The sequence below is a fragment of the Dyella sp. S184 genome, from assembly GCF_009766065.1.
Lineage (GTDB): Bacteria > Pseudomonadota > Gammaproteobacteria > Xanthomonadales > Rhodanobacteraceae > Rhodanobacter.
This window is the reverse complement of record NZ_LMUE01000005.1, coordinates 346,029-461,371: the sequence shown is the minus strand read 5'-3', so window position 1 is coordinate 461,371 and position 115,343 is coordinate 346,029. Positions and strand designations below refer to the sequence as shown.

Here is a 115,343-nt window from a genome sequence, read left to right as displayed (position 1 = left end):
TTGCCAGAAGTTCTGGTTGGACAGGCCGTACTGGTGTTCGCGCACGAAGTCCTCGTAAATCGTCCACGGCAGCGTCAGCAGCGTCGTCAGCAGGATGTATTGCACCGCGTAGATCGCGGTCTGCAGCCAGCGAAAGCGCGTGACGCGTTCGGCAAAGTCGCGCATGCGCGCCGACAACCGCGTGCCGAGCAGCAGCCACGCCACACCCAGCGCCACCAGCAGATCCCACAGGATCAGCCAGTAGCCGCCCTCGAAGTACGCATCGGACTTCGCCCGCGCCTGCGGCGACAGTTCCGCCATATAGGCGTTGGTGGCGGCATCCACATTGAAGGACGCCGCACTGGCCGCCGTGGCTGTTGCGCTGACACTCGGCGTTGCATCAGCCGCCGGCGCCGCCCACACCCGCGTCGCAGCCAGCGTCATGACCGCCATCAGCAGGATGGCAAGAACGTATTTCATGGACGACTCCCCTCGTCTGAAGAGCGTCCAACGTAGCCGAACCCCTGCGTGTCCACCACCTGACTACTGGCACCCCTGCTGTCCCATGGCAGCCGGGAATCGGTCGGATACCCGGAACCAGCTTGTGAGGAGCCGGCGTGATTCGCCCAGGCCTGATTCAGCTGATTCCTAGGTCATCGCCGGCGCAGCCGTCATAATGTCGGGTTGCCATACAGCGACAGCGTGACCCATGCACATCGGTATCGACTTTGGCACCAGCTATTCGGCCGCCGCCGCCATCATCGGCGGCGAGCTGAGCCTCGTGCGCTTCGGCGAAGCCGAACAGTTCCGCACGGCGGTGTTTTTCCCCGAACGGGTGCCGGATCCCAACGACTTCGCACTGACTCCCGCACTGGAAGCGCAACTGGAAGCACACCTTCGCCTCGCGCGGACCCAGCAGCGCCAGCTCGCGACGGCCGCCACGGCACGCGGACAGGCGCCGGTGTCACGCAGCGAAGACGAACTGCGCCGCGAAGCCCTGCGCGTAGTGCGCCGGCAGTGGATGGAGGAACAGACCCGCGCCGCCACCGCCTCGGTGGCCAGCTTCCAGCATGCCCTGTTCGGCGAGGAAGCGGTGGAAGGCTATCTGGAAAGCGGTGGCGGCAATCTGATCGAATCGCCCAAGTCGATGTTCGGCTATCGACTCGACCCGCAGGTGCGCAAGGTGATCGTGCATATCGCGACGCATATCCTCGAGCACATCCGCCTCATCGCCAGCCGCCAGTTCGGCGCACCGGTGCGCGGTGCGGTGATTGGGCGACCCGTTGAATTCCGCAGCTCGATGGGTGCGCAAGGATCGTTGCAGGCAATCGAGATCCTGCGCGAAGCCGCGGCGGCGGCCGGCTTCGACCACGTGACATTTCTGGAAGAACCGGCCGCCGCCGCGATGCACTATCACCAGAGTCTGCAGCAACGGCAGCACGCACTGATCGTCGACATCGGTGGCGGCACCACCGACGTGGCACATGCCCAGCTCGGCGGCGGCGAAGCACCGCATATCGCGCGTAGCTGGGGTCTGCCCAAGGGCGGCACCGACCTCGACGTGAGCGTCAGTCTGCACAGCTTCATGCCCCAGCTCGGCAAGGATCAGATCAGCATGCCCGCGCACCGCTACGTGGATGCGGCCAGTGTGCACAACCTGCCGAAGCAGCGCGAGTTCAGTCAACAGAACTACCGCCTCATTGACGAACCCTACGGCTCGCGCTTGCGCTCGCTGCAGGCACCGGGCGCCACCACCCGCCTGAACCAGGCGGCCGAACGCAGCAAGATTACCCTGAGCACGTCGCCACGCCATCGCGCCGAGCTGGACTTCATCGAGCATGGGCTCGCGGTTGAACTCGACAGCGTGGATTTCCACGCCGCCATTGCATCGTTCCTCGGCCAGATGGAACGCACCCTGGCGACCGTGCGCAATGACCTCGACCAACTCCCCGCCAGCGTCTTCCTCACCGGCGGCACCTCGCGCTCACCGCAGGTCAAGGCGCGCGTGCAGGCCTGCTTCCCGGAAATCCCGCTGGTGCAGGGCGATCCTTCGCTGGGCGTAGTCTCGGGGCTGGCCGTGGCGGCGAGCGAGGCCGATCGCTGAGGTAACTTTCTCCACGCCATGGCGAAGAACAAGCATATCGACACGCAGCTTTGACTCGCGCTGCCTGATGTATCGACTGGAGAACTGCCGCCATGACGAACCGTCCACTCTTGAAACTGCTGCTCGGCGCAGTGTCGCTGCTTGCCTGCTGCGAGATCGGCTACGCGCAGGACCTGCCCGCGCCGACGCACCTCGTGGTGGTCGAGCTTTTCCAGAGCCAGGGCTGCTCTTCGTGCCCGCCGGCCGAGGCCAACCTCAATGCGATCGCGGGACAGCCCGGCATCCTCGCCTTGTCCTATGGCGTCACCTACTGGGATAGCCTTGGATGGAAGGATACGTTCGCCACTGAGGCATACACGGACAGGCAATGGGCGTATGCGAAATATCACAAGCGCAACAACGTATGGACGCCACAGGTCTATGTGAATGGTCACGCGGATCTGGTCGGCTCCGACCGTGTGCAGCTCGACCAGACCATCGAGCATGCGACCTCGCAGGGGCCGCAACTGTCGTGGCAGAAGGGCCAGCTGGTGGTCGGTGCAGGCAAGCCTGCCGCCACCTGTGACGTATGGCTGGTGCGTTACGACCCACGCACCCTCAACGTGGCCATTAGTGGCGGCGAGAACGGCGGCCGCACCTTGCCGCATCGCAATGTGGTGCGTGAACTGGTGCATCTGGGCATGTGGGATGGAAGACCGCGTACGTTCGCCGTGCCGCCGACATCGCTGGCTGGCCTCTCGACCGCGGCGCTGGTTCAGATCGAAGCCGGCGGCGATATTCTCAGCGCGTCCAAGGATGCCGCTTTGCGCTGACGAACGACGAGCCGCGGAATGATCGCCGCTACTATCGCGGAGATCCGCCTATTTTGCCCCGTACGCAACGCCAGCCGGCATCCAGTTACTCTGGACCGTGCTGAGTCAGATCATCATGAAATCAAGGGGCCAACTTTTAAGAAACCTTGAGAAAAGGGCGGCATTGCTGCCGCCCTTGATCTACACGTCAGTAGCCAGCAAGCGCGATGTTCCCGCTCACGGCTGTATCGTTGTGCTTATTCGATCAACGTCGATTCCTGCACGCCAGCCTGTCCCTTTTTCTCATCGACCACATGCAACGCCGAACCGGCGGCGAACATACCCATCTTTACTTCCTGCCACACGTAGTACATCTGCCCAGCCATCATATCGATGGTCACCGACGAGTCTTTTTCGGTCTTCGACGTGATGGTGTGGGACCCTGGCGGAAGCTGTTTCACGACATACGTCTTGGATGCGGTATCGCCCACCGACATATTGTCGATCAGCAACGGCATCTTGATCGCCGAGCCGAAGACTTCATTGCGGTAGATGTAGACCGTTGCCTTGTCCGTAGCTGGAGTGAACTGCTTGGCCTGTGCATCAGCACTCTTGCTGGCCATGGGAACGCTTGCGCAGCCCGACATGGCCAGGACGCCCGCCAGCAACGTTGCTGCCAATAGTTTTCTAAACATGTTTCCCCCTGTTGAGTATCGATTCCCTTACCCCGCACCCTTTCACTCACAGTCGTGCGGAAGGCATGCGGCGTACGCATAGCGTCCATGCGATGGAGATCCCAGCGGGGTGTGACTGCCGTCCCCAGCCCCGGGCGGCGTTGCGATATTTGCATGACTCATCGCAAAAAAGCGACGCTTCGCGAAGCGAAATTTCTTGCGAAGTCAGAGCGACTCAGATGGCCTCCGGCAACGGATCTGACCCGCTTATCCGAACCGGCTATCTTTGCCGTTGCGGAACTCCTGTCAGGACAGTCGCTCGATGAACATCGATTTTCACTACGGCGTGATCTACCTGCTAGGCCGGCTCGCCGGGCTCGAAAAGCCGGACGCAGAGACAGTGGCGCATGCCGGCCAGTATGTGGATGACTCGACAGTCTCCGGCATGCTCGAGTTCGAAGGTGGTGAAAGCTACGAGCGCTTTGCCAGCGCGCACAAGATGTTCGATTACATGAACATCAACAACACCAGTGACAAGCGCATCTGGGCGCCGTTCCACTTCCTGCCCGCCGGCGAAGGCAGCACGCTGGAGGACAAATCCATCTGCAAACCCGACAGCACGATCGCGCGGGAAATGGTAGCCCACGCCATCGACAACCGTGGCGCGGAGAACGCGCTGCATCGGCTGGGCATCACCCTGCATGTCTACATCGACACCTGGGCGCATCAGAACTTCTCCGGCACGATCAGCGATCACAATGTGGTCAAGTCACTGACCAGCGATGACTACACACCGGAAACATGGGCAGGCAAACTGAAGCAGTTCCTGGACGGCGTGGTGCATACGGCCCAAACGGGCTTCCTCGACCATGTGGTGAAGCTCGGTCACGGCGCCGCGTTGCACTTCCCTGACCAGCCCTGGGCGAAGTGGGAATACGAAAACGGGCACGGTCTCAAGTTCAAGCGCGACAACCTGCTTATCTTCATGGACGCGGCCGACATGGCTTACCGCGCCATCAAGGGCTTCCGCAGCGGCAACAACGCATACACCACGGAAGCTGGATTGCCAGCGGGTGCCAAGGCCGCACTGGCGGCGCTGCTCGAATCCAACCGCAGCGACGACCCCATCGAGCGATTGCATGTGCTGACGACGGCCTTTGCCAACGGCAGCGTCCCCGGCTTCTCGGAAGACATTCCTGCCTACGTCGCCAAGGGTACAGGCTCATGGAAGGACGCCGCTACTGGCATCATCGATGCAGACGCCGACGGCGAAAAAAAGCCTCTATGGTCCGAGCGCTTCGAGCAGTCCGACTACCGGAAATTCCACGACGCCATCAAGGAGCATCGGTTCGTGGTGACCCAGCTCATCCTGCCGAAGCACGGGGTCAGACTGGCCTGACGAAGTGCAAGCTTGCCCCTGCTTTGAAATACCAGAAAGCAAAAGGGCCAGCCCCTGACAGGTGGCTGGCCCGGATGGATCGATCAGAGAGTCAGGCTTGCGGAGCAGCGTCGGCGTCCGGGGCGGCCTCGTTCGAATCACCCTCGTCTTCCTTCTTTCCGACCAGCGACTCGAGCGCACCCGCTCCCTTGAAACCAGCAAAGGCGGCCACGCCTTTCGTCAGCAGACCTGCATTCGGATCGAGCTTTTCTGCGCCTTCGACAGCGACCACAGCACCTGCAATTTCACCTGCGACATCCAGAATTCCCATGACGTTCTCCGTGCGGGTTGTGAGGGAATGAGCATCGTATCGCTACCGATAATGCCAGATGAATATTGCAGCAAACACCTACGCCAAATATCCAAAGCGAGTCGCCTGAAGTTGCTTGTCCAAGGTAGCCTCTCCATCGGCCCTCGCCCGCCACTTTCGCTGCTACGCAGCGCTACCGGGATACCGCGTAACCGCAAGAAAGTGCGGAGCCAGCCTGTTTGGCCGCAGCCCTGAATCCGACGTCACGTAGCCTGCGTCCAGGTCGCCTCGATGTCGAGCTTGATCGCATCATCGACGCTGGCAGTGTCCACACCGAGCATGTCATGCACGCAACCATGCCGCATGCCTGCGTAATCACCGTTATGGCGGAAGGTCGCTGACCATTGCACGCGACCGGCACTCGCCGGGTGGTAATCCGCTTCGTAAGTGCATCCATTGCTGGTCTTGCCGGAGACAGTGGCCATGACTGAAACCTCTTGGCGTGATCGCCCAGGCAGCATAGGCCTTTGCTGAGGCAATAGCGCCTGCCTGCAAAGCTGCACTCCAAGTCATGGTTTCCAGCGGCCGAGCCCGTCGTCCTCGAGCAACATCAATCGTTGCCGCGTGCGCAGCTCGCGCCATCGGTGGGCAGCGTGCAGCTTGCCGGCGCGACCAGAACAATGGCAGCCACCTTGCTCGTGCTGGCCAGCTGCACCGGGGTCGGCGTGGTTTTCAGCATGGCGCCCATGACCAGTGCGCAAACGCCGAAGCAGGCAACGAACAGTGCGGCCAGGATCTGTGATTCGAATTTCATGACGTGTCTCCGTGATTGGCAAGGTGCCCTGTGCTGTAACTAGAGCAATCGCCGTGCCAATCCATTTGTACGTCATAAGTCATTGATGTTTCGAAGAAGATTGAAGTGCCAACCTTCTCGCTGGATTGTCCGCGGACAGCCGGCAACGCAGGGTCGGACAACCGGACAGCAGATGCAGCGCGTGCCGCGAAGATACCGTCAGCCGAAGTCGAGCTTTCCCAGCGGCGTGTTGCCTGCAGCGACATCGAGCGCCTGCAGCGAGACCGTCTTTCTGCCGCCGTCGAGCTGCTGGCGGCCGACCTCACGAAACCCCAACCTTGCGTGGAATCTTTCGGACGCCGGGTTGGGCGGCTCGATATCGAACTCGCAGGTGATCAACGGCACACCATCCCGCAACGCCAGCGCATATACCTCGCGATAGAGCCGCGTCCCGGCGCCTCGCGCCTGCGTGCCGCCGGCAACCACGATGCGATCCACATACAGGAAGCGCGCATGGTGCTGCATAAACCATCGATAGTTCGGGCTGTCGTAGTCCGCCCCTTCGCGGAACACAAGCAGGAACGCCTCGATCCGGCCGGCCCGCTCGATCACGCGGTGCAGCGCTGCCTGCGCATGCAGGTGCGCCAGACGTGCGTCGTCGAGCGGACTGAGCACGCTCACGAAGGCCTCGTTGAGAGCGAGGATCGCGGGAAAATCAGCGGATGTAACATCTCGAAGCATCAGGCGAGTTTTCTGGAATCAAGGGAGAAAACAGTGTGGAGAAAGTTCGGAGAACGTGCACCCAGACACCTGATTTCCCGAACGCCTGCATCTACATACTTTTGCATCTAGCGACGGCGAAGCCGAATGGCAATGTCATACGCAGCATTGATCTGCTTCGATCGTGTCTCGGCAAGCTGGCGGATCTCTTCGCCGAGATTGGCCACTTTATCGGGATGGTATTGGCTGATCTGTACCCGATAGGCGTGATCGATTTCCTCCAGGCTTGCGGACTCACTGACACCCAGCGTCTGATACCAGGCGATTGGTGCCACAGGTGCAGGTGGCGCGCTACTCCATGCCGACTCGTACGAACGTCCATGCGGATCGTTCGCAGCGGCGCCATTGTTGGGCGAGCCTGGCGGCTGCCTGCTCTTGTCGCCGTCACCCGGCGAGAGCATATGGCTGACGAGGCGGTAGCCGAATAGCAAACCCGCCACGATGACAACGATCTGTGTAAGGGTCACGGGATGCCATCCTCGAAATTTTTAAGGTAGGCGCGCAGCGCATGGCTGGCGCCGCTGTTCGGCTCCTGAAAATCCAGACTGGCCTGAATTCTTCCACGCAGTATTTCGCACAGCACGGCTTTTTCCGCAGCGGATAGCGTTGACGACGCGAACGCATACAGACCGGAGGAATGGACCTGCCGCAAACTGATCTTCCTGACCATATTGATCGCGAAGGGTGCGCAAAGCAGCACGTCGAGGCTCAACGCAGCGATCGCTCTACCCGACAGGTTCAATGCCTTTCGCCGCACCCAGACCTGTCCAAGCATCGCAATAATGGTCAGATAGGTGAGCACCAGCCAGCCCAGCAGCAACGCGTCCGTGCCGAAGCACAGTACGCCGGGAAGGCCGACAAAAAAAAGGCCGAACAGCATCCATGCCCATGGTGCAATCGATGACAGCGCCAGCTTGATGCGCCGCCAGCGTATGCGGTGTGCACTCCCGTCAAGCGGCTCGTCCACCGACCAGCTCAAGCGAACCAGTGGGCGGTGCGGGCACAGCGGATTCGGCAGATACGGGTGCCTGCCGCGAAACTCCATCGCCGCGCCGCCAGAGACGAGGCAACCGCTGCGCCTCGTCTCCAGCACGATCTCGTTGTGGAACAGCAGCAAGGCGGAGTCGTACAGATACAGCGCCACGATGCCCGCCATCAGCCACCAGTGATCGTGAAGCGTCATCAGCCCGTTTTTTTCTTGAATAACGACTTGAACCGGGTGCTCAACGCGACGAAGCCTGCCAGCAGGAATTTCCAGGCCGCCACCAGAAAGCCTCCGATCACGGTGAACAGACCTTTTTTCGCAGCCACCGCGACGGCGCCACCAGTGATCAAGGCCGCCAAGCCGTAAGCTGCCACGTGATCACCCGGCTGATACTCGGCATAGGTTTCACCCGGTGCAAACTGGAAGCCGGTTACCCGACTCTTGAAATCGTCGATGGCTGCGGCGATCTTGTCGGGCGCAGTCACCACCACCGCATCCATCACACCGCGGCGACCCAGCAGCCGGGCGTTGTAATTCACCACCTTCCGATGCGTGCCTTCGTCCTGACCAAGGATTGACCAGGTCAGCGACTTGAGCTGGGTGTCGTATTCGGGCTTGGCACTCCAGCCAAGAATGCTCATCTCATCCCAGCCACGCGCGCGCCGCTCCTTGTTGGCCTCGGCGGTGCCATTGCGGATGTTCTCGAGAATGGCATCGGCGTCGATCTTTTCATCATCCTTGACGTAGCCAACATCCTCGTACGAGAAATAGGCCACCCATTCTTGACACGCCAGCGTGTACTGATCCTTGTCGCTGGGCGGATTGTGCGCGAGCTCATTGAATGCCTTGGTACCGCTGGCATCCAGAAATGCATAACCCTCGGGTACTTTCAACGATGCATGGCTGCCCAACTGCACCGTGACCGGACCCTTCTGCCAAGGTAGTTGCGCATACGCACCGCTTTGCGCCACTGCTGTCATTGCCGTGCACGCCAAGGCCAGCGCCATAAGCACTGAAAACAATCGCTTCATCCCTTTTCCCCTGTTCCTTAGTTTATGTCTCAACGTGCTCGGCACGTCGCGTTTGTCCATAAGCTACATATCAAGCCAAACCACACAACTCAACAAACTTTCAAAAACTATAGCTGGTATCTGCGGCAACGCGATAATGTGCCCTTACCCGATTATCTGACGCTGATGCGTGACTCAAGCTGCCAATTGCCACGAACCTTGCGATATCGGATTTCGACCTACCTCTTGCCTCGACCCAGGAAAGGGTTGTGTCGTGCGCAGCTTGTCAGGCTAGATGATCCAGCCGAAGCACATAGCGTTCTTCGCCGTAAAACGTACCGTCGACTTGCAGCGCATCCGGCTCCACGCCATAGCTTGCGAAGCCGATCGACTGGTACAGCGCCCTGGCCTCGGCGTTGGTGGCGTTGACGCCAAGCTTGATCTGGCGAACACCAGCGATGGATCGGGCGTGGGCTACGGCACCCTCCAGCAATGCGCTTCCGAATCCACGACGACGGAATGTTGGGGCAACATACATGCCGGCCAGCTCAGCGCCATGACGCACCTTCTCTCGCTGCGGGTGGATAACGGCTACGAACACGACCAACTCATCCCCCTCGAAGATGCCCAAGGTACAGATGGATCCATCGGCAGCCGGTGTGATTCGTGTAGCCACTTCATCGATGGTTCGGCCAGCCTCGTCAGCATGGCTTGCACTGAAAGCCGTCGGACTTTCCTGCAGCGCCAGGAGCCGGAGCCTTTGGTAGGCCCGCGCATCGGTGGGGTCGAGTGGCCTGACTTTCATGGGATCGACATCCGGTTGGCTTATTGTTCCAAGGTGATAACGGGTATTGATCCAGCTATCTTCCATCATCGCCATCACGCATGCTTCAGCCGGATACTCCAGCAATACCACGCGGATCCCACGGCCCTCAACTTCCCGGCGGCTTTTCGATAACGAGTTCTGCCCCGGTTATCGTCCCACCACCTGCATCCTCCGTCATCCCATCGAACGTATCTCCTGCATGAGCATCGACACGACAGACCACTCCCCCGGCGCCGCCCTCGCCTCGCTGCGCGCCGGGATCAAGCTCGCGGCGATGCTGCTGGCGAGCGTGGTGCTCATGCCGTTGCAGTGGGTGCTGATGCGCTTCACCCGCGGGCGGACGGCTTTCGTGCTGCCGCGTTGGTGGTTCGGCTGCCTGCGCCGGGCACTCGGGATTCGCGCCGAGGTCGTCGGCACACCACGCGATGGCGGCGGCACGGTCTTCGTCGGCAACCATATCTCACACTACGACATCGTGCTGCTGGGCAGCCTGCTGCGCGCACGCTTCATCGCCAAGGACGACATGGAGCGCTGGCCCGGCATGCGCTTCGTCGGTGAGCTTGGGCAGACGCTGTTCATCAGTCGCCGCCGGCGCGACGCGGCCAATGTAGCGGCGAACCTCGCCGCGCAAATGCGCCCAGACCATGACCTGGTGTTGTTCGCGGAAGGCACCACATCCTCCGGTGAGCGGGTGGCACCGTTCAAGTCGAGCCTGTTCTCGCTGTTCCTGGGTCCGCAGGCAGCGGGACAGACGTGGACGCTGCAGCCGTTTACCCTGGACATCCGCTCCGTCGATGGACGCGCGCTGTCGATGGGCGGCGACCGCGACGGCTACGCGTTCCACAGCGACATGGAAGCCGGTGCACACGTCAGACAATTCCTGCGTCGGTCCGGCGCGGTGGTGCGGGTGGTGTTCCATCCACCGATCGCGATCCCGCCCGACGTCGATCGCAAGGTGCTGGCGGCGCAGGTGCATGACATCGTGGCGTCGGGGCTGGGTTCCCGCCATGCAACGCGAATCGCTCCCGAGGGCGCGCACGCGTAAACCGAAGGCCACGGCCATCCCCGCATCAAGAGCACCTAAGCACAATCAACTTTGCAGAAAAGTGCACACCGCCTTCTGCTCCCCTTTTTCGGTCAGCAAAAATGACAATGGCGCCGCATGATAGCGGCGCCATTGCTTTTCAGAACTAAAGATGTGGCTTGATTGGAACCGCTCAGTTCCCAGTCGTGCCCTGTGCTGCTTTCTTGAATCGAATCTGCATTCTTGATGCGGAAATCTCGCTGCTGCCATTGGCCCCAAGGTTTGCAGTGGAAATCGCGTTCATCGTATCGACCACATTTTCGTTTCCGCCACCATCTTCGACAGAGCCACCATTGGGGCCAAAAGCGTAGAAACCGCTGGCACCGCCAGCACCCCCGAAGTTCACCGTCACGTAACCATATTTGTTGGCCGTAATGGCCGACACATTCATCGGTGGCGAGAACCCGCCAATTGTTCCGATGGACAAACCGGCTTTTTGAACCTCGACAGCGCCTTGGCTGAGGTTGGTTCCGATGAAGAGGTAGCCGGCATTGGCGGCCATGTAGGTCGTTACATTGGCTCCACCAGTAAGTGGAAGGGCGACCGTATTGGTCAGAGTTATGGTCGTTGTGTCAAACGAAGATGTCACGGCATCAGTCTTCTGGTAGACATACAACGTCACACCTGCCCCGCTACCCGCCGCGTCATCCACCACATAGACGTTGCGTGTGACCGTATTGTTGTTAACTACCTCGTTGCCTTCGATGATGGCACCGGCGTGACCGAAGGGTCCCATGCTTCCAGAGTCATAGCAGCCTTCGCTTTCAGTCGTTCTACCGCAGACCACCCAGGTTATGGATGCTGGATTGCCAAAGGAGTACGTGGTGTACAGGTTTATGTCGGGCGGCGGCCGAGGTAACAGCGGAAGAGGAAGGATTCCAATGCCATTGGGGCGGACCGCCTGGGTAGCCGCAATAGTAGAGGTCTGTGCACTTGCGGGAAGTGCCATGATGAGCACCAGCAGAAGGCCGGTAATTGCTGATGTGCACTGCATGCGGATCTTGGACATGTGGTTCCTTTCCCTGGTCGGTTGACTTGCGAGTTGACGTTGTCGACGTGCAAGGTCGCTTTATAGCAGACGAAAGTGCAGTCTGATGCTGCGGTTGCCTGCTTCAAGACCGCTCGACTTAAGCCCTTGCAGGCTGCGCCAACGCGAAATCGATCGCCGCACACACCGCTGCCGCCTGCGCGGCGTTGCATTGCTCGGCACTTGCCCGCGGGCTGTCGGGATAGACCTCGGTGGTGGTCTTATAGGTTGCGCCGGTGATGCTTGCGCAAAGGCCGAGCTTTGCAAGCGGATACTCGATGACCCCTGGCGCGACTACGGGCGAGCCGATGATCTCGCCACTGGCATCGGCCGGCGCAATGTGGGTGACCTTCGCCACCGCCGCGATCACCGCCTGCTGGAACGCCGGTTGCGGATGTTCACTGTCGTCGACCAGATAGAAGCCGTCGGGGATTTCACCCGCCTCGTAATCAACGCCATCACGGGCAGCTAGCGCCGGGCGAAACTCGGACTCGTCGCTGTCGGTGGTTTCATGCAAGTCGATATGCACCAGCACGCGATCGCGGAACGGCGCGACCAGGCGCATCAGCGCCGCCGACTCCTGCGCCGGGCTGTTCTCGCGGAACGAGCGGTTCGGGTCGAGCGCATCCGCGTTCCAGCGATGAATCCGCTCGTAGGCCCAGGGACTGACGCAAGGTGCAATGATGAGGTTGGCCCGACCTGCATAGTTCTCCGCATGCTGGTCGACGAATTGCAGCGCCCCGTGTACGCCACTGGTTTCATAGCCATGCACGCCGCCGGTCACCAGCACGATGGGCAGCTCGTCGCGCCAGTCACGGCTCTTGATCGCGAACAGCGGGTAGCTGTCAGGCGCGTAATCCAGCCGGCCGTACTCCGACACATCGAAGCGCGAGCGCAGCTTCTCGATCATGCTCAGTACATCCGCTGCGTAGCTGCGCTGGGGAGTCTGGCGTGACAGCCACGCCGATACTTCTGCCGCGCCCCAGGGAAGTCCGGGCTTACCGATCGGATAGGGTGCGTTGGTCGTCATCAGGTTGCTCGCTCTGCCGTGGCGTCAAGGGAAGGCGAAGCACTTTAGCACTGGTCTGAAACGGCGCCGATACTACTGACGTTGACCCTGATCAAAGCGCGCCCCTTGTAGCGCCGCCCTTAATTACCCCGACCCGCTTTGACTGCTGGCGGATGCCGTTATCAGGCTCATCACGTCGAGACAGTTAGGGTCAGTGAGCTGGCGCAACACTTTGCTGCGTCACGATGGATTGAAGGAGAGACCGATGCACAAGATTCCTACCGGTACCTGGGTCGTCGTTGCCGATGGTACCCAGGCACGTTTGTTCCATAACCTCGGCAAGCAGGACGCACTGCAGTTGAAGCAGGACGATCTCATCAAGCCGGATGTGGTTGACGAACAAGGCCAGGGACCATCAGGTCACCGGCCGCCTGAAGCAAGCCCCGAACAGACCGATGAAGCCACCTTCGCCAAGCAACTGGTCCATCGACTGAATGCTGCCGCGTTGAAGCAGGAGTTCGAGCATCTGTTTCTTATCGCCGATCCGAAGACGATGGGCGAGATCCGCCCCCAATTGCACGCGGAGACGAGCAAACGCCTCACCGGCGAGTTGACCAAGACGCTGACCAACTCGACCCTGGAAGACATCGAGAAGATTCTCAAAGCGAACGAATAGCACCACCGAGGCCACTCCATCACCGGCCGGGCGTTTATCTGCCTCGGTTCGGTGGTGATTTCGAAACCAGGGCCAACTCACTCTGGCCCCCGATTTTGCTAAGGGCGCCGGCTTCATTGACGTCGGACCTACCTACTTGCCCACGCGGTCAGGTGATTCCAAAATTCCCGTCAGCGGCTTGCCTTGGACCGTACCGAGGGAAACGTGCAGGAGCTGCGCGATCGTCGGTGCGATGTCGACATTGAGGAAGGCCGGGATTTCACCCTTGGGCCGAATGCCGAAACCCGCCGCAATGAAAATGCCCTGCATGAGGGGGTCCGAGTTGGGGTAGCCGTGGTCGCCGACTTCCTTGGTCGGTGTCAGATAATCGCCCGTGCTGCCATCACGGAAGGCGTAGCCGTCTGCGGTGTAGAGCAGAAGGTCAGGCGCTTGATCGCTCTGTGCCGGCGTCGGCCATCCTACCTTCGCCGCCTCGGCGGGAGTCAGTACCGAGCGGATGCCGGGCCTGCCCGCGAAGAGCGATTTCAACTCCTTGGTCGAAGCCTCCGTGGCATGCTGCTGGAAGACCAGGGCGTAACCCCCGTCAACGATGCTATAGCTGGGCTGGGTCGCCGAAGCGGCCTGCAGGCCGGCTTGCTTGAGCAGGACATTGGGGTGCAAGAGCTGGTGAACGCTCTGCTGACCGTGGTCGGAGACGATGATGAAGGTCGTGCGGTCGAGCTCTCCGGCGGCGCGCACCGCGTCGATGGCATCCTTTACGCGGTCATCGAGAAAGGCAATCGTATTGCGCCCCGAGTCGTTACCGAAACCTGTCTCATGCTCGATGCTGTCGAGCGACAGCAGATGCAGCAACAGCAGGTCGGGGTGATGCTTCTGGATGATGTCGATCGCCGCGCGGGTATACATGCGATCCCGCCAGGCCTGGGATGGTTCGCCGAAATGCACGAGCTGGTCATGGGTGATCACGCCCTGCTGCACGAGATCCTGCTCGATGGCACCGGCGGGATCGGGGCGCTCGGCGAATTGCCAGTCGATGCCCGGTGCGTCTTCGATGGCGACCCAGTCCACCTGTGCCGTGGTGAGACCCGCCTTGTGCGCGGCATCGTAGACGGTGGGGACCGCGACCAGCCGCGATTTCGGTACCCACATCTCGATCCTCGGTGGCGTGGCGGTGCGCTGGTTGACGATGAGCCCGTTGACCAGCACGTGATGCAGGCTCGCGTCGTCACCGGTGACCATGGCGGTGTGGTTGGGCCAGGTAATGGTGGGATTGATCGACTGCATGGCAACCGCATAAGCGCCGCGCTGCATCAACGCTTGCAGCGTCGGTGCGGGTAGCTCCGGCTCATGCAGGCTGGCCGCACCGAAGGCGTCCAGACTGATCACCACGACCTTCGGACTCTGCGTGGCAGGTACTGTCTGTGCGCAAAGCGGAAGCGCGACGCTGCCCGCAAGGAGCATCGCCGTGGCGACGACGTTTCGAAGCAGACTGGAGTTTGAGCACATCATGCGATCCTCTCGCTGGAGAAAAGGCGCCTGTCAGAACACTGGCATCATTCAATCAGCTTGCACCCGCAGTTTGCACCCGCCGATCGCCCCGCTCGTTAGCGGACGCTTTTCAACCAGCCAAGAACCCGTCGCACCCATACATGCGTCTGATCCGGGTTCCATACGAAAGTCGCCACGCTCTCCGGTGGCAACGTATATTCGAAACCGGTTTGGCCCTGCGTCACGGAGACACGACGCTCGCTCGTATTGCTGTTTACCATCACCAGCACGATCGATCCGTCAGCGACATTCTGGAATGCCACATTGTCGAGGCCCTTGTCGGTCTCGGTCGATCCCACCCGGAAGGCACCAGGCAAGACGAATCGACTGAAGTGGGCGAACGCGTAGTACTCATCGTTGCGACTCACTTCGCCGGTGTGCGAGTCAATGGTAACTACGCCCTTGCAGGCGTCACACCCACCGAAGTGCGGGCCATGCTGCTCGTCGAGTGCCAGGTTCCAGTACACCACACCACGCGCCCACTGCCTGATCCCGGCGAGCAGCAGGTCGCGCGTAAACCAAAGCAGCTCGCCGTTTGCGCTTGACGCCCAGTCGCCGCCCGAACACTCGGTGATGTAGGTGTCCTTTTTGGGGTACGCATGATGCACCTTGCTCTGAGCATACGGGCTGCCGTTGTAGCAGTGCCAGGCCACGCCATCGATATACCGCGCCGCATCGGGGTCGGCCAGCACGCTCAAGGGTTGCTCCGGCTGGTCCCAGTTGTGGTCCCACTCGAGAATGCGTGTTTTTGCGTTGCGGCTTGCCAACGCCGGGCCGAGATACTGCTTGATGATGCGCGCCCGCGTGGCCGCAGGTAAATCCATGCCCGGGTAAGTCACCGGTATGAAGCCCGGCTCATTCTGCAGGCTCAAGGCGAAGATGGGGATGCCGTAACCACGGTAGGTGTCGAGGTACTTGACGAGATAGTCCGCGTACGTGCTTTCGTACTGCGGCAGCAAGGCACCGCCAATCAGGTTTTCGCTGTCCTTCATCCACGCCGGCGCGCTCCATGACGAGGCGATGATGCGCAACTGCGGATTGACGGACAGGACCTCGCGTACGGTCGGTATCACCTCAAGCGAATTGGCGACGACATTGAAGTGCTGCAAGGTTGGATCGACCTGGCCAAAGGGAAGATCATCCAGGGTGTATTGCTGCAGCGAGAAATCCGAGGCGCCGATGGTCAGGCGCATCATGTTCAAATTGAGGTTGGGCGGCGGCCCGAACATTTCGAGCAAGAGCGCACTGCGCTGGGCCCCATTCAGCTTGTCCTGAAGCAACCACGCCGACGAATCCGTCATCGCCGCCCCGAAGCCGACCATGGATTGATATTTCGTGTTGATGTCGATGACCACATCGGCGGGTGCCGACTGGCGGGCGCTCATCACAAGACCGGGCTGCTGGGCCAGACGCAGCCGGCGATCCTCTGTGCTGAGCCACACATCGACCGTGGGCATGATCGGATGCGCCGTCGGGATCACTTTGGGCACCACTCTGGGATGCCTGAAGCGCGGCGCATAAAGCGCCGCCAGCGCGAGCAAGCTAATCAAGGCAATGGATGCAATGACCACCCAGCCGGGAACACCTTTGCGCTCATCCATGGTGCATACCAAGCCCATCGCTCACACTGCAGTTCACTCGGATGCGCATCAGAACCAATAGTCAGCGACACACCGGCCGTCGCGCGGCAGGTCATCGAATGTGTCGAGCCCATCGAAATGGTCGATGGGAATCTGCGCCACGGCTTCGGGCTCAGCCAAACGGAGGTTGACGGCGGTGCGGCGGCGCCCCGCTGCATCCGTCTCACGGCCGCGCCAGCACACCACGCAGCCGCAAACCGGACAGAAATGGAATTCGATCGCATTGCCGCGGACGTAGGCCTGTGTATGCCCTACGACGCGAATGCCTTCATCCACGTAGTCGTAAGCCCAGAGCACACCGTAGCGGCGGCAGACCGTGCAGTTGCAGGCCGTGGCCCCATCGGGCCGGCCGTCAAACTGCCATCGCACCGCACCGCAGTGGCATGAGCCTTCGATCATTGCTGCTTCCCGCGCCATGGATCCATGATAAGTGAATCCGAGCTGCCCCGTTTTCTTGAAACGGGACGCAGGCAACTACCACTGCCAGCCACTGACCATGCATCGCGCCGCAAAGCGCAACGATTCGGCAGTTCTCCCAAAGAAATCGATATGAACCACAACAGGAACAGGGTTCAGGAATTTTTTGGCGGGGGAAATCTACCTGGCACCCTTGTTGAAAGCATCCGCTGCAGTGTTCCGCAGCGGATGCCGGATGATCAGGGCAGCGACCTGAAGCTATTGAGTCAGCATCGTCCCGGTTGGTGCGCCGGGCGTGGTGCTGTTGAACTGGTGGTTGTTGAGTGCGGACCCCACATAGCCGCCGCCCGCACCGATACCTGCGGTGTTGTTGAACATGTCGACATTGGAGATGTTGACCTGGCCACCCGGCTGAGCCTGTATCGCGGTCCCGTTGCCGGAAAAGATGCTGTCCTCCAGACCAATGGAGCCTACGCTGGCTATGGCACCATAACCAAGGCTGTTCTGAATGGTTGAATGAGTGGCGTCGATATGGCCACGCAGTGTCTGCAGTGCGATGCGCGTCCCCTGGATAGTAACGTTTTTCACGAGCGCCGAGACCGGGCCCGGACCGGTAGTCGCGGTAATGACAATGCCTTTGTCGCCACCGGTGATCGTGGAGTCTTGCACCAGCACGTAACCGCTGTTCGCAAGGCTGACCTCGATGTTGTTGACGGTGAATCCCTGGAACGTGCAGTGATCGATGACCACATTGCCGGCACTGGTGATCTGGACACCGTCCAGACCCGATCCAATACCGCTGAATGCGAGATGGCGGAGGACGACCGTGTCAGTGGCTCCGGCACTGACGGTTATGCCGTTGGTGCCGGAGACCAGCACGCCAGCCAGTTGCCCACCACCATCGATCGTGATGGCCTTCGTAATAGTCAGCGCACCAAAGCCACCCGGATCGAGTGCGTCGATTTCACCGCTGGCCGCGGTCTTGGATATGGCCCCGGCAAATGTCTTGCATGGCGCAGTGCGGCTACATGGGTTCGCGTCATCGCCCACGCCAGATACCCAGGTTCGCGTCGCCTGTGCGTGAGCAGACGTGATGAATGCAAACGACAGAACGCAGACGGCAAGCGCCACCTTCAATAAACGTTTCATGTTCTCACCCCTTTCAGTCGAACAAATGTGGTCCTGGGCCATTCCCCACAGCCAGTGGAACACTCCAGAACATCCCCGGCACGCCCACGGTCACTTCTGGCGCGCAGCCAAGGATACGGCAACGCACATGTCAACAATGTGGAACGTTGGAGTTTAGTAATGGGCAAGACTGCACTTCTGGCTCGCAATAGCGGCATACCCAATTCCAATGGCTCGGCAGGCTCAGCACGTTGAACGGTCGGAACAGGAGTCAGAGTGAGCTGGCCCGGCTTTTTCGAAGAGAAATGTCGATCACGCCGCTGAGCGCAACTATCGAGCTGTCAACTTGTGCTGGACCGCGCCGATACTGTGGATCACTTTGCCGTCCACGCTTAAACCGAACGACTGGGTGAAGCCGTCGCTCGGCGTGTCAGGCAGCAGGCTGTACATGCTGTTGGCGGCCTCCACCGTTCTGTAGGTCCAGTCCACGCACGCCGGCTCGGTATTCAACACCGACATCAGGTTGGAAGCGGTGTAGGTCATGGTGCCCGCGCCGGAGGCGAGCGTGGTGGTGGCGCCATTGATGTCGCCCACGAAGTTGACCTGGAAGGCGACGATGGGCGCCAGGTTCTCAGCAGGCTGATCGCTCAGTGAAATGGTTTTGTTGCCGATGGTATGGCCGTGGTTGTCGATCACCACATAGGTCGCTCCGGTGATGTTGTCGGCCGCGTCGTTCAACAAGGTGATGATGATCTGGTACCCGGCGGGCAGCGTATTGGTCGGCAGGTTGGCCAGCCAGGGCTGAATATTGATCAACGGCTCCTGCTTGTCATGAAAGTTGCACACCACACACGTCAGGCTGGGCGAACTGTTGTTCGGAATGAGCAGCACCACGTACTGCTGCGCACCGACGTAGTCACCCCTGGCCGAGTACGCGTTGATCTGGAAACCGAAGCCGTTGGTGCCGGTGATGTCGGTGTCCACGATGATGTGCACCGAGAGCCCGCGCAAATGATTGCACGAGGTGAACACCGGAAGCCCGGGGCCCACGCGGATCCTCTCCTTGCTGACAGCGCCCTCCAACACGGGCTGGGCGGGGCTGTACAGGAAGTAATTCGAATTGCTGCCCAAGCCTTGTTCGGGGATAGCCGCATACGGGCCGCCACTGTTGAGCGCCGCGCCAATGCCCTTGCTGCCGAAACTTCCCCAGCCCCAGTTCGGCGAAATGGATTTGGGATAGCCGGCATCCACCGTGCCCGCACCTTCGTCGGCGCGCGTGACCCGGATGTACTGGTCGCCGGAAAAGAAATAGCAGCGCGACCCGCTATACAGCGCAGCATCAATTCCATTCGCACCGAATGAGCCCCAACCCCACACCGAGATCGGTCGCGGATAGCCCGCATCCACCGTGCCCGGGCCGGTCTCGCCGCGTGTCACACGAATGTATTCCTTGCCCGAAAAGAAATAGCACTTCGAATTGCTGTACAGCGCCGCATCGATGCCATTGGCGCCGAACGTGCCCCAGCCCCAGTTGGGTGCAATCGGCCGCGGGTAACCCGGATCGATCGTGCCTGGCCCGGTCACCCCGCGCGTCACGCGAATGTATTCCTTGCCCGAAAAGAAATAGCACTTCGAGCCGCTATACAGCGCCGCGTCAATACCGTTGGCGCCGAACGAACCCCAGCCCCAGTTGGGTGAAATGGTTCGCGGATAACCGGCATCCACGACGCCCGGCCCCGTATCGTCGCGAGTGACGCGGATGTATTGATTGCCAGCAAAGAAATAGTCGTACACGGCAGCTCTCCAAGAGGGGTGCATGACCCGTCACGAGCAGTGCTCCGTTGGCGTGGCGGATCGTATGATGTGAAGGACGAACTTCAGCAACGCGCACGCGACGTGCGACGCGTTGCGGAAGCTAGCGCCGCGCCAGCGCCGGCTCCATAACACGCAAGCACTAGCCGTCGGCCGTCAGCCACGCATGGAGGCTATTGCCTACGCGTTTGTACTTAGACCGTTTGATTGAGCAGGGATGCAGCGTACGTATGATTCGCGCCGCCGATGGCGCCCCGCCCCATCCCTCTCGCGGCCGCAGCAAGCACGCTGACCCCCGTTTTCGCTACCGGCAGCGCTGCAACTGGGCGCCGTACTCGCGCGCGAGGTTGTCGACGGCATCGGCGGTCTGCAGCAAGTGGCGATCATGCTGCCACTGGCCGCCACGGTAGCCACCGATACCTTCGTGGTAGGCCAGATACAGGTGTCTCGGGTCCCCTTTGGAGATGCCCAGCTCGCGATGGATGCGGTCGGTGTACCAGCCAAGGAAATCGAGCGAGTTGTTCATGTTCTTGCGGCTCTTGAACCAGCGGCCGTTCGCTTTCAGATACTCCTGCCACACCGGGTCCTGCGCCTGCGCGTAGCCATAGGCGCTGGACCGGCGCGGCAGCGGGATGAACAGGAAATGCGGCCGGGCCGGCTGGGCCTTCTCGCGGAAGTCGGATTCCCGCTGCACGAATGCCATCAGCACATTGACCGGGGTGCCCCAACGCTCCTGCGCCGCGCGGGCATCGCGGTACCAGCTCGGGTACTGCTCGAAGACCCGGCAGATACTCTGGCTGTTACGGGGCGGCGCAGTGGCGCACCCGCCCAGGGCCAGCAGGCCGACGGCTAAAAGAAGGGCCACGCCGAGGCGGCAAGCCGTCGTGACGTTCCATGCTCTGATCATGAGCGCAGGTTAGCAGCCGATGGCGCGCGCCGTGGCCCGGCATTGCGGAAAATGTTCGCGCCCCTTTGCCGCCGCTCCAATTCTCGGGTCCGGGTTCCAGAGCGACGCCGTTACTTGTCGGACGCCTTGTAGGACAGCTCGGCGCTGTAACTCTTGATGTAGTTGGTCTCGTAATCGAGCGCGTCATTGAGCGATTTACGCATAGCCTGCGCGGTGTCCTTGCCATAGACCGTCGCAACCATGGCCCACATCGGGGTCTCGGGCTCCGTGCCCAGTTCGGCCCAGCTCCTGGAAGAGATCGCCAGGGTGAAGTTGGGGGTATTGCTGTCGGTGTCACGCACCGCGCTGATGGCGTAGTAATAGTTCCAATGGGTTTTCTCAGCCGCCGCAGTGACCTTCTGCATCACGTCGACGAACGTTTCCTCTGGCTCGTGCCCAGGTTTCAGCTTGATGTTGTTGACCTCGAGGAGGGGCTCGTTTGCATGCTGGCCCTTCGACAGGTGACTCAATTCAGGAAGCATCTGCGTGAATCCGCCCATCTCGCTCTTGAGATGCGGGTTCACACTCGATCGAAGCACAGGGTCGCAAGCGTGTGCCGCCGCGTGCATGGCATCGAAGGCCGCCCAGGGCAGCAGGTCGGTGGTGTAGGAGTAGCTGAAAGTGTCGCCGGTCTCGTGGACCCAGGCGGTCCAACTGTATTTGAAGTCGTGTTCGCGCAGGCATTGGTTGTAGGCCTTGATGCCAGCCTCGTAGGCCACCTGCTCGGCCGGCGCCACCACGTCGGTGTACTCGCGTGAAACAAGCGTCGGGCCAGGGTCTGCTGCGTGCACGCGGACAGTACAGGTCAAGGTCAACATCAGCGCCAGCAGGGCAGCGACAGCTTTCATGGAAGGCTCCTTCGGAATGCAGCCCCTCGTCGAGGGCGGGACAGGGTCATCACCACGGCGACTAACACAGGGCAGAGTTGAAAAGTGCGCTCAGAGCTCTGCTTTCGTTTTGCAACCCTCACTCACTGAAGCATCAAAGGTGAGTTCACGTTGAAGAGCAGGAACTGCCACTGTCCGTCCACTTGAATCAGTCGGATGCTGATGTCCGCGTTGCCGTTATCAAACTTGGCGGTCTCCGTGTACGCGGCACTGACAACCTTGCCCGTGCTGTTGGTGTAAGCGACAAGCGACTGACCCTTCGGCTCCCCCAGGCTTTGCAGGGCGCCAAGCTTCGATAGCTTCTTGAACAGCTGATCAAGCTGGTCAGGGTACTTGTTGATGATCTCCAGCAGTTGCGGAGATGCGCGTTTCACCAGCTCGTCTTTCGACCATGTCGAAACAATGGGTCGAATGTTTGCCTCGACGTACGCTTTGCTGGACTTGTCGAGTTTGTTCCCCTGATAGACACCGATACCGATAAACACCACGGCGACCACAACGATCAGAAGAAAGATACCACCAAGAATCGAGAGAAACTTTTTCATAACTACCCCTGTCCGCCAAGTATCGGTTCGGCAAAATGAATTCGAGCAAGAGAGACCAGGAAAAGTTGGGAGACATCTGTTGGCTTCGAATGCCCGATCGATGTCTCTGATCCCTTTCATGGAAGAACGACCACATCATGCGTGCACTATTCCTTTAGCCTTAGCCACTTATCTCTTCGACAACCGGTAGACCACCGTCTCCAGCGCGCTCACCCCTTCGGCGACGAAGCCCGGCTGCTGCGCGAGGATATCGCAGCGTTCCAGGGTCTCCACGCGCCAGTCGCGATCATACAGATCGCGCACCTCGGTTTCCGGCACGGCGAACGGCGGCCCCTGCTTTTCGTGTTGCGGATACTCCAGCGTGATCAGCAGGCCGCGGCAGCCGGCAGGCAGTAGCGCATGCAGCTCGTGCACATAACGACGGCGCAGCGGCGGCGGCAACGCGATCAGCGCGGCGCGGTCGTAAACCGCCGCGCAATCAGCCAGGACGTCGGCGTCGAGGCCGAAGACATCGCCGCAGATCAGTTCGACATCGCCAGCCCGGTGGTGGCGGCCATAAGGCGAATCGTGCACCTGCGGCGTCAAGCCATGCTCGACGAAGAACTGCGCGATCGCCAGCGGCGACAGCTCCACCCCCAGCACGCGGTGGCCCTGCGCCGCCAGCCAGGCGAGGTCCAGCGACTTGCCGGCCAGCGGTACAAATACCTGGCTGCCGGGTGCCCGTTCAAGCGCCGGCCAGTGCTCGAGCAGCAGTGGCGTCGGTTTGTCCTGGTGGAATCCGATGCGGCCTTCGCGCCAGCGTTGATGCCAGAAGCCGGGGTCCATGGTGTGGCTCGTGTTGGAGTGAGAACGAGCAAGTCAAACATCGTCAGATCAGGAAGTGATCCTGACAACGTTTCGCCCGCCCACGTCTACGTCACGGCTTGTTGGTGGTCTTGCTTGGCAACGGCTCCAGATTGAAATTGATCGTGCCGACCTTGCGGTCCAGGCCCTGGATCACATCGCTCGTGAGGTCGTTGGTCGCGTTGCCGCCCAGCACCGCATCACGGTTCAGCAACAGCCCACAGTGATGGTTTTTGTAGGCATCCGCGGTGATCGGCTGTGCATCCTCGCCAATGGTCTGCATGACCTTGGCACGGGTCAGCTGGATACGCTTGCTGAGCTCGTCCACTTCCTCCTGGAAGGCCTGCGACCGCATCTGCAGGGCTTCACCCTGCTGACTGCGCTGCGTCTCGCTCAACGACGCAGCCTTCTGCTGGAAACTCTGCACGTCTGCCTGCAGCGGCTTGCCTTGGGCGTCCAGTTGTGACCGGGCCTGGGTCGCCAACTGGCTCAGCCGCTGGCTCGCCGCCTGCCCGACCTTGGCCTGCGCGAAAACCGCCTCGCGCGAAAGCATGCACACGCCCGGCACGGCATTGCCCTCGAGAGGATCGGCAGCCCGCGCGGGAGACATGGGAGCGATGGAAAGGCCGGCTGCGACGACCAGCGCGGCGGTGAACCATGGGCGGTGCATATTCATGTTGGGTTGTCCTGTTTGCTGAAGCCCTGAGAATAAGCGAACGCGCTGCCACATGGTGACTCCCTGTTGACATTGGCGCGCGCGAGTCAGTCGGCGTTAGGTCAGGAAGTAATCCTGACACCTTATTTTCCCAATGCTTTCGCTACTGGCAGCGAGCGCTGCAGCTGGGCACCGTACTCGCGAGCGAGGTTGTCGACGGCATCGGCGGTCTGAGCAGGTGGCTGCCGTGCTTGCACACCCCCAGAGCCAGCAGGCCGACAGCAAAAAGGGCAACGCCGAGACGGCGAGCCGTCGTGGCGTTCCATGCTCTGGTCATGGTCGCAGGGTAACAGCCGAAAACAGTTTCCGTTTGTGGTGGGGGCGCCTGAAATGGAAGTAAATCAGCACGCTGACCACGGCGGCATAGGTGCACCATACCGAGGTAAAGGCATATTGCTTGAGCCACATCACCAGTAGCACGCCGACCAGGTTCACTGCGCCGAGCGCGATGATGTAGCGGTATCCGGAAAAGAACAGCGAGCCGCAGGTGGCGATCACGTAAAGGACAGCGACCGCCATTTGGTTGGTGGCGGGATTCGAGTAGACCACGCTGTGATCATGCGCATAGATCGCGGTATCGAAATTCAGCAGCGCCCAAAGCTGGTAAACGGTGAGGGCGGCGCCCAGCACCAGAAAGGGCAGCACCATCAGACGACGATATTTTCCCGGCTCGATCAGCCAGACGCTCAGCGGGATCAGCAGTGGCAACACTCCTTGCGCATAGAGCATGTACACGAATCCCCACGGCTTGAGGCCACCGAGTACGCTGTCGCCGCTCAAGGCGAGCCATACGGCGCCTTCGGCAAACTGATGGAACGCAAACAGCAACGGGATCGAGGCAAACAGCCATTCGTTGCGATGCCCGCGTACGCACCCGAGGGTGGCGATACCAACGCCGGCGATCAGTGCGCTACTTACAAAACTGGCGGTTGCAGAGAAGCACATATATAGCCGTATCCATCATCGTAGTGCGGCGCAGTGTCGACCATTGCGTTGTCGATAGATAGCGATGGATGAGATAGTGCTTGGGCATTTTCCGCGCCCCAGGCAAACGGGCCAGAATCATTTGTCGGCTTCAAACACCTTATAAATGTCTCTGACCCGCTTCGTGTTCCGATTATTTGTTCTCCCGGCATCATGGACCGCATGTCCACCCAGCCGGCGGACAGCGCACGCGCTTCGCCGGACTGATGGAGTGCCAGGCCAAGGGGTTGTCGCACTGTGCGACTACCTTTCCGCTGGCGTTGTCGAAGTAGATGGGCGAACCGTCCGGATAGCGCGCGAGATTCGGCGGGAGGCGCACCAACGCCCCGCATTTCATCGGCGCAAGATACCCGTCGTTGTGCGCCTGGAACGCGCGGATCGCGGGATGGATACGCATGACCCATTGCTTCAGGCCAAGCGCACCCAGAAAGAGCGCCGCAAAGATGCCTGTCGTCACCATGGAAGTCCTCATCGCAACACCAGACTGATGACCAGCGCGCACGGGATCACCGCAACGGCGTACAGCACATAACTGGCGAGCACGATGAGGATCGTCGCCGACGGTGCCAGCGATGCGGCAGGCACCGCGAAGGTCGCATCGACACCGCGGCGCACGACTACGCTGGCCCCCAGATGATCGTGCAGGGCAAGACCACGACGATCGAACAGCGCCCACACATAACCCAGCCCGGCGGACAACAGGGTCAACAGCGCATAGAGGGAGCGTTTCGCGATGGCGCGAGTAGTGAGAGGTCGCGAGCCTGCTTCGCGCAGTTCGATGCCCATCAGCAGCTTGCCCGGCGTCGCATGCCAGCGGCAGGCATGGAACAGCCAGAAATAGACAAAGGCAGGAACAAGCTGTCCGCCCAGCAGCAGCGACACGAGCGCGCCATTGCGCGCGTCACCGCCCGGGTTGGGCGATGCGGCGATGAGATAACCGATCATCAGCAAGGGCTGCAGCACGCCGTTCATCGTCGTCAGCACGATGCAGTCCACGAACAGGGCCAGCAGACGTTTGCAAAACAGGGTCAAGCGCTGCATGGATATCTCGACAGAGAGGAGGTATTCCATGTAACGCAGACCGCCGCCTTTCGGGGTTGGCCGCGAGGCCGCTCCACTTTAGAGGAGACAAACAGCGTTCCGCTGCGGGCAGCGTCACGGCAGTTGCCACGCCGACTCATCGACGCGGTGATCACCCGACCCCGTTTTGGTGCTCCAACACCTTTCCCCCTTTTCCAGCGAGCTGGTCGTAAGATATTGCGAACCCCAGCACAAACCTGGATCGCAGCTGGCCTGGTCATGGGGACAGGCACGGGGGCAGCTAAAGTCCGATCCTTTGCGTGACACAAAATCCTTGTACCACCAACTCAGGAAACCATCCGCCGACATGGAGTTCAGCATATGGATGCAATCCACTCCAAGAGTGTATTCGTGTACGGACAGGTCAAACGCGCCCTGCGGTCGGGGCGCTACGCACCCGGGCAGCGGCTTGACCCGGCCACGCTCGCCGCAGAGTTCAAAACCAGTCCCACGCCGGTTCGATTCGCCCTGTACCGCCTGGTCGGCGAAGCTCTGCTCATCGATCATGCCCGCGGTGGACTGCACGTCCCGTTGCTCACCGAAGTCGCCATGCGCGACCTCTACGACTGGATGGAACGCCTGTTGCTGATGGCATGCGATATCGGCACAGCACCGGCAGCCCGGGAGACAGATCAGCTGGAGCTTGCGTCCGCTGACGACGATCCAGTCAAGCTGACGTGGCAACTGTTCGATGCGATCGCACGCGCGACAGCCCACAGGTCCCTCCACCATGCCGTGAAGCAGGCCAACGACCGGCTGGCGCCGATACGTCGGGCCGAGCAAGGCTTGCTCAAGCACAGCTTCGAAGAGCTTTCGGTACTGAAACGGCATTGGCAGACACGCGACATGCCGGCCCTGAAGTCCGCACTGCGCGACTATCACGAACGCCGCAAGCGACTCGTCCCGCGCATCGTGGCCTTGCTGAGCGATCGCAACGATTACCTCCCCTAGGCAGCCTCCGATCCAGTGCCCTCGTGGGTCATCGTGCGAAGAAGCGTCGATGCGGAGTCCGGCATTGCGGGACCACCATCACGCTCCCGGAATAATCACCAGATGACAGCGCAATAATCATTTGAAAATCAAAATTTCCGGCTCCTACGCTGCTCGCGTCATGGGACTGCCATGACGTCACCGTAGGAGATCGAGATGAACACGAACGAGAACATCCTCAACAACACCCCAGAAGACGTCGTCGAGCTCGGCGTCGCCAGTGTCGAGACCCAGGGACCCGGAGGAGTCATCGAGCCCACCGGGCTCAATGTGATGCCGGGAATCTCCGAGGAATGAGCCAACGAGGCGCACCGAAAGGTGCGCCTCACTCTTGTTGGTGAGGACACCATGACCTACACATTACGCAATGATCTGTCTTTCTGCCGGGTAGACGATCGCCTCATCTTCCTGGACATTCGGAACGACCGCTACTTTCGATTGTCGAGCAACCTGGAGCGCCCTTTCATTGCATACGCCAACGGGAATAAGGATACCGGCGTCGGTTCACTGGTAGAACGAAATATCCTGGTAGAAGCCCCAGGCTCGCAAGGCCGAGTGACGGCTGTGAACATCGAATACCCCGCCCGAAGCGCCCTTGAACAATCCTGCCAAGCCAAACTTCATCTCGGCTCACTAGTCGACGTATTCATCACCGTCTGCTCGATACGCCGGCAGCTTAGAACACGTCCGCTGAGGACCATCCTCGACTCAGTTGTGGCCTTCAGACCAAGCAAGCAACCACGTCCAGGCTCCATTTCCGACCGGGCAGTCGAGCAGCTACTGCTCGAAGCCTCCGGTGAATTCAGGCTCGCACGCGCCTACACACCTGTCGAAACCCGCTGCTTGCTCGACTCTCTCGCGATGGTCAAGTTCCTCGCCAGACGAAGACTCCACGCAAGCATCGTCTTTGGCGTCACGTCCGATCCATTCTCGGCGCATTGCTGGGTACAGGCCGGAGACTTGGTTCTGAACGACACGGTCGGGCACGCCAATGCCCATACTCCGATTAGGGTGATCTGATGAGCTACCGCTACCTTGCGCTCGTAGACATCAATCGCCGGTGGGATGTCGCGAACCTACCCGAGATCGAAGCCGCATTGCAGATCGATGGCATGCGCGAGCCCCTCACGTCGGGATCGATCAGGCTCTTTCTCTCGAAGGAAACGCCATGCCTCTCGCTGCCGGAAGGCGGACTCGCAATCGGACATCTGTTTTCGCGCAAGCCCTCACCACTTGATGCAACCGCGCAGTTCCCAGCGTTCTCAAGTCACAAGCGTCTGCGAAAACACATCATGGAGAACTTCTGGGGCGAGTACGTGCTGGTCCAGCCCTGCGACGAAGGCGACGCGGGCGCCGTCATTACCCGCGACCCGTCTGGCGGCGTTCCCTGTGTCTATTCACTCCGGAACGGCGCTGGCTTTGTTACGTCCGGCATTTCAATGGCGACACGCCTTGATCTATACCGAAAGCGAATTGACTGGGATTTCATCGCCCATTGCCTGACCTACCCCAACCTCAAGACAAGTCGCACCGGCCTTGTCGATATCCGCGAGCTGCTACCGGGATCCTCGCTGGTCGTTGGTCGAACGGAGCTCACAACGGATCTGAACTGGTCGCCGTGGAGCTTCGTCGCGCCGGGACACCGACACACCAATCTTGCTGATGCTGCTGCCGACATCCGGACAACCGTAGCGTCCGTGGTCAGGACCTGGGCTGACTTCGACGAATCCATTCTTATGGAACTGTCCGGAGGTCTCGACTCTTCCATTGTCGCGGCCTGCCTGAAGAATACGCGGCCGCGGGTAACTTGCTACAACTTGGCAACACCTGTACCTGGCGCCGACGAACGCCAGTACGCCAGGCAGATGGCAAGCTATCTCGGCGTAGAACTACAAACCGAACAACTTGATCTCGACATTGCGTGCTGCGACGTCGCGCCGTTCCCCGATGCCGTTTCGCCCAGGATGGGTATCCTGCAATATGCGGTGTCGAACGCAATGGAAACTGCAGCCCGGCGATACGGAGCTTCGAGCTCGTATATGGGTGCTGGTGGCGACACGGTGTTCGGGCTTCTGACCAATGCGGTCCCTGCTGCGGATGCGATAAGTGAGCGCGGCATGGTCACGGGTATTTCATCGATCAGGGATCTTTCCGTCCTGCATCAGTGCACGATGTGGAAGGCTGCAAAGCTGACGGCTCGGAAAATGATGCGAGCACCGAAAGCAGCCTGCGCACCAGACCGAACGTTCATGAATCCGTCCATTGCCATCGGACCGGCAGAATCTCACCCGTGGCTCGATGCTCCGACAGACGTGCTACTTGGCGACCGGGAAAGAATCTTCGATCTCGCCAGCAACCAGTTGTTCAGGGACATCGTCTATCGCGGTGAGAACTGCTGGATCCGTATGCCTCTGCTTTCTCAACCTGTCGTCGAGGCGTGCCTCAAAGTACCCTCATGGATGTCGATAACCGGTGGCCAAAACCGGGCTGTCGCCAGAGCCGCGTTCGCCGACGTACTGCCTCAAAACATTCTCAACCGCAGAAGCAAAGGTTCATTCATCAGCTATCTTGGCGCCATATTCAAGCGCAACAAGAGCCAGATTCACGAGATCCTGCTATCAGGCGCCCTGCACGATCAACACCTGCTGGATTCCGATGCGCTGACACGCTTCTTCAATGCAGAGCTTCCACCGCGGGACAAGTCCTTCACGCGGATACTTTTTCTCTTCGCGGTCGAGAATTGGTTGCGTCACCAAGCCTAGTCGCCACGCGAACCCGCGGGGTTCTCGCCTCGATTGGACGCATGTGCCTTCATCTCACGCCAGACGGCATATTGGCTCTTCTTCTCCGGATCGGGATCCTCGTAATCCTGCAGCCAGAATCTGAACCAGTCGACGTTCCTCTCGTTCGCAGCCAGCAGTTGCCTGGGTTGAAACTTGAAGTGCGGCGCTTGAGGGAACACGTAGAGATCAGCCTTGTGATCCAGCATCAACGGAACGGCGGAGTCGAGCAGCCACACGTATTCCTGCTCAGGCACCTGCATCAGAACCGGCGACCTGATCTTGTCCAAATTGAACTCCAGTCCAATTCTTTTCCATTGCTCTGGCGTCTCGTCGGGAGATCCTAGTTGCCACACCTTGTGCGCACGCGATATGAACTCCTTCCCTTTTAGGCTTCCATGCAAGTACATGCTTCGCGAGAGCAACGCGCCGGTGATCGATGTCGCAGCGAGAAGATCGGAATTGAATGCCGTCCACATCGTTATCTCCGTGCCGAAGCTCAGTTCACCCATTCCCACTCTGGTTCGATCAATTTCTCCAGACGATGCCAACAGGTCCACTGCACTCTTTACTGCCGAAAGGCCTTGGTTGTAGCGCTCAACCGCATCGAAGCTGAAAGGGCCATAGTTGATGCACAGCGCGGAAATTCCGTGCTCGGCAAATGTCGCCAGAGGCCACTCGCCTCCGTACCCACTACGCAGGAATCCCGGGCAGAGGTAGTACGCGATGAACAGAGGGGGCGGGCGATCTCCCGTTCTCCGCGCGGCAAAGAATTGCCCGGTGAACAACCTCCCCTTTGCATCCTTCCAGCGAAGCAGCTTCACCGGCATGTCAGCCGAGATGTCGGCCGCAAGCGATGCATTCGGATCGAACAAGACCTGGCGCTTGCCTGTCTCCAGGTCGATCTTCTCAACTCGCGGCGGCCGGTTGGCATCGGCTGCCACACAGACCAACGCCGTGGACGACAGGCCACAGCCTGGGTCCTCAAGGCCGTATCGCTGTCCGCCGTTGAGCAGGCCAGCGGAGCGTGCAACTAACCTCACTTCGCCGCTCTTCACATTCCATCGGAAGATGGATTGGGCCATCCCCTCCGCGGGGTCGCTCACCGTGTACACCACTTCCTCGCTACCCGGCTTCCATTGGACTCCCGATATCGCCTTGTTGACGCACGGCTCAGCCTGACACTCGATGTGCCGTGGAGAATTCTTTCCCAGCAGCACTGACAGCTCGACCCCCGGTTTTTGCACCAAGTCCCCTTGGTCACCCACTCGCGTCAGCAGGGCGACTCGGTGATTCACGGTGTCGAGTGCATACCTCCAGGGCTTCGATTCCCCCTTCGGCAGTGCCGAAGCGATGGTTTGCGGCGATGGCACCTCGGATGCCTCAAGGTCGCGTGTTTTTCCAGTCAACAGATCGATCGCCTTCCAGCGGTCCGGAACTCCGGAAAGCAGCGGAACGCGAGCGAACCCATCGCCCAGGACATCCAGACGCTGCGTCGCAAGACGGCCTTCAACATTTCCGGACCGGAACAGATCGCCCTGCCCGATGGGTACCGAACTGTCGACGTGAATGCCGCGTTCGTACTCCGACTGCTCCGCTGCGATGACCTCGTCGCGTGTAGCCCCGACGCTGTAGTTGAGCGTCTTGCCATCCGCACTCAGCAGAAAATTCCGCACATCCGCCGGGTCGTTCGTGAGCGGCTTCGCGCTAGAACCATCGGCACTGGCGCGCCAAACGCCGACTTTTCCGTCCATGAGCGCCCGGTAGTAGATCCAACGCCCGTCCGGCGACCACACCGCGAAAGCGGGCAGCGAAAGCCCCGCCGAACTGCGCAACGGGACTCCTCCCTCACCTACCCTGCGCGGTGGTGTCTTGCCGTCCGTGTTCTGGACATACCACACCGAATCGTAGGTATTTCGCGCCACCGACGCCTGCTCGGTCCGAAACGCAACCTGGCTGCTGTCCGGCGACACCACCGGACCGCTGATATCGACGACTTCGATAAGACGTCGGGGAGAAATCGCCTCCCCGGCGTGCAAGCTCACCACCACGCCTGACAACACTCCCAGCGCCAGGAGATGGATGGTTGCGAGCTTCACCCTGCGGACGACCGATCCGTTGCCCTTTTGCAAACTATTCATGACATTTGCTCCGAATTGGGGGGCGACATCACCAATGCTTGGACACACTGACGCTCAGGAATCGACCGATTGGCGAATAGTTGGTCGAGTCGTAGGGTGGGTTGTTGCTCGACGGTGCGTACAACGGGGGCGACCGGTCGAGGAGATTCGTCGCCGAGAGCACAAAGTCCATGTCGGAGAAGAAATCGTGGCGCTCACCGATGGCATAGCGCAGCGTGGCGTCGATAGTGGTGAATGAACTCGACTTGCTTCCATCCACCGTGTTGGTCACGCCACTGACGTAGTTGGCGAAGGTCGAAGCGGAGAACCCGCCCTGACTCCAGACGGCACCGATGCGGCCTTTGATCTTGGCTGGATAGAACAAGGTGCCTGACAGATCGTGGAAACTATCCGCCGCTGTGGTCTGTTGCGAGCTGTCCAGCCAACTGAGCGATCCTCGAATCGCCAACCGACCGGAGCCGAGATCGACCCCGTACGATTCTGAGAGATCGAGCCCCTTGACGTGTTGCGCGACCGTATTCATGTAGCGATTGAAGGCAATCGCGACAACTTTGCCGGGATCGTAGGGAGCGCCGGTGAAGTTGCTGAACTGCGAGTTCGCGAGAATGCTTGCCTGCTCGCTAGCCGTCGGCGAATAGTCGATGAACTGGGCGTACAGGGGGTTGCTCAACGCCTGCGCCTGGTAGACGAGCGGCTGCGCAATACGGCCAGTAAAGTCGATGTCGAACCAGCTCAGCTCCGTCTCGAGTGCCGGCAGCGCCTCGGGATGGAACGCCATCGAGGCACTCCAGGTACGCGCACGTTCGGGTTCGAGATCGGGATTCCCGCCGTAGGGAATCAGTACCGTTGCGTCGCTGGCATAACCGCTACCGCCAACCGCGGCCGCTGGATACAGGTAGGCAGACTGCGCTTGATACCGCTGCAGGAGCGTCGGTGCCTTGAAGGACTTGCCCCAGGACGCCTTCAGCGTGAAATCGGTACTGGGCCCATAGATCAAGCCGAGTTTCGGGGTGGTGACGCTACCGAAACTGGCGTAGTCCTCTCCGCGAACTGCGGCAGTCAGCTCCAGGCGCTGCACGCCGGGAATACCCTGATCCGAGCCAATCAGCGGTAGATTGATTTCAGCATAGGCAAAGTGGCTGCTGTCATCGCCGTCGGCACCGACAGTTCCACTGACCAAACTGCTTTGCAGGAAATTGTTCGTCCGGTATCCGGCGCCCACTGCCAGTCGCGCATCTCCACCGGGCAGAGCAAACAGCGGACCTTCGGCACCCAGTTCGTAGGTACGGCTCCCATTCCTATAGAGATTGCGGGCAATGGGCGTCAGCAGCCCTGTCGCGCGGGTACCTATCGACAGTCCCGAGATGACATCATCCCTACCCCAGGTTCCCCCGACGGACATCGTCCAGTCGTTCGGCAGCGATATCTCGACGCTGGGCGAAACGAAGGAAGTCGTCGTTTCCGCCGTGGCCGGGTAGAACTGGGTCGGGATCGCCGTGTAGTACGTGAGCTGCTCACGCTCAGTCCTGAAGGCATCCACTTGCAGCTCGACGAGACTGCCCAACGACTGATGGATACTGAACAACCCGCTGCGCAAGTCGCTTTGCGGATAGAGCGTGGTGGGGTTGGACAGGTAATCGGTATAGTCACGCTGGTCGGCATAGATCGGATCGCTGGATGCCTTCTCCCAAGTCGCGATCAGGCCACCGCTGGACCAACTGGTGCCAGCCGTGGCGGTGTACTCGCGAGTGGTGAGTCCACCGTCCGTCGCGCCACCATAACGCGTGCCGACCGTTACGCCGTCATAGTCGCGCCTCAGTATCACATTGCCTACGCCGCCCACGGCATCGGACCCGTAGATGGCCGACGCCCCATCCGGAATGATTTCGATGCGATCTACTGCCTCGACCGGAATGGCGCCGATGTCTACCGCCTGCACAAAGCCGCTATAGGCAAGCCGCCGCCCGTTGAGCAGCGTCAACGTGGCGTCGGGCCCCAGGCCACGCAGGTCGAGCGACGATCCGCCAGAGATATTCTGATTGGCGATACCACCGCCTTCGGCCCCGCCTACTACTCCCGGGTTCTGACCACCCGAGAAGTTCTGCGGCACGCTGCGGATCACGTCGCCGAGATCCGCGAAACCTTCCTGCTGAATCTGCTCGTTGCCGATCGTGATGACCGGTGACGGCGTGTCACCGCCACGGATGCGTGTGCCGGTGACGGTCACGGTCTGCAAGTTAGTTGCCGCTGGCGCTGCGGACTTGTCGGTCGATTTTTTCGGTTGCGTCTTGGCCGGCGCCTTGGTCACCGACGCCCTACTCTGCGACGTTGTGTCTGTCGTGACGTCTTGGGCCACGGCCCACTCACTCGCGCCGGCACTGGCGACGAGCAAGGCGATGGAAATGGCGTTGCGTAGCGTGCTTGTCTTCATGCTGCGTCCCTCCCCTTGGTTGGCCCTCCTCGCCTGCCGTTCCGGTCATCTCCTGGAGTTGGCAATGTCGTCAGGCTAGATCTGTCCCACGTATGGCTTGCGCAGGTGGCTGGTGCGGCCGATCAGTCGCACTTCCACCGCCACAGTCGATATGTAGTATATAAACAGTAGAGCTATATTCTGTAGATTGCAAGACAGTAGAGGCGGAGGCTTGGCCTTATGTCTTCCAAGTCTCTGCAATCGTTCCCCTCAAGCACCCGCTCTTACATAGCGGCGAACGTTCGTAGTCGACGCGAGGCCAAGAATCTGAGCCAGGAGAAACTCGGTGAATTGGCGGAGTTCCATCGCACATACGTGTCGCAACTCGAGCGCTGCAAGGCCAACATCTCTATCGATGGCCTTGAGCGGATCGCTCGAATTCTGGGCGTGGATACCGCTGAGCTGCTTCAACCCCCTGCGTAAAGGAATGGCGCCTTAGCGGCCCCAACGAAAATGCAGCCACTTGGAATGTACACATTCCAAAGGCTGTCTAGCCTAAGGAGGCGCCTGAGGCCGCATGCGGATTTCAGACTCAACGAGACGCACAAGGAGTCGCTTCCATTGAAGGCAACAGTCGCCCGCGTTGCACAGGCGACCGTCCAATAGCGCTCACCCTGCCCAGACGAAATGTAGAGTTAAAAGAAGTAGATTCATAATCTGTAGAACGTAAGCCGGTAGATGGTCAGGCTGGAGGCATGCCTTCAAAGTCCTCGCCACGATCCCTGCCAAAAGCACGCGCCCGTGCTGCAGTGAACATTCGCCGCCTACGCACGGCCCAAGGATTGAGCCAAGAGGAACTGGCTGAGGTGGCAGAGTTCCACCGCACATATGTCTCGCAGCTCGAACGGTGCGTTACCAACATCTCCATCGACGGCCTTGAGCGACTAGCTCTTGCTTTGGGAGTGGACATCGTCGAGCTGCTGCAGCCCCCGGCGTAACAGAGGAATGCCGCAATCGCATTAGATTGCCCCGGGACGTTAATCGCGATCGATCTTCGAAAACGTAATGCGTAGACCGGAGGTAATGGATGCCTGGGTTCTTTGCAAAGCTGTTCGGCAAAGCGAAACTCTCAAGCCCAATGCCGTCTAATGGTCTACCCCAGCTCCGCAGTGGATCGAAGCGTGGAAGCGGAAGAAGGGAACCACCGACCGAGCTCGATTGGTCTTCTGCCGAATACATACCGCTTCCTCCGTCACCGCCGACATGGGAAGTCGATGGCCGTCGAGAGTTTCACCGTGAACACAACGACCCGGTAGCCGCGCCCGTATTACAGGCAGGCTTGCGAAGCCAACACGCGAAAGTAGTGAAGCTTGCTTCGACGTTATCGCCAGAACAGCGACGAGGGCAAGCTGGCGAGGTTGTCGCAAAGGCCTACTCCAAGCTCATTATTCAGCGAATGAAAGCCGGTCAGTTGGCGGCGGCAGCCAAGCAATGTCATGAGATGTTCGAGCTCGTCCCCGAAAACGTAAAGGACGTCGACCGCCGCCGCTTTAATAAGATCGTTGCCGAATTAGACGCTTCCGGAAAGAAGCATGAGTTCGTGCGAGTTGATATCGAAGCTTCCGCCGCTCCTCCACTTTTCACCGTCTCGAACGGCGCCCCTTGGACGCTTCAGGGGGAGCAAAAGCTTCGCCGCGAAGAACGGCCCGATGTGTCATTCGATGTTATAGCTGCGGATGCACAGGGATTTTGGTTACTCGATCGAGCCGGCTCTAGCGCAGAGCAGTCTCAGGTCGCAGGCGTGCTTCGTCGCGTCGACCGCTTCGGCGCGCCTCTCGGTGAAGCGATGTTGTGGCACGATGTTTACCGCACTGGAACATCCGTTGCTGGTTCAAGCTTGGCCATCATGGACTCGAGCGGAACACTTCACGTTTACGATGCGAAGCTGAAGCATATTGTCGAGTCTGATTTGAGTAAAGATCCGCGCGTTGTCGATCACTTTCAGACTATCGAAACGAACTACTGGGGTGCGTTCAAGTCTCAAGTCCGCGCGGTGGATGTTTCCCCCTCGGGCGACCGATACCTCTTCACATTGGCTGATGAGGCGTGGTGCTGCTCAACGTCAGGCCATGCGGCGTGGGGAGTTGTTACGCCACTCCAGGATGGATGGAAACGCGTTGTAAGCCGTAGTGAACGCTTCGGCGTCCGTCAAGACGTTGAAGAGGCACTTCAACTTTTCGGTCTCACGTTGCCAGTTGAGCCCAGTGAAATAAAGCAGCGATATCGCAAATTGGCTTTGGCGCATCATCCCGATCGAAACGCCGGCAATCCTGCTGCTACGGAGAAGATGAAGGCCCTGAATCAGGCGTTTCAGGTGCTCACCGGTGTAGATCCAGCATCTCTTGTGTTTGAGGACTCGGACGTCACTTATTTTGCTCGAACAGCGCCCGATCATGTGATTGAAGTCCAAGGGTTTCGCTTGGAGATCACGGTGTCCGGTGGGACACCGCAGGACTGGGTGTACGCCGCGAGCTTTTCCGCTGACGGCGGAGCGTATTTGGCGACCTACTCCGGAAAGGTCATCCTGGTGGCAAGTGATGGGAAGCCGAAAGTGGTTTACGACATTGGCACCTGTCCGCTGGAAATCGTAAGCACCGAGCGTTACACGTACTTTCGCACTCCGACGCGCCTTTACGTCATTGAGGACTACCGAAAGCTAGCTGCATGCATAGACATTTTTAAGCAGGGTCGTCTGCTCGTTTCGCCATCGGGCTTCGGTTTACTCACTGGAAAACACCTGCAATGGTTCACACAAGCCGGAGCGAAAATTGGTGAACTTACCGCCCGCGATCCTATCCGGTCGATCCACGCATCGACGGCGGGGGCGATCATTTTGACCCGACAGCATCAGGTTGAAGTCATAGGACTTGTGATCTGATTGATTCGACAAGCCAAGCTGAGGACGCTATGCACGATTCGCTGACCCATATCCATCAGAACCGGGGCAGACTCGCTTCCTCAGCTGAATTAAGTGACCCCGTTCTTCGGCATGGCCCTTCGATCATCATACTTACCGTGACCTGGACCAAACCGACACAGTTCTCGGAGGAAATTCTGCTAAAGATCGTGTTGCCTGGCAGCTTTCCTCTTTGAGTCTAGGCACTTTAAAATAAAAACCTGAACATCAATGTGCAAAGCATCAAATACTTCGCGCTCAGAAATTGTAAGTAACACCAAGCAATCTTTGAGCACATCGCGCAGTGGAGGTCCGAGTCTTTTTGATTGTTCCAGAGATAATGAAATCTGATCCAACTGTTCGCGAAGAACTAAAGTTCTTGGTGATGTACTGTGAACATCTGTAGACAGCTGAGCGTAGAGACGATCTAAGTTTTTCAACGAGTGGTTAAGCATTCCTGAAAACACATCCAGCCATGAGCAATATTCTCTGAGGCCAGCCATCGTCATGTGATATTTAGATCGAGTTTGCAGCCACCCGAATTCAACCGAGTGCTGAGAAAAATACTGGTGCCTCCAAAAATTCTCGATAACGCTTCGTAAGTAAAAGCTCGCGCCACGAGCATCGCCCGTCATCAAAGCGTGCACAAGATGGAGCGAATCTGAGGCAAGCTCTTGGACAAATATGCGACGATGCAGCTCACGAATCTTCATCGCCTTCGCGAAAAAAGAGAAGCAAATTGCTAACTTATGAGCTGACCGTAGAAGCTCTCGTTGCTTATTGGGATCTGCGAGTCTACCAGGACCGTAATCTTTCCAGACCTCATTGAAGTCTTCTTTTACGACGCCATCAATACGCGTCGAAAAAGCAGGCATCAGAGATCCTTAATAAGATTTGACCATCGAGCAACAAATGAGCTAGTTGATGTGCGCGCCAAATTATTGTGAAGAGCCTTAAGAAACTTTCGGCGCCCGTCCTCTGACATTCGCGAGAACTGAGCGAGAATTCGTCGAACGTAACGCTCACGCGACTCTTTGTATTTTAATGGGACCGAGAGCGGAACTCTTCGTGCAATATCTGCAGTCGATTTGAACTCCTCCTTAGACATCAGAAGTTCACGGAGCGCTTCTGTCTTCGAAATGCCTCTCTTATCCTTTTCGGCGGGTTCTTGGGGTATTGAAGTAAACTCTCTATCCTGGCGTAACGACTTATTCGAGCCATTTGAATCAGCCGACTGTCCAGTGTGTAGTCCGATTAAGTAAGCCACAACTGCTCTCAGATCAGAGCCATCTTTGTTCTTCAAAAGGGAGCTCACACCTTCAAGTTCAGCAATGCTAAACGCTGAGGCGATAGTCATTAATCGCCCGACCAAACGAAGTTGCGTTTGCTTGAAAGTCGACTCTTTCATAGGTCATTCACTCGTTCAATAAATTCACTACAAATTCCGCTCAACGCTTCTCTCATTGCAGTTTTTGTCTTCGCAAAGGTTTGCAATGATTGACCGGCCTCGACCGCCTCAGCAACACCGGTTGTTTGCTTCAGCTCGTGCTCAAACACTTCCCCAGGGTAGGCCGCTCTCACTTCAACCATAGTTTTTCGCATCGCGTCAGTTTGACGAACTTGCGTGAACACTAGGCCCAGTCGCTGGAGCTCTTGCCCTGACCTATCTTCATAATCTTCCATGGCCCGCTCTAACAGAGGAAGGCCCAGCACCGACAAAGGGTCGGGCTTTATCGGCACAAGGTAGGCATCAGAGGCTAGGTAGGCGCTATAGCTGAACAAAGATGCCGTCGGGGGGCAGTCGATCAATATGTAGTCGTAGTTGTCTTTAGCTGGACCAAGAAAAACACGAAGCCTATTTTCTGTCCCACGTGGCGCAGCATCCAAGCGCATAAGATCCAGAATTGACGGCACGATGCCCATTTTGTGCCCGTCGTCGTTGACGGTGATGACCGCGTTTTTAAGTGTCGCGGTTGCGCGTTGCTTCGGGCTCCTTGAACCTCCTAACCCAACTGACTCGCCATCATCAGGTTGAAAGATGTCAAAAACTGTCTTCTTCTTATTTTGTAGCCAGCCCAAATAGTCATCGGTAGGCACAGCCCATTGAGTTGCATTGAACTGCGGGTCGATATCGACAAGAAGTACACGGTACTTTCGTGCGAGTTCCCAAGCCAAACCAATTGCGAGAGTAGTCTTTCCGACGCCCCCCTTCATATTAATCAGCGAGATGACCTTTGCTTGGGGCATCTGCCCACTCCCGAGCGCTACTGAGCGCCTATGATGCAGTAAGGTCGCTGTTTTCGATACCTCTAACGATCTACAGCCTATACTCACTTCGTTTCAGAACACCACTCATCCGCACTTCGAATACCCACAATTCAAACAGGTCTGACACCCGTCCATCAGCACCAGCGCCTGCGTATTGCACTTCACGCACAACGTCGCACCGGGCGGGAAGCCGGAGTCATTGATCTCGCCCTTGGTGCTGGCCGCCGCGCTTACCTCAGTGTTTTTTTTTGCCCCGGCCGCCTCATAGGCAGCGCGCTTGTCGGCAATCAGCTGGCGCGTGGCGGCATCCATCTCCGGATCGTGGATCATGCCGATGTTCTTCATGTGCTGCTCGATCACCGCGCCGATCTCGGCGACGATCGACGGCATGTAGACGCCGCCGGACTTGAAGTAGCCGCCGCGCGGGTCGAACACGGCTTTGAGCTCTTCCACGATGAAGGTGACGTCGCCGCCCTTGCGGAACACGGCGGAGAGAATGCGGGTGAGCGCCACGATCCACTGGAAGTGGTCCATGTTCTTCGAGTTGATGAAGATCTCGAACGGACGGCGCTGCTCGTGCGCGGTGCCGGCGTTGAGCACGATGTCGTTGATGGTGACGTACAGCGCGTGCTCGAACAGCGGAGACTTGACCTTGAAGGTGGAGCCGACCAGGGTCTCGGGGCGCTCCACGCTTTCGTGCATCTGGATCACTTCGGCCTTCGGCGGCTCTTTCGGCGCGATGGCAGTGACCGTGGGGGCGGCAACCTTGTCTTCGGGTTTGACCACGTTGTAGCCCGTGATCTTCTTTTCGATCTTGATTGCCATGGTGTTCACTTCTTTGAATGTTGGTGCCGGAGCGGACGCGGCGTGGTGCTTGGATCATCCGGCCCGGCGCAAGGCCGGGCCGGATGCAGTGGTGCTTACTTCTTTTTTGCGGCAGTCTTTTTCTTGGCGGCGCCCTTCTTTGCCGCCTTGACGACTACCTTCTTGCTGGCAGTGGACCTCTTGGCCGTCTTGGCGACGGCTTTCTTGCTAGCGGACTTCTTCGTTGCCGCCTTTTTCGGTGCGGCCTTCTTGGCCGCCTTTTTGCTGCTGACCTTCTTTGCGACCTTGGCGGCGCCCTTCTTGGCGACCTTCTTTACCGCCTTGGCGACTTTCTTGACGGCCTTCTTCACCGCTTTCTTGGCGCTGGAGGCTTTCTTGGCAACCTTCTTGGTTGCCTTCTTCACGGTTTTCTTGGCAGCAGCCTTCTTCGCCGCCGACTTCTTTACACCTTTCTTGGTGTTGGCGACTTTCTTGGCAGCTGCCTTCTTGACGGTTTTCTTCGCTGCAGCCTTCTTCTTGGGCGCAGCCTTTTTGGCGGCAGCCTTCTTCGGCGCAGCTTTCTTGGCCGCGGCTTTCTTCGGCGCAGCCTTCTTCGCTGCTGCCTTCTTTTTCGCGACCGGCTTTTTCTTGGCGACAACAGGTGCCGGGGTCGGCGTCACGGCCGGCAGCGGCGGCAGGACTGCCACTGGCGTTTCGGTGACAACCGGTGCGGTGCTGTTGCTTACTTCATATTCGTTATCGATGGACATGCTGGTGTTCCCCTCCGATGAATTTCTTGAATGCCATACACCCGAGATGGGCGACGTTTCAGAACTGGCAGTAATCCTTCTGGTACGTACATGTTCGCGGAGCTTGCAGGAAAAACTTCCGGAACAACTACGCGCCTAGAATTTACCGTAATAGCCTTCCTTCAGGGCATCGAAGAGATTGGCGGCGGAATGCATTTCGCCGTCGTACTCCACCTGCTCGTTGCCTTTCAGTTCGACAACGCTACCGTCTTCGAGCTCGAAGCGGTAGAGGGTATTTTCTAGGTCGGCTTCCTTGACCAGCACACCCTGGAACGCGGCGGGGTTGAAGCGGAACGTGGTGCATCCCTTCAGGCCCTGTTTGTAGGCGTAGAAATAGATGTCCTTGAAGTCTTCGTAGGGGTAATCGGTGGGCACGTTCGCGGTCTTGGAGATCGACGAGTCGATCCACTTCTGCGAGGCGGCCTGGATGTCGACGTGCTCTTTCGGGCTGATGTCGTCGGCGGAGACGAAGTAGTCCGGCAGCTTGTTGGCGGCCTCGTCGGTGAACACCTTGGCGTCGGCATTGATCAGGGCGCGATAGGCGAGCAGCTCGAAGCTGAGCACCTCGACCTTTTCCTTCGACTTCTTGCCTTCGCGGATCACGTTGCGCGAATAGCTGTGCGCGAAGCTCGGCTCGATGCCGTTGCTGGCATTGTTGGCCAGCGAGAGCGAGATCGTGCCGGTGGGTGCGATCGAGCTGTGGTGGGTGAAGCGCGCGCCGGTCTCGGCGAGTTGCTCGACCAGGTTCGGCGCCACGCTGGCGATGCGCTGCATGTAGCGGCTGTACTTGGCGTGCAGCACGCGGCCGGGGATCGTGTCGCCGACCTTGTAACCGTCGGTGACCATTTCCGGGCGCTTGCGCAGCATGTCGCCGGTGACGGTGAAATCGCGCAGCAGGATCGGCGCGGCGCCCTTCTCCTTGGCCAGGTCCAGCGCCATTTCCCAGCCGGCGACGGCCATCTCGCGCGAGACTTCCTCGGTGAACGCGACCGCTTCGGCGCTGCCGTAGCGGTGCTTGAGCATGGTCACGGTGGAGCCGAGGCCGAGGAAGCCCATGCCGTGGCGGCGCTTGCTCACGATCTCGTTGCGCTGCTGTTCCAGCGGCAGGCCGTTGATCTCGACCACGTTGTCGAGCATGCGGGTGAACACCTTCACCACCTCGCGGTACTCGTCCCAGTCGAAACGTGCCTTCGGACCGAACGGGTCGCGCACGAAGGTGGTCAGGTTGATCGAGCCGAGCAGGCAAGAACCATACGGCGGCAGCGGCTGCTCGCCGCAGGGATTGGTGGCGCGGATGTGCTCGCACCACCAGTTGTTGTTCATCTCGTTGACCTTGTCGATCAGGATGAAGCCGGGCTCGGCGTAGTCGTACGTCGAGACCATGATCATGTCCCACAGGTGCCGCGCACGGATCGTGCTGTAGATCTTGCAGGCGACCAGGCCGTCCTCGCGGTCGACGTAGTTCTCGTGGGTCGGCCATTCGCGCCAGACCACTTTCGTGGCGTCGTCGAGGTCGATCTCGTGTTTTTCCTTGACGTGCACCGGATACACCAGCGGCCAGTCCTGGTCGTGCTCGACCGCGTCCATGAAGCCGTCGGTGATCAGCAGCGACAAGTTGAACTGGCGCAGGCGGCCATCCTCGCGCTTGGCGCGGATGAATTCCTTGGCATCCGGGTGGCTGATGTCGAACGTGCCCATCTGCGCGCCGCGGCGACCGCCAGCGGACGACACGGTGAAACACATCTTGTCGTAGATATCCATGAACGACAGCGGGCCACTGGTGTACGCACCGGCGCCCGACACGTACGCGCCACGCGGACGCAGCGTGGAGAATTCGTAGCCGATGCCGCAGCCGGCCTTCAGGGTGAGGCCGGCCTCGTGCACCTTCTCCAGGATGTCGTCCATCGAATCGCGGATGGTGCCGGAGACGGTGCAGTTGATCGTGGAGGTGGCCGGCTTGTGCGCCAGCGCGCCAGCGTTCGAGGTGATGCGGCCGGCGGGAATCGCACCGCGGCGCAGCGCCCACAGAAAGCGCTCGTACCAGTGGCCGCGCAGCTCGTCGCTGGCTTCCACATCGGACAAGGCGCGCGCCACGCGCTGGTAGGTCTCGTCGATGCTGCCGTCAACCGGCTCGCCGGACTTCGCCTTCAGGCGGTACTTCTTGTCCCAGATGTCATATGACGCAGGTTGCAGTGGAATTTCCACGATGGCATCACGACCTGTAGCTGGATTTGTGGCTGGCGCACGCACTGTGCTCATCGGCTTCCTGACCTCCCGGTGTGGCCTCACGGCCCCCGTTGCTTTTTTTTATTTGATCCGACGGCGTGATTCACGCCGCTGTATGGCTGCCGACAAGCCATGGAAGATTGCCCTCCGGCCCGTGCGTTAGCTGCTTCCCGACGACAACGACTCCCCCTCAAGAGTGCGATGGCCAGCACCAGCACTAGTTTCAGCACCGGCAGCCGAACACAAGATGTTGTGGTTGCGATCGGATAGGCAAGTTAACCCTGACGCTGCCCGATGTAAAGTGCCCACGGCAGCAAAAGCGTCGAAATCTCGCGCTGGGGATGGAACCGCCGCGCCGGCGTCCGGTCGAAACAACGCCGCTTCCACCGCTCACTTTATGGAGGACCCCATGTCGCAGCACCACTCCCGCCTCGTGCATTGGCTGACCTGCCTGCTCGCCGTCGCCGTCATCGCTGTGGTGCCAGGCACCAGCGCCGCCGCCGCGTTGCCACCGGCGATCGATGGCCAGCCGATGCCATCGCTGGCGCCGATGCTCGAGCACGTGACACCGGCGGTGGTGAATATCTCGACCAAGACGCGGGTGGCGGTGAACAACCCCTATTTCAACGACCCGGTGTTCCGCCAGTTCTTCGGCCTGCCCGACACGCCGCAGGAACGCACCGAGCAAAGCCTGGGCTCGGGCGTGATCGTGGATGCGGCCCGGGGCTACGTGCTGACCAACAACCATGTGGTCGGCGGCGCCGACGACATCACGGTGACCTTGCAGGACGGGCGCAACTTCAAGGCCAAGTTGATCGGCACCGACCCGGACACCGACGTGGCGGTGGTGCAGATTCCCGCGCAGAACCTGCAGGCGTTGCCGCTGGCCGACTCGTCGAAACTGCGCGTGGGCGATTACGTGGTGGCGGTGGGCGATCCGTTCGGACTCGGCCAGACGGTAACCTCCGGCATCGTTTCCGCGCTCGGCCGCTCGGGACTGCGCAACTCCGGCTACCAGAATTTCATCCAGACCGATGCTTCGATCAACCCCGGCAACTCCGGCGGCGCGCTGGTGAACCTGCGCGGTGAACTGGTCGGCATCAACACGATGATCCTGTCGCCCTCGGGCGGCAATGTCGGCATCGGTTTCGCGATCCCCAGCGCGATCACCAGCGAGGTGATGGCGCAGCTGGTGGCGCATGGCAAGGTGCAGCGTGGCAGCCTCGGCGTGCAGACACAGGCGATTACGCCACGAATTGCCCAGTTGCTGAAGCTGCAGGACAGCAACGGTGTGGTGGTCACTGGCGTCGGTGCCGGCTCCGCAGCCGAACGTGCCGGATTGCAGCCGGGTGACGTGCTGACCACGCTCAACGGCAAGCCGCTGCACAGCGTGCAGGAACTGCGCAACGCCGAGGGCCTGCTGCCGCTGGGCAGCACGGTGCAGTTGGATGTCCTGCGCGACGGCCACAGCACCGAGGTCAGCGTCACCCTGAGTCCCGAGAAACTTGCCAGCGTCGACGGTGGTCAGCTCGATGCGCGCTTGAGCGGCGTGCGCTTCAGCGACCTGAGTGATGACCAGCGCGCGCAGGGCTTGTCCGGTGTGGCGATCAGCGGCGTGCAGCCGGGCAGCCGCGCCGCTGCGGCCGGCCTGGACACCGGCGTGCTGATCGGCGTGGGCAATCTGCGCATCACCAGCGTGGCCATGCTGCGCGGCCTGGCCAAGGTGCACCTGCGTCAGCTGGTGCTGGTGGTCGCCGATGATGACGGTGGCGGCCACTATGTGGTGATCAACTGAACCGGTGCCGGCAGCCACAAAACTGCGTCACGGCGCCCGCGCCAGCTGTGTTCCGGCGCACAAGCTGGCGCCATGCCAAGGTGCAAACGCATGAAAGTGCTTGATGTTTTGTATTCAGGTCGATGAAATACCCTGTCTTCTTCACCGTATGACCGCCTATCTGGCGGCATACTCATGACTTTCCTGCCACTCAAATCACGCCGGGGTTCCCCACCACCATGTCTGTTCGTCTTGCCCGCCTGCTTTCCGTCGCCGTGATCGGGGCCTGCCTCGTCGCTGCACCCGCGTTCGCCACCACGCATGCGCGCACGCATGCCAAATCCAAATCCACTACATCGAAAGGCCCCACCCTGATCTGGCGCGGCGACGTCGCCACGGCGACCGGCGTTGTCGACGAAGTGGCACTCGCATGGCAGAAGACCGGCAAAGGCAATCTCGAGCTGCAGCCGTTCAACACGGCCTCGGGCATCGACGCGGTATCCATCGGCACCGCCGATCTCGCCGGCAGCTTGCGCTCCAGCGACGGCAGCGCGGAAAACACCAACCTCGCGTTCACCCCGGTGGCCTGGGATGCGCTGGTGATCATCACGAATGCGTCCAACCCGGTCAGCAGTCTCACGCTGAAGCAGGTGCATGACATCTACCTCGGCAAGATCCACAACTGGAGCGAGGTCGGCGGCAACAACACGCCGATCGATGTCTACGCGGTCGCCAGCCCTGGCGATGGTGTGGAATACAGCCTGCGCGAGCTGCTGTTCGGTCGTGCCAATCAGCCGGTCGCCGCACCGCGCCTGTACGTCAACACACACAAGCTCGAGGAAGGCGTTGAGCTCAACCCGAACGGTCTGGGTGCCGCAACGCTGGGCGACATCAGCGGCAATCCCAAGCTCAAGGCCGTGGCGATCAACGGCGTCGCACCGAACGCCACCAGCATCGGCAATGGCAGCTATCTGCTGTATACCCCGGTCTACCTGGTGACCAACCCGCGCAGCCCGAAGGCCGTCCAGGTCCAGGCCTTCATCGACTTCCTGCAGACCGATGCAGCCAAGGCCGCGATGCGCGTGCATGCCGTGCTGCCCTACCAGGATGGCATCGCGCTGGCCTCGAAGGAGGACTCGCGCAGCGACCAGATCTTTGCCGAACTGGGCGTGCACCCCGGTCGCCTCATTCCGACGGCAACCCCGGTCGCCGCCACGGTGGCTGCCACTGAGCAGCCCGCCGCAAGCAGCCCGGCCACCAGCGAGTCGCACGTCGCCAGCAAGACCAGCGCTGACGCCACCGCCGGCACCACCTATACGGTGGTCAAGGGCGACACCTTGTCGCTGATTGCGAAGAAAAGCACCGTCACGGTGGCCCAGTTGCGCGAGTGGAACCATCTCAAGAGCGACCAGATCAAGCTCGGCCAGGTGCTGCGCGTCAGCGACCACTGAGTAAACGGTGTCGTGCAGATACTCGCGCTGACGCTGGATCTGGACGACACCTTGTGGCCGGTGCTACCGGCACTGGAACGCGCCGACCTCGCGGTCGACGCATGGCTGCAGCAGCACTACCCCGATGTTGCTCGCGCATGGCCGATCGCGGCCATGCGCGCATTGCGTGCCCAGGTCGCCGCCGAGCGGCTCGACCTGGCGCATGACTTCACTACCCAGCGCCAGCTCACCCTGCAGCATGTTTTTGCCAGCTGCGGCATCGCCGCGGCACCGGTCGATGCGCTGTGGGAAATCTACTTTGCTGCGCGCAACAGCGTGGAGCTGTATCCGGACACTCTGCCGGCACTGCAACGCATCGCGGCGCGCTGGCCACTGGCGAGCCTGACCAATGGCAACGCCGACCTAGAGCGCATCGGCATCCATACGCACTTCGCCCACCACATCTGCGCGCGCGACAGCGGCATGGCCAAGCCCGATCCGCGCATCTTCCTGGCCGCCGCCGAACGACTCGGCGTAGCACCTGCGCAGATTCTGCATGTGGGCGACGACCCGCTGATGGATGTAGCCGGTGCACGCGATGCCGGTCTGCGCACCGCCTGGATCAACCGTGCCGCTGAGCCGTGGCCGCTCGAACTGGGACCTGCGCCGGAGCTTGATCTGCGTGACATGAGCGCACTCGCCGACTGGCTCGAAGCGCAGCACTCACCGTAGGCAGCGCCCGTCAAAACGAGCATTATTGCCGATTGACTCACACGCACTCGCACGACATACGTACCACCGCAAGCCCGAAGGATTCCGCATGTCCGCCCTGATCGAACGCCAGCCCGGCAACCGCCACAGCATCGCCATCGAAACCACCGACGCGGCGCATTACGCAGCCAGCCGTCGGCGACTCACCGCAGCGCAGCGCCGCTGGCTGCGCGACAGCGGCTTCGAGGCCGCGCCGGGCACGTTTGCCTTGCTCGCCGATCCGGCCGGCAAACTGGTGCGGGTGCTGGTCGGCGTCGATGCGCATGATCCACTCGGCGCGCTGGCCGCGCTGCCAGCCAGCTTGCCCGAGGCGAACTACCATCTCGCCAGCGAAGGCGTGCCGGCCGACCCGATCCAGGCCGCACTGGGCTGGGCGCTGGGCGCTTACCAGTTCGCCCGCTATCGCCAGGCCAAACGCGCGCCGGCGCGGCTCGTCGTTTCCGCCGCCGAACTGCAGCAGCTGGCGCCGCTGGTGGAAGCGACCAACCGGGTGCGCGACCTGGTCAACACGCCGACCGAGGACATGGGACCCAAGCAGCTCGCCGATGCGGTGAAGCAGCTCGGCAAGACACACAAGGCGAAGGTGCGCGAGTGGGTTGGCGACGAACTGCTCAAGGCCAACTTCCCCACCATCCACGCCGTCGGCCGCGCCAGCCATCGCGCGCCGCGACTGATCGAATTGAACTGGGGCAAGTCCAGCCATCCGAAACTGGTGGTGGTCGGCAAGGGCGTGTGTTTCGACACCGGCGGCCTCAACCTGAAATCCAGCGATGGCATGCGCTGGATGAAGAAGGACATGGGCGGCGCCGCGCACGCGATCGCACTGGCCGGATTGATCATGCAGGCGAACCTGCCGGTCCGCCTGACCCTGCTGATTCCGGCGGTGGAGAACTCGGTGGCCGGCAACGCGATGCGTCCGGGCGAAGTGATCATCACCCGCGCCGGCCACACTGTCGAGATCGACAACACCGACGCCGAAGGCCGGCTGGTGCTGTGCGATGCGTTGGCTTACGGCGCCGAACAGAAGCCCGAACTGATCGTCGATTTCGCCACCCTCACCGGCGCTGCACGCGTGGCGCTGGGACCGGATCTGCCGGCGTTGTTCGCCAACGACCAGACCCTGGCCACTGACGTGCTCGCCGCCGGCCACGCCGTCAACGATCCGCTGTGGCAGCTGCCGTTGTGGCGACCGTACCGCCGGATGCTCGACTCGTACCTGGCTGACTTCGCCAACGCCGGCCCGTCGCGGCATGCGGGCGCGATCACCGCGGCGCTGTATCTGGAACGCTTCGTGCCGGCCGGCATGCCGTGGCTGCATCTGGATACGTATGCGTGGAACGACGGCGATCGTCCCGGACGGCCACGCGGCGGCGAAGCGATGGGCCTGCGCGCGCTGTTCGCATTCCTGCAGCAGCGCTATCGCGGCTGAGCGGATGATCCGGACAGGGTCGAACCGAGTCGCCGCAAGGCACGTAGGCCGCGCACGATCCGCGGTAGCATCCAGCACATCAGCAGCACGAACAGGCCGAGCAGGATCAGCAGCACCAGCGGGTGCTGCCACATCAGGTACATGCCGCCGAGCCAGCTGACGTCTTCGCCCACGCTGGCACCCCAGTTGCTGAAAGGCTCCGGTGAAGTATTGATCAGCGCGCGCGTGCCGGCCTTGGTGAAATGCGTGCCGGCGACCAGCGCACCACCGAGCAGGGCCGCCGCCAGCTGTGTGCCGGCACCGGAATCCTTGAACACGCCCCAGGCCAGCAAGGTGCCGATCGGGATGCGGATGAAGGTATGCACCGCATCCCAGGCGCTATCGAACGCCGGTACCTTGTCGGCGAGGAATTCGCACAGCATCAGCGCACCGGACACTGCCAGCACCCAGGTATCGGTCAGCGGCAGCAAGCCATCCGGCAGGTGCACATAGCCGAGCCGGCCCAGCATGCCGGCCACGAAGATGGTGGCGTAAAGCCGGATGCCGCTGGCCCAGGCCAGGCCACCGGCGAGCGCGACGTTCGGCAACGTGTCCATGCTGATCCTCGTGACGGGCCGAGCTGCAGACCGTGTTTACGCGTGATTCCGCCGCCTGTCCAGCCTTGCCGCAACTCCTTGCCGAGCCAATACCGGATGCCCGGCCGTGTGCAAGATCACGCTGTCTGTCCGGACGTGCAGGCCGCGCAATTCCCGTATCACCGCCACCGCCCGCCTGCTTCTGAAATGGACCAGCCGTGCACCAGGCGCATGGCTTGCGCATGCTTACTCCCTGCAGTCGGCCATCGAGCCATCGTCGAAAAATAGTGTCGTGGCGCTGTTTTTTTCTGCGGTCTCGTGTGATCCTGCAAATCGATCTGCATTTTCCTCCGACTGCGTCAACAAAACCGCAGGATCCAGCAGCTAACTTGCCCATGGGGAAGTGCAGCGTGGGGAAGTACAGGTTGATGCGTTTGCAATTGCAGTAGGTCACACGAACCGGATCATGGCGGCACGCCTGCCCTCGGGAGAGGGGCATGTTGGAGCGCTCGTTTGGATGTGTCTGCTTGAGAAGCGCCGCCGCCATGAATATCCCGCCAACATCCATCAAAGATCGGGGAGAACTTCATGCATCGTGTATTGCCTCATAACCGGCTGGCGCTGGCGCTGTCCAGCGCGCTTTTCGCCACCATGTCACTGGGCGCATCCGTAGCACAGGCGCAGGACCAGACTGCCGGCGCCACGCCGACCACGCCGACAGGGAGCAATTCCCCGGCCGCAAATCAGGCCACGCCGCCGCCGGCTACGACAAGCAAGGCAAAAAACCTGCAGGCGGTTGTCGTTACCGGCTCGCTGATCCGGCGCGTCGACGCCGAAACATCCAGCCCGGTGACGATGGTGGATCGCACCACCATTTCGAATTCCGGCAAGCCGACCCTGGGCGACGTGCTGCAGCAGCTGCCCAGCATTTCCGGCAACGCGACCAATACCCAGAACAACAGCAACGGCGGCGGCGTCGCCAGCCCCCTGCTGGAGGGTGGCGATGGCGCGGCGCGCATCTCGCTGCGCGGTCTGGGCACCGACCGTACCCTGGTGTTGATCGACGGTCAGCGCATGGCCAATACCGATGTCAACATGATTCCGCAGAACATGATCGAGCGGGTCGACGTGCTGCCTGAAGGCGCCTCGACGGTGTATGGCTCCGATGCGATCGGCGGTGTAGTCAACTTCATCCTGCGCAAGGACTACCAGGGCGCCGAAGCCAGCATCAACGATGGTATTTCCAGCCATGGCGACGGCCAGCGGCACGGCATCAGCTTGACCGCCGGCGCGACCGGCGACAACTACAGCATCGTTGGTGGCATCGATTACAACAAGTACGACGCCGTGCTGGCCACCCAGCGCAAGTTCTCCGCGCAGCAGCTTTATCTGTCGAGCGGCGTGATCACGCCATCCGGCTCCAGCAGCATCCCGACCGGCAAGATCCAGGTGCCCTCATCGATCGCCGCCAACCAGGCAGGCACCTGCCCGACCCAATACATCACGCTGGCATCAGGCAACGGGTCGAGCCAGAGCGACTACCGCTGTGACCGCGGCGCCCCGGATGCATACAACTACAACGCGTACAACTACATCCAGACCCAGCAGCAGCGCACCGATGGTTTCGTACTCGGCAGCTACAAGCTGACGGACAACCTGACCTTCTTCACGGATGCGTTCTTCAACCATACCCAGTCGAGCGGTCAGGATGCGCCTGCGCCCACCGGAGTCGGTGACGGCTGGTATGTGCTCGCCAGCAACCCGATCAATCCGTTCGGCGTCACGTTCAGCGCGAATCCCATCCCGGGCGATCCGAACAGCGGCTATCAGTTCAATACCCGGCTGACCGGACTCGGTACCCGCCTGCATACCTATGACACCAAGAACGTGCAGATCAACACCGGGCTGCGCGGTAATTTCGGCCAGAGCAGCTGGAACTGGGATGCCTCGATCGATTACGGCTATGCCAATCGCGTGCAGCGTGATTACAACGAGGTCAACATTGCCGACTTCCAGACCGCGATCAACAATGGCGTGAATATCTTCAACCAGGCCAACCCGACTGTGTCGGCCGCGTTGAGGGCTGGTGTGGATGCCCCGGTGTACGTATTCACCAATGCCACCAAGCAGGTCCAGTTCGACGCCAGCGGTGAACTATGGGACCTGCCGGCAGGTGCCATGCAACTGGCTGTCGGCGGTCTGTACCGCCAACAATCGATGAACTACACAGTCACCCCCGACGCCGTCCTCAACCTCGCCACCGGCACCTGCGAAGTGCTGCAGGAGGCCTGCGGCTCGCCCGGCCGTGGCAGCGAGAACGTCAAGGAGCTCTATGCCGAATCGCTGATCCCGCTGCTGTCGCAGCAGCCGTGGGCGTATTCGTTGAATATTGACTTGGGCATCCGCGCTTCCGACTACAGCACCTCCGGCACCACCACCAACAAGAAAATCGCGATCGAATGGCGACCGATCGCCGACCTGCTGGTGCGCGGCACGATATCCCAGGTATTCCGCGCGCCCAATCTGGATGAACTCCACGACGGCGTCACCCTGGTCCAGCCGACATTGAACGATCCCTGCGCACATCTCTCGGCGGCCGAGCTCGCGCAGCATGCCGCTGCCTGCCAGTACGTACCGGTCAACTGGGCCGGCGACAATCCCGCCCAGGTCAATACTTACTACTCTGGCGCCAATACGGTCGGTAACTCACTCAAGCCGGAACAGGGCAAATCGATCGATTTCGGCTTGGTCTACAACCCCAGCTGGGCAGATGGCGTGTCCACCAGTGTCGACTTCTGGCACGTCTACCTGAACGATCTGCTGACGCCGATCGCCGCGTCGACGGTGGTCAATGCCTGCTTCGCCAACAACAGCAGCCCGTATTGCTCGTTGATCAGTCGCTACAACGCTACTACCCAGCAACCGGGCCAGGTGCAGGTCATCGATACACCGGTAGTCAACCTGGGCAACCTCAGCACCAGCGGTGTCGACTTCACGCTGAACTACAAGATCCCGCATTTCGATCTCGGCAACTTCGACCCCGGCAATTTCAAGGCGGGTTTTGCCACCACCTATCTCGCCACCTACAAGAACGACGCCGCTCCGGGCGAACCCGGCGCGCAAACGATCAATTACGCTGGTACCTACACCCAGCAGTTCGGCAACCTCACGCGCTGGCGTGGCACGCTCACGTTCAACTGGGAGCTGGGTAACTGGAGTGCCCAGTGGCAGACACGCTACATCAACCATCTGACCAACCTGAATGCGGACGCCGATATCAGTGGCGTGAATATACCGATGGCCTCGGTGCTGTATCACTCGATCCAGCTTGGCTATGCGATCCCGGCGTGGCATACCAAGATCGACTTCGGCGTAGACAACCTCAGCAACAAGGCGCCGCCGCTGATCTATCAGAACGGCTTGAACTACAACGTCGACACCGCCACCTACGACACGATCGGACGCTATTACTGGCTGCGCGCCACGTTCAAGCTCTGACACCTGAGCACCTAGGGAGGCTCGAAAAACCCCGAAGTACCCAAGAGGGGCCGCGAACGTCTCGCGGCCCCTCTTGCATAATGGAGATCAGCAACGGTCGATCGAGAAGACATGTCCAATTCAACCAGCGGCCTCGCCATCACCATGGCTTCGGCCTATAACGCCGGCGAAATGGAGCGCGTCATTGCTCTCGCCGCGCAGGCCGGCGAAGCGGATGAAGGCGTCATGCTGTGGCTTGGCCTGGCGCAGCAGGCGACTCATCGCTACGGCCACGCAGCCGCGACGTTCGACCAGCTGTCGCAGAGGCGACCGGACGTTTCCGCCTACTGGAACAATCTGGGCGTGGCCTGTCGGCAATCAGGCGACACGGCCGGCTCCGAACACGCATTTCTTATGGCCCGATCGCTGGCGCCGTGTGACGCCGAAGTCCACTACAACCTCGGACTGCTGTATATCCAGCAACGGCAGTGGCTGTTGGCCCGGCAGAGCCTGATGGATGCGGTGCAGCTGTCCCCGCATTTCATCGAGGCCCGGCTGCAGGCCGCCCATGCCTGCTACGTCTGCGGCGACAACGGCAGCCAGGAAGCGATGCTGGCCGGGGCGATCGACTGGCCTGCACAAGCTGCCGAACAGGCCATGACCCTGTCCGCCATGCTTGCCGCCCAGGGCGATCTTGATGCCGCGCTGCGCACTTTGGCGCACGCGCAACTGCCAGCCGACACCGAAGATGCCAGAATCATGCAGCTTCGTATCAGCGCACAGAAGGCCGCGCTGTACGAGAGAAGCAACCAGGTCGAACGTGCGCAGGTCGAATTGCGGCAGTTGCCGCTGACCACGCTCGACCTGCTGCAAGCCCAGCGTGCCCGCGCCGAAGGCTGGAGTGCGCACGCTGCCCTGGCCATGCGCGAAGCTTCGTATGCCCGCGCCGCCGGCTTGTACCAGCGGGTACTCGCCTTGGCCATCGACGACGAAAGCCAGGCCAGTGCCGGCTTTGGCCTGGCCTCGGCCTGCGCCAGGCAAGGCCATCGCGATGAAGCCTGGCAGGCTCTCCGCGCCGCGCATGCGGCACAACTGAATATCGCGCGCGAGGTGGTGCCGGAACTGCTGGCGACGGATAGCCAGCCGTTGCTGATGACGGATCGCATGGTCAGCCGTCACACTTACGCTGGCTGGCGACCATTGTCCTCGCCTGACGGCAGGCACAGCCCGGTCTTCGTGGTCGGCTTTCCTCGTTCCGGCACGACCTTGCTGGAACAGATGCTCGACGCCCATCCGGATTTCCAATCGATGGACGAACGCGCTTTTATCCATGAGCTGACCGAAGGCATGGAACTCGTAGGCCAGCACTATCCCGCCGACCTGGCGAACCTGACCCAGGCGGAAGCCGAGCAATTGCGCGCCGTCTACTTCCGGCGAGTTGCCCACGTGCTGCCCAAGCTCGGGCAACGTCGGCTGGTCGACAAGAATCCGCTCAACATGCTGTGCCTGCCGATGATCATGCGACTGTTTCCGCAGGCACGCATCATCCTGTGCCTGCGCCATCCGTGCGATGTGCTGCTCAGCTGTTACATGCAGCCGTTCCGCTCACCGGCCTTCATGGTGCTGTGCTCGTCCCTGCAGCGCCTCGCACGCGGGTATGTGCAGGCCTTCGAGCACTGGTACCAGCAGGTGGAAGTGTTCGCGCCACGCGTGCTGGAGTGGCGCTACGAATCCGTCGTCAGCCAGTTCGACGATCACGTCACGTGCCTGGGACAGTTTCTCGAACTCGCCGACGCATCGCCGATGGCACGCTTTGCCGAACACGCGCAGAGCAAGCGGTTCATCAGCACACCCAGCTATGCCCAAGTCACCCAGGGCATCAACCCTAAGGCGGTCAACCGCTGGCACGCCTATCGTGAACAGTTCGAACCGATCCTGCCCATGCTGCGTCCATTGATCGAACGCCTCGGCTACACCGCATAAAAAAGGCAGCGCGAGCGCGCCGCCTTTTTTTACTTCCTATTGCCGCTACGACTCAATGGACGACTGCCGGTACCACTGGAGCCGCCGACGTTGCCGACTTAGCCACCGCGACATCGGAGGAGTCCTTGCCACCATACGGCAGGACTTCGGCCGCCAGCTTCGGATCGGCCTTGATCATGCCGAGCGCGTCGAACAGGATGTGCGCGGTCTCGGTGAGCTCCACGTCCTTCGCCTTCTTCGCATCCTTTTCCTGCTTCAGCTCGCTCTTCAGGCTGCGCTCGCTCGCGTCGAGGCCATCATCGAGCGCATTGTCATCGTCGCTCAGCGTCCCATCGGTACCGTCGATGGCCTTGTGCCGGTTGCGGAACTCGGTCTGCATCGCGTCCTGTTGCTTGCGCTCGGCCTCGCGCGTGGCAAGATTCAGCGAGATCGTGGTCTTGTCGCGCATTGTCTTGTATTGCGCCAGCTCGTCGAGCATCAGCTTCCATGCGGGCGACTGCGCCACACGCTCGTCATGCTTCTGCTGCAACTGCGGTAGATAGGCATTGAGGTTGGCCACCGGCTGGTAGTCGGCCGGTGCAATCTGCGTCCACTTCAGCGCGTTGTCGTAGGTGGATTCGCCGAAGTCCTTGTCATCGCCACTCTTCGGGTAGGCGATATCCGGCGTCACGCCCTTCAGCTGGGTGGAACCGCCATTGATGCGGAAGAATTCCTGGATGGTCATCTTCAGCTCGCCATATTGCGGCTTCTCGCTGTCGCCATTGGCGAAGCGGTCGAGGTCGACCAGGTTCTGCACCGTGCCCTTGCCGAACGTCGGTTCGCCGACGATCAGGCCACGGTGATAATCCTGGATCGCCGCGGTGAAGATTTCCGAAGCCGAGGCCGAGCCGCGATTGACCAGTACGGCGAGCGGACCGCTCCATGCCATGCCCGGATTATCGTCACCCTGCACCTCGACATGACCCTTGGAATCACGCACCTGCACCACCGGGCCGGTGTCGATGAACAACCCGGTCATCGAGTCGGCCTCGGCCAGTGAGCCGCCGCCGTTGTTGCGCAAATCCATGACCACGCCCTGCACGCCCGCAGCCTTCAGCTCGCCAAGCAGCTTGGCGACATCGCGGGTGGCGCTCTTGAAGTCCTTGTCGCCCTCGCTGCGTGCACCGAAGTCGGAATAGAACGTGGGCAGCTCGATCACGCCGATCTTGCGGGTGACGTCGCCGTCCTTGATCTCGACGATCTTCTTCTTCGCCGCCTGCTCCTCGATGCTGACCTTCTGGCGCACCAGGCTGACGACCTCGTGCTTGCCGTCCACACCGGCGTCGGAAGGAATGATTTCCAGCCGCACGGTGGTGTCTTTCTTGCCACGAATGAGGTTGACCACATCATCGAGGCGCCAGCCGATCACGTCGACGATCGGGCTGTCGCCTTGGCCCACGCCCACCACGAGATCGCCGACATGCACCTTGCCGGACTTGCCGGCCGGGCCGGCCGGCACCAGCTCGCGGATCTGGGTGTAGTCGTCGCGTGCCTGCAGTACCGCGCCGATGCCTTCCAGCGACAGCTTCATCGCGATGTCGAAGTTCTCGGCCGCGCGCGGCCCGAGGTAATCGGTGTGTGGATCGGTGGTTTCGGCGTACGCGGTCATGAAGGTCTGGAACGCATCCTCGCTGTCCAGCTGCTTCACGCGATCGATATAACCGGCGTAGCGCTTGTCCAGTGTCTTGCGGATCTCGGCATCGTCCTTGCCGGCCAGCTTCAGGCGCAGCCAGTCATTCATCGTGCGCTTACGCCACAGATCGTCCAGCGCGGCCTGATCCTTCGGCCAGTCGGCATCCTTGCGGTCGAAGGTATAGCTTTCGTTGGCGGAAAAATCGAAGCCCTGCTTGAGCAGGCCGCGCGCATAGTTCATGCGCTCGACTGCACGCTGCACGTAGGTGTTGAAGATCGAGAACGGTGCGGACAGGTCCTGGTTCCAGATCGCATCGTCGAGCTGGGTCTTCAGCGGCGCGAACTTGGCCATGTCGGCCTGGGTGAAGAACACCTTCTCGCTGTCGAGCAGCTTGAAGTAGGCCTTGTAGATCCGCACCGACATCGCATCGTCGAGCGGCTGCGCGTCATAGTGGAAGCGGGTCAGGAAACGCGCGGACAGCTGCGCAGCCTGTGCCTCGGAGGTCGTGGGCTTGAGTGGCCAACTGGCTGCCTTGCGCGCGCTGTTGCCGGCACCGAGATCGGCGGCCGACTGTGCAAGGACACAGGTCGCAGTGAAGGCAAGCAGGAACACCAGCGCGTGGCGAAATTTCATGTAGGTTCTCAGGCTGACTCGGTGACACCGGCTGCATGGGCCTGCAGGTCGGCGTGATAGGACGAACGCACCAGCGGGCCGGAGGCGACGTGATGGAAACCCATCGCCTCACCGGCTTCGCGCAATGCCTCAAATTCTTCGGGAGTCCAGTAGCGCACCACTGGATGATGGTGCGGCGTGGGCTGCAAATACTGGCCAATAGTGATCATCTCGACGTCATGGGCGCGTAAATCGCCCATCGTCTCGATGACCTGATCCCAGGTCTCACCCAGCCCCAGCATGATGCCGGACTTGGTCGGCACTTGCGGATGCTGCGCCTTGAAGCGCTTGAGCAGGTCCAGCGACCACTGGTAGTCCGCGCCCGGGCGCACTTCGCGGTACAGGTGTGGCACGGTTTCCAGGTTGTGGTTGAACACGTCCGGCGGGAAGTCCTTCAGCACTTCCAACGCGCGCTCCATGCGGCCCTTGCCGCGGAAATCCGGGGTGAGAATCTCGATCTTGATGTTCGGGCTGGCGTGGCGTGTCGCGCGGATGCAGGCGGCGAAATGCTCGGCACCGCCGTCGCGCAGGTCGTCGCGATCGACCGAGGTGATCACCACGTAGCGCAGGCGCATGTCGCGGATCGTCTCGGCCAGCCGCGCCGGCTCCAGCGGATCGGGCGCGGCTGGCCGGCCATGCGCCACATCGCAGAACGAGCAACGGCGGGTGCATACCTCGCCGAGGATCATGAACGTCGCGGTGCCCTTGCTGAAGCACTCGTGGATATTCGGACAGGAGGCTTCCTCGCACACCGTGACCAACGCGTTCTCGCGCAGGCGTGCCTTCAGCTGCTGCACGGCATTGCCCTGCGGCAGGCGCACGCGAATCCAGCTCGGCTTGCGCAGGGTCGGCACAGTCGTGTCGAAGCCGGCCCGGTTGAGCGCGATCTTGTCATTGCCGATCTGCTTTTCGACCGCCGGAGTTCCGGCGACGACGCTGATCGGTATGACCTTGGTGGAAGAAACGTTGGTATCGCTCATGTCAGCAAAACCTAGACCGCCACACGAGCGGGGAGTTCAGGAAGCACAGGGGCGGCCGGCTCGGCATCGAACCCGAACTGGCGGCAGAATTCACCGATCAGCACATCCTCGACGTCAGCCAGTCGCGACGGACCGCCCAAGTCTACCATCTGCGTGACCGCCAAACCCTTGTAACCGCAAGGGTTGATGCGGTGAAAAGGCTCCAGATCCATGTTCACGTCGAGCGCCAGGCCGTGGAAGCTGCAGCCACGGCGCACCCGCAACCCCAGCGCCGCCACCTTGGCGGCACCGACGTAGACGCCAGGAGCTCCTTCCAGCCGGGCGGCGTCGATATTCCAGTGCGCCAGCGTGTCGATGATCGACTGCTCGATCTTGTGCACCAGCTCGCGCACGCTCACCCCCGCACGGCGCAGGTCGATCAGCGGATAGCCGACGATCTGGCCCGGCCCGTGATAGGTGACCTGGCCGCCACGATCGACCGGCACCACCGGGATATCGCCCGGTACCAGCACATGCTCCATCTTGCCGGCCTGGCCGAGGGTGAACACCGGGTCATGTTCCAGCAGCCATAGCTCGTCGACGGTGTCCGCCGTGCGGTTGTCGGTGAACGCACTCATCGCCCGCCACACCGGCTCGTAGGGCTGGCGGCCAAGGCGACGGATTTTCAACGGCAGCGACATGGAGGAACCTTGGGACGGGAATGGCAGGAGCACACTTGCGCACGATCACATCGTGTAACGGATATCCGGGCTCGCACGCAGCGCGGCGTGCGCCGCCTCGTACTGCTCGCGGTTGTCGCAGTGGAAGCTCACCGTGACCGAGACGAAATTGCCGGCACCGGAGTGCCGGTGCCGCACGCTTTCATGCAGCACGCGCAGGCCGGCGCGCTCCAGCAACTGAGGCACGTGGGTTGGCAGGTTGGCGCTGGCATTGCCGACCGCGGTGATCTCGAACTCACCGGGAAACTGGAAGCCCTTGCCGTCCTGCTTCGCCTTTGTGAAGTCGATCGGTTGCATCACTTGGCACTCGTGGTACTCGGGGCACTGGGAGCACTCGGGGCGGTGGGAGCACTCGAGGCACTCGGCGCAGTCGGAGCCTGTTCGGTGTTGCCCTTGCTGCCGTGGAACCACAGCATGATGCTGTCCCACAGGCGACCGAAGAAGCCGCACTGCGGCGCATCGTTCAACGCGATCAGCGGCACGGCCTGCACCGGCTGGCCTGCCAGCGTGATGCGCAGCGTGCCGACCTGCTGGCCCTTGGTGTACGGGGCGATCAGCGTGGCCGGAATATCCATGACGGCCTTTAGCTTGTCGTAGTCACCGCGCTTGACCGTGACCAGCACGTCTGCGGCGACGCCGATCGGCAACTGGTTCGCCACACCCTTCCACAGTCTTGGCGTGGCCAGCGGCTTGCTGGAGTCATACAGCTTGTGCGTCTCGTAGAAACGGAAGCCGTAACTGAGCAGCGCCATCGCCGAATCGGCGCGCGCCTTCGCGCTGCTGGCGCCCATCACGATCGCGATCATGCGCGAGTCGCCCTGCTTGGCCGAGGCAGCCAGGCAGAAGCCGGCGGCCGCGGTGTGGCCGGTCTTGATGCCGTCAACGCTCGGGTCGCGCCACAACAGCGTGTTGCGGTTGCCCTGCTTGATGCCGTTCCATTCGAACTGCTTGATCGCGGAGATCGCATAGTCGTCGGGGAAATCATGGATCAGCGCGCGCGACATGATCGCGATGTCGTGCGCGGTGGTGTAGTGGTTGGCGATCGGGTAGCCGGAAGCGTTCTCGAAGTTCGAGTTGACCATGCCGAGCTGCTTGGCATACGCATTCATCAGGCCGGCGAAAGCCTGTTCTGAACCGGCGGTATGCTCGGCCAGCGCGATCGCGGCGTCATTGCCGGACTGGATGATCATGCCCTTCAGCAGATCCTGCAGCGGCACCTGGCTGTTGAGCTGCAGGAAGCTGGTGGAGCCGTCGGTACCACCGCCGCCCGAACGCCAGGCGTTTTCGCTGATGGTGACCGGGTCGGTCATGTGGATCTTGCCGTTGGCGACTTCGGCCGACACCACGTAGTCCGTCATGATCTTGGTAAGCGAGGCCGGCTCCACGCGCAGGTCGGGATCCTTGCTGGCCAAGATCTGGCCGGTGGCGTAATCCATCAGCACCCAGGACTTGCCGTCGACATCCGGCGGCGGCGGTACCGGTGCGTCAGGTACCACCGGGCGGGGCACCGGCGCAGGATGCGGCGGTACCGTCTGGGCGACGGCAACACCGAGCAGCAGGGCAGCAGTGGCGAACGGAATCAGGGCGCGGCGGAAAAAATTCATCGTGGTCTTCAATCCAGTCTTTGATGCTGGCGTGGCAGGGGCGCCAGCAAAGGTGTAAGTATTCGAACAAACCCGCTCAGTCTACCGCGACCTGCGGTCGAGGCAGACCCATGCCCTCGATCCGGGCACTGACCTGATCGGCGCTGTTCACATCCGCCAGCGGTCCGACCCGCACCCGGCGCACATGCTGGCCGTTGATTTCGGCGTCGGTCACCTGCACCGTGCCCAGCCCGGCCTGCCGCAGGCGCTGCGCCACCCGTTCAGCATTGTCTGCATCGGAAAACGCTCCGACCTGCAGGTAGATGCCTGGGTGTCCGCTTGTGACCACGACAGGCGGCGGCAGTTCCGACGCCGGTTCGCCCGGGTCGATCCCGCGCACCTCGACCAGCCCGGTGCCCTTGGGCCAGATGCCGATCTTCACCGCGGCCGCGTAGGACAGGTCGATCACCCGATCCTCGTGGAACGGCCCACGATCGTTCACCCGCACGATCACGCTCTTGCCGTTCTGCAGGTTGGTAACCCGCGCATAGCTGGGCAACGGTAATGTCTTGCTGGCCGCGCTGAACGCGTACATGTCGTAGGTTTCGAGGCTGGAGGTCTTGTAGCCGTGGAACTTGTTGCCATAGAACGAGGCGATGCCGCGCTCGTCGTAGTCGCGTGCACCGGGCAGCACCCGGTAAGTCTGCCCGAGCACGCTATACGGCGACTTGTTGCCGTATAGCGAGCGTGGCTCGAGCTTCGGCACCGGCTCGACCAGCTTGCTGATGTCGGGTGGCGGGCCACCCGGCACGCTGTCGCTGCTGTCGCGATAGCGGCTGTCCTGGGACCTGCTGATGTCATCGTTGAACGGGGTGCTGCCAGCATCACTCGAGCCCGTCGAGCCCGTCGGTGCATGGCCATAGCTGCGCGATACACCATTTGTTGCTGCAGGCCGCGTCTTCGTGCCACTGCAACCGGCCAGCAATAACACAGCCAGCAGCGTCGCCGCAGCACAGCCGCTTTTTTTCATCGTGCCTGATCCGCTTGGTGCACGCCCGAGATGATTTCCTGCGCCAGCTGGTTGACCGCCATCGCGTACAGCGGACTGCGGTTGTAACGGGTGATCACGTAGAAATTCTGGAAGGTGAACCAGTATTCCGGTCCGTACACACCCTCGAGCTTCTGCAGGCTGCTCGGCTTCCCCGGATTCATCGCTCGCAGCGGCGTGTAACCCCACGCCTCAAGCTGTTCCAGCGGCCATTGCGGGTTGGCATCCTTCACCGTAACCGGCTTCGCGGCCACATCCGGCTGGGCCCATGCCGCCACCGGGCCACCATTGACCCAACCGTGCTTCGCAAAGTAGTTGGCGACACTGGCCAGGATGTCCGGCAACGAATTCATCATGTCGATATGGCCATCGCCATCCGCATCCACGCCGTAATCGCGGATGCTCGACGGCATGAACTGACCCCAGCCCTGCGCGCCGGCGTAGGAGCCGGTGAGCGTATCGATCGGTCCGGCCAGGTGGTTGTCGGGCAGCTCCAGCAGGGTCTTCAGTTCATTGCGGAAGAACGCGGCACGCGGCGGGTAATACAGGCCCAGCGTGACCAGCGCATCGAGTACCTTGTACTTGCCGGTGTTCCTGCCGTAGCTGGTTTCCACGCCGACGATCGCGACGATGTATTCCGGCGCCACCTGGTACTGGCGGCCGATCCGCTCGACCAGATCGCGGTGGGCGAGATAGAACGCGATGCCATCACTGATCCGCTGATTGGTGATGAAGATCGGCCGGTAGTCCTTCCACGGTTTGCCCTCGGCCGGCCGGCTGATCGCATCGAGGATGCTCTGCTGCATCTGCGCGCCGTCGAGCAAGGCATTCAGCGCCTGTGGATCCTTGCCGGTATCGGCCGACACTTCGCGCACCAGTTCGGCCTGGCCGGGATGCGTGTCCGCCAGTGCCGGGGTCAGTGCACCCATCCAGAACAGGCTCAGGGCGGCAAGGAAACGGAGCGGGCGTAGCGCGGGAATGACGGGCATGAAGAGATTTCGCTGGCAGTAATAAGGCTTCGTCGAAAGCCTAACACGCACACTGCTGTAAGCCTGTCCTGCAGCGGGCTATCCGCGGATCAGCGAGTGGCCGCGCTCATTCGTGCATCTTGCGATTGGCGTGGATCGACATCAGCACACCGAAGCCGACCAGCAACGACACCGCCGACGTACCGCCGTAACTGATCATCGGCATCGGCACGCCGACCACCGGCAGCATGCCGGCGACCATGCCACCGTTGACGAATACGTAGACGAAGAAGCTCATGCCGATCGCACCGGCGAGCAGGCGCGAATAGGTATCGCGCGCCTCCATTGCGATCCACAAGCAGCGGCCGATGATGAAGGCGTACAACAGCATGATTCCGATCACGCCGATCAGGCCGAACTCCTCGGAGAACACCGCGAAGATGAAGTCGGTGGTGTGCTCGGGCAGGAAATCCAGCCGTGACTGCGTGCTGTGCTGCCAGCCCTTGCCGAACATGCCACCGGAGCCCACCGCGATCTGCGACTGGATGATGTGCCAGCCGTTGCCGAGCGGATCGGATTCCGGATTGAGCATGGTCAGCACGCGATCACGCTGGTACTGGTGCAGGAAGTGCCAGCCCACCGGCACCATGCCGCCGACCGCACCGAGCAGCAGGCCGATGCGCCACCATGCCATGCCGGACAGGAACAGCGCGAAGGCACCGGCTGCCGTCACCAGCAAGGCCGTGCCCAGATCCGGCTGCTTTGCAATCAGCGCGGCTGGAATCGCGATCAACAGGGCGACCACCGCGATGTCCTTCCAGCCCGGCGGCAGCTGGCGCGGATGCAGGTACCAGGCGACCATCATCGGCATCGTCAGCTTGAGCAGTTCGGACGGCTGGAAGCGCATCACGCCCAGGTTCAACCAGCGATTGGCACCGCGTCCTTCGCCGAGCACCGCCACCACCAGCAGCAACGCAGTGCTGCCGGCGTACAGCCACGGTGTCCAGCTGCGCAACGTCGATGGCGGAATGCGCGAGATCAACAGCAACAGCACACCACCCAACACGAAGCGGCCGGCTTGGCCACCGACCAGCGCCATGCTTTCATCACCGGCGCTGTAGAGCGTGATCAGGCCCACCGTGGCCAGCGCGAACAGGCCGACGGCCAGCGGCAGGTCGATCCGCGGCCGAGTGAGCGTGCGGCGCAGGAAACGACTCAGGCGGACTTGAATGGTGTCAATCATGGCGTCGCCCCGTCGCTGCTGGATGCGTCTGCCGGAACGTCTTCGGCAGGAACCGATTGAGCGGGAGCCGCTTGATCAGGAGCCGCTTCATTGCCCGATGGTGCTCCCGGCTTGGGCAAGGGCACATCCACTGGTGGCGGCCCGCCCTTGGCATACACCACCCACGCATCGAAAATCTTGCGCACGATCGGTCCGGCATCCTGCGCGCCCCATGCTCCTGATTCAAGCACGACGGCAGCGGCGATTTGCGGATCGTCCGTCGGAGTGTAGGCCTCGAACCATGCGCGATGGCGCGCCGCCAGATAAGCAGAGTTCTTGTTGGTGTTGTATGCCTCCGACGTGCGCGAGAAGCGCTCGGCGGTGCCGCTCTTGCCGGCGATCAGATACGGGAAACCCTCATTCAGGCCCTTGCCGGTGCCGCCGGTAATCACCGCCCGCATGCCTTCGTTGATCACGTCCCAGTTGGAAGCCTTGGTGATCAAGGATGGACCGGTGGGCGGGTTGGGCAGCGGCTGCGGTTGTGCCTCGGCAACGCCCTTGGTGGCCATCACCAGCCGCGGCTGGTAAGGCACGCCATGCCCGGCCAACGTGGCCACGGCATGACTGAGCTGCAGCGGCGTTACCGCCCAGAAACCTTGGCCGATGCCCGTAATGACCGTATCGCCCGGGAACCAGCCCGCCTTGTAGTGGGCGGCTTTCCATTCACGCGAGGGCAGGATGCCTTCGGATTCACCGACCAGGTCGATCCCGGTCTTGCTGCCGAAACTGAAGCGGCTCATCCAGGCACTCAGCCGGTCGATGCCCATGTCCAGCGCCAGCTTGTAGAAATAGGTATTGGTCGACAACTCGATCGCCCGCACCATGTTCACCGTGCCATTGCCGTAACGCTCATCGTCGCGATAGCAGCGTGCATGCCCGGGCAGGCAGAACTGGCCGGTGGACAGCACCGTGTCGCCGGGCCGACGCACGCCATCTTCGAGGCCACCCAACGCGAGTAATGGTTTCACCGTGGAGCCGGGCGGATAGACACCTTTCATGGCACGGTTGACCAGCGGCTTGGCCGGATCATTGATCAAGGCACTGTAATCGGCGCTGCTGATGCCATTGACGAACAGATTGGGATCGAACGCCGGGACGCTGACCATCGCCAGCACCTGGCCATTGCGCGGATCGATCGCCACGGCGGCGCCAGGTCGACCGGCGAAGGCCGCCTCGGTGGCCTTCTGCATGCGCACGTCGATGCTCAAGTACAGATTCCGGCCGGGTATCGGCGGATGCGTTTCCAGTACCTGCTGGATACGCCCATCGGCATTCACCTCGTCCAGTTCGTAGCCCGGCGTACCATGCAGCACATCCTCGTAGGATCGCTCGATGCCGGTGCGGCCGACATGGCTGGTGCCCTGGTAGAGCTTGGGATCGAGCCGGCTCAGGTCATCGGCGTCAATACGGCTGACATAGCCCACCACATGTGCAAACAGTGCGCCCAACGGATAGCGTCGGGTCTGATACGGCACCACATCCACGCCCGGAAAACGCCAGCGGTTCACCGCGAAACGATCGATCTCGTCTTCGCTCAGACGCATCTTCAGCGGCACGCTGTCGAAGCGCCGGCTTTGCTGGAGCTGTTTCCTGAACGCGTCCACGTCGTCCTGACCCAGCGGCACCACTTGGCCCAGCGCGGCCAGCAGTGCCGGCATGTCGGTGATCTTGTCGGGTACCACCTCGAGCCGGAACGCCGGTATGTTGTCAGCCAGCAGTACGCCGTTGCGGTCATAGATCAATCCGCGTGTGGGCGGAAGCACACGCGGCTTGACACTGTTATTGATCGAGCGGGTGGCGAACTCGTCATGGCGTGTCACCTGCAGCTGCACGTAGCGGCTGACCAGCAGGCAAAGACCGAGCAGGAGCAGCACGAAACCCACCACGGCGCGGCGCCGAAACTGGGTGCTTTCGCCGCGGGTATCCTTGATCGATCGCCGGATCTTCATCGCTTACTGGATGCGCAAACGCATGCGCAGGTCGTCAAGCAGCAGGAACAGGAACGGCCACAGCGCAGCGCCGACGAACGGCGAAATCCACCAGCTGGCCGGCGGCAGCGACGCGCCTGCCAGCACGCGCACGATCAGCAGCAGGATGCGGTCGTTCAACAACAACGCCAATACCGCGAGGGTCTGTTGCCACATCGGGAAAAAGCGCAGGCGCGAACGAAAGCGCAACGCGATGAAAACCAACGCGCACAAGCGCAACGCCTGTTCGCCCAGTACCACGCCATCGAGCAGATCCGCGCCAAGTCCGATCGCGAAAGCCAACCCGAGCGTGACCCGATCCTCCGACTCCAGCGACCAGTACAGCAGGAACAGTGCCGGCCAGTACGGCTTGAACGGCTCCAGCACGGCGGGCAACGGCACCAGCATGGACATCAACGCAAATACCAGCGTGCCGACGAACCACCACAGACTCAGACGCTGGCGGTTCATTGCTGCACCCCACTGCTGGCGGCAGGTGCTGGCGAGGCCATCGGCATGGTGATTTTCTTGCTTGCCGGCACGGCCAGCACAGTGCCCGTGGTGGCTGGCGCACCATCACTGGAGGGACCCGCCGATTTCAGCGGAGCCGGCGGCCCATCGGGTTCGGCCTGATCATGCAGCAGCAGCACATCTTCACTGCGATCGATGTCCGCGGCCGGCTGCGCCCGCGCAAGCTGGAACATACCGGTGGGTGCCGGCGCTACCGCTCGGATTTCGCCCACCGGAAAGCCCGGCGGGAAACGTCCACCGATGCCCGAAGTAAGCAGCTTATCGCCGACGCGCACATCCGCTGCCAGCGGAATATTCGGCAGCGTCAGCTGATCGCCGTCACGCGAGCCATAAGCCACCGTGCGCAGGCCGGAGCGTTGAATCACGACCGGAATCGCATGTGCCGGATCGGTCACCAGCATCACTACCGAGGTGGTCGGCAGCACTTCCTTCACCTGCCCCATCACACCATGCGCATCGATCACCGGCTGGCCCGGCTTGACGCCGTCGCGGGCACCCACATTCAACGTCAACTGATAGCGGTAGGCGCCCAGATCCACACCAATCACCCGCGCCAGTTGCACGTTCAGCTCGAGGCTGTGTTGGGTATCGAGCAATTCCTTCAAGCGCTGATTCTGTTCGGCCACCGCTGCCATGCGATTCAACTTGGCATTGGCCAGCAGCAGATCCTCACGCAGGCGCTGGTTCTGCTCGGTCAGGCGCTGGCGATCGGCAAACGCCACGCTCAGCGTACGCACGCCCGACGCCGGCAAGCCGGCAAGCCGATACACCGGCTCGATCACGGCAGCGGCGTTATAGCGCAACCGCCACAACCAACCGTTGCGCTGGTCGAGCACCATCAGCACGGCGGCCAATGCAAGATAGAAAATCAGCCGTAATGTGCCCGCCGCATTACCGGCGAACAGCGGCGAGGACTCATCGCGCGCGCGCGCCATGGCCGCTAGAGCCTGCTCATGGTCGCTCCACGGCTGCGCCGGGAGCGGTTTGCGCGCAGGCCAAGGAAGAGCGATGGAGTGTATGTCGATACACGACTGAGCGATGACGCCGGCATGCACGCAAACCGCCCCGGCCCGCAGGGTTGCCGGTGGACGGCCCCCATGCTGTAGCACACGGTTTGACTTGACAGCCAGTCAAGTACAGCGCGGTGCACTGCCACCTGACGGCCGCCCACTGACAACGCGCGCTGTGGAGCGACCATGAGCAGGCTCTTCTTATTCGGGTGCGAAGAAATCGCTGCCGTGCTGATCAATCAGCTCCAGCGCCTTGCCACCGCCACGCGCCACGCAGGTCAGCGGGTCGTCCGCCACCTGCACGTGCAGGCCAGTCTCTTCCGAGATCAGGCGATCCAGGTCGCGCAGCAGTGCACCGCCACCGGTCAGCACGATGCCACGCTCGGCCACGTCCGAGCATAGCTCCGGCGGGGTCTGCTCCAGCGCCGACTTGACCGCCGCCACGATGCCGGCGAGCGGCTCGTGCAGCGCCTCGAGAATTTCGTTGGAGTTGATCGTGAACATGCGCGGCACGCCTTCGGCGAGGTTGCGGCCGGAGATCTCGATCTCCTTGACCTGTGCCTGCGGAAACGCGCAACCAATCTGCAGCTTGATCTTCTCGGCGGTGGATTCGCCGATCAGGGTGCCGTGATTGCGGCGCACATAGTTGATGATCGCCTCGTCGAAGCGGTCACCACCGACGCGCACCGACTGCGAGTAGACGATGCCGTTGAGCGAGATCACCGCCACTTCCGAGGTGCCGCCGCCGATGTCCAGCACCATCGCACCACGCGCCTCATGCACCGGGATGCCGGCACCGATCGCGGCAGCCATCGGCTCTTCGATCAGGAACACGTCGCGCGCACCGGCGCCCTCGGCGGATTCCTTGATCGCGCGTCGCTCGACCTGGGTCGAGCCGCACGGCACGCAGACCAGCACACGCGGGCTCGGTCGCAGGAAGCGCGACTTGTGCACCTGCTTGATGAAATGCTGCAGCATCGCCTCGGTCATGGTGAAGTCGGCGATCACGCCGTCCTTCATCGGTCGCACCGTGGCGATGTTGCCCGGCGTGCGGCCCAGCATACGCTTGGCATCACTGCCCACGGCGGCGATCGTGCGAGGACCACCCGGGCCGCGATCCTGACGAATCGCCACGACCGACGGCTCGTTCAGCACGATGCCCTGGCCACGCACATAGATCAGCGTGTTGGCGGTACCGAGGTCAATGGAAATGTCGTTGGAAAAGATGCCGCGAAACTTCTTGAACATGGGTCCGCCGTGGGTCGGCTAGGCTAAAAAGTAAGCTCGCCAGTCTAGTCAGCATGCCCCGCATGCGCAAGGACATTAACGTTAAGAAACCCTTTTACAACACCGTACTAAGCGCGTTTTCCTCGTCCCTGGATGAGCTCCGCGCTCATGCAAAAAGTCGCCAACGCAGGCAGATAACGGTAGGATTCCACCCTTTGGCCGGGGCTTCCGGTTCGACTTCGAGTCGAACGCGGCTGTCGCGGCCCTCATCTCGCCCGGGGGTTCCCGCACATCATGTCTGCCGTCATCTGCGGATCGCTGGCCTACGACACCATCATGGTGTTCCAGGATCAGTTCAAGAATCACATCCTGCCCGATCAGGTGCACATCCTGAACGTGTCCTTCCTGGTGCCGCGGATGCGCCGCGAGTTCGGCGGCTGCGCCGGCAATATCGCTTACAACCTCAAGCTGCTCGGTGGCGATCCGCTGCCGGTGGCGGCCGTCGGCCAGGACTTCGCGCCATACCGGAAGCACATGGAGGAATGCGGCATCAAGCTCGACTGCGTGCGCGAGTTCGACGACCAGTTCACCCCGCAATGCTTCATCACCACGGATCTGGACAACAACCAGATCACCGCCTTCCATCCCGGCGCGATGTCCAGTGCGCAGGAAAACCATGTACGCGACATCCCGCAGATCGATTTCGCGATTGTCGCCCCCGACGGTCGCGAAGCGATGCTGCAGCACGTGGATGAGTTCGCTGCACGCGGCGTGCCCTTCATTTTCGATCCGGGCCAGGCGATGCCGTTGTTCAGCGGCGACGAATTCCGCTCGATGATCGAAAAATCGACTTACGTGATCGTCAACGATTACGAGTCACAGCTGCTGCAGACCCGCACCGGCTGGAGTGCCGCCGAGATCGCCGGGCGGGTGAAGGCCTATATCGTGACGCTGGGGCCACGCGGTTCACAGATCCACACCGGCAACACCACGCACGAGATTCCGCCGGCGCGCGAGCGCCAGATCGTCGACCCTACCGGCTGCGGTGATGCTTACCGCGCAGGCCTGATCTTCGGCATCATGCGTGGTAAGGACTGGCCGACTGTGGGTCGCATGGCTTCGCTGATGGGCGCGCTGAAGGTTGAGCATCCAGGCACACAGAACCAGCGGTTCAACTATGCCGAGTTCGCCGCCGAGTTCCTCGATCAGTTCGGTTACGCGCTGGATTGATGGCGGCATCGCTGATCGAAACGGCGAGGCCTTCGGCAAGCTGCCAAGGTCTCGCCTGATTCAGCCGACGCGAAAACCCATGGTCGCGTTCACCGCATGTTGCCAGCCCCGATAAAGGTGTTCGCGCGTGGTTTCGTCCATGGCTGGCCGGAAACAGCGATCCATCTGCCATAGCTGCGCGATCTGCGCACGGCTCTCCCAGAAACCGACCGCCAAACCAGCCAGATAAGCCGCACCCAGCGCCGTGGTCTCGGCCACGCGCGGGCGCAGCACCGGCACACCGAGCATGTCGCTCTGGAACTGCGCCATGAAGTCGTTGGCAATCGCCCCACCGTCGGCGCGCAATTCCTTCAGCGGAATGCCGGCATCTGCCTCCATCGCCGCCAGTACGTCGCGCGACTGGTAGGCCATCGATTCGAGCGCTGCGCGCACCACATGTTCCTTGCGGGTGCCGCGCGACAGGCCGAACATCGCGCCACGCACGTCACTGCGCCAGTACGGTGCACCCAGCCCGACGAACGCCGGTACCAGATACACGCCCTCGCTGGACGCCACACTTTCTGCACATGCCTGCGAATCACTGGCGTGCTCAAGCATGCGCAGCGCATCGCGCAACCACTGCACCACCGAACCGGCGACGAAGATGCTGCCTTCCAGCGCGTACTCGACGGCGCCATCCAGCTCCCAGGCGATCGTGGTCAGCAAACCATGTCGCGATGGCACCGCCACGGCACCCGTATGCATCAGCATGAAACAGCCGGTGCCATAGGTATTCTTCGCCATACCCGGCTCGAAACAGGCCTGCCCGAACAACGCCGCCTGCTGATCACCCGCCACCCCGCTGATCGGCACACCAGCCGGGAAGCCATGCGAGGCCACGGTGTGCCCATAGACTTCACTGCATGAGCGCACATCCGGCAGCATGCTGCGCGGGATATCCAGCATGCGCAGCAGCTCGTCGTCCCAGCAGCGTGCGTGGATATCGAACAACAACGTGCGCGCGGCATTGCTGACGTCGGTGACATGCAGCTTGCCGCCAGTCAGGTTCCAGATCAGCCAGCTTTCGATCGTGCCGAACAGCAGATCGCCGCGTTTCGCGCGTGCACGGGCACCATCGACATGATCGAGGATCCAGCGAATCTTGCTGCCGGAGAAATACGCATCGATCAGCAGCCCGGTCTTCTCACGCACCAGCGAGGCGTAGCCGTCTGCTTCCAGGCGCTCGCAGATCGCCAGACTCTGGCGCGACTGCCACACGATCGCGTTATGGATCGGCTGCCCGGTATGACGGTCCCACACCACGGTGGTTTCGCGCTGGTTGGTGATGCCGATGCCCGCAAGTGCGCCGGCGTCGACCTGTGCCGCGGCAAGCACTTTGGCCACCGTGGTCCGCACGCTCGCGAGAATCTCGTGCGGGTCGTGCTCCACCCAGCCGGGCTGCGGGAAAATCTGGTGGAATTCGCGCTGTGCCGTTCCGGCAACACGACCCGCTCGATCAAACAGCATCGCGCGCGAACTGGTCGTGCCCTGATCAATCGCCAGGATGTACTGCTTTTCCAAATGGTCACCACTCGCTTCGAGTTGTATCTGAGCCGAAACTGAAGGTTACCAACAAGTTGGGACATCACCAGCACAACAGTGTGATGTGCTTGATCTCCGCAACGCGCGCAAAGAAAAACCCCCACCATTTCGGGTGGAGGTTTTTGGGATAAAGCCCGAGGCGTTGGCATGCGGCGGTCTGCGCTCGTTGATCGCAACAGCCCCCATTTTCAAACGTTATAAAGACGAAGGCCTCCCCGGGTGGGGAGGCCTTCTTGGATAAAGCCCCTGGCGGTGACCTGTTGCGGGTCGCGATCTTCGATCGCAACAGCAACGCCAAGCAAAGAAAAACCCCCACCGTTTCCGGTGAGGGTTGTTCAGGATAAAGCCCCTGGCGGTGACCTACTCTTGCATGGCAAAGCCACACTACCATCGGCGCATGCGCGTTTCACTTCTGAGTTCGGGATGGGATCAGGTGGTACCACGCCGCTATGGCCGCCAGGGAAGGGGTGGGAGCAGCGCGTTAAGCGCCAGCTCCACATTCTTCTGAAGCGTCGGATCACAAAAAACGGTGACCCGGTACTTCCGTGAGAGGGATCTCACGTGGATAAATCGTAAACGAGTGACAAGCGTCGAGGTGAATTCGAATCTATCGAGACGTCGCTAAGGAACGAAGCGTCTTGGGGTTATATGGTCAAGCCTCACGGCTCATTAGTATCAGTTAGCTCCATGCATTGCTGCACTTCCACACCTGACCTATCAACCACCTGGTCTTGATGGTGCCTTAAGGAGAGTCAAGCTCTCGGGAGATCTCATCTTGGGGCGTGCTTCCCGCTTAGATGCTTTCAGCGGTTATCACTTCCGTTCATAGCTACCGGGCAATGCCATTGGCATGACAACCCGAACACCAGCGGAACGTCCACTCCGGTCCTCTCGTACTAGGAGCAGCCCCCCTCAAATCTCCAACGCCCACGACAGATAGGGACCGAACTGTCTCACGACGTTCTGAACCCAGCTCGCGTACCACTTTAAATGGCGAACAGCCATACCCTTGGGACCGGCTACAGCCCCAGGATGTGATGAGCCGACATCGAGGTGCCAAACACCGCCGTCGATATGAACTCTTGGGCGGTATCAGCCTGTTATCCCCGGAGTACCTTTTATCCGTTGAGCGATGGCCCTTCCATACAGAACCACCGGATCACTATGACCTACTTTCGTACCTGCTTGATCCGTCGATCTCGCAGTCAAGCACGCTTATGCCATTGCACACAGTGCGCGATGTCCGACCGCGCTGAGCGTACCTTCGTGCTCCTCCGTTACTCTTTGGGAGGAGACCGCCCCAGTCAAACTACCCACCATACACGGTCCCTGACCCGGATTACGGGCCTAGGTTAGAACGTCAAGCACTTCAGGGTGGTATTTCAAGGTTGGCTCCACGCAAACTGGCGTCTGCGCTTCAAAGCCTCCCACCTATCCTACACAGAAGAACTCAACGTTCAGTGTAAAGCTATAGTAAAGGTTCACGGGGTCTTTCCGTCTTGCCGCGGGAACGCTGCATCTTCACAGCGAATTCAATTTCACTGAGTCTCGGGTGGAGACAGCGCCGCTGTCGTTACGCCATTCGTGCAGGTCGGAACTTACCCGACAAGGAATTTCGCTACCTTAGGACCGTTATAGTTACGGCCGCCGTTTACTGGGGCTTCGATCAAGAGCTTCGCCTTGCGGCTGACCCCATCAATTAACCTTCCAGCACCGGGCAGGCGTCACACCCTATACGTCCACTTTCGTGTTTGCAGAGTGCTGTGTTTTTGATAAACAGTCGCAGCGGCCAGGTTACTGCGACCCATCGACGCTCAGTCACGCACGTGACCACGTCAATGGGCGCACCTTCTCCCGAAGTTACGGTGCCATTTTGCCTAGTTCCTTCACCCGAGTTCTCTCAAGCGCCTTGGGATTCTCACCCTGCCTACCAGTGTCGGTTTGCGGTACGGTTTTTCCATAGCTGAAGCTTAGTGGCTTTTCCTGGAAGCGTGGTGTCAGTCACTTCGCCCAATAGGGCTCGTCTCGGTGCTCGGCATAAAGAATCCCGGATTTGCCTAAGATTCATGCCTACCTCCTTTCCCCGGGACAACCAACGCCCGGTAGACCTAACCTTCTCCGTCCCCACATCGCACTATGGAAAAGTGCAGGAATATTAACCTGCTTCCCATCGACTACGCATTTCTGCCTCGCCTTAGGGGCCGACTCACCCTGCGCCGATTAACGTTGCGCGAGGAAACCTTGGGCTTTCGGCGTGGGGGCTTTTCACCCCCATTATCGTTACTCATGTCAGCATTCGCACTTCCGATACCTCCAGCAGACTTTACAATCCACCTTCACAGGCTTACGGAACGCTCCTCTACCGCGTACACATAAATGTGCACACCCCGAGCTTCGGTGCATAGCTTAGCCCCGTTAAATCTTCCGCGCAGACCGACTCGACCAGTGAGCTATTACGCTTTCTTTAAAGGGTGGCTGCTTCTAAGCCAACCTCCTGGCTGTCTATGCCTTTCCACATCGTTTTCCACTTAGCTATGACTTTGGGACCTTAGCTGCGGGTCTGGGTTGTTTCCCTTTTCACGACGGACGTTAGCACCCGCCGTGTGTCTCCCGTGTAGTACGTGTTGGTATTCGGAGTTTGCCATGGTTTGGTAAGTCGCGATGACCCCCTAGCCATAACAGTGCTCTACCCCCAACAGTATTCGCACGAGGCGCTACCTAAATAGCTTTCGAGGAGAACCAGCTATCTCCGAGTTTGTTTAGCCTTTCACTCCTATCCTCAGCTCATCCCCATCTATTGCAACAGATGTGGGTTCGGTCCTCCAGTGCGTGTTACCGCACCTTCAACCTGGCCAAGGATAGATCACTCGGTTTCGGGTCTACTGCCAGAGACTATGCGCCCTATTCAGACTCGATTTCTCTTCGCCTCCCCTATACGGTTAAGCTTGCCACTGACAGTAAGTCGCTGACCCATTATACAAAAGGTACGCAGTTACCCTTACGGGCTTCCACTGCTTGTACGTATACGGTTTCAGGGTCTATTTCACTCCCCTCTCCGGGGTTCTTTTCGCCTTTCCCTCACGGTACTAGTTCGCTATCGGTCAGTCAGTAGTATTTAGCCTTGGAGGATGGTCCCCCCATGTTCAGACAAGGTTTCACGTGCCCCGCCTTACTCAATTTCACACAAAATGTCTTTTCGTCGACTGGGCTATCACCATCTATGGCCGGGCTTTCCATCCCGTTTGACTAAAACATAATGTGCTTTTGGGCTAGTCCCCGTTCGCTCGTCGCTACTCAGGGAATCTCGGTTGATTTCTTTTCCTCCGGGTACTTAGATATTTCAGTTCCCCGGGTTCGCTCTGCAAAGCTATGTATTCACTTTGCAGTACTCCTTGCGGAGTGGGTTTCCCCATTCGGACATTGCCGGATCAAAGCTTGTTGCCAGCTCCCCGACACTTTTCGCAGGCTGCCACGTCCTTCATCGCCTCTGACTGCCAAGGCATCCACCGTATACGCTTAGTCGCTTGACCATATAACCCCAAGTCGCCTCGGGATTACACATCCAAACCACTTCGTTACTTGCCTTAACACTTGTCTCGGTTCGGTTCGAACCAAGACGCTTGTCACTCGTTTACTTGTTTTCAAAGAACATCACGCCGGCCTCAATGCCGGATGATTTCAAAAATCTTGGGTGTGCTGTTATCTCACGCGGCGTTCGTTCCATGGTGGAGCCTGTCGGGATCGAACCGACGACCCCCTGCTTGCAAAGCAGGTGCTCTCCCAGCTGAGCTAAGGCCCCAAGGAATCCTTGGAATAATGGTGGGTCTGGGTGGACTCGAACCACCGGCCTCACCCTTATCAGGGGTGCGCTCTAACCACCTGAGCTACAGACCCAGAGATCGAGCCCCAGAACCTACACCAGCCTGCCTGGAAACTGCTCCGAAGCGGCTTTTGTTGAAGAGTCCGGCCATGGATGGTCGGTTTTGCTCTTCGCAAAAGGGACTTTGCGTGAAATACAGGTGTCTTGTGTGGACGTCTTGCGTGAAGAGTCACGCCGTCTATCTCGAAAGGAGGTGATCCAGCCGCACCTTCCGATACGGCTACCTTGTTACGACTTCACCCCAGTCATGAACCACTCCGTGGTCGTCGTCCTCCTTGCGGTTAGACTAACGGCTTCTGGAGCAACTCACTCCCATGGTGTGACGGGCGGTGTGTACAAGGCCCGGGAACGTATTCACCGCGGCATAGCTGATCCGCGATTACTAGCGATTCCGACTTCACGAAGTCGAGTTGCAGACTTCGATCCGGACTGGGATCGGCTTTCTGGGATTGGCTCCACCTCGCGGTATTGCAACCCTCTGTACCGACCATTGTAGTACGTGTGTAGCCCTGGCCGTAAGGGCCATGAGGACTTGACGTCATCCCCACCTTCCTCCGGTTTGTCACCGGCAGTCTCCTTAGAGTTCCCGACATTACTCGCTGGCAACTAAGGACAAGGGTTGCGCTCGTTGCGGGACTTAACCCAACATCTCACGACACGAGCTGACGACAGCCATGCAGCACCTGTGTTCTGATTCCCGAAGGCACTCCCGCATCTCTGCAGGATTCCAGACATGTCAAGGCCAGGTAAGGTTCTTCGCGTTGCATCGAATTAAACCACATACTCCACCGCTTGTGCGGGCCCCCGTCAATTCCTTTGAGTTTCAGTCTTGCGACCGTACTCCCCAGGCGGCGAACTTAACGCGTTAGCTTCGACACTGATCTCCGAGTTGAGACCAACATCCAGTTCGCATCGTTTAGGGCGTGGACTACCAGGGTATCTAATCCTGTTTGCTCCCCACGCTTTCGTGCTTCAGCGTCAGTGTTGTCCCAGATGGCCGCCTTCGCCACTGATGTTCCTTCCGATCTCTACGCATTTCACCGCTACACCGGAAATTCCACCATCCTCTGACACACTCTAGCTTGCCAGTATCCATCGCCATTCCCAGGTTGAGCCCGGGGATTTCACGACAGACTTAACAAACCGCCTACGCACCCTTTACGCCCAGTAATTCCGATTAACGCTTGCACCCTTCGTATTACCGCGGCTGCTGGCACGAAGTTAGCCGGTGCTTATTCCTCAGGTACCGTCAGCCCCACCGGTTATTAACCGGTAGTATTTCGCTCCTGATAAAAGTGCTTTACAACCCGAAGGCCTTCTTCACACACGCGGCATTGCTGGATCAGGCTTGCGCCCATTGTCCAATATTCCCCACTGCTGCCTCCCGTAGGAGTCTGGACCGTGTCTCAGTTCCAGTGTGGCTGATCATCCTCTCAGACCAGCTATCGATCGTCGCCTTGGTAAGCCGTTACCTTACCAACTAGCTAATCGAACATCGGTCCGTCTGACCGCGCGAGGCCCGAAGGTCCCCCGCTTTCTCCCGTAGGACGTATGCGGTATTAGCGTAAGTTTCCCTACGTTATCCCCCACGTTCAGGTAGGTCCCGATGCATTACTCACCCGTCCGCCACTCGCCACCCACAGTATTGCTACTGCTGTGCTGCCGTTCGACTTGCATGTGTTAGGCATGCCGCCAGCGTTCAATCTGAGCCAGGATCAAACTCTTCACTTAAGTTTTCGACAACCTCGTCCTTGCAGACTCAGTCATCTATCTTTCCGAAGCGTATGTCCCAACAAAATCAAACTCATTACTGACTTTTCTTTCATTGGACGCTTGCATTACTTGGACAGGTCGTAACCCTCCATCGCAAGACGTCCACACAATTCACCTGCGCACACTGTCAAAGATCAATTCGCTTGCACTCCGTTTCCGGTGTGCGCCCCAAGACGTTTCGTCCTAGGTGAGCCGCCCATTCTACATCGCTTTTAACGACCGTCAACACCCGTGATGAAGAATTTTTTCGTCGCGGTTGTTGCGGAGACCTTCGCGAAAGGGCGTTTCGTCGAAGGGGGACGAATCATAGCTCCGCAGCGCAGATCTGGGAAGAGGCTCGTGTGTTTTTCTGTCACGAAGGCTGCGTGCAGCGGCAACACTACACTTCGCACGACATCCACCCAGCTATTGATGAGCGCCCACGATGAGACTGATCCTCGCAGCCCTGTTGTTCTTGCTGGCCAGCTGCACCAACGAGGTGCCCGCAAGTCATGTAGCGCCTGCCGTGAAGTTGCATGGGCAGCGCTTTTCAGTCGAATTCGCTACAGATGATGCCAGCCGCGTGCATGGCCTGATGATGCGCAGCACGCTCGCCGCCGATCGCGGCATGCTGTTTGTGTTCCCCGATACGGCTGCCCGGGCGTTTTGGATGAAGAACACGCTGATCCCGCTCGACATCCTGTATTTCGACGCGGATCGCCGACTGGTCTCAATGCAGCTGGATGTGCCGCCATGCAAGGCAGATCCCTGCCCGACCTACCCAAGCAGTGCAGCTGCGCGTTACGTACTGGAGCTCTCGGCTGGCACGGTGCAGCGCATCGGTGCAGGGGCGAACGATGAGCTGAAGATCGAAGGGGATGCTGGGACAGCGCGTTGAGCGATGGTTGCCGACCGATCCAGCAGGCCGACGCGATAGGGAATCAGATCCTCGGGACGCAGTCTCTCCAGTGCGTCCCAATCGTCTTCGAACGGAATGAATTGCCGCATGGGATGCTCCACGTTGTGGCGCACTAGGGATCGCGCGCAGGAGCATGAGAGCAGACGGCCCGGTCAATCCGATGACGGGTTCGGGCCGTTTGCTGGCAGGATGAGGCGTTCAGTCGATTTCGATCATCTCGAAATCGTCCTTGGTGGTGCCGCAATCCGGACAGGTCCAGGTATCGGGCACATCTTCCCAGCGCGTGCCGGCAGCGATGCCTTCATCGGGCACGCCCACTGCTTCGTCATAGATATAGCCGCAGACGACGCACATCCATTTGCGCAAGGCTGTGGTTTCGGTGGAACTCTGGCTCATGGTCGGGCTTCTTTGCTTTCGGTTGAATGACGCATTCTCTCAACTCGTCCGACAATGCGAAAGCATGCCGACACGATCAGCCCCATCCACACACACGAGATCCGTACTTGAAACACTCCCTACAACTGGCAGGCCATGGCCTGTATGCGATTACCGATGGGCCACGCCCCGACCTGCTGGATGTCGTCGCGCAGGCGCTGGCGGGTGGTGCACGGCTCCTGCAGTACCGCGACAAGAGCGCTGATGAGGCACGACGCCACGCGGAAGCCGTTGCACTCAGGCAATTGTGTACGACCCATGCGGTACTGCTGATCATCAACGACGATGTTGCCCTAGCGCAGGTCGTGGCGGCAGACGGCGTGCACCTGGGCAGAGACGACGACGATATCGCTGCCGCACGTGCCGTGCTGGGCGAAGACGCGATCATCGGCGTGTCATGTTACGACTCGTTGACGCGTGCACAGATAGCAGCACGCTCAGGGGCGAGCTACATCGCTTTCGGCGCGTTTTTCGCCTCGCCCACCAAGCCGCTGGCGCCACATGCCCCACTCGACCTGCTGAGGCAAAGCGCCGCGCTGGGCGTGCCGCGGGTGGCGATTGGCGGCATCACGCCGGACAATGCCGCTTCCCTGGTGGAAGCGGGCGCGGATTATCTCGCCGTGATTTCCGCCGTATTTGGCGCTACCGACGTGCGTGCCGCGGCTCGGCGCTTCGCCCACCTTTATCCCCAAGATTGAGAACCTGACGATGAGCAACCACGAACTCTTCCAGCGCGCGCAGAAGCTGATGCCCGGCGGCGTGAACTCGCCGGTGCGCGCGTTCAAGTCGGTCGGCGGCGAACCATTCTTCACTGCACGCGCCGATGGCGCCTATCTATGGGATGTGGAAGGTACGCGCTATATCGACTATGTCGGCTCATGGGGACCGATGATCGTCGGCCACAACCATCCGGCGGTGCGCGAAGCGGTCGAGCGCGCGGTGAAGAACGGGCTGTCGTTCGGCACACCCTGCGCGGCCGAGGTGACGATGGCCGAAACGATCACCCGGTTGATTCCGTCGATCGAGATGGTGCGCATGGTCAACTCCGGCACCGAGGCCACCATGTCGGCGATCCGGCTGGCGCGTGGCGCCACCGGTCGCGCGAAGATCGTGAAGTTCGAGGGCTGCTATCACGGCCACGGCGACAGCTTCCTGGTCAAGGCTGGCTCCGGCGCGCTCACGTTCGGCGTACCCACTTCGCCGGGCGTGCCGAAGGCGAATGCCGATCTCACGCTCACCCTGCCCTACAACGATCTCGATGCGGCGAAGGCGCTGTTCGCCGGGCAAGGCCATGAGATTGCGGGCCTGATCATCGAGCCAGTCGCCGGCAACATGAACTGCATCCTGCCGAAGGACGGTTATCTGCAAGGCCTGCGCGAACTGTGCACACAGCACGGCGCCCTGCTGATCTTCGACGAAGTGATGACCGGCTTCCGCGTCGCGCTCGGCGGCGCACAGGCGTATTACGGCGTGACGCCCGACCTCACCACGTTCGGCAAGATCATCGGCGGTGGCATGCCGGTAGGTGCGTATGGTGGCCATCGCGACCTGATGGAACAGATCGCACCGAGCGGCCCGATCTATCAGGCCGGCACGCTGAGCGGCAATCCGGTAGCGATGGCCGCGGGCTTGGCCATGCTGGAACTGATCCAGGCGCCCGGCTTCCATGACCAGCTCGCCGCACGCACGCGTGTGCTCGCTGACGGCTTCCAGTCGGTGGCCGATGGCGAAGGCGTCGCCTTCAGCACCAATCGTGTCGGCGGCATGTTCGGATTGTTCTTCTGCGCGGGACAAGTGGAGAGCTATGCGCAGGCGACCGCTGCAGACACCGCACTGTTCAACCGCTTCTTCCACGGCATGCTGAAGCGTGGCGTGTATCTCGCGCCGTCCGCCTTCGAAGCCGGCTTCATGTCCAGCGCGCACAGCGAGCAGGACATTGCCGATACGCTGGAAGCCGCCCGCGGCGCACTCCGCGAGGCGAAGGGATGATCACCACTGACCGGTGTTGGGCATCGACGCCCACGGCTCCTGTGGCGGCAGATGCCCGTCCTGCAGCAACTCGATCGAAATCAGATCAGGTGAGCGCACAAAGGCCATGTGACCGTCGCGCGGCGGGCGATGGATGATGCATCCCATCGCCTGCAGCCGTGTGCAGGTGGCGTAGATGTCGTCGACGCGAAACGCCAGATGGCCGAAGTTGCGCGCTGAGCCGTAGTCGTCCTGCGCACCCCAGTTGTACGTCAGCTCGATTTCCGCCTCGGGACTTTCCGCCGCAGCAAGAAACACCAGCGTGTACTTGCCTTCGGGAACTTCCTTGCGGCGCACTTCATGCAGACCCAGGCCATCGCAGTAAAAACGCAACGAGGCATCGAGATCGTGCACGCGCACCATGGTGTGCAGATATTTCATCGGGATCACTCCTGATCGGCGCAGCAAGCTTCAGGCTGCGACGAAATCGTTCAATGCTGTGTACAGGCGTGCAAGCCCTTCGGCCAGTTCGTCATCGGTGATAGTCAGCGGCGGCACGAAACGCAGCACATCCGGGCCGGCCTGCAGCAATAGCAGGCCATGCGCGGCGGCATGATCGAGCACTGCACCGGCCTTGCCCTTGTACGCGTCGGCCAGCACTGCACCAATCATCAGGCCGCGCCCGCGCACCTCAGCGAACAGGTTCAGCTGATGGTTGATATGTGTCAGTCCTGCGCGCAGTTCATTTGCCTGATGCTCCACGTTCCCCAGCACGGCGGGTGATGCAAGCTTGGCCAGCGCGACGCGGGCGACAGCGGCAGCCATCGGGTTGCCGCCGAAGGTGGTGCCATGCGAGCCGTACTGCATCACCTCAGCCACCTTCGATCCAGCCAGCATTGCGCCGATCGGGAAGCCGCAACCGAGTGCCTTGGCCAGCGTTACGATGTCCGGCGTGACGGCGTCGTGCGTATGCGCGAACAACGTGCCGGTACGGCCCATGCCACACTGGATCTCGTCCAGCACCAGCAGTGCGTCGTGTTGATCGCACAGCTCGCGGACACGTTTGAGGAAGCCCGGCGCAGCGGGCAGCACACCACCCTCGCCCTGCACCGGCTCCAGCATCACGGCGGCGATGTCGCCCGCGGCAAACGCCTGCTCCAGTGCCGCCACATCGTTGAAGTCGAGATAGCGGAAGCCGGCCGGCAACGGCTCGTAGCCTTGCTGATATTTCGGCTGCGCGGTGGCGGTCACCGTGGCCAGCGTGCGGCCGTGGAACGAACCCCTGAACGTGATGATCGTGCGTTGTTCCGGCGCGCGACCTTTCGAGGCCGCCCAACGGCGCACCAGCTTGATCGCCGCCTCGTTCGCCTCGGCGCCGGAGTTGCACAGGAATACCCGCTCGGCGAAATGCGATGCATGCACCAGTTCCTCGGCCAGCCGCAACGGCGGCTCGGTATAGAACACGTTGCTGCTGTGCCAGAGCTTGTGCGCCTGCGTGGTGAGTGCCGCGAGCAGATCCGGATCCTGATGACCGAGTGCGTTCACCGCGATGCCCGCACCGAAATCCACGTAGTCACGCCCTTCGGTATCCCATACCCGCGCGCCCTTGCCGTGGTCGAGCACCACCTCGCGCGGTTTGTACACCGGCAGCCAATAGCGCTTGCCGAGATCGATCAGGGCCTGCGGGGACGAGTCCTGCGAATGCATAAGGGTACTCCGGGCATCACCGTGTGGGCGGTACCGTCAAAAGTGGGACGAGAGTGTTGCGCATCCTAGCCCAGCGAAATCGCGCAGCACAGTCATGGTCGCCATAGACGAAGCTGCCCATCACCTCACGCGTTGTATCAATCGTGTTACACCCCCGGCGAAACGGCGCAGCCGCAATACTTGCCGCCCATGTCAAGGGTTCGTGATGGGTGCCGACTTGTAACATCGTGCTACAGGCAGGCTCACACCTCAGTTCGAGCATTTCCTTGCCAACCTTTGTGCCATAAGCGTTTGCGCCATCTGGCACGGCGTTTGCTCTCACCTCATTCGCAAAGATTCAGGGCGGATAGGGGGAGAAGTTCATGGACAGCCAGCACCATTGCCTCGCCGGCAATCAACTCAATTGCGCGGTAATCGCCGTAGCGATCGCCATCGTGTTCGCACCTGCCGCGGCGATCGCTGACGGCGCCCGCATCGCGGTGAAGGCCAATCCCGGTGAAATCGTGTTGACCCGCAATGTGGCGACGCGGATAGCCTATCGACAGCCGGTGTCACCCGGGATGGCACTGCTCATCAGCCCGATGCCGAACCAGGAGATCGACAGCGCGCTCGGTATCGGCAACAGCGAACTGTCCGACGCCGATGTCGCCGGTCTTGGCGCCACCCCGCAATCTGGCAACGCCACGGCCGTAGGGAACGCGGTCAACAATGCCGTTGCCAGCAGTGTGGGCAGCCATGTTGGTGGCCCGCTCACCGGCGGCAACGTGGCGGGTGGCTCGATGGGCGCCATCGGCAACGTCACGAGCGGTATCACTGGACAGGTGACTGGCGCACTGCCTCAGCTGCCAATGGCAGCTGCAGGCAGCGGGCACTGAGGCAGCGCCATGACAAGAACCTGCATTCTGATCGTTGCTGTTGCGCTGATGCTGTTGGCCAGCGCCATGGTGCATGCCGGCAATACGGACAGCTATACGGCCATGCTGACTTATCTCGACAACAGCAATATCAGCGGCCAGGCCCTCCAGGGCGTCAATGGCGTCAGCGCCACGAACATGGCGGCCGGCGATCTCAATCTGCAAGCCAACCTGCGCGTGCTCGCCAGCGGCCAGATCGCGCAGACCGCGATCCAGGCCCAGCAGCTTCAACGTGACAACAGCGCCAACGCCCCTCTGAATGCCAGCGCCATCATCGGCGGCCAGGCATACGCGAATGGGCAGGGCATCGCATCCATCAATCAGGCCAGCGGCAACGGCAATGCCGAACTCAACGCCGTCGCAGCAACGCAGGCACCACAGGGCATACGCGAGACGACAGACGGCTATCTGTCAGTCGTCTCTGCGTCGGCAGGGGGGCAGTCCCCCGGGAACCCGCGCACACAGACGGCGCAAACAGGCGGCACGCGCAGCGTGACTGTCGAGGCGTCCGCCATGCTCGGATTCCAGGGAATGCTGCAACTCAACCAGATCGCGGGGTCGGGCAATGCCACCAGCAACGCACTGTTGCTGTCGGCAACGCCTCCTTCGCGTTGAACACAGACGATTGTTGACACAGACGAGGACACATCATGAACACGAATATGAAACGGACCTTGATGGCTTTGGCAGTTACCGCTCTGTTCGGCGCCTCGGTGGCGTATGCACACGATGACGGCAACTCAAACGGCGGCAACAGCGTGACGATCAAGAAACACATCTCACTGTCGTCGGACGTGAAGATCAGCGGCGATCCGACCGTCAGCGGTGCCATGTCGATCAACTCGGCAGCCATCGCGCTCCAGAACAGCTCGCAGTCGACTCTAGGCAACTGGGTGATCAATGCTGCAGGCACCAGCAATAACAGCAGCATCAGCGGCAATGTCGGCAAGGGCAGCAGCGGCAATGTTGGTGCCAACGTCGCGGCTGGCGACGACAACTCCCAGGCCAATGCCGCCGCACTTGCGACATCGGTTTCGGGATCCGGCTCGGGTTCAGGCACCACCGCTAATTGCCAGGGCCAGGGTGGGTGCGGCGGCCAGAGTGGCGGCAGCTCGTCTGCCGGCGAAATGGCAGATGCCGAAGCGTTCGCCGACCAAGCGGTCGCTTTCAACAAAACCGCCAACTTCGGCACCGGCAATGACGCCAGTGTCAGCGGCAATGCGTTTGATGGCGCCTCCGGCAATATCGGTGTCAACGTTGCATCAGGCGACGACAACCAACAGCTGAACGGACTGGCAGCGTCCACCACCGACGACAACGTCTACTCCACCGCCACGGCATCGACGAACCAACAGTCGCAGGGCAACGCCACACTCAACGGGCCGTACTGCGACACATCCACGTCGAACAACGCCAGCCTGTCGGGCAACGCGTTTGAAAACGCCACCGGCAACATCGGTGTAAACGTGGCCGCCGGCACCGGCAACATGCAGGCCAATACGTTGGCGGTGGCAGCCGCCACCAAGTAAGTCCACTGACAAAACCGCCACCCGGCGGTGTAACGAGGGCGGTACCCCCGGCACCCTGTAGCCGGGGGCTCCAACGGAACCCCCCGGCCCGAACCCCTGCGGGCCGGGGGACTTCCCCCAAATCAGGATCTCCCGTCATGCGACGCATCGTGCTGACCACCGTTCTGCTGAGCCTTGCCTGCACCCATGGCGCTCGCGCGGGCGAGGTTCGCTTCGATAACGTGTTACCCAACGGAGCGCCTTACACCACCCATGTCGAGAGCATGCAAGCCGCGCGCTACCGCAACATGGTGCGCCAACACACTGACTACAGCTGCGGCGCAGCAGCGTTGGCCACCATCCTGCGTTTCGGCTATCGCCTGGACGTGGATGAGACCACGGTGATCCAGGGCATGATGGGCGTATCCGATCCCGCGATCGTCAGGCAACGCGGTTTCTCGCTGCTCGATATCAAGCACTACGTTGAGCTGCTCGGCATGCGTGGCCGCGGCTACCGGGTCGACGAGGCCCGTCTGCGCACCTTGCGCATACCCGGTCTGGTGCTGATGAACGTCAACGGCTTCACGCATTTCGTCGTGCTGAAGCTGGTGCACAACGACACCGTCGAACTGGCGGATCCCATTCTAGGCAACCGCAGCTTGCCGCTCGCCGACTTCATCAAGAGTTGGCCATCACACGTCGTGTTCGTCGTGATCGGAAGCGATTTCGATCGCAACACCGTGCTGCTGCAACCCGTGACCAAACCCAGCGCACGTGCGCTGTTCGCCCGGCAAGGACCCATCACCAATGCCGAGCTGCTCGATTTCGGTTTTACCAATGCCGATCTTTTCTGAGAGTGATAGCCATGAAAGGCAAAACCTATCTTCTGACAGCTATTGGCATGGCGCTGATCCATTACGGCGCGCCAGCCCTGGCCACTGACATGGGCAGCCAGCACGATCATCGCGTGCAGGAAGTTTCTGACCAGGAACTCGGCACCATGCGCGGTCGCTACACGTTGGGCAACAACGCCGTGGCCTGGTTTGGAGTGAGCATGATCTCGACCTGGCAAAGCAGTACTGGCCAGGTACTGCAAAGCACGCTTACGCTCAGCATGAATTTCACCGGCAACCAGTTGAAGATCAGTTTCATCCCGAGCGTAAGCATCACTGCGGCCGATGCACCGATGCCTGCTGCGAGTACAACGGCTGCAAACACGCTCGCCTACGGGCCCACCCGCAATGTGAGCGGCCTCGGCCTGGCGAATGTCGGCGGCGTGGTGCAAAGCGTGCAGATTGCCGGCGATGGCAACGTGGCCAGCAACCTGGCCAACCTCAGCACGAGCTACGGCAACGCGCCAGCGTCCGGCGCGGGTAGCAACAACAGCAGTCAGACAACCACCGACAACGGCGCCAGCGCCACAGCCAGTTACAACAATGGCGTTGCCCAGGTGCTTCTGAACGTCGCTGGCGAAGGCAGCGTACGTCAGTGGATCCAGAACGGCAGCCTCGGCCAGAGCATTCAGCTGACCGCTGACAACCAAGTCGTCAGCAATTTCCTGGATGTCGATCTCGTCCGCCAGGCGCTGACCTCAAATACACAGCTCGCACAAAACCTCGCACAGAACGTCGCGCAGGCCATCAACCTTAACCGTGGCATCGGCAACCACTGAGGATCGCAACCGCCCATTGCATCCTAAGTAACAGGGGAAACGATCATGCAAAGAAAACTTCTGGCCACTGCGGTGGCATGCAGCCTTTCGGCTGGTCTACCGGTCTATGCCGCTGCTCAGTCCGCAGATCAACCGGCCACCAGCAGCCAGGATCAGGCTGACGTACAGAACGTGACCCGCGAATTGCAGACACTCAAGGCGAGTTATGCGCAGGAAGTCCGTCGCCTGCGTGAGCTGGACATGCAGGTGCAGGCATTGCAGGCCAGACTCGCTGGCAAGGCCAGCGGCGCCCCCATCCCCGCGCAGGCAGCGCCAGCCAGTCTTGCTGCCCAACCTGCAGAGGCCAATGCAGAACCCTCAGGTTCTGCGGCCGCCGAGAACGGCAGTGCGGGCAGTCAGGCTTCAGCCAGTCAGGCCCAGCAGAGTCCATCGTCGCGCAGCATGCAGGATGCGCTGCAGCAGAATGCCTCCGTTTTCACCCGCAAGCTGACGATCGAAAACGGCCTGACCTATTCCTGGTACGACCGCAATCAGCTCACACTCAACGGCTTCCTCGCGCTGAATGCCATCTTCCTCGGCAACATCGCACTGCAAGACGTCAAGTCCAGCACACTGACCTACGACTTCACCACCCGTTACGGTGTCAGTCCGCGCCTGACGCTTAGCCTCGACGTACCCTATCTTGGCCGTCAGACGTCCTATTTCCAGGGCGGCGCCGGTGGTTCGGCTTCGGCCACGCAGGAAGAGACCACCAGCGGCCACGGCATCGGCGACATCAACTTCAGCGCGAACTACAAGTTGTTCACCGAGGGTACGACGCGGCCCGACACCGTGCTGACTCTGGGTGTCGTTGCACCCACCGGGCTTGCACCCTATGGCATCAAGTGGGAAACGCCAGGCAGCAGCGATGGCAACGACGACTCGACCGATGGCAAGTTTTCCGTCCCCGTCAGGCAGCCGACGGGTAACGGTCTATGGCAAGTGAACCTTGGTGTCACCGCAGTAAAGACCATCGACCCGGCAATTGTTTTCGCCAACCTGGGTTACATCCATTCGTTCTCGCGCAGCTTCTCCGATATCAACACCGACCCGCAGGTCGCGACGCCTGGCAGCGTGGAACTGGGCGATTCCTACTACTTCGGTGCCGGCGTGGCATTCGCCTTCAACGAGCGCGCCAGCCTGAGCCTGTCCTTCAGCGACAAGATCAGTGAGAGGGCTTCGATACGCACCGCCACCCAACCGTGGACCGGGGTAGTCGGCAGTGAAGCCAATGCCGCCACCTTCAACATGGGTGTGACCTATGCACTCACGCCGCACACGACCCTGGTAACGATGCTGGGCTTCGGCATGACGCCAGACGCACCGAATTACACACTGAACTTCAAGATTCCCTACATGTTCTGATCGGCACGGCGGCCAACACCGCTTCAGCGCATTTCTTCGAGTGCCAGCTGATGCTTCTTGCACAACCGATAGATAGTGACCCGCGACACCTTCAGCCGCCGTGCGCATTCGCTGATGTTGTAACGACTCTCACGCAGGCAGGTCTCGACGGCATCGCGCTCCGCTGTCACCCGGGTCAGCCCCAGGCTGGAACGTGGTGGGCACGACAGCGATACATCCTGCAGGTCCAGGTCAGCCACGTTGATCAGTGCGCCCTCGGCCACCACCGCGGCGCGCTGCACGCGATTGAGCAACTCGCGTACGTTGCCAGGCCACTCAAATGTGCGCATGGCCTGCTTGGCGGCACTACTGAACAGTCGGGCGCAGCTACTGTGCTGCTCGCGGAAGGCATCAAGAAAATGTTGCGCAAGCAGCTCGACGTCATCCGCGCGCTCGCGCAATGCAGGCATGCGAAGGCGCAGCACATTGAGCCGATAATAGAGATCCTCGCGGAAACGGCCTGCAGCTACCGCCATCTCCAGATCGACATGGGTGGCTGCCAGGACACGTACGTCAGCATGGATCGAGTGGCTGCTGCCAACCCGCTCGATGCTGCCCTCCTGCAGGAAACGCAGCAGGCTGGTTTGCGCTTCCAGTGGCAAGTCACCGATCTCGTCCAGGAACACCGTACCGCCGGAGGCGCTTTCAATGTGACCGATCCGCCGCGCATTGGCGCCGGTAAACGCGCCTCGTTCGTGACCGAACAGCTCCGACTGGACCAGGTTAGACGGCAATGCGCCGCAATTGATCGGCACGAACGGGCACGCCGCGCGTGCCGACAACCCATGCAACGCGCTCGCGGCAACTTCCTTTCCCGTACCCGTTTCGCCCGTGATCAGCACGGGCAGATCCACTGGTGCGAATTTGCGAATGCTTGCGCGCATCGCCTGGACCGCCCGACTCTGCCCGATCATGCCGAGCATATCCGGCTCGGGTATCGCGAGGCATGGCGACCTGTCGTCGCTGAAGCGCGCTAGTGTCTGCAGCAGCCGCTGCATATCGATCGGCGCTGTGAACAAGTCGACGCAGTTGAGCAAAACACGTTTTATCAGGGGCTCTTGTGTCGGCGTCTCTGACGAAACCAGCGCAATCCACGGCAGCTGCGGATATTGAGCGATCTGATGCTCCATGGCCTGCAGCACATGGTCATCGCCATGGCGCAAATCGGCCATCGCCACCACGGTTTCTCCCGCGCGGACGCCAACGCCTTCGCACATGCTGATATTGGCTATCCGGACTGACCAACCAGAGTTGGCCAGGGTATGTTGCTCAGAAGTTATGGGTCGACCAAACCAGACTACGCAACGGCCGCCCCTCGCAGTCTCGTCCATCATCTCCTCCCGTCCCAACCCTAAGTTGATGGGTTGTCAGCATGGACGCTTTCAGATCCATCCATGGCATGGCATGGCGCACGTGAGGTGCGCCGACGCTATTTCCAATAGCGCAACTTGGTGGGGGACTATACGCCCGAATTAATGCAGCGGAATGACCTTTTAAGGAATAGCCCGAATGGCTTAGAAACGCTTCCAAGACACCGAGAAACCAGTACGGTCTGCTGTCACATTGGCCTCAGTCGAGGAATAAATCCGGCAATAACGGCATACCGGGAGATACTGCATAGCAGTCGAAATTATTTACGCCTGACATTCGCAAGATTTCTTCATCAATGAAAAATTGGCCGGTATAACTGCGCGACGGACGGGTCAGGATGGCGTGCGTAGCGTCGGCGACGATTTCCGGCTTGCGGCAATGCTCGGGCTTGACGCCATCGATCATGCCGATCGCCGCCGTGGCTATCACCGTGCGCGGCCACAACGCGTTGACCGCGATGTCGAGCGGCGCGAACTCCGCACTCATGCCGAGCACGCACAGGCTCATACCGTACTTGGCGATGGTGTAAGCCGTGTGCGGCGCGAACCATTTCGGGTCGAGGTTCGGCGGCGGCGAAAGCATCAATACATGTGGGTTGGCCGCCTGTTTCAGGTACGGCAGACAGCTCTGGGTGACCAGGAAGGTGCCGCGGGTATTGACCTGGTGCATCAGGTCGTAACGCTTCATTGGCGTATCGGCAGTGCCGGCCAGCCAGATCGCGCTGGCATTGTTGACCACGATGTCGATGCCACCAAAGCGCTCGGCCGCCTGCGCCGCCGCAGCACGTACCTGATCCTCTTCGCGGATATCCACCTGCAGCGCCAGCGCGTTGCCGCCGGCTGCCTCGACGGCGCTGGCAGCGGTATGGATCGTACCGGGCAGCTTCGGATTCGGCACACCACTCTTGGCTGCGATGACGATGTTGGCACCATCGCGCGCAGCGCGCAGTGCAATCGCCAGGCCGATGCCGCGCGAGGCGCCGGTGATGAACAAGGTCTTGCCGGCCAGGGTGCCCATGCGTATCGACTCCATCGGAAAGTGCAGGTGTGCGGCTGGTCAGTTTACCTGCTGCGCGTTCACGGCTTCTGGAAGCGCGGCAGGATGTCACGCAGCTCGGCCAGCCGCAGCAGCGGATCAGTCAACTCGAGCATGTGCTGCTGCTCGGCCTTGTCCAGTGGCAGCAGTTCGGTGAGACGAAAGCCCAGCCAACTGGCGTCGTCATATGAACTGCGTGGAGCATGCCGCCAGTGCGGCGCCATCGTCTCGATCAATCGTTCAAGGATGCTCTGCAGCAGGGCGAATTCCACTGGCACCGCCAACTCCGGCTCGGCTGGCCAGACTTCCGCATCGCCACGCACCAGGCCATCGGAGCGCACCCGGCTACGCGCGACCCGGAAGCGCGAACCACCCTCGGCAGTGATGCCAAGCAGGCCGTCCTCGCCGCTATGGAAATCGCTGATCCGCGCCATCGTGCCGATCGCCGCCGGCACCGCCGGCGCACCTGCCTCGTGCCCCTCGAGGATCAGGCACACGCCGAAACCGGTGCCATGACGCGTGCACTCGCGCACCAGGTCGAGATAGCGTGGCTCGAAGATGCGCAGCTGCAACTGGCCCCCGGGAAACAGCACGGAGGACAGCGGGAACAAGGGCAACTCGATGAGTGGCGATTGGGCAGCCATGCGGCAAGTGTAACGAGTGCCACGGCCTCCGGTCAGCGGTAACCATCACGCCGAGCGCAGACTCAATCGTGCCGCAGGCGCTCGACAAACCGCCGCGGCGCTGCCTCGAAGCCGCCGTTGGACATGAAGATCACCTGGTCGCCGGACTTTACCTGGGCGCGCAGTGCTTCGAGCAGCGCATCCACGTTGGGGACGGTGCTGCCGCGACCGCCGAGTGCCGCCGTGACATGACGTGCATCCCAAGGCAGCTCGGGACGATGCAGGAATACCACGGCATCGGCATCGGCCAGCGACGGTGCCAGCGCCTCGGCATGCGCGCCCTGGCGCATCGAATTGGAGCGTGGCTCCAGCGCCACCACGATGCGCGCGGCGCCAACCTTGGCGCGCAGCCCGGCCAGTGTGGTGGCGATCGCAGTAGGGTGGTGGGCGAAGTCGTCGTAGACGCGTACACCGTTCACTTCACCGACCAGCTCCATCCGTCGCTTGACGCTCTCGAACGTGGCGAATGCCGGCAGCAACGCGCGCGGATCGGCGCCCGCCGCGGTGGCAGCAGCCAGCGCAGCCAGCGCGTTCATCACGCTGTGGTTGCCGAGCAGCGACCAGTGCACGTCGCCGATCAACTCGCCGCTGCGATGCACGGTGAACGCCGAGCCATCCGCTTCGACCAGGGTCGCCTGCCAGTCGCCGCAGCCGATACCGAAGGTTTCCACCGGCGTCCAGCAACCCATTGTCAGCACTTCAGCCAGATGCTTGTCGTGAGCGTTGACGATCAAGCGGCCATTGCCCGGCACGGTGCGCACCAGGTGATGGAACTGGCGCTGGATCGCCGCGACATCCGGAAAGATGTCCGCGTGGTCGTATTCGAGATTGTTGAGGATCGCGATGCGCGGCCGGTAATGCACGAACTTCGAGCGCTTGTCGAAGAACGCGGTGTCGTATTCGTCCGCTTCAATGACAAATGGCTTGCCCTGCCCCAGCCGCGCCGACACGCCGAAATTGGCCGGCACGCCGCCGACCAGGAAACCCGGTGCAAGTCCGGCCTGTTCGAGCAGGTGTGCCAGCAGGCTGGTGGTGGTGGTCTTGCCGTGGGTGCCAGCCACCGCAAGCACCTCACGCCCGGCCAGCAGCGTCTCGCCCAGCCACTGTGGGCCGGAGATGTAGCGCAACTGCGTATCGAGCATGTATTCGACGGCGGGGTTGCCGCGCGTCATCGCATTGCCGACCACGACCAAGTCAGGTGCTGGCTGCAGATGCTCGGCCGCATAGCCGCGCATCAGCTCGATGCCGAGCGCTTCGAGCTGGGTGCTCATCGGCGGATAGACGTTGGCGTCGGAACCCTCGACCGTGTGGCCCAGTTCGCGCGCCAGTGCAGCGACACCACCCATGAAGGTGCCGCAGATGCCGAGGATATGCATACGCATGCTGGGAGAAATTCCTTGCAACCCGCTCCGATCGGAGCGCGATGTGCTCAGCTGTTCGCTGCCGCTGATTCTTGCTGAAGTGCGCGCTTGACCCGCACGGTGACCTCAGCCAGTTCACCGACACCATCGACTACCTGCAGTTTGCCGCGTCGGGCATAAAATTCCGCCACTGGTGCCGTCTGCTCGGCGTAGATCGCCAGACGCTTGCGCACGGTATCCGGATTGTCGTCGGCACGACCTTCGGCCTTGAAGCGGATCTCGCAGCGGGCAATGATCGCTTCGTTCGGCACATCGAGCTTCACCACGGCATCCAGCGGCTGGTTCAGCTTGATCAGCAGGTGATCGAGCGCATCGGCCTGGGCCAGATTGCGCGGATAACCGTCGAGGATGAAACCCGCCCTGGCATCGTCCTGGGCCAGACGCTCTTCCAGCATGCCGAGCAGGATGTCATCGGACACCAGCTGGCCGGCATCCATCACCGCCTTGGCCTTGAGTCCCATCGCGGTGCCCGCCGCGACCGCGGCACGCAGCATGTCGCCGGTCGAGATATGCGGCACGCCCAGCTCCACCTTCAGCCGGGTTGCCTGCGTACCTTTGCCCGAGCCGGGCGCACCAAGTAGGACGAGTCGCATAATGCTCCACAAGTTTGGCGGGCTGCCGCACACTGTGGCAGCCCGCCAGATTCCCAGAATTAACCTCCAAATTAGCCGCTGCACCCGATGCCGTCAAACGGCGGCATTGACGAACTTAGGCCAAGTGATTGTTGCGAAATGCTTTGCTGCTGATCGCCGATCCGTTTGCCACTGCCCGATTGAGGATGCCCATGAGCCCGAACCGCCGCCAGCCAGCCGTTACCGGCAACCTGCTGTACGCCCAGTCCGGCGGCGTCACGGCGGTGATCAACGCCACCGCCGCCGGCGTGATCGAGGCTGCCCGCACCAAGGGAGTAAAGGTGTACGCGGCGCGCAATGGCATCCTCGGTGCGCTGCGCGAGGAGTTGATCGACACCTCGAAGGAGTCGGCCGCGGCCATCACCGCGCTGCGCCACACCCCCGGTGGCGCCTTCGGCAGCTGCCGCTACAAGCTGAAATCGCTGGAGGACAACCGCGCTGAATACGCGCGCCTGATCGACGTGTTCCGCGCCCACGACATCCGCTGGTTCCTCTACAACGGCGGCAACGACTCGGCCGATACCGCGCTGAAGATCTCGCAGCTGGGCAAGGCGATGGGCTACGACATCCGCTGCATCGGCGTGCCGAAGACAGTGGACAACGACCTCGCTGTCACCGACTGCTGCCCCGGCTTCGGCTCGGTGGCGAAATACACCGCGATCTCCACGCTGGAAGCGAGCCTCGACGTTGCCTCGATGGCCGAGACCTCGACCAAGGTATTCATCCTCGAAGTGATGGGCCGCCATGCCGGCTGGATCGCCGCCGCCGCCGGGCTGGCCGGCGAAGGCGCGGACGCGGCACCGCACCTGATCCTGTTCCCCGAGAACACGTTCGACGAAGCGGCGTTCCTGGCCAAGGTGAAGGCGACCGTCGAGCGCGTCGGCTGGTGCACCGTGGTTGCCTCCGAAGGCGTGCGCAATGCGGCCGGGCAGTTCCTCGCCGAGGCCGGTACGCGCGACGCGTTCGGCCATGCGCAACTTGGTGGTGTGGCACCAGTGCTGGCCGCCTTGGTGAAGGAGAAGCTTGGCTACAAATATCACTGGGCGCTGCCCGATTACCTGCAGCGCTCCGCGCGGCATGCCGCATCGGAGGTCGACGCCGAGCAGGCCTTCGCCGTCGGCAAGGCTGCAGTCGAGTACGCGGTGGCCGGCATGAACGCGGTGATGCCGGTGATCGTGCGCAGTAGCGACGCGCCTTATCGCTGGAAGGTCGAGGCGGCGCCGCTGGCGAAGATCGCCAATCGCGAAAAGAAAATGCCGAAGAACTTCATCAGCCGCGACGGCTTCGGCATTACCGCTGCCGCGCGCCGTTATCTCGCACCGCTGATCCGTGGCGAGGCACCGCTGCCCTACGGCAAGAACGGCCTGCCACGCTATGTGCAATTGAAGAACAGCGCAGTGACCAAGAAGCTGCCAGCGTTTCCGCGCTGACTCGCAAGTCTTTGCGATACCGCGAGGCCCGCTGAGTCCAGCCTGAAGCTGTTGTGAGCTAGCAACCTTGCGTTCAGTCGCATTTTTTTACGATTCCCTCAACCCGAGTCGATGGCTGCGCCGTTGTGGCCACGACCTTTCGTGGAGGAGATCATGATGAAACTCATCAGCCGCCTGCTCATGGCTGCCACCCTGCTCAGCACCGGCAGCCTGGCGCTGGCCCAGGATCAACGCGATCACGACCAGCGCGGGCAAGCTCATGGCCAAGGGAATTCCCGCCATGATGTGCGCCACGACGACCATCGCCAGCAGGGCGATCGACGCGACGACCACCGCCGTTACGGTTACCACGATGCGCCGCGCTATGACCGGCATCGTCACTGGGAGCGCGGCCACCGTTATGACGGCCCGACTTATGTGGTACGCGACTACGGCCATTACCGCCTGCGTCCCCCACCGCGCGGCTATCACTGGGTGCGCGCAGACAACGACTACCTGCTGGTCGGCATTGCCACCGGCATCATCCTGGACATGGCGCTGCATTGAACGCGTTGCTTTGAATCTGCATCGACGCGAATGACCCGAGGCCATGCATCCGTGCATGGCCTTTTTCTTTTGTGGAGGGTGCCGCATCGATGCGCTGCGCCGCACAACAGCCTGTGTCACAAGGTCTGCCTATACTCCATGAGACCGCCCGTTCCGGACGGCTACTGACAACTCATGGGGAGGCTCCGATGCTGCAGCAGTATGGCGTGTGGATCGTGCTGGCGTGTGCGGTAGTAGCGATTCTTTATGGTGCATTTTCGGTGCGCTGGATCATGGCGCAGTCACCGGGCAATCAACGGATGCAGGAGATTGCCGCGGCGATCCAGGAAGGCGCGCGCGCTTACCTCAATCGTCAGTACACCACCATCGGCGCGGTGGGCGTTGTTTTGTTTCTGATTGTTGGCCTGGCACTGGACTGGGCCACTGCAATTGGCTTTGCCATCGGCGCGCTGCTCTCAGGGGCCACCGGTTATATCGGCATGAACGTGTCGGTGCAGGCGAATGTGCGTACCGCCGAGGCGGCGCGCAACGGGTTGGCAGCGGCACTCAAAGTGGCGTTCCGCGGCGGTGCGATCACCGGCATGCTGGTGGTCGGGCTGGCCCTGCTCGGGGTCACCGGCTATTACCTGATACTGCGGTATCTGGGCTATGAGACCATGCACGCCTTGCATGCGCTGATCGGGCTGGCCTTCGGCTCCTCGTTGATCTCGATCTTCGCCCGGCTGGGCGGCGGCATCTTCACGAAGGGCGCGGACGTCGGCGCCGACCTGGTCGGCAAGGTCGAGGCCGGCATTCCCGAAGACGACCCGCGCAACCCTGCCGTCATCGCCGACAATGTCGGCGACAACGTCGGCGACTGTGCCGGCATGGCCGCCGACCTGTTCGAGACGTATGCGGTGACGCTGATCGCCACCATGCTGCTTGGCGGCGTGATGGCTGAACAGGTGGGTGCCAACGGCGTGCTGTATCCGCTGCTGCTCGGCGGCGCCTCGATCATTGCCTCGATCATCGGCACGTTCTTCGTCAAGGTGCGTGGCCCGAAGATCATGAACGCGCTTTACGCCGGCGTCGCCGTATCGGCCATTCTCGCCGCGGTTGCGTTCTGGCCGATCACTTCGGCGCTGATGGCCGATTCCAGTTTCAGCTTCAGCCATCTATACGGCTGCACGCTGATCGGCCTGGTGCTGACCGGCGCGATGGTGGTGATCACCGAGTATTACACCGCGACCGAATACGGACCGGTGCAGCACATCGCCCAGGCATCGACCACCGGCCACGGCACCAACATCATCGCCGGGCTTGGCGTATCGATGAAATCCACCGCGCTGCCGGTGCTCGCCGTGTGTGCGGCGATCTGGAGCGCGTACGCCTTGTGCGGCCTGTATGGCATTGCGATCGCCGCCACGGCGATGCTCAGCATGACCGGCATGATCGTGGCACTGGATGCCTACGGCCCGATCACCGACAACGCCGGTGGCATCGCCGAGATGGCCGACCTGCCGCCGGAAGTGCGTGGCGTAACCGATCCGCTCGATGCGGTCGGCAACACCACCAAGGCGGTGACCAAGGGTTATGCGATCGGTTCGGCCGGCCTCGCCGCGCTGGTGCTGTTTGCCGACTACACGCACAACCTCAGCCAGCACTTCAACGTGCCGACCATCAGCTTCGACCTGTCGAACCACTACGTAATTATCGGTCTGTTGATCGGTGGCCTGATCCCGTACCTGTTCGGCGCGATGGCGATGGAGGCGGTGGGTCGCGCCGCTGGTGCGGTGGTGGTGGAAGTACGCCGCCAGTTCCGCGAGATCCCCGGCATCATGGATGGCACCGGCAAGCCGGATTACTCGCGTGCGGTCGACATGCTGACCAAGTCGGCGATCAAGGAAATGCTGGTGCCGTCGCTGCTACCGGTACTGGTGCCGGTCGTCGTCGTGTTTGGCTTCAAGTGGTTGGGTGGTGCCGAGGCTGGCGCACAGGCGCTCGGCGGCGTGCTGATCGGCACCATCGTCACCGGCCTGTTCGTGGCGATCTCGATGACCACCGGCGGTGGCGCGTGGGACAACGCGAAGAAGTACATCGAGGATGGCCATCACGGCGGCAAGGGTTCCGAGGCGCACAAGGCCGCGGTCACCGGTGACACCGTCGGCGATCCGTACAAGGACACCGCGGGCCCGGCGGTGAACCCGCTGATCAAGATCATCAACATCGTGGCACTGCTGCTGATTCCATTGCTGTAAGCCACGCGTTCCGTGATAGCGAAAGTCCCGCTTCGGCGGGACTTTTCGTTTGTGCCGACGGCTCGGCTTACCCTGACTTTAGTCACGGGCGCCCGTATGATCGGGCAGTTACGCTCGATCGGCCGCGGGCCATGTCCGCCGTATCCATACACGTCCATTCGCACACGAGGGGCACACGATGAAATCGGTCTGGCTGATGCTGGCACTCGGCGTCACACTGACGGGCATGAATAACGCCAATGCCCAGAACGACAAACCCGCCAAGACACCCACGGACACCCAGGTGACCGACGACCCGTACCTGTGGCTGGAAGACATCCGCGGCACCCGTTCGATGGACTGGGTGAAACAGGAAAACGCGGTAACGACGAAGCAGTTCGTCGACAACGCCGAGTTCGTCAAGACCCGCGACAGCATCCTCGAAGTGCTCGACTCGGACGCACGCATTCCCGAAGTCGGCCGCATGGGCGACTACCTCTACAACTTCTGGCGCGACAAGGCGCATCCGCGCGGTATCTGGCGGCGTACCACGCTGGCCGAGTACCGCAAGGCCGAGCCGCAGTGGGACGTCGTGCTGGACATCGACGCGTTGAACAAGGCCGAGAACAAGCGCTGGGTGTTCAAGGGCGTGCAATGCCTGAAGCCGAACTACGATCGCTGCCTGATTTCGCTGTCGCCCGATGGCGGTGATGCGGTGACCGTGCGCGAATTCGATATTCCCAGCAAATCCTTCGTCAAGGGCGGCTTCGAGCTGCCGGTGGCGAAGACCGATGCCAGCTGGATCGATGACAACACGATCTACGTCGGCACCGACTTCGGCCCTGGCACGATGACCGAATCGAGCTATCCGCGCATCGTCAAGGAATGGAAGCGCGGCACGCCACTGACTGCAGCCGCCACGGTGTATGCCGGCAAGTCGACCGACCTCGCCGTCAGCGCCTCGCATGACCGCACGCCGGGCTACGAGCGCGACTTCGTTTCCGTCGCCAAGGACTTCTTCCACAGCGAGATGTACCAACGCATCGGCGACAAGCTGATCCGCGTCAACGTGCCGACCGATGCCAGTGCCGACGCCCATCGCGAATGGTTGCTGGTGCAGACACGTTCGCCGTGGACGATCGGCGGAACCACCTATCCGTCCGGTGCATTGCTGGCGACCAAGTTCAATGACTTCATGGCCGGCAAGTCACATTTCACCGTGCTGTTCAAGCCGGATGCACACACCTCGCTGGCTTCGTACGACTGGACCCAGCATCACCTGATCCTCGACGTGCTGGACGACGTCAAGAGCCGCGTGGAAGTGTTGACACCGCAAAGTGCCGGCGACTGGAAGCGCGAGGCGATGCCGGGCGCACCGGCGATGAGCACGATCAGCGTGGTCGACACTGACCCGGACCACAGCGACGAATACTGGCTCGGCGTCACCGGTTTCCTTACACCTTCATCCCTGCAGCGCGGCGTGCTGGGCAGCGTGCCGGCTGAAACGATCAAGCAGGACCCGACGTTCTTTGACGCCTCGAAGTTTGTGGTCAGCCAGCATTTCGTCAGCTCGAAGGACGGCACCCGCGTGCCTTACTTCGAGATCGCGCCGAAGGACATGAAGCTGGATGGCTCCAACCGCACCCTGCTTTACGGCTACGGTGGCTTCGAAGTCTCGCTGCAACCGCACTACAGCGGCAGCATCGGCCGCGCGTGGCTGGATCGTGGCGGCGTGTACGTGGTTGCGAACATCCGCGGCGGTGGCGAATACGGCCCGCAGTGGCACCAGGCCGCACTGAAGGCGAATCGTCCGCGTGCGTATGAAGATTTTGCGGCTGTCGCCGAGGATCTGGTCAAGCGCGGCGTGACTTCGGCCAAGCACCTGGGTGCCGAAGGCGGCAGCAATGGCGGCCTGCTGATGGGCAACATGCTGACGATGTATCCGCAGCTGTTCGGCGCGATCGCCTGCGAAGTGCCGTTGCTCGACATGAAGCGCTACACCCACCTGTCCGCTGGTGCATCGTGGATGGCCGAATACGGCGATCCGGATACCGCGGACTGGAACTTCATCAAGACCTTCTCGCCTTATCAGAACCTGCACAAGGACGCGCACTACCCGCCCGTGCTGTTCTATACCACCACCAGCGACGACCGCGTCGGCCCGGTGCAGGCACGCAAGATGGCCGCGAAGATGCAGGCAATGGGCATCCCGAACGTGTGGTTCTACGAGAACCTCGAAGGTGGCCATGGCGCCGGCGCCGACAACAAGCAGGCCGCGTTGATGCACGCACTGGCCTACGATTTCCTGTGGGACCAGTTGAAATAAGACGACTCCCGCGGTCATTGCAATATCCGCGAGCCGGCTCTTGCCGGCTCGCGTTATTTGGATGTTCGATGGGCTTCGCCGGCGCCGGCACGTGAAGTAACCTTCTGGGTCACTGAACCACACACACACCGCCATGCACCCACGCATCACGATCAGCCCCGAACTGCGCGAATGGATTCTCGCCACGACCCGTGCCGGGCATGGTGTGCCGGACGTGCTGCGACTGATGAAAGAGAACGGCTACGATCCGCGGCAGAGCCGCAGCATCGTCGCCGAGGTACTGAAGCTGCCGCTGGCCGCGTTGCTCGCCAGCGCCGACAAGACGGCACCGCCAGGACTGCGTACAAAGCACCCCGAGGCGCCCGACGTTACCATCGACGGCCACACCATCCACGTTTCGCTCAGCGTGGATACGCCGATGCTGCGCGTGCTGGAAGGCATCCTCACCGAGCAGGAATGCATTGAACTGATCGAGCTGGCCCAGCCACGGCTGCAACGCGCGCTCACGGTGGACAGCGACGGCAAGAATCAGGTGGATCATCGCCGCACCAGCGAAGGCATGTTCTTCACCTTGAACGAACTGCCGCTGATCGGCCGGATCGAGCAACGCCTGGCGGCCTTGCTCGACGTACCGGTGAATCACGGCGAAGGCCTGCAGATTCTGCATTACCTGCCCGGCCAGGAATACGAACCGCATTACGACTGGTTCGATCCCGAACTGCCTGGCTTCGGCGCGGTGACAGCCGTCGGCGGTCAACGCATTGCCAGCGTGGTGATGTATCTGAACACGCCCGAACAAGGTGGCGGCACCGCCTTCCCCGAGATTGGCCTGACGGTCACCGCACGACGCGGCTCGGCCGTCTACTTCGCCTATGAAGGCGGCGACCACAGTTCGCTGCATGCCGGCCTGTCGGTACTGCGCGGCGAGAAATGGATTGCCACCAAATGGCTGCGCGAACGGCCCTACCGCGGTCAGCGACAGGCGTGAGTCCAGGCCACGCCTGATGCGGCCATTGCTGCGCCGCAGCAGCGTTTGGCGTATCCTTGCTGGCCAACTTTCTCATCAGTGCAAGGACATCCCATGGGTCTGCATCTTGTCCCCGCCGGTCGCAACGTGCCGGACGAAATCAACGTCATCATCGAAATCCCCAAGGATGCCGAGCCGATCAAGTACGAGGTGGAGAAGGAAAGCGGCGCGATCTTCGTCGACCGCATCCTGTCCACCCCGATGCGTTACCCGTGCAACTACGGCTACGTGCCGGGCACGCTCGGTGGCGACGGCGATCCGCTGGACGCACTGGTGATCCTACCGCTGTCGCTGATCCCCGGTTCGGTGATCCGCTGCATTCCGGTCGGCATGCTGAAGATGTCCGACGAGGCCGGCAGTGACGAGAAGTTGATCGTGCTGCCCGCACCGAAGATCTTCCCGGGCTATGCACATATCACCGACATGAAGGGCGTCTCGCCGCACTGGCTGGAGCGCATCGGCCACTTCTTCGAGCACTACAAGGATCTGGAGAAGGGCAAGTGGGTGAAGATTGAAGGCTGGGTCGGCGCCGACGAGGCGAAGGCCGAGATCGTGGCCGGCGTCGAGCGTTACCTGGCGAGCCAGCCCACCAAGGCTTAAGGCCTGATTGATGATCGATGGCGTGCCACCTTCAGCGGTGGCGCGTCCGCTCCCACGGCGGAACCTCGCCCAGCCGTTCGGCCAGAAAATCGACGAAGGCGCGCACCCGCGGCGGCACCAGCCGGCGCTGCGGCATCACCGCGTAGATACCGGTTTCCGCGATCGGATAATCCGGTAGCACGACGTGCAGCCGCTTCGCACGTAGTTCTTCATGCACGTGCCAGACCGAATGCAAGGCGATGCCAAGCCCGGCCACGACAGCATCCCGCAGCAGTTCGCCCAGATTGCTCTCGAAGCGACCGTGCACGCGCTGGGCGATTTCGCCGCCCTTGCCATCGCCGAAATGCCATACATCCTGTCGCCCCTGACTGCCGACCAGCAACAGGCAGTCGTGCTCGGCCAGATCCGCCGGCGTGCGCGGCGTGCCGTGCTGGCGCAGGTAATCCGGTGACGCACACAGCACGCGCCGATTGGCCGCCAGCTTGCGCGCCACCAGACCGGAGTCACCCAGCGCACCGACGCGTATCGCCAGATCGAAACCGGAGGCCACCAGATCCAGCATCTGGTCGTTGAGGTTGACGCTGAGCTTCACCCGCGGATGCAGGGCTAGGAATTCCGGGAGCAACGGCGAGACGTATTGGCGGCCGAACGAGGCCGACATGGTGACCCGCAAGGTACCGGTAACCTCGGTGGCGCCTTGGCGCAGGCCGCCGGTCAGCGCTTCCAGATCCTCCACCAGGGCGCGGCCCTGTTCGGCCAGCGCGGTGCCTTCCGGCGTGGCGTGCAGCTGGCGCGTGGTTCGATGCAACAGCCGCACACCGAGGTCGCGCTCCAGCCGCTTCAGGCGCTGGCTGGCCACCGCAACCGACAGGTCCATGCTGCGTGCAGCCGCACTGATCGAACCCAGGTCGAGTACGCGCAGAAACAGGCTGAGGTCGCCGACACGATCCATAACTTTCAATCATTTGTTGATAATGATTAGTCATCTTGGTGGTTTTTGAGGAAAAGGCAACTGCCTAAGCTGACGAATCACTTCTGCCCGGATTGTTGTCATGCCCACCATCGCCATCACTCGAGCACGCACGCCGTTGGCGCTGTACGCGCTGACCGCAGGCGCGTTCGGCATCGGCACCACCGAATTCGTGATCATGGGGCTGCTGTTGCAGGTATCCGCCGACCTGCACGTCAGCATCGCCGCGGCCGGCCTGCTGATCTCCGGCTATGCGCTGGGTGTGTTTGTCGGCGCGCCCCTGCTCACAGCGGCCACCAGCCGGTTGCCGCACAAGACCGCGCTGATCGCGTTGATGGTGATCTTCACCATCGGCAACCTGGCCAGCGCGTTGGCGCCAAGCTACGGCGTGCTGATGCTCGCTCGGGTGATCACTTCACTGGCCCACGGCACCTTCTTCGGCGTCGGCGCGGTGGTGGCGACCGGACTGGTGGCGGAGGATCGCAAGGCCTCGGCGATCTCGATCATGTTCACCGGCCTCACCGTGGCGACCCTGCTCGGCGTGCCCGCTGGTGCCTGGCTGGGCCTGCACTTCGGCTGGCGCGCAACGTTCTGGGCAGTCAGCGCAATCGGCGTGCTCGCCACCATGATCATCGCCACGCTGGTGCCGGCCGACCGCGGCGAAAGCGCACCGATGAAGTTCGTCGAGGAACTGAAAGGCATCGCGCATCCGCAGGTGCTGCTCGGGCTGCTGATGACCGTGCTCGGCTTCGCCGGCGTGTTCACGGTGTTCACCTATATCCAGCCGATCCTGACCCGCGTCACTGGCTTCACCGACTCTGCGGTGTCGCCGATCCTGCTGGTATTCGGCGGCGGCATGGTGATCGGCAACCTGCTCGGTGGCCGTCTAGCCGACAAACGACTGGTGGCAACCCTGTTGGGCTCGCTGGCGGCATTGGCGATCGTGCTCGGCACGATGACCTTCGCACTGCACAGCAAGCCGGCGATGATCGCCTTCAGCGGCCTGCTCGGCGTCGCCGCATTCGCCACCGTGGCACCGCTGCAGTTGCGCGTATTGCAGAAGGCCACTGGCGGCCAGGTGCTGGCGTCGAGCTTCAACATCGCCGCGTTTAATCTCGGAAACGCGATCGGTGCTTGGCTGGGCGGTGTGGTGATCAGCCACGGGCCGGGCTTGGGCGCGGTGACATGGGTTGCGGCCCTGCTGCCGGTGCTCGGCCTCGTCGTGGCGCTGTGGAGCGTCCGACTGGATACCCGGCTGCCGCGGCGTCTACCCGCCGTGGCCTGCGCCGAAACCGTTCTCTGACTTTCGCAAGGACCTCTTTCATGGAATACCGTTATCTCGGCAACTCCGGCTTCAAGGTACCCGCGCTCGGCTTCGGTGCCGGCACGTTCGGCGGCAAGGGACCGCTGTTCAGCGCTTGGGGCAACACCGATATCGAGGAGGCGAAGCGGCTGATCGATATCTGTCTCGAGGCTGGCGTGAATTTGTTCGATACCGCGGACGTCTATTCGGATGGCGCGTCGGAGTCGATCCTCGGCGCGGCACTGAAGGGCCGGCGCGAGCAGGCGATCATCTCGACCAAGCTCACCTTGCGCGCAGGTGATGGCCCGAACGATGTGGGCGCCTCGCGCCATCACCTGATCAGCGGCGTGGAGCGTGCACTGAAGCGGCTCGGCACCGACTATATCGACCTGCTGCAACTGCACCACTTCGACGCAATGACGCCGGTGGAAAGCGTGATGTCGACGCTGGACGATCTGGTGCGCATCGGCAAGGTACGTTACCTCGGCGCGTCGAACTTCTCCGGCTGGCAGCTGATGAAGTCGCAGGCGGCGGCCGACAAGCACGGTTACTCGCGCTTCGTGGCGAACCAGACCTATTACTCGTTGATCGGCCGCGACTACGAGTGGGAGCTGATGCCGTTCGGCCTCGATCAGGGCGTCGGCGCGGTGGTATGGAGTCCGCTCGGCTGGGGCCGCCTCACCGGCAAGATCCGTCGCGGCCAGCCACTGCCCGAAGGCAGCCGCCTGCACGATACCGCCAGCTTCGCACCGCCGGTGGATGAGGAACGGCTGTATCGCGTGGTCGATGCACTTGATGCGGTCGCCGCCGAAACCGGCAAGAGAGTGCCGCAGGTCGCGTTGAACTGGCTGCTGCAGCGGCCGACGGTGTCGACCGTGCTGATCGGCGCGCGCAATGAGCAACAACTGCGCCAGAATCTCGAGGCGGTCGGCTGGAATCTCAGCCGCGAACAGGTCGCACAGCTCGATGCCGCCAGCGCCGTCACGCCGCCTTATCCTTACTACCCGTATTGGAATGGGCAGTTCGCCGAGCGCAATCCGCCGGCCGTCTGAATCGTCCCATCATGCAAGCCATGCATTACCCGGGAGTCCCCATGAAAGCCGTCGCCCTCACCCGTTATCTGCCGATCGACGACCCGGAATCCCTCGTCGATGTCGAACTACCCAGACCGGTTGCCAGCGCACACGATTTGCTGGTGCGCGTCGAAGCCGTCTCGGTGAATCCGGTCGACACCAAGATCCGCTCGCCCAAGCCGCAGGTCGAAGCGCAGCCGAAAGTGCTCGGCTATGACGCGGCCGGTACGGTCGAAGCGATCGGCGAGTCGGTCACCGGGTTCAAACCGGGCGACCGCGTGTACTACGCCGGTGATGTCACCCGCGCCGGCAGCAATGCCGAGTACCAGTTGGTCGATGCATGCTTGGTCGGCCATGCACCACAATCGCTGGATCTTGCCGATGCGGCGGCGCTGCCGCTGACGGCGATCACCGTATGGGAGCTGCTGTTCCAGCGCATGCCGTTCGACAGCGAGCATGGTGGCGAAGGCAAGTCGTTGCTTGTCATCGCTGGTGCCGGTGGTGTCGGCTCGATCGCGATACAGCTGGCGCGGCGCGCCGGCTTTACAGTGATCGCCACGGCCTCGCGTCCCGAGACCATCGAATGGTGCCGCACGATGGGCGCGCAGCATGTTATCAATCATCGTGAGCCGCTGGCGCCGCAACTGGCGGCGTTGGGCTTCACGCAGATCGATGCCGCGATCAATCTCGCCGACACCGATCGTTACTGGGAAACCCTGGGCGAGTTGCTGGCGCCGCAAGGCCATGTCGGCCTGATCGTGGAACCCAGCGGCATGCTGAAGATCGGCGACCCGTACAAGGCCAAGTGCATCGGCATCCACTGGGAAATGATGTTCGCCCGTCCGCGCTTCAAGACGCCAGATCAGGCCGAGCAGGGGCGCATTCTCGAGCGCGTGGCTGCATTGTTTGATGCCGGCGAACTACGCAGTACTCGCACCGAAACACTGACACCGATCAACGCTGCCAACTTGCGTGAGGCACATCGTCGGCTTGAATCAGGCACCAGTATCGGCAAACTCACACTGGCTGGCTGGTGATATGTGACTGGTGGATGGTGCGCATACGCACCATCCACGAAGAAACTCAGTCGTGCTTGCTGCCAGCCGACTTCTTGCCGGGCGCCGGCTTGGCTGGCTCACCCTTCTTGCCCAGCTGCTCCAGCAGCGTGTTCATGTCTTCGGCGTGTTCTTCTTCCATCGCCAGAATGCCTTCCAGCATGCGCCGCGTGGTCGAATCATCGGTACCGATGTAATCGATGATCTCGCGGTAGCTGTCGATCGCGATGCGCTCGGCGACCAGGTCTTCCTTGATCATGTCGACCAGATCTTCGCCCTCGACATAGTCGGCATGACTGCGGCTGAGCATGCCTTCCGGCGACAGGTTCGGCTTGCCATCGAGCTGGGTGATGCGCTCGGCGATCAGGTCGGCGTGACCCTGCTCCTCGTTTGCATGTTCCAGGAATTCGGCCTTGACGCTTTGCGAGTTGATGCCCGACGCCATGTAGTAGTGGTACTTGTAGCGCAGCACGCAGACCAGTTCGGTCGCCAGCGCATGATTGAGCAGCTTGACCACGGTGGCACGGTCGGCGCTGTAGCCCGCGGTCATCGCGCCCTTCTCGATGTCCTTGCGTGCGCGCTTGCGGATGTTCTCGATGTCGCTGACGAACGGCTTGGTCTTGGCCATGGCTTGCTCCTGCGGGATGAGGGGACGGGCATCGACGTGTATTTCCGCCGAAAGTCCACGCAGCGTAGGAATCCGCATGGAAAAGCCAGGTGAAGAACACTTCAACCTGGCTCCCATCGCAGCAGGCACCACGGTCGACCTGTTTATTGCCTGTAGCGTGTTTGATCGTTCAGCGTGCGATGAACCGCTCGGCTCGATCGAGCGTGGCCTGCAGGCCTGGAATGACCTGTTCGATCAGATCCTCATGTCGCCGCCATTTGTCGGAAGCGGGCTCGGTGACGGTATGGCAGGAAAGTGGGAGCACCCCATCGAGCGAACGATCCCACTCGAGTTCAAGCGCGCCGCATAGTCGCGCCACTTCAGCCGCCGGATCCGCGAGGAAGGCATCGTATCGTGCTACATGGCAACGACCGGGCGCCAGCGCCTCGAGATCGTCCAGCAGGATGCGCGTGGTGGTCTCCCACTGCGCTGCCACGATCTCCTGCAGTGGCCGTCCGATCAGCTCACGCCAGCCCGGCACGAGCAGCAGCGACCATGGCAGGCCATTCCAGTCGGGGAGGTCCGGGTACATGCGAAAACGGCCAGACTGCCAGGCCTCGATCATGCTGCTCAGTGTCTGGCGTGGATCGCGGTACAGATACAGGAACTGCGCCTCCGGGAATATTTTTGCCAGAAAAGGTACGCGCAATGCGTTCTTCGGGGTTTTCTCCAGCAGACGAATCGGCCTCTGCGATGCTGGCTGTCCCTCTCTGTCACGCAATTTGGCAAGCAGGCGATCGCGCAACTCTTTCATCCGTACTGGCGTCACTGCTGCCGCATCGAGCCGGTTGGATTCATAGTCCCGATGCGCTGGATGCAGCCCCTGGATGCCTTCGATCAAGCCATGACTCTCCTGCCCGGTGGTGAACAGACCTGGAGCCTGTGCCAATGTTTCGAACAGCAAGGTCGAGCCCGAACGTGGCGACGAGACGATGAACACCGGGCGATCGAATACTTTATCGCGATCATTCACGGCAGGCCGTGATCCGGACACCACAGGCCGCCGCGGCTCGTAGGCACCGAGATCCTTGCCGGCACCAGCGATAGCGACGTCCAGCAGCATGGGGCGCAGAGCGTCCATGACCTTTGTGCCATTGACTAGCATGAGCGGCGCCGTGATCTTTTCCATGGCATGCGCGAATGCGTTCAACTCTTCGCGATAGAACGGCCATCCCGTGCGGTCAGTACCGTATTGCGCCCACAGCATCTTCCAGTTGGTAATGAATTGCGTTGCCACTTGCTGCGCCGTAGCCAGGTACTGGTGGGGGTTTACGTCCCCGAGAAGGAAGACCAGATGCTCCTGTAGTTCCCATGGAGTCATCACCACGGGCACATTGACTGACTCATATAGCAGCGTGGGACATTCTTCGAGCGTCGCTGCAACAGCTTCTTCGCGCCAGCTTTCGAAGCCGGGTTGCCCCGGCGCCCGACCGCGATTGACCAGACCCCAGAATCCTTCACTGCCGACCGTGTCTGCTACCAGGTGGATCCGTTCGTCCTCGTCGGCATTGATCACCTTGTGGCTGCGCCAAGTATCGAAAATCCAGCACTCACCAGCTGCCATATTGACTTCAGCTTCGCCGCAGAAGAACCGAACGGTGGGCTTGGTCACAATCGGTACGTGGACGCGCGTGCGCTCGCGCCAGTAGTAGCTGACATCGGCGTGCGGCGTGACCTCGGCGTGACCGCTCAGCTTCATCAGGCGCGTGCGTCCCCACACCGCACCTATCCTATGCAGCACCTGAGTCAGGTAAGGGCATTGTTCGAGATAGGGTGTTGGCCGCATCGGGCCGTTGATGGCGTCATTGTCGGGATTGCCGTTCACCGAAATCAGCGGCAACGCAAAATTGCCGGGAAACTTCTGTGGATGCAGACGCCAGCAGGATTTGTCGAAAGCACGCACCTCCTCAGACAGCCGTTCAGCGTCGAAATGCAGCGGCAACTGGACGAACGGAACTGAGAGTTTCATCGGTGGCCCTTACTCGCGTTGATAGATTTCGCTGCCCGTGGCACGAAACTCGGCGGCCTTCCCTGCCATACCCTCGTCGATCACCTCGAAGGCTCCCATGCCGTGTTCGGCGGCATAGTCGCGTACATCCTGGGTGATCTTCATCGAGCAGAACTTCGGGCCACACATGGAGCAGAAGTGTGCACTTTTGTGTGCGTCCTTGGGTAGCGTCTCGTCGTGGAATTCCTTGGCCTTCTCCGGATCCAGACCCAGGTTGAACTGATCGTCCCAGCGGAATTCGAAGCGTGCCTTGCTTAGCGCGTTGTCACGCACCTGCGCGCCCGGATGGCCTTTGGCCAGATCCGCCGCGTGCGCGGCGATCTTGTAGGCGATGATGCCGTCGCGCACGTCCTGCTTGTTCGGCAGGCCGAGGTGTTCCTTCGGCGTCACGTAGCAGAGCATGGCGGTACCGAACCAGCCGATCATCGCAGCGCCGATCGCAGACGTGATGTGGTCGTAGCCCGGTGCGATGTCGGTGGTCAGCGGCCCCAGCGTGTAGAACGGCGCTTCACCGCACTTCTCCAGCTGGCGATCCATGTTTTCCTTGATCAGATGCATCGGCACGTGGCCGGGCCCTTCGATCATCACCTGCACGTCGTGCTTCCAGGCGATCTGGGTCAGCTCGCCCAGCGTATCCAGCTCGCCGAACTGCGCCGCGTCATTGGCGTCCGCGATGCAGCCCGGGCGCAGGCCATCGCCGAGGCTGAAGGACACGTCGTACGCCTTCATGATCTCGCAGATGTCTTCGAAGTGCGTGTAGAGAAAGTTCTCCTTGTGATGCGCCAGGCACCACTTGGCCATGATCGAGCCGCCGCGCGAGACTATACCGGTGACGCGCTTGGCGGTCAGCGGCACGAAGCGCAGCAGCACGCCGGCATGGATGGTGAAGTAATCCACGCCCTGCTCGGCCTGCTCGATCAGGGTGTCGCGATAGATTTCCCAGGTGAGGTTCTCGGCCACGCCGTCGACCTTCTCCAGCGCCTGGTAGATCGGCACGGTGCCGATCGGCACCGGCGAGTTGCGGATGATCCATTCGCGCGTCTCGTGGATGTGCTTGCCGGTGGACAGGTCCATCACGTTGTCCGCACCCCAGCGGATCGACCACACCAGCTTCTCCACTTCCTCGGCGATGCCCGACGACACTGCACTGTTGCCGATGTTCGCGTTGATCTTGGTGAGGAAGTTGCGGCCGATGATCATCGGCTCGCTTTCCGGGTGATTGATGTTGGCCGGGATGATGGCGCGGCCGCGGGCCACTTCACCGCGCACGAACTCCGGCGTGATCAGCTTGGGCAGCGCCGCGCCGAACGACTGGCCCGGATGCTGGTCGAGCAGCGCACTACCGAGCAGCGCCTCGATCTTCTGGTTCTCGCGGATCGCGATGTATTCCATCTCCGGCGTGATGATGCCGCGCCGGGCGTAGTGCATCTGCGTCACGTTGGCGCCGGCCCTGGCACGACGTGGCACACGCGTGGCGGTGAAGCGCAACGCATCGAGCTTCGAATCCGCTGCACGCTTGCGGCCAAATTCGGAACTGAGTCCTCCGAGCAGCTCGGTGTCGCCGCGTTCGGCGATCCACGCGGCGCGGAGTGCCGGCAAGCCGCTGGCCAGATCGACGGCATAGTCCGGGTCGGTATACGGACCGGAAGTGTCGTAGACGGTGATCGGCGGATTGTTCTCGCCACCGAACAGGGTCGGCGTCTGCGCCTGGCAGATTTCGCGCAACGGCACCTGCAGGTCGGACCGGCTGCCCTGTACGTGGATCTTGCGCGACCCGGGGATCGGGCGAACAACGGCTTCGGAGAGTTCCTGCGCGGCACGCGCAAGATCGGAGGGCTGGGCATTCATCGGGATGTCTCCGGCTTCTGTTGAAAAGTCCGCACTTGGATGTGCGGCTTTTTTGCGAGCAACTCGCGTGCAACAACAGAAGCGGGGGCGCCGGACGCACGATGGCTGACCTCGTGCGACGAAGCTCCCTACACCGGTATTAGCCGGATCAGGTTCGAAGGGACTCTCTCAGCCGACTATCGCCGGCACCCCCGCTTCAACCGGGCTATTCAAGCACGAAGCGGGGCAGTCGGCGAGTGCACGGCTCAACGCGGCCGATAGGCACGCAGGAACATGGTGACGCCGGCGCGCGCGGTGGCCTCGATTTCCTGGGCATAGCTCTCGGGGCAATCGGTACAGCCGAACATCTGACGCATCATCAGGTTGCCCTTGATCAGCGTAAGGAACTGCACGCAGGCGCGCGGCACGTCCTCAATTTCCAGCTGGCCGGCGTCAACCGCCTGCGTCAGCAGGCGTTCCATCAAGCCATGCGTGCGCGTCGAGCCCTCTTCCCAGATCAGCCGGCCGTAGCGCGGATTGCCCTGGCGGCAGTCGCTGAGGATGGCGCGGAAGGTACCCACGGTTTCTGGATTGCAGTCCACATGGGCATGCGTCAGCGCCACCCGCAGCAAGGTATCGCGGATATCGACGTGCGCGTCGAAGAGATAAGTCTCCTCCGGCAGCAGATCCTGGATGCGCGAGCGGATCACCTCACGGAACAGATTGTCCTTGTCACCAAAATGGCTGTACACGGTGAGCTTGGACACACCAGCGTCTGCCGCAATGGCATCCATGCTGGTTCCTGCAAACGCATTGCGGATGAATAATGCCTTGGCCGCGACCAGGATCGCCGCACGCTTTTCCATGTCCTTCGGGCGACCAGGGCCCTGCTGGGGTCTGATTTGCGCGCTGGTAACCATGCCCGCACCTTCACAAATGGGAATCCAGACTTTATTATACGAGACGGTTCAATTATTTTCCAGAATGCTACCTTCCGCTCGGTTCAGGCACGCCATTCATGTGCACCCTTGCGCCAGGTGACGGCCGTCAACCGCTTGCGATGACTTCCGGCACTACGTAGGCCGGCGCGCAAGCGGCAGGCTTGTCGTTGTCGAAGGTTATCGTTGTGGGACCGGGCGCAAGCGCTTATCCTTTTTGACCTTTTTCGATCCGTACGGGACACCAGCAGATGGCGATGAACTTCGAGCAGGCACGGCTGAACATGGTGGAAAACCAGGTGCGCCCGTGGGAGGTGCTGGACGCCCGCGTGCTGGATGTCATCAGCCACGTGCATCGCGAGGATTTCGTCGATAGCGCGCATCGCCAGCTGGCCTTTGCCGACCTGTGCCTGCCACTGGGCCACGGCGAGGTGATGATGAAGCCGGTGGTGGAAGGCCGCGTGCTGCAGGCGCTAGCCTTGCAGCCGACCGATCAGGTACTGGAGATCGGCACCGGTTCGGGCTTTCTCACCGCCTGCATGGCCACGCTGTCGGCCCAGGTAACGAGCCTCGACATCCACGCCGATTTCATCGCGGCAGCCACCAAGCGTCTGCTTGCCGCGGGCATTGCCAACGCCACCCTGATCACCGGCGAAGCAGTCAACGCGTGGCAACCGCAGGGGCTGTTCGACGCGCTGGTGGTAACCGGCGCGGTAGCCGAGATTCCTGCGCGCTGGCTGACCTGGCTCAAACCCGGCGGTCGTGCGTTGATTGTGCACGGGCAGTCGCCGGTGCAGCACGCCACCTTGCTGACCCATGAAGGCGCGGGCCGCTACCGCGAAGAAGTGCTGTTCGAAACCGACCTGCCATACCTGACTCATGCCGAACCGCCCCAACGGTTCGTCTTCTGAACTACGCCCCCGACCGAATCCCCACGAGGCAACCCATGCGTTTGAAGCTGCTCACTCTGGCCCTGGCGATGGCCGCCATTTCGCTGCCAAGCCATGGCGAGGATCTGCTCGATGCCTACCAGCAAGCGCGCGCCAATGATCCGGTGCTGGCGCAGGCCGATGCCACTCGACTATCCACCGGCGAAGGCGTGGATCAGGCACGCGCGCTGTTGCTCCCGCAGGTCTCGGCCGGATTGACCTTCAGCCAGACCAAGAGCGACGGCAGCGAGATTATCGAGGACCCGAACAACCCGGGCCAGACCATCGACAGCAGCGGTTTCGGCCATACCCGTACGCGCGACATCAGCGGCCAGCTCAGCCAGAGCGTGCTCGACTTCAGTAAGTACGCCAACCTGAAGGCAGCCCACTCGGCCGCGGATGCCCAGGACCAGACCTACCAGGCGGCACTGCAGGACCTGTTCGTACGCGTCACCACCGCCTACTTCACCGTCCTCACCGACGAGGACGAGCTGACCTTTGCCAAGGCCAACGAAGACGCCCTCAAGCGGCAGTACGACCAGGCCGACCAGCAGTACAAGGTCGGCGTGGCGGCGATCACCGGCGCGTATCAGGCCAAGGCCGCTTACGAGGCCGCCAAGGCACAGACGATTGTCGCCCAGAACACTCTCGACAACGACCGTGAGGCGCTGAGCCAGATCACCGGCCAACCGACCGGCAACCTGAAAAAGCTGCGTAACGACCTGCCGCTCGATCCGCCGATACCGAACGACGCCGACGCCTGGGTGAAGACCGCGCTGGAGTCCAATCCCAGCCTGCTCGCGCAGCGCGACAACGTCGAGACGGCCGAGCACAACATCAGCGCCGCCCGCGCGGGCCACCTGCCGACAATCAGCGCCAACGTCACCTACGGCAAGAGTTCGAGCTGGTACCAGAACGCCGATATCCACCAGAACACGCCCGCCTCGACCACGATCGGGCTGACCTTGAGCGTGCCGATCTTCTCCGGCGGCCTCGTCCAGTCACAGGTACGCCAGTCGATCGACCAGCGCGATGCTGCCCAGGATGCCATGGAATCCGCGCGTCGCCAGATCAAGGCCAGCACCTTGAACTACTACCGCTCAGTGCTCGCCGGCATCGCCCAGGTGCAGTCTGGCAAGGCTGCGGTGCAATCGGGCCAGGAGGCGTTGGAGGCAACCCGCGCGGGCTTCTCGGTGGGTACCCAGACGATGACCGACGTACTGCTGGCGATCCAGACGCTGACTTCCTCGGAGAGCACCTATTCGCAGGCCCGGCATCAGTTCGTGCTGAACAAGCTGCTGCTCCTACAGTCTGCCGGTACGGTCGAACTGAAGGACATCCAGACGATCAACGCGCTGCTGCAGTAAACCGCAACCGCCGATCGCATTGCAGAATACGGCCGGGCTCACGCCCGGCCGTATTTTTTTGTGGCTATTCCTGCAGCAAGGTATCGATCATCTGCATGATGCGCTGCACGGCACCACGCTCGCGTTCGAAAACCTGTTGTGCTGCCAGTCCCATGCGTTCCCGTTTAACCGGATCGCGCAGCAGTTGCAGTACGTCGGGACCGAGCTGACTGCTGTCCCTCACCAGCTCGGCTCCGCCCTGCTGGATCAGGCTGCGTGTGATCTCTTCAAAGTTGAAGGTATGCGGCCCCACCAGCACCGGGATCGACAAGGCTGCCGGCTCCAGCACGTTGTGGCCGCCGATCGGCACCAGACTGCCGCCAACGAAGGCCACATCGGCCGCCGCAAAGAACGGCATCAATTGACCCATCGCATCGATCACGAACACCTGGTTCGACGGTGACGGCGTGCCGTCGGCGCTACGCGTGCCCACCGAAAAACCCAGGCTGCGCACCGAGTTTTCGATCAGGCGGAAACGTTCCGGATGACGTGGCGCCAGCAACAACAACGCATCCGGCAATCGCGTGAGCACCTGCAGATGCGCCTCGAGTGCGGCCTGTTCCTCGCCTTCGTGCGTGCTGGCCGCCATCCAGACCGGCCGCCGCGGTCCCCAGTGATTGCGCATCGCCGCGCCATCAGCCACCGCACCCTCCGGTATCAGCATGTCGAACTTCATGTTGCCGGTAACCACTATCTGTTGCGGATCCGCGCCTAGCAGCCGATAACGCGCAGCATCGGTGCGTGACTGCGCGGCAATCTGGCGTACGCAGCGCAACGCCGAGCGCGCCAGCGCACGGAATGGTCGGTAGCCGCGCATCGAGCGCTCGGACAATCGCGCGTTGACGATCATCAGCGGGATGCCGCGACGGCGGCAGGCGAAATACAGGTTTGGCCAGATCTCGGTTTCCACGATAAGCGCCAGCCGTGGCCGCACCCGGTTGAGGAAACGGCTCACTGAAAACGGCAGGTCGTACGGCAAGTAAACATGGAACACGCTGTCGCCAAACAGCTGATGCACCCGGGCCGTGCCGGTCGGGGTGATCGTGGTGATCACCAGCGGCGCGTCCGGATAATCCCGACGCAATGCCTTGATCAACGGCTCCGCCGCATTCACCTCGCCGACCGATACGGCGTGCACCCACACACTGCCGCTGAAGCCTGGTGACCGGAAGAAGCCGAAGCGCTCCGGCCAGCGCCGGGGATACGGTCGCGAACGCACCCCACGCGCGAGTAGGCGCAGTACCAGCACGGGCGTTACCAGGAACATCGCGAGGGTATAGAGGTAGCGCAACGGTCGATCCTTGCCGGCAACGCAGGAGTATAGCGAGAGCGGCCCGCATGGGCCTGATGCGAGGCGGCCCGCTACAATACGCACGATGCCCGGCATGCCCCGCCCCACCTTCACCCGCTCGCTGCTTGCTCCGCGCCATTGGCCGGCATGGTTCGGCGTGGCCGTGATCTGGCTGATCGCGCAACTGCCGCAGGCCGCGCTGCTGTGGCTCGGCCGCCGGCTCGGCGCGCTAGTGCTGCGCGTTCCCTCGCAACGACGGCATGTCGCTGAAGCGAATATCGCGCTGTGCTTCCCTGAACTCGATGCGGCCGCACAAGCCAGGCTGGTCGATGCCAACCTGCGCGACATCGGCCTGATGATGGTCGAGTTCGCGTTGGGCTGGATGGGCAGCGATCGGCGCATGGCGCGCACCCCGACCCGCATCGAGGGACTGCAGCATCTGGAAGCCGCGCGTGCGCAGGGCAAGGGCGTGCTGCTGGTGGGCGGCCACTTCTCGCATCTGGAACTGTGCGCGCGGCTGGTCTCGCAACGCATCCGGATTTCCGGCATGTACCGGAAAATGGATTCAGCCGTGTTCGAGTGGATCGTGCTGCGCTCGCGCCTGCATTACGCCGAGGCAATGTTCGACAAGGACGACATCCGCGGCACGGTGAAACACCTGCGCGGCGGCGGCACGCTGTGGTACGCGCCGGACCAGGACATGCGCAGCAAGGACAGCGTGTTCGTGCCGTTCTTCGGTATACCGGCGGCTACCATCACCGCCACCCACCACCTGGCCAGGATGTCCGGCGCGGTGGTGATCCCGTTCTTCCATCGCCGCCTGCCGGGTGGCCAGGGCTACGCCCTGCGTCTGGGCGCACCACTGGAAGGCTTTCCGGGCACGGATGTGCTGGCCGACACGGCACGCGTCAACGCCTGCATCGAGCAGATGGTGCACGAGGCGCCGGAACAGTATCTGTGGGTGCACAAGCGCTTCAAGACACGGCCGGCGGATGCCCCTGCGCCTTATTGAGCCCGACAGGCGCACGAAAGGGTGCACCGTGTGAAATTGCACCAGTATCCGAAGGCCTCACCTCACCATGCCGACCCATTCCAGTCCTTGCCGGCTGCCCCTTCGCCGGCGTAAG

Annotated in this window: 101 protein-coding genes, 2 tRNA genes, 3 rRNA genes and 1 riboswitch (1 of these 107 only partly in view); of the genes, 40 read left to right on the top strand and 66 right to left on the bottom strand. The window is 61.4% G+C overall.

The genetic code is table 11. The features are described 5' to 3' along the window. Positions 1-459, bottom strand: partial view of a M48 family metallopeptidase gene (locus tag GSQ75_RS11970; RefSeq protein ID WP_216840672.1) — the start only. It extends 885 nt beyond the left edge of the window; the window shows 459 of its 1,344 coding nt (coding positions 1-459); its start codon is at positions 457-459; its stop codon lies off the left edge, out of view. A 229-nt stretch (positions 460-688) separates the two neighbouring features. On the opposite strand from GSQ75_RS11970, the gene GSQ75_RS11965 reads away from it, so the two are divergent. Both GSQ75_RS11965 and GSQ75_RS11960 read left to right on the top strand, forming a co-directional pair. Continuing rightward, on the top strand, positions 689-2,083 hold the full coding sequence (locus GSQ75_RS11965; protein ID WP_158755091.1) for an Hsp70 family protein: 1,395 nt from the start codon (positions 689-691) through the stop codon (positions 2,081-2,083). A 92-nt stretch (positions 2,084-2,175) separates the two neighbouring features. After that, the gene (locus GSQ75_RS11960) at positions 2,176-2,895 is read left to right on the top strand and encodes a DUF1223 domain-containing protein (protein ID WP_158755090.1); all 720 of its coding nucleotides are present in this window, start codon (positions 2,176-2,178) and stop codon (positions 2,893-2,895) included. 236 nt (positions 2,896-3,131) lie between these two features. Here the strand turns inward: GSQ75_RS11960 and GSQ75_RS11955 are convergent, their stop codons facing one another. Further along, the gene (locus GSQ75_RS11955; RefSeq protein WP_254058553.1) at positions 3,132-3,497 is read right to left on the bottom strand and encodes a DUF2846 domain-containing protein; all 366 of its coding nucleotides are present in this window, start codon (positions 3,495-3,497) and stop codon (positions 3,132-3,134) included. Between the two features lie 373 nt (positions 3,498-3,870). Here GSQ75_RS11955 and GSQ75_RS11950 point away from each other — a divergent pair, with 373 nt between their 5' ends. Beyond that, complete coding sequence (locus GSQ75_RS11950) at positions 3,871-4,947, top strand: DUF6765 family protein (protein WP_158755088.1); 1,077 nt, start codon at positions 3,871-3,873, stop codon at positions 4,945-4,947. Positions 4,948-5,038: 91 nt separating this feature from the next. Here the strand turns inward: GSQ75_RS11950 and GSQ75_RS11945 are convergent, their stop codons facing one another. From GSQ75_RS11945 to GSQ75_RS11910, 8 genes are all read right to left on the bottom strand, one after another. Next, positions 5,039-5,257 carry a hypothetical protein gene (locus GSQ75_RS11945; RefSeq protein ID WP_158755087.1) on the bottom strand — a complete coding sequence of 73 codons (219 nt, stop codon included), beginning with the start codon at positions 5,255-5,257 and terminating at the stop codon, positions 5,039-5,041. Between the two features lie 242 nt (positions 5,258-5,499). Continuing rightward, positions 5,500-5,721, bottom strand: a complete 222-nt coding sequence (locus GSQ75_RS11940) for a TonB-dependent receptor (RefSeq protein WP_158755086.1) — start codon at positions 5,719-5,721, stop codon at positions 5,500-5,502. Between the two features lie 125 nt (positions 5,722-5,846). Next, complete coding sequence (locus tag GSQ75_RS11935) at positions 5,847-6,050, bottom strand: hypothetical protein (protein WP_158755085.1); 204 nt, start codon at positions 6,048-6,050, stop codon at positions 5,847-5,849. Between the two features lie 198 nt (positions 6,051-6,248). Further along, positions 6,249-6,770, bottom strand: a complete 522-nt coding sequence (locus tag GSQ75_RS11930) for a GNAT family N-acetyltransferase (RefSeq protein WP_158755084.1) — start codon at positions 6,768-6,770, stop codon at positions 6,249-6,251. Between the two features lie 107 nt (positions 6,771-6,877). Further along, positions 6,878-7,276: a J domain-containing protein gene (locus tag GSQ75_RS11925; RefSeq protein ID WP_254058552.1), complete on the bottom strand. Its 399-nt coding sequence runs from the start codon at positions 7,274-7,276 to the stop codon at positions 6,878-6,880. Further along, on the bottom strand, positions 7,273-7,992 hold the full coding sequence (locus GSQ75_RS11920) for a hypothetical protein (RefSeq protein ID WP_158755083.1): 720 nt from the start codon (positions 7,990-7,992) through the stop codon (positions 7,273-7,275). Before GSQ75_RS11920 ends, GSQ75_RS11925 begins: the two co-directional genes overlap by 4 nt. Next, entirely contained in the window at positions 7,992-8,825 is an 834-nt protein-coding gene (locus GSQ75_RS11915; RefSeq protein ID WP_158755082.1) for a DUF2167 domain-containing protein, read from the bottom strand. The genes GSQ75_RS11920 and GSQ75_RS11915 overlap by 1 nt, the downstream gene beginning before the upstream one ends. A gap of 265 nt (positions 8,826-9,090) precedes the next feature. Continuing rightward, on the bottom strand, positions 9,091-9,684 hold the full coding sequence (locus tag GSQ75_RS11910) for a GNAT family N-acetyltransferase (RefSeq protein ID WP_158755081.1): 594 nt from the start codon (positions 9,682-9,684) through the stop codon (positions 9,091-9,093). 145 nt (positions 9,685-9,829) lie between these two features. Here GSQ75_RS11910 and GSQ75_RS11905 point away from each other — a divergent pair, with 145 nt between their 5' ends. Further along, positions 9,830-10,675 carry a lysophospholipid acyltransferase family protein gene (locus GSQ75_RS11905; RefSeq protein ID WP_174236728.1) on the top strand — a complete coding sequence of 282 codons (846 nt, stop codon included), beginning with the start codon at positions 9,830-9,832 and terminating at the stop codon, positions 10,673-10,675. A 172-nt stretch (positions 10,676-10,847) separates the two neighbouring features. Here GSQ75_RS11905 and GSQ75_RS11900 read toward each other — a convergent pair whose 3' ends face one another. Together GSQ75_RS11900 and GSQ75_RS11895 are read right to left on the bottom strand one after the other, a co-directional pair. After that, complete coding sequence (locus GSQ75_RS11900; RefSeq protein ID WP_158755080.1) at positions 10,848-11,723, bottom strand: hypothetical protein; 876 nt, start codon at positions 11,721-11,723, stop codon at positions 10,848-10,850. A gap of 118 nt (positions 11,724-11,841) precedes the next feature. Next, positions 11,842-12,771, bottom strand: coding sequence for a M14 family metallocarboxypeptidase (locus tag GSQ75_RS11895; protein WP_158755079.1), 930 nt, complete (start codon positions 12,769-12,771; stop codon positions 11,842-11,844). Positions 12,772-13,015: 244 nt separating this feature from the next. On the opposite strand from GSQ75_RS11895, the gene GSQ75_RS11890 reads away from it, so the two are divergent. Continuing rightward, entirely contained in the window at positions 13,016-13,426 is a 411-nt protein-coding gene (locus GSQ75_RS11890) for a host attachment family protein (protein ID WP_158755078.1), read from the top strand. A gap of 132 nt (positions 13,427-13,558) precedes the next feature. On the opposite strand, the gene GSQ75_RS11885 is transcribed toward GSQ75_RS11890, so the two are convergent. The 13 genes from GSQ75_RS11885 to GSQ75_RS11825 all read right to left on the bottom strand — a co-directional run bounded on the left by GSQ75_RS11885 (position 13,559) and on the right by GSQ75_RS11825 (position 25,932). Continuing rightward, a complete protein-coding gene (locus GSQ75_RS11885; RefSeq protein WP_254058562.1) occupies positions 13,559-14,887 on the bottom strand; it encodes an alkaline phosphatase family protein in 1,329 nt (442 codons plus the stop codon). 143 nt (positions 14,888-15,030) lie between these two features. Beyond that, entirely contained in the window at positions 15,031-16,575 is a 1,545-nt protein-coding gene (locus GSQ75_RS11880; RefSeq protein ID WP_158755076.1) for a glycoside hydrolase family 30 beta sandwich domain-containing protein, read from the bottom strand. A 48-nt stretch (positions 16,576-16,623) separates the two neighbouring features. After that, positions 16,624-17,013 (bottom strand): GFA family protein, encoded by a 390-nt coding sequence (locus GSQ75_RS11875; RefSeq protein ID WP_158755075.1) that lies wholly within the window; start codon positions 17,011-17,013, stop codon positions 16,624-16,626. Positions 17,014-17,289: 276 nt separating this feature from the next. Then, positions 17,290-18,243: a right-handed parallel beta-helix repeat-containing protein gene (locus GSQ75_RS11870; protein ID WP_216840669.1), complete on the bottom strand. Its 954-nt coding sequence runs from the start codon at positions 18,241-18,243 to the stop codon at positions 17,290-17,292. 246 nt (positions 18,244-18,489) lie between these two features. Continuing rightward, a complete protein-coding gene (locus GSQ75_RS11865; RefSeq protein ID WP_158755074.1) occupies positions 18,490-19,953 on the bottom strand; it encodes a hemopexin repeat-containing protein in 1,464 nt (487 codons plus the stop codon). 322 nt (positions 19,954-20,275) lie between these two features. Continuing rightward, positions 20,276-20,836: a hypothetical protein gene (locus GSQ75_RS11860; RefSeq protein ID WP_254058551.1), complete on the bottom strand. Its 561-nt coding sequence runs from the start codon at positions 20,834-20,836 to the stop codon at positions 20,276-20,278. 152 nt (positions 20,837-20,988) lie between these two features. After that, positions 20,989-21,765, bottom strand: coding sequence for a hypothetical protein (locus GSQ75_RS11855; protein WP_158755072.1), 777 nt, complete (start codon positions 21,763-21,765; stop codon positions 20,989-20,991). Between the two features lie 122 nt (positions 21,766-21,887). After that, positions 21,888-22,349 carry a hypothetical protein gene (locus GSQ75_RS11850; RefSeq protein ID WP_158755071.1) on the bottom strand — a complete coding sequence of 154 codons (462 nt, stop codon included), beginning with the start codon at positions 22,347-22,349 and terminating at the stop codon, positions 21,888-21,890. 168 nt (positions 22,350-22,517) lie between these two features. Beyond that, a complete protein-coding gene (locus tag GSQ75_RS11845) occupies positions 22,518-23,174 on the bottom strand; it encodes a thiopurine S-methyltransferase (protein WP_158755070.1) in 657 nt (218 codons plus the stop codon). 91 nt (positions 23,175-23,265) lie between these two features. Continuing rightward, positions 23,266-23,868 carry an OmpH family outer membrane protein gene (locus GSQ75_RS11840; protein ID WP_158755069.1) on the bottom strand — a complete coding sequence of 201 codons (603 nt, stop codon included), beginning with the start codon at positions 23,866-23,868 and terminating at the stop codon, positions 23,266-23,268. Positions 23,869-24,180: 312 nt separating this feature from the next. Beyond that, positions 24,181-24,852, bottom strand: coding sequence for a DUF6629 family protein (locus GSQ75_RS11835; protein ID WP_158755068.1), 672 nt, complete (start codon positions 24,850-24,852; stop codon positions 24,181-24,183). Positions 24,853-25,042: 190 nt separating this feature from the next. Beyond that, entirely contained in the window at positions 25,043-25,351 is a 309-nt protein-coding gene (locus GSQ75_RS11830) for a hypothetical protein (protein WP_158755067.1), read from the bottom strand. Between the two features lie 8 nt (positions 25,352-25,359). Next, on the bottom strand, positions 25,360-25,932 hold the full coding sequence (locus GSQ75_RS11825; protein ID WP_158755066.1) for an RDD family protein: 573 nt from the start codon (positions 25,930-25,932) through the stop codon (positions 25,360-25,362). 360 nt (positions 25,933-26,292) lie between these two features. Here GSQ75_RS11825 and GSQ75_RS11815 point away from each other — a divergent pair, with 360 nt between their 5' ends. The 4 genes from GSQ75_RS11815 (at position 26,293) to GSQ75_RS11800 (ending at position 29,723) form a co-directional block, all read left to right on the top strand. Beyond that, positions 26,293-26,922 carry a GntR family transcriptional regulator gene (locus tag GSQ75_RS11815; RefSeq protein WP_174236727.1) on the top strand — a complete coding sequence of 210 codons (630 nt, stop codon included), beginning with the start codon at positions 26,293-26,295 and terminating at the stop codon, positions 26,920-26,922. Between the two features lie 195 nt (positions 26,923-27,117). Further along, a complete protein-coding gene (locus GSQ75_RS11810) occupies positions 27,118-27,258 on the top strand; it encodes a benenodin family lasso peptide (protein WP_158755064.1) in 141 nt (46 codons plus the stop codon). Between the two features lie 51 nt (positions 27,259-27,309). After that, on the top strand, positions 27,310-27,981 hold the full coding sequence (locus tag GSQ75_RS11805; RefSeq protein WP_158755063.1) for a lasso peptide biosynthesis B2 protein: 672 nt from the start codon (positions 27,310-27,312) through the stop codon (positions 27,979-27,981). Then, positions 27,981-29,723: an asparagine synthase C-terminal domain-containing protein gene (locus GSQ75_RS11800; protein WP_158755062.1), complete on the top strand. Its 1,743-nt coding sequence runs from the start codon at positions 27,981-27,983 to the stop codon at positions 29,721-29,723. Before GSQ75_RS11805 ends, GSQ75_RS11800 begins: the two co-directional genes overlap by 1 nt. On the opposite strand, the gene GSQ75_RS11795 is transcribed toward GSQ75_RS11800, so the two are convergent. Then, positions 29,720-31,882 (bottom strand): Atxe2 family lasso peptide isopeptidase, encoded by a 2,163-nt coding sequence (locus tag GSQ75_RS11795; protein WP_158755061.1) that lies wholly within the window; start codon positions 31,880-31,882, stop codon positions 29,720-29,722. The two genes, GSQ75_RS11800 and GSQ75_RS11795, sit on opposite strands and share 4 nt — an antisense overlap. Before the next feature lie 28 nt (positions 31,883-31,910). Further along, on the bottom strand, positions 31,911-34,313 hold the full coding sequence (locus GSQ75_RS11790; RefSeq protein ID WP_158755060.1) for a TonB-dependent receptor: 2,403 nt from the start codon (positions 34,311-34,313) through the stop codon (positions 31,911-31,913). A gap of 219 nt (positions 34,314-34,532) precedes the next feature. Here GSQ75_RS11790 and GSQ75_RS11785 point away from each other — a divergent pair, with 219 nt between their 5' ends. From GSQ75_RS11785 to GSQ75_RS11775, 3 genes are all read left to right on the top strand, one after another. After that, positions 34,533-34,775, top strand: coding sequence for a helix-turn-helix transcriptional regulator (locus GSQ75_RS11785; RefSeq protein WP_158755059.1), 243 nt, complete (start codon positions 34,533-34,535; stop codon positions 34,773-34,775). Between the two features lie 272 nt (positions 34,776-35,047). Further along, positions 35,048-35,290: a helix-turn-helix transcriptional regulator gene (locus GSQ75_RS11780; RefSeq protein ID WP_158755058.1), complete on the top strand. Its 243-nt coding sequence runs from the start codon at positions 35,048-35,050 to the stop codon at positions 35,288-35,290. A gap of 89 nt (positions 35,291-35,379) precedes the next feature. Then, entirely contained in the window at positions 35,380-37,230 is a 1,851-nt protein-coding gene (locus GSQ75_RS11775; protein ID WP_158755057.1) for a J domain-containing protein, read from the top strand. 179 nt (positions 37,231-37,409) lie between these two features. On the opposite strand, the gene GSQ75_RS11770 is transcribed toward GSQ75_RS11775, so the two are convergent. The 6 genes from GSQ75_RS11770 to GSQ75_RS11745 all read right to left on the bottom strand — a co-directional run bounded on the left by GSQ75_RS11770 (position 37,410) and on the right by GSQ75_RS11745 (position 43,388). Continuing rightward, positions 37,410-38,123: a hypothetical protein gene (locus GSQ75_RS11770; RefSeq protein WP_158755056.1), complete on the bottom strand. Its 714-nt coding sequence runs from the start codon at positions 38,121-38,123 to the stop codon at positions 37,410-37,412. Next, positions 38,123-38,656 carry a hypothetical protein gene (locus GSQ75_RS11765; protein ID WP_158755055.1) on the bottom strand — a complete coding sequence of 178 codons (534 nt, stop codon included), beginning with the start codon at positions 38,654-38,656 and terminating at the stop codon, positions 38,123-38,125. The genes GSQ75_RS11770 and GSQ75_RS11765 overlap by 1 nt, the downstream gene beginning before the upstream one ends. After that, a complete protein-coding gene (locus tag GSQ75_RS11760) occupies positions 38,653-39,495 on the bottom strand; it encodes a ParA family protein (RefSeq protein WP_158755054.1) in 843 nt (280 codons plus the stop codon). The genes GSQ75_RS11765 and GSQ75_RS11760 overlap by 4 nt, the downstream gene beginning before the upstream one ends. 105 nt (positions 39,496-39,600) lie before the next feature. Beyond that, complete coding sequence (locus GSQ75_RS11755; RefSeq protein WP_158755053.1) at positions 39,601-40,341, bottom strand: NrdJb; 741 nt, start codon at positions 40,339-40,341, stop codon at positions 39,601-39,603. Between the two features lie 95 nt (positions 40,342-40,436). Then, a complete protein-coding gene (locus GSQ75_RS11750; RefSeq protein ID WP_158755052.1) occupies positions 40,437-41,090 on the bottom strand; it encodes a hypothetical protein in 654 nt (217 codons plus the stop codon). A gap of 135 nt (positions 41,091-41,225) precedes the next feature. Beyond that, the gene (locus GSQ75_RS11745; protein ID WP_158755051.1) at positions 41,226-43,388 is read right to left on the bottom strand and encodes an adenosylcobalamin-dependent ribonucleoside-diphosphate reductase; all 2,163 of its coding nucleotides are present in this window, start codon (positions 43,386-43,388) and stop codon (positions 41,226-41,228) included. A gap of 376 nt (positions 43,389-43,764) precedes the next feature. Here GSQ75_RS11745 and GSQ75_RS11740 point away from each other — a divergent pair, with 376 nt between their 5' ends. The 4 genes from GSQ75_RS11740 (at position 43,765) to GSQ75_RS11725 (ending at position 48,759) form a co-directional block, all read left to right on the top strand. After that, entirely contained in the window at positions 43,765-45,150 is a 1,386-nt protein-coding gene (locus GSQ75_RS11740; RefSeq protein WP_158755050.1) for a Do family serine endopeptidase, read from the top strand. A 218-nt stretch (positions 45,151-45,368) separates the two neighbouring features. Then, entirely contained in the window at positions 45,369-46,580 is a 1,212-nt protein-coding gene (locus tag GSQ75_RS11735) for a substrate-binding domain-containing protein (protein ID WP_158755049.1), read from the top strand. Positions 46,581-46,592: 12 nt separating this feature from the next. Beyond that, positions 46,593-47,291, top strand: a complete 699-nt coding sequence (locus GSQ75_RS11730; protein WP_158755048.1) for an HAD family hydrolase — start codon at positions 46,593-46,595, stop codon at positions 47,289-47,291. An 88-nt stretch (positions 47,292-47,379) separates the two neighbouring features. Next, positions 47,380-48,759, top strand: a complete 1,380-nt coding sequence (locus tag GSQ75_RS11725; protein ID WP_158755047.1) for a leucyl aminopeptidase family protein — start codon at positions 47,380-47,382, stop codon at positions 48,757-48,759. Here the strand turns inward: GSQ75_RS11725 and GSQ75_RS11720 are convergent. Next, entirely contained in the window at positions 48,747-49,355 is a 609-nt protein-coding gene (locus GSQ75_RS11720) for a DUF4126 domain-containing protein (protein ID WP_158755046.1), read from the bottom strand. The two genes, GSQ75_RS11725 and GSQ75_RS11720, sit on opposite strands and share 13 nt — an antisense overlap. Positions 49,356-49,922: 567 nt before the next feature. Between GSQ75_RS11720 and GSQ75_RS11715 the strand changes: the two genes are divergently transcribed. Both GSQ75_RS11715 and GSQ75_RS11710 read left to right on the top strand, forming a co-directional pair. Further along, the gene (locus GSQ75_RS11715; protein WP_158755045.1) at positions 49,923-52,832 is read left to right on the top strand and encodes a TonB-dependent receptor; all 2,910 of its coding nucleotides are present in this window, start codon (positions 49,923-49,925) and stop codon (positions 52,830-52,832) included. A 111-nt stretch (positions 52,833-52,943) separates the two neighbouring features. Further along, entirely contained in the window at positions 52,944-54,794 is a 1,851-nt protein-coding gene (locus GSQ75_RS11710; protein WP_158755044.1) for a tetratricopeptide repeat-containing sulfotransferase family protein, read from the top strand. Between the two features lie 52 nt (positions 54,795-54,846). Here the strand turns inward: GSQ75_RS11710 and GSQ75_RS11705 are convergent, their stop codons facing one another. From GSQ75_RS11705 to GSQ75_RS11650, 12 genes are all read right to left on the bottom strand, one after another. Then, entirely contained in the window at positions 54,847-57,099 is a 2,253-nt protein-coding gene (locus GSQ75_RS11705) for a carboxy terminal-processing peptidase (protein WP_158755043.1), read from the bottom strand. A gap of 8 nt (positions 57,100-57,107) precedes the next feature. Then, on the bottom strand, positions 57,108-58,118 hold the full coding sequence (gene lipA, locus GSQ75_RS11700; RefSeq protein WP_158755042.1) for a lipoyl synthase: 1,011 nt from the start codon (positions 58,116-58,118) through the stop codon (positions 57,108-57,110). Positions 58,119-58,129: 11 nt separating this feature from the next. Beyond that, positions 58,130-58,798: a lipoyl(octanoyl) transferase LipB gene (lipB, locus tag GSQ75_RS11695; protein ID WP_158755041.1), complete on the bottom strand. Its 669-nt coding sequence runs from the start codon at positions 58,796-58,798 to the stop codon at positions 58,130-58,132. Between the two features lie 45 nt (positions 58,799-58,843). Next, entirely contained in the window at positions 58,844-59,134 is a 291-nt protein-coding gene (locus GSQ75_RS11690; RefSeq protein WP_158755040.1) for a DUF493 family protein, read from the bottom strand. Then, positions 59,134-60,441, bottom strand: coding sequence for a D-alanyl-D-alanine carboxypeptidase family protein (locus GSQ75_RS11685; RefSeq protein WP_158755039.1), 1,308 nt, complete (start codon positions 60,439-60,441; stop codon positions 59,134-59,136). The genes GSQ75_RS11690 and GSQ75_RS11685 overlap by 1 nt, the downstream gene beginning before the upstream one ends. Positions 60,442-60,517: 76 nt before the next feature. Then, on the bottom strand, positions 60,518-61,450 hold the full coding sequence (locus GSQ75_RS11680; protein WP_158755038.1) for a septal ring lytic transglycosylase RlpA family protein: 933 nt from the start codon (positions 61,448-61,450) through the stop codon (positions 60,518-60,520). After that, positions 61,447-62,457 carry a lytic murein transglycosylase B gene (mltB, locus tag GSQ75_RS11675; protein ID WP_158755037.1) on the bottom strand — a complete coding sequence of 337 codons (1,011 nt, stop codon included), beginning with the start codon at positions 62,455-62,457 and terminating at the stop codon, positions 61,447-61,449. Before mltB ends, GSQ75_RS11680 begins: the two co-directional genes overlap by 4 nt. A 106-nt stretch (positions 62,458-62,563) precedes the next feature. Next, positions 62,564-63,679: a rod shape-determining protein RodA gene (rodA, locus tag GSQ75_RS11670; RefSeq protein ID WP_158755036.1), complete on the bottom strand. Its 1,116-nt coding sequence runs from the start codon at positions 63,677-63,679 to the stop codon at positions 62,564-62,566. Beyond that, positions 63,676-65,667: a penicillin-binding protein 2 gene (gene mrdA, locus GSQ75_RS11665; protein ID WP_158755035.1), complete on the bottom strand. Its 1,992-nt coding sequence runs from the start codon at positions 65,665-65,667 to the stop codon at positions 63,676-63,678. Before mrdA ends, rodA begins: the two co-directional genes overlap by 4 nt. 3 nt (positions 65,668-65,670) lie before the next feature. Beyond that, the gene (gene mreD, locus GSQ75_RS11660) at positions 65,671-66,156 is read right to left on the bottom strand and encodes a rod shape-determining protein MreD (RefSeq protein ID WP_158755034.1); all 486 of its coding nucleotides are present in this window, start codon (positions 66,154-66,156) and stop codon (positions 65,671-65,673) included. After that, positions 66,153-67,151 (bottom strand): rod shape-determining protein MreC, encoded by a 999-nt coding sequence (mreC, locus tag GSQ75_RS11655; protein ID WP_158755033.1) that lies wholly within the window; start codon positions 67,149-67,151, stop codon positions 66,153-66,155. The genes mreD and mreC overlap by 4 nt, the downstream gene beginning before the upstream one ends. Positions 67,152-67,427: 276 nt before the next feature. Next, positions 67,428-68,474 (bottom strand): rod shape-determining protein, encoded by a 1,047-nt coding sequence (locus GSQ75_RS11650; RefSeq protein WP_158755032.1) that lies wholly within the window; start codon positions 68,472-68,474, stop codon positions 67,428-67,430. 273 nt (positions 68,475-68,747) lie between these two features. Between GSQ75_RS11650 and GSQ75_RS11645 the strand changes: the two genes are divergently transcribed. Continuing rightward, a complete protein-coding gene (locus GSQ75_RS11645; protein ID WP_158755031.1) occupies positions 68,748-69,683 on the top strand; it encodes a carbohydrate kinase family protein in 936 nt (311 codons plus the stop codon). Positions 69,684-69,743: 60 nt separating this feature from the next. Here the strand turns inward: GSQ75_RS11645 and glpK are convergent, their stop codons facing one another. The 6 genes from glpK to GSQ75_RS11615 form a co-directional block, all read right to left on the bottom strand. Next, positions 69,744-71,243, bottom strand: coding sequence for a glycerol kinase GlpK (gene glpK / locus GSQ75_RS11640; protein ID WP_158755030.1), 1,500 nt, complete (start codon positions 71,241-71,243; stop codon positions 69,744-69,746). A gap of 368 nt (positions 71,244-71,611) precedes the next feature. Further along, positions 71,612-71,725, bottom strand: a 5S ribosomal RNA gene (gene rrf / locus GSQ75_RS11635). A gap of 187 nt (positions 71,726-71,912) precedes the next feature. Further along, positions 71,913-74,794: ribosomal RNA gene (locus tag GSQ75_RS11630) — 23S ribosomal RNA — on the bottom strand. 193 nt (positions 74,795-74,987) lie between these two features. After that, a tRNA-Ala gene (locus GSQ75_RS11625) sits at positions 74,988-75,063 on the bottom strand. An 18-nt stretch (positions 75,064-75,081) separates the two neighbouring features. Further along, positions 75,082-75,158, bottom strand: a tRNA-Ile gene (locus GSQ75_RS11620). 172 nt (positions 75,159-75,330) lie between these two features. Then, positions 75,331-76,875: ribosomal RNA gene (locus tag GSQ75_RS11615) — 16S ribosomal RNA — on the bottom strand. The 16S, 23S and 5S rRNA genes sit together here with 2 tRNA genes alongside, the layout of an rRNA operon. A gap of 466 nt (positions 76,876-77,341) precedes the next feature. On the opposite strand from GSQ75_RS11615, the gene GSQ75_RS11610 reads away from it, so the two are divergent. Next, positions 77,342-77,794, top strand: coding sequence for a DUF192 domain-containing protein (locus GSQ75_RS11610; protein ID WP_254058550.1), 453 nt, complete (start codon positions 77,342-77,344; stop codon positions 77,792-77,794). A gap of 219 nt (positions 77,795-78,013) precedes the next feature. On the opposite strand, the gene GSQ75_RS11605 is transcribed toward GSQ75_RS11610, so the two are convergent. Then, a complete protein-coding gene (locus tag GSQ75_RS11605; protein WP_158755029.1) occupies positions 78,014-78,211 on the bottom strand; it encodes a rubredoxin in 198 nt (65 codons plus the stop codon). Between the two features lie 140 nt (positions 78,212-78,351). Here GSQ75_RS11605 and thiE point away from each other — a divergent pair, with 140 nt between their 5' ends. Both thiE and hemL read left to right on the top strand, forming a co-directional pair. After that, the gene (gene thiE, locus GSQ75_RS11600; protein ID WP_256369803.1) at positions 78,352-78,948 is read left to right on the top strand and encodes a thiamine phosphate synthase; all 597 of its coding nucleotides are present in this window, start codon (positions 78,352-78,354) and stop codon (positions 78,946-78,948) included. A gap of 10 nt (positions 78,949-78,958) precedes the next feature. Beyond that, positions 78,959-80,239, top strand: a complete 1,281-nt coding sequence (gene hemL, locus GSQ75_RS11595) for a glutamate-1-semialdehyde 2,1-aminomutase (RefSeq protein ID WP_158755027.1) — start codon at positions 78,959-78,961, stop codon at positions 80,237-80,239. Here the strand turns inward: hemL and GSQ75_RS11590 are convergent, their stop codons facing one another. Together GSQ75_RS11590 and GSQ75_RS11585 are read right to left on the bottom strand one after the other, a co-directional pair. After that, positions 80,240-80,659 (bottom strand): VOC family protein, encoded by a 420-nt coding sequence (locus GSQ75_RS11590; RefSeq protein WP_158755026.1) that lies wholly within the window; start codon positions 80,657-80,659, stop codon positions 80,240-80,242. 30 nt (positions 80,660-80,689) lie between these two features. Further along, positions 80,690-81,925: an acetylornithine/succinyldiaminopimelate transaminase gene (locus tag GSQ75_RS11585; protein ID WP_158755025.1), complete on the bottom strand. Its 1,236-nt coding sequence runs from the start codon at positions 81,923-81,925 to the stop codon at positions 80,690-80,692. Positions 81,926-82,287: 362 nt separating this feature from the next. Between GSQ75_RS11585 and GSQ75_RS11580 the strand changes: the two genes are divergently transcribed. The 6 genes from GSQ75_RS11580 to GSQ75_RS11555 all read left to right on the top strand — a co-directional run bounded on the left by GSQ75_RS11580 (position 82,288) and on the right by GSQ75_RS11555 (position 87,423). After that, entirely contained in the window at positions 82,288-82,800 is a 513-nt protein-coding gene (locus tag GSQ75_RS11580) for a hypothetical protein (RefSeq protein ID WP_254058549.1), read from the top strand. Between the two features lie 9 nt (positions 82,801-82,809). Then, complete coding sequence (locus GSQ75_RS11575) at positions 82,810-83,454, top strand: hypothetical protein (protein ID WP_158755024.1); 645 nt, start codon at positions 82,810-82,812, stop codon at positions 83,452-83,454. Positions 83,455-83,489: 35 nt separating this feature from the next. Then, entirely contained in the window at positions 83,490-84,368 is an 879-nt protein-coding gene (locus tag GSQ75_RS11570) for a hypothetical protein (RefSeq protein ID WP_158755023.1), read from the top strand. Positions 84,369-84,505: 137 nt separating this feature from the next. Continuing rightward, on the top strand, positions 84,506-85,201 hold the full coding sequence (locus GSQ75_RS11565; protein ID WP_158755022.1) for a C39 family peptidase: 696 nt from the start codon (positions 84,506-84,508) through the stop codon (positions 85,199-85,201). 11 nt (positions 85,202-85,212) lie between these two features. Next, positions 85,213-86,019 carry a hypothetical protein gene (locus tag GSQ75_RS11560; RefSeq protein ID WP_254058548.1) on the top strand — a complete coding sequence of 269 codons (807 nt, stop codon included), beginning with the start codon at positions 85,213-85,215 and terminating at the stop codon, positions 86,017-86,019. A 45-nt stretch (positions 86,020-86,064) separates the two neighbouring features. After that, on the top strand, positions 86,065-87,423 hold the full coding sequence (locus tag GSQ75_RS11555) for a transporter (protein ID WP_254058547.1): 1,359 nt from the start codon (positions 86,065-86,067) through the stop codon (positions 87,421-87,423). A 23-nt stretch (positions 87,424-87,446) separates the two neighbouring features. Here GSQ75_RS11555 and GSQ75_RS11550 read toward each other — a convergent pair whose 3' ends face one another. From GSQ75_RS11550 to GSQ75_RS11530, 5 genes are all read right to left on the bottom strand, one after another. Next, positions 87,447-88,793, bottom strand: coding sequence for a sigma-54 dependent transcriptional regulator (locus GSQ75_RS11550; RefSeq protein ID WP_158755021.1), 1,347 nt, complete (start codon positions 88,791-88,793; stop codon positions 87,447-87,449). Positions 88,794-89,031: 238 nt separating this feature from the next. Further along, entirely contained in the window at positions 89,032-89,850 is an 819-nt protein-coding gene (locus GSQ75_RS11545; protein ID WP_158755020.1) for an NAD(P)-dependent oxidoreductase, read from the bottom strand. Between the two features lie 59 nt (positions 89,851-89,909). Continuing rightward, positions 89,910-90,512 (bottom strand): LON peptidase substrate-binding domain-containing protein, encoded by a 603-nt coding sequence (locus GSQ75_RS11540; protein WP_158755019.1) that lies wholly within the window; start codon positions 90,510-90,512, stop codon positions 89,910-89,912. 62 nt (positions 90,513-90,574) lie between these two features. After that, complete coding sequence (gene mpl / locus GSQ75_RS11535; protein ID WP_158755018.1) at positions 90,575-91,933, bottom strand: UDP-N-acetylmuramate:L-alanyl-gamma-D-glutamyl-meso-diaminopimelate ligase; 1,359 nt, start codon at positions 91,931-91,933, stop codon at positions 90,575-90,577. Between the two features lie 47 nt (positions 91,934-91,980). Further along, positions 91,981-92,565 (bottom strand): adenylate kinase, encoded by a 585-nt coding sequence (locus tag GSQ75_RS11530; RefSeq protein WP_158755017.1) that lies wholly within the window; start codon positions 92,563-92,565, stop codon positions 91,981-91,983. A gap of 191 nt (positions 92,566-92,756) precedes the next feature. On the opposite strand from GSQ75_RS11530, the gene GSQ75_RS11525 reads away from it, so the two are divergent. From GSQ75_RS11525 to ppa, 6 genes are all read left to right on the top strand, one after another. Next, positions 92,757-94,034, top strand: a complete 1,278-nt coding sequence (locus tag GSQ75_RS11525) for a 6-phosphofructokinase (RefSeq protein WP_158755016.1) — start codon at positions 92,757-92,759, stop codon at positions 94,032-94,034. Positions 94,035-94,190: 156 nt separating this feature from the next. Then, the gene (locus GSQ75_RS11520; RefSeq protein ID WP_158755015.1) at positions 94,191-94,580 is read left to right on the top strand and encodes an RcnB family protein; all 390 of its coding nucleotides are present in this window, start codon (positions 94,191-94,193) and stop codon (positions 94,578-94,580) included. Between the two features lie 188 nt (positions 94,581-94,768). Then, positions 94,769-96,817 (top strand): sodium-translocating pyrophosphatase, encoded by a 2,049-nt coding sequence (locus GSQ75_RS11515; protein ID WP_158755014.1) that lies wholly within the window; start codon positions 94,769-94,771, stop codon positions 96,815-96,817. A 178-nt stretch (positions 96,818-96,995) separates the two neighbouring features. Continuing rightward, on the top strand, positions 96,996-99,122 hold the full coding sequence (locus GSQ75_RS11510) for a prolyl oligopeptidase family serine peptidase (RefSeq protein WP_158755013.1): 2,127 nt from the start codon (positions 96,996-96,998) through the stop codon (positions 99,120-99,122). Between the two features lie 133 nt (positions 99,123-99,255). Further along, positions 99,256-100,110, top strand: coding sequence for a 2OG-Fe(II) oxygenase (locus tag GSQ75_RS11505; protein WP_158755012.1), 855 nt, complete (start codon positions 99,256-99,258; stop codon positions 100,108-100,110). A 93-nt stretch (positions 100,111-100,203) separates the two neighbouring features. Beyond that, positions 100,204-100,749, top strand: a complete 546-nt coding sequence (ppa, locus tag GSQ75_RS11500) for an inorganic diphosphatase (RefSeq protein WP_158755011.1) — start codon at positions 100,204-100,206, stop codon at positions 100,747-100,749. Positions 100,750-100,780: 31 nt separating this feature from the next. Here the strand turns inward: ppa and GSQ75_RS11495 are convergent, their stop codons facing one another. Further along, entirely contained in the window at positions 100,781-101,701 is a 921-nt protein-coding gene (locus GSQ75_RS11495; RefSeq protein ID WP_158755010.1) for a LysR family transcriptional regulator, read from the bottom strand. 100 nt (positions 101,702-101,801) lie between these two features. On the opposite strand from GSQ75_RS11495, the gene GSQ75_RS11490 reads away from it, so the two are divergent. Genes GSQ75_RS11490 through GSQ75_RS11480 form a run of 3 tightly spaced genes read left to right on the top strand, consistent with a single transcriptional unit; the run spans position 101,802 to position 105,132 of the window. Next, on the top strand, positions 101,802-103,022 hold the full coding sequence (locus GSQ75_RS11490) for an MFS transporter (RefSeq protein WP_158755009.1): 1,221 nt from the start codon (positions 101,802-101,804) through the stop codon (positions 103,020-103,022). 20 nt (positions 103,023-103,042) lie between these two features. Continuing rightward, complete coding sequence (locus GSQ75_RS11485; protein ID WP_158755008.1) at positions 103,043-104,074, top strand: aldo/keto reductase; 1,032 nt, start codon at positions 103,043-103,045, stop codon at positions 104,072-104,074. A 41-nt stretch (positions 104,075-104,115) separates the two neighbouring features. Further along, positions 104,116-105,132 carry a zinc-binding alcohol dehydrogenase family protein gene (locus tag GSQ75_RS11480; RefSeq protein WP_158755007.1) on the top strand — a complete coding sequence of 339 codons (1,017 nt, stop codon included), beginning with the start codon at positions 104,116-104,118 and terminating at the stop codon, positions 105,130-105,132. 46 nt (positions 105,133-105,178) lie between these two features. On the opposite strand, the gene GSQ75_RS11475 is transcribed toward GSQ75_RS11480, so the two are convergent. From GSQ75_RS11475 to GSQ75_RS11460, 4 genes are all read right to left on the bottom strand, one after another. Further along, on the bottom strand, positions 105,179-105,778 hold the full coding sequence (locus GSQ75_RS11475) for a DUF892 family protein (RefSeq protein ID WP_158755006.1): 600 nt from the start codon (positions 105,776-105,778) through the stop codon (positions 105,179-105,181). A 169-nt stretch (positions 105,779-105,947) separates the two neighbouring features. Next, on the bottom strand, positions 105,948-107,786 hold the full coding sequence (locus GSQ75_RS11470) for a sulfotransferase (protein WP_158755005.1): 1,839 nt from the start codon (positions 107,784-107,786) through the stop codon (positions 105,948-105,950). A gap of 9 nt (positions 107,787-107,795) precedes the next feature. Continuing rightward, positions 107,796-109,673, bottom strand: coding sequence for a phosphomethylpyrimidine synthase ThiC (gene thiC, locus GSQ75_RS11465; RefSeq protein WP_158755004.1), 1,878 nt, complete (start codon positions 109,671-109,673; stop codon positions 107,796-107,798). A gap of 108 nt (positions 109,674-109,781) precedes the next feature. After that, positions 109,782-109,876, bottom strand: a riboswitch (TPP riboswitch). Positions 109,877-109,918: 42 nt separating this feature from the next. Further along, positions 109,919-110,518 (bottom strand): TetR/AcrR family transcriptional regulator, encoded by a 600-nt coding sequence (locus tag GSQ75_RS11460; protein WP_254058546.1) that lies wholly within the window; start codon positions 110,516-110,518, stop codon positions 109,919-109,921. Positions 110,519-110,841: 323 nt separating this feature from the next. Between GSQ75_RS11460 and GSQ75_RS11455 the strand changes: the two genes are divergently transcribed. Both GSQ75_RS11455 and GSQ75_RS11450 read left to right on the top strand, forming a co-directional pair. After that, positions 110,842-111,501, top strand: a complete 660-nt coding sequence (locus GSQ75_RS11455; RefSeq protein WP_158755002.1) for a protein-L-isoaspartate O-methyltransferase — start codon at positions 110,842-110,844, stop codon at positions 111,499-111,501. Positions 111,502-111,536: 35 nt separating this feature from the next. Beyond that, on the top strand, positions 111,537-112,886 hold the full coding sequence (locus tag GSQ75_RS11450; protein WP_158755001.1) for a TolC family outer membrane protein: 1,350 nt from the start codon (positions 111,537-111,539) through the stop codon (positions 112,884-112,886). A gap of 64 nt (positions 112,887-112,950) precedes the next feature. Here GSQ75_RS11450 and waaA read toward each other — a convergent pair whose 3' ends face one another. Beyond that, positions 112,951-114,216, bottom strand: a complete 1,266-nt coding sequence (waaA, locus tag GSQ75_RS11445; RefSeq protein WP_158755000.1) for a lipid IV(A) 3-deoxy-D-manno-octulosonic acid transferase — start codon at positions 114,214-114,216, stop codon at positions 112,951-112,953. 94 nt (positions 114,217-114,310) lie between these two features. Between waaA and lpxL the strand changes: the two genes are divergently transcribed. Then, positions 114,311-115,228 (top strand): LpxL/LpxP family Kdo(2)-lipid IV(A) lauroyl/palmitoleoyl acyltransferase, encoded by a 918-nt coding sequence (lpxL, locus tag GSQ75_RS11440; RefSeq protein ID WP_158754999.1) that lies wholly within the window; start codon positions 114,311-114,313, stop codon positions 115,226-115,228. Positions 115,229-115,343 lie beyond the last annotated feature (115 nt).

What these genes read in the sequence shown, in the direction of transcription:
- GSQ75_RS11965 (WP_158755091.1), top strand. Translation starts at nt 689, where the DNA reads ATGCACATCGGTATCGACTTTGGCACCAGCTATTCGGCCGCCGCCGCC.
- GSQ75_RS11960 (WP_158755090.1), top strand. Translation starts at nt 2,176, where the DNA reads ATGACGAACCGTCCACTCTTGAAACTGCTGCTCGGCGCAGTGTCGCTG.
- GSQ75_RS11955 (WP_254058553.1), bottom strand. Translation starts at nt 3,497, where the DNA reads ATGGCCAGCAAGAGTGCTGATGCACAGGCCAAGCAGTTCACTCCAGCT.
- GSQ75_RS11950 (WP_158755088.1), top strand. Translation starts at nt 3,871, where the DNA reads ATGAACATCGATTTTCACTACGGCGTGATCTACCTGCTAGGCCGGCTC.
- GSQ75_RS11945 (WP_158755087.1), bottom strand. Translation starts at nt 5,257, where the DNA reads ATGGGAATTCTGGATGTCGCAGGTGAAATTGCAGGTGCTGTGGTCGCT.
- GSQ75_RS11940 (WP_158755086.1), bottom strand. Translation starts at nt 5,721, where the DNA reads ATGGCCACTGTCTCCGGCAAGACCAGCAATGGATGCACTTACGAAGCG.
- GSQ75_RS11935 (WP_158755085.1), bottom strand. Translation starts at nt 6,050, where the DNA reads ATGAAATTCGAATCACAGATCCTGGCCGCACTGTTCGTTGCCTGCTTC.
- GSQ75_RS11930 (WP_158755084.1), bottom strand. Translation starts at nt 6,770, where the DNA reads ATGCTTCGAGATGTTACATCCGCTGATTTTCCCGCGATCCTCGCTCTC.
- GSQ75_RS11920 (WP_158755083.1), bottom strand. Translation starts at nt 7,992, where the DNA reads ATGACGCTTCACGATCACTGGTGGCTGATGGCGGGCATCGTGGCGCTG.
- GSQ75_RS11915 (WP_158755082.1), bottom strand. Translation starts at nt 8,825, where the DNA reads ATGAAGCGATTGTTTTCAGTGCTTATGGCGCTGGCCTTGGCGTGCACG.
- GSQ75_RS11910 (WP_158755081.1), bottom strand. Translation starts at nt 9,684, where the DNA reads ATGGCGATGATGGAAGATAGCTGGATCAATACCCGTTATCACCTTGGA.
- GSQ75_RS11905 (WP_174236728.1), top strand. Translation starts at nt 9,830, where the DNA reads ATGAGCATCGACACGACAGACCACTCCCCCGGCGCCGCCCTCGCCTCG.
- GSQ75_RS11900 (WP_158755080.1), bottom strand. Translation starts at nt 11,723, where the DNA reads ATGTCCAAGATCCGCATGCAGTGCACATCAGCAATTACCGGCCTTCTG.
- GSQ75_RS11895 (WP_158755079.1), bottom strand. Translation starts at nt 12,771, where the DNA reads ATGACGACCAACGCACCCTATCCGATCGGTAAGCCCGGACTTCCCTGG.
- GSQ75_RS11890 (WP_158755078.1), top strand. Translation starts at nt 13,016, where the DNA reads ATGCACAAGATTCCTACCGGTACCTGGGTCGTCGTTGCCGATGGTACC.
- GSQ75_RS11885 (WP_254058562.1), bottom strand. Translation starts at nt 14,887, where the DNA reads ATGCTCCTTGCGGGCAGCGTCGCGCTTCCGCTTTGCGCACAGACAGTA.
- GSQ75_RS11880 (WP_158755076.1), bottom strand. Translation starts at nt 16,575, where the DNA reads ATGGATGAGCGCAAAGGTGTTCCCGGCTGGGTGGTCATTGCATCCATT.
- GSQ75_RS11875 (WP_158755075.1), bottom strand. Translation starts at nt 17,013, where the DNA reads ATGATCGAAGGCTCATGCCACTGCGGTGCGGTGCGATGGCAGTTTGAC.
- GSQ75_RS11855 (WP_158755072.1), bottom strand. Translation starts at nt 21,765, where the DNA reads ATGAAAGCTGTCGCTGCCCTGCTGGCGCTGATGTTGACCTTGACCTGT.
- GSQ75_RS11850 (WP_158755071.1), bottom strand. Translation starts at nt 22,349, where the DNA reads ATGAAAAAGTTTCTCTCGATTCTTGGTGGTATCTTTCTTCTGATCGTT.
- GSQ75_RS11845 (WP_158755070.1), bottom strand. Translation starts at nt 23,174, where the DNA reads ATGGACCCCGGCTTCTGGCATCAACGCTGGCGCGAAGGCCGCATCGGA.
- GSQ75_RS11840 (WP_158755069.1), bottom strand. Translation starts at nt 23,868, where the DNA reads ATGAATATGCACCGCCCATGGTTCACCGCCGCGCTGGTCGTCGCAGCC.
- GSQ75_RS11835 (WP_158755068.1), bottom strand. Translation starts at nt 24,852, where the DNA reads ATGTGCTTCTCTGCAACCGCCAGTTTTGTAAGTAGCGCACTGATCGCC.
- GSQ75_RS11830 (WP_158755067.1), bottom strand. Translation starts at nt 25,351, where the DNA reads ATGGTGACGACAGGCATCTTTGCGGCGCTCTTTCTGGGTGCGCTTGGC.
- GSQ75_RS11825 (WP_158755066.1), bottom strand. Translation starts at nt 25,932, where the DNA reads ATGCAGCGCTTGACCCTGTTTTGCAAACGTCTGCTGGCCCTGTTCGTG.
- GSQ75_RS11815 (WP_174236727.1), top strand. Translation starts at nt 26,293, where the DNA reads ATGGATGCAATCCACTCCAAGAGTGTATTCGTGTACGGACAGGTCAAA.
- GSQ75_RS11810 (WP_158755064.1), top strand. Translation starts at nt 27,118, where the DNA reads ATGAACACGAACGAGAACATCCTCAACAACACCCCAGAAGACGTCGTC.
- GSQ75_RS11805 (WP_158755063.1), top strand. Translation starts at nt 27,310, where the DNA reads ATGACCTACACATTACGCAATGATCTGTCTTTCTGCCGGGTAGACGAT.
- GSQ75_RS11800 (WP_158755062.1), top strand. Translation starts at nt 27,981, where the DNA reads ATGAGCTACCGCTACCTTGCGCTCGTAGACATCAATCGCCGGTGGGAT.
- GSQ75_RS11795 (WP_158755061.1), bottom strand. Translation starts at nt 31,882, where the DNA reads ATGAATAGTTTGCAAAAGGGCAACGGATCGGTCGTCCGCAGGGTGAAG.
- GSQ75_RS11790 (WP_158755060.1), bottom strand. Translation starts at nt 34,313, where the DNA reads ATGAAGACAAGCACGCTACGCAACGCCATTTCCATCGCCTTGCTCGTC.
- GSQ75_RS11785 (WP_158755059.1), top strand. Translation starts at nt 34,533, where the DNA reads ATGTCTTCCAAGTCTCTGCAATCGTTCCCCTCAAGCACCCGCTCTTAC.
- GSQ75_RS11780 (WP_158755058.1), top strand. Translation starts at nt 35,048, where the DNA reads ATGCCTTCAAAGTCCTCGCCACGATCCCTGCCAAAAGCACGCGCCCGT.
- GSQ75_RS11775 (WP_158755057.1), top strand. Translation starts at nt 35,380, where the DNA reads ATGCCTGGGTTCTTTGCAAAGCTGTTCGGCAAAGCGAAACTCTCAAGC.
- GSQ75_RS11770 (WP_158755056.1), bottom strand. Translation starts at nt 38,123, where the DNA reads ATGCCTGCTTTTTCGACGCGTATTGATGGCGTCGTAAAAGAAGACTTC.
- GSQ75_RS11765 (WP_158755055.1), bottom strand. Translation starts at nt 38,656, where the DNA reads ATGAAAGAGTCGACTTTCAAGCAAACGCAACTTCGTTTGGTCGGGCGA.
- GSQ75_RS11760 (WP_158755054.1), bottom strand. Translation starts at nt 39,495, where the DNA reads ATGCCCCAAGCAAAGGTCATCTCGCTGATTAATATGAAGGGGGGCGTC.
- GSQ75_RS11755 (WP_158755053.1), bottom strand. Translation starts at nt 40,341, where the DNA reads ATGGCAATCAAGATCGAAAAGAAGATCACGGGCTACAACGTGGTCAAA.
- GSQ75_RS11750 (WP_158755052.1), bottom strand. Translation starts at nt 41,090, where the DNA reads ATGTCCATCGATAACGAATATGAAGTAAGCAACAGCACCGCACCGGTT.
- GSQ75_RS11745 (WP_158755051.1), bottom strand. Translation starts at nt 43,388, where the DNA reads ATGAGCACAGTGCGTGCGCCAGCCACAAATCCAGCTACAGGTCGTGAT.
- GSQ75_RS11740 (WP_158755050.1), top strand. Translation starts at nt 43,765, where the DNA reads ATGTCGCAGCACCACTCCCGCCTCGTGCATTGGCTGACCTGCCTGCTC.
- GSQ75_RS11735 (WP_158755049.1), top strand. Translation starts at nt 45,369, where the DNA reads ATGTCTGTTCGTCTTGCCCGCCTGCTTTCCGTCGCCGTGATCGGGGCC.
- GSQ75_RS11725 (WP_158755047.1), top strand. Translation starts at nt 47,380, where the DNA reads ATGTCCGCCCTGATCGAACGCCAGCCCGGCAACCGCCACAGCATCGCC.
- GSQ75_RS11720 (WP_158755046.1), bottom strand. Translation starts at nt 49,355, where the DNA reads ATGGACACGTTGCCGAACGTCGCGCTCGCCGGTGGCCTGGCCTGGGCC.
- GSQ75_RS11715 (WP_158755045.1), top strand. Translation starts at nt 49,923, where the DNA reads ATGCATCGTGTATTGCCTCATAACCGGCTGGCGCTGGCGCTGTCCAGC.
- GSQ75_RS11710 (WP_158755044.1), top strand. Translation starts at nt 52,944, where the DNA reads ATGTCCAATTCAACCAGCGGCCTCGCCATCACCATGGCTTCGGCCTAT.
- GSQ75_RS11705 (WP_158755043.1), bottom strand. Translation starts at nt 57,099, where the DNA reads ATGAAATTTCGCCACGCGCTGGTGTTCCTGCTTGCCTTCACTGCGACC.
- lipA (WP_158755042.1), bottom strand. Translation starts at nt 58,118, where the DNA reads ATGAGCGATACCAACGTTTCTTCCACCAAGGTCATACCGATCAGCGTC.
- lipB (WP_158755041.1), bottom strand. Translation starts at nt 58,798, where the DNA reads ATGTCGCTGCCGTTGAAAATCCGTCGCCTTGGCCGCCAGCCCTACGAG.
- GSQ75_RS11690 (WP_158755040.1), bottom strand. Translation starts at nt 59,134, where the DNA reads ATGCAACCGATCGACTTCACAAAGGCGAAGCAGGACGGCAAGGGCTTC.
- GSQ75_RS11685 (WP_158755039.1), bottom strand. Translation starts at nt 60,441, where the DNA reads ATGAATTTTTTCCGCCGCGCCCTGATTCCGTTCGCCACTGCTGCCCTG.
- GSQ75_RS11680 (WP_158755038.1), bottom strand. Translation starts at nt 61,450, where the DNA reads ATGAAAAAAAGCGGCTGTGCTGCGGCGACGCTGCTGGCTGTGTTATTG.
- mltB (WP_158755037.1), bottom strand. Translation starts at nt 62,457, where the DNA reads ATGCCCGTCATTCCCGCGCTACGCCCGCTCCGTTTCCTTGCCGCCCTG.
- rodA (WP_158755036.1), bottom strand. Translation starts at nt 63,679, where the DNA reads ATGATTGACACCATTCAAGTCCGCCTGAGTCGTTTCCTGCGCCGCACG.
- mrdA (WP_158755035.1), bottom strand. Translation starts at nt 65,667, where the DNA reads ATGAAGATCCGGCGATCGATCAAGGATACCCGCGGCGAAAGCACCCAG.
- mreD (WP_158755034.1), bottom strand. Translation starts at nt 66,156, where the DNA reads ATGAACCGCCAGCGTCTGAGTCTGTGGTGGTTCGTCGGCACGCTGGTA.
- mreC (WP_158755033.1), bottom strand. Translation starts at nt 67,151, where the DNA reads ATGGCGCGCGCGCGCGATGAGTCCTCGCCGCTGTTCGCCGGTAATGCG.
- GSQ75_RS11650 (WP_158755032.1), bottom strand. Translation starts at nt 68,474, where the DNA reads ATGTTCAAGAAGTTTCGCGGCATCTTTTCCAACGACATTTCCATTGAC.
- GSQ75_RS11645 (WP_158755031.1), top strand. Translation starts at nt 68,748, where the DNA reads ATGTCTGCCGTCATCTGCGGATCGCTGGCCTACGACACCATCATGGTG.
- GSQ75_RS11610 (WP_254058550.1), top strand. Translation starts at nt 77,342, where the DNA reads ATGAGACTGATCCTCGCAGCCCTGTTGTTCTTGCTGGCCAGCTGCACC.
- GSQ75_RS11605 (WP_158755029.1), bottom strand. Translation starts at nt 78,211, where the DNA reads ATGAGCCAGAGTTCCACCGAAACCACAGCCTTGCGCAAATGGATGTGC.
- hemL (WP_158755027.1), top strand. Translation starts at nt 78,959, where the DNA reads ATGAGCAACCACGAACTCTTCCAGCGCGCGCAGAAGCTGATGCCCGGC.
- GSQ75_RS11590 (WP_158755026.1), bottom strand. Translation starts at nt 80,659, where the DNA reads ATGAAATATCTGCACACCATGGTGCGCGTGCACGATCTCGATGCCTCG.
- GSQ75_RS11585 (WP_158755025.1), bottom strand. Translation starts at nt 81,925, where the DNA reads ATGCATTCGCAGGACTCGTCCCCGCAGGCCCTGATCGATCTCGGCAAG.
- GSQ75_RS11580 (WP_254058549.1), top strand. Translation starts at nt 82,288, where the DNA reads ATGGACAGCCAGCACCATTGCCTCGCCGGCAATCAACTCAATTGCGCG.
- GSQ75_RS11575 (WP_158755024.1), top strand. Translation starts at nt 82,810, where the DNA reads ATGACAAGAACCTGCATTCTGATCGTTGCTGTTGCGCTGATGCTGTTG.
- GSQ75_RS11570 (WP_158755023.1), top strand. Translation starts at nt 83,490, where the DNA reads ATGAACACGAATATGAAACGGACCTTGATGGCTTTGGCAGTTACCGCT.
- GSQ75_RS11565 (WP_158755022.1), top strand. Translation starts at nt 84,506, where the DNA reads ATGCGACGCATCGTGCTGACCACCGTTCTGCTGAGCCTTGCCTGCACC.
- GSQ75_RS11560 (WP_254058548.1), top strand. Translation starts at nt 85,213, where the DNA reads ATGAAAGGCAAAACCTATCTTCTGACAGCTATTGGCATGGCGCTGATC.
- GSQ75_RS11555 (WP_254058547.1), top strand. Translation starts at nt 86,065, where the DNA reads ATGCAAAGAAAACTTCTGGCCACTGCGGTGGCATGCAGCCTTTCGGCT.
- GSQ75_RS11550 (WP_158755021.1), bottom strand. Translation starts at nt 88,793, where the DNA reads ATGGACGAGACTGCGAGGGGCGGCCGTTGCGTAGTCTGGTTTGGTCGA.
- GSQ75_RS11545 (WP_158755020.1), bottom strand. Translation starts at nt 89,850, where the DNA reads ATGGGCACCCTGGCCGGCAAGACCTTGTTCATCACCGGCGCCTCGCGC.
- GSQ75_RS11540 (WP_158755019.1), bottom strand. Translation starts at nt 90,512, where the DNA reads ATGGCTGCCCAATCGCCACTCATCGAGTTGCCCTTGTTCCCGCTGTCC.
- mpl (WP_158755018.1), bottom strand. Translation starts at nt 91,933, where the DNA reads ATGCGTATGCATATCCTCGGCATCTGCGGCACCTTCATGGGTGGTGTC.
- GSQ75_RS11530 (WP_158755017.1), bottom strand. Translation starts at nt 92,565, where the DNA reads ATGCGACTCGTCCTACTTGGTGCGCCCGGCTCGGGCAAAGGTACGCAG.
- GSQ75_RS11525 (WP_158755016.1), top strand. Translation starts at nt 92,757, where the DNA reads ATGAGCCCGAACCGCCGCCAGCCAGCCGTTACCGGCAACCTGCTGTAC.
- GSQ75_RS11520 (WP_158755015.1), top strand. Translation starts at nt 94,191, where the DNA reads ATGAAACTCATCAGCCGCCTGCTCATGGCTGCCACCCTGCTCAGCACC.
- GSQ75_RS11515 (WP_158755014.1), top strand. Translation starts at nt 94,769, where the DNA reads ATGCTGCAGCAGTATGGCGTGTGGATCGTGCTGGCGTGTGCGGTAGTA.
- GSQ75_RS11510 (WP_158755013.1), top strand. Translation starts at nt 96,996, where the DNA reads ATGAAATCGGTCTGGCTGATGCTGGCACTCGGCGTCACACTGACGGGC.
- GSQ75_RS11505 (WP_158755012.1), top strand. Translation starts at nt 99,256, where the DNA reads ATGCACCCACGCATCACGATCAGCCCCGAACTGCGCGAATGGATTCTC.
- ppa (WP_158755011.1), top strand. Translation starts at nt 100,204, where the DNA reads ATGGGTCTGCATCTTGTCCCCGCCGGTCGCAACGTGCCGGACGAAATC.
- GSQ75_RS11495 (WP_158755010.1), bottom strand. Translation starts at nt 101,701, where the DNA reads ATGGATCGTGTCGGCGACCTCAGCCTGTTTCTGCGCGTACTCGACCTG.
- GSQ75_RS11490 (WP_158755009.1), top strand. Translation starts at nt 101,802, where the DNA reads ATGCCCACCATCGCCATCACTCGAGCACGCACGCCGTTGGCGCTGTAC.
- GSQ75_RS11485 (WP_158755008.1), top strand. Translation starts at nt 103,043, where the DNA reads ATGGAATACCGTTATCTCGGCAACTCCGGCTTCAAGGTACCCGCGCTC.
- GSQ75_RS11480 (WP_158755007.1), top strand. Translation starts at nt 104,116, where the DNA reads ATGAAAGCCGTCGCCCTCACCCGTTATCTGCCGATCGACGACCCGGAA.
- GSQ75_RS11475 (WP_158755006.1), bottom strand. Translation starts at nt 105,778, where the DNA reads ATGGCCAAGACCAAGCCGTTCGTCAGCGACATCGAGAACATCCGCAAG.
- GSQ75_RS11470 (WP_158755005.1), bottom strand. Translation starts at nt 107,786, where the DNA reads ATGAAACTCTCAGTTCCGTTCGTCCAGTTGCCGCTGCATTTCGACGCT.
- thiC (WP_158755004.1), bottom strand. Translation starts at nt 109,673, where the DNA reads ATGAATGCCCAGCCCTCCGATCTTGCGCGTGCCGCGCAGGAACTCTCC.
- GSQ75_RS11460 (WP_254058546.1), bottom strand. Translation starts at nt 110,518, where the DNA reads ATGGAAAAGCGTGCGGCGATCCTGGTCGCGGCCAAGGCATTATTCATC.
- GSQ75_RS11455 (WP_158755002.1), top strand. Translation starts at nt 110,842, where the DNA reads ATGGCGATGAACTTCGAGCAGGCACGGCTGAACATGGTGGAAAACCAG.
- GSQ75_RS11450 (WP_158755001.1), top strand. Translation starts at nt 111,537, where the DNA reads ATGCGTTTGAAGCTGCTCACTCTGGCCCTGGCGATGGCCGCCATTTCG.
- lpxL (WP_158754999.1), top strand. Translation starts at nt 114,311, where the DNA reads ATGCCCCGCCCCACCTTCACCCGCTCGCTGCTTGCTCCGCGCCATTGG.